The following is a 109388-nucleotide window of genomic DNA, read 5'->3' as shown; positions in this document are numbered from 1 at the left end:
AGCAGTGCCAGCACGCGTTGTGCGACATGCTCGCCGACCCGGTTGTTGACCTGGCGCGCGGTGTGGATCAGGTCCGGGTGATACCCCATGCTCTCGGACTTGTGCAGCAGGTAGTACGGGTCCACGCCGATGCAGTGGCCGCCGACCAGGCCGGGGCGGAACGGGAGAAAGTTCCACTTGCTGCCGGCCGCATCCAGCACGTCCTGGGTATCGATGCCGAGCCGATCGAAGATCAACGCCAGCTCGTTGACCAGCGCGATGTTGACGTCGCGCTGGATGTTCTCGATCACCTTGGCCGCTTCGGCCACGCGGATCGAGGGCGCCGGCCAGGTGCCGGCCGTGATGATGCCCTTGTACAAGGCATCGACCACGGCGGCGACTTCCGGCGTCGAGCCGGAGGTGATCTTGCGGATGTCCGGCAACCGTCGTTCGTGGTCGCCCGGATTGATCCGTTCCGGGCTGTAGCCGCAATAGAAATCGACGTTGAAGCGCAGCCCGGATCCCGCCTCCAGCAGCGGCACGCAGACTTCTTCTGTCGTGCCCGGGTAGACGGTGGATTCGTAGATCACGATGTCGCCCGGCGTGAGCAGACCGGCGATCAGGGTGCTGGCACTGCGCAGCGGCCCCAGATCGGGCTGCTCGTGCGCATCGATCGGGGTGGGCACGGTCACGATGTAGACATTGCACCCGGCCAGCTGCGAAGGATCGGCGGTGTAGCGGGCATGCACCGCGGCAGCGAGCTCGTCGGCTTCCAGCTCCAGGGTGTGATCCACGCCACGCTGCAGTTCGGCCACCCGCGCGCTATCGATGTCGTAGCCCACCGTGGCCTGCTGCCGGCCGAAGGTCACCGTCAACGGCAGCCCAACGTAGCCGAGGCCGATGACCCCGATGCGCGCGGACACCGCGGCGGAAATGGCGTGCGTCATCGAGCGGCTCCGCACCGCGGAACCGGGCCAGCCATCAGGCGGGGCATCATCAGGGAATACGTCATGCGATACGGAGCCGGGAGACAGGTGGTGCAAGACTAACGCGCCCGACCCTGCCCCACAAAGAACAAAGCCGCCGCCCGCGGAGAGTACGGACGACGGCCAAAGGAATAATGGTCCAGCTGCGGTTACTACCCTTTCAGACAGCCTCCAAGGGTAAACCCCGCAAGACTGGTCACAGCTGGTAGAAAGAGGATAGGCGTGCAACCGTGATCATTGTGTTACGGCCAGCGTTGTTTTGCGTTACGAACCCAATGTCACTGCCGCCGGTTCCAACTCGCCGGAAACACCTGTCCATGCCTCCAGCAGACGACCAAACCCGGCGGGCATGTCGCCTTGCTCGGAACACCGCTGTTGGAACCCCTGCCAGGGCGCCTCGACGATACGCGCAAGCGCATCCGGTTCGAGCGCTGCCGACGCCATCGTCCATTGGGGGAAATGGCGGGTCTCCACTGATCCGCGCGCGAGTTCGCGCAGATTCGTATGGATGCGCGCGTTGAACACGCGCTGGAACACCGAATCGACACCGTCCTCCGGGCCTTCGAAGTACTGCAGGAAACACCGGCCGTCGAACATCAGCACGCCGGTCACGCCTGCCACTTTGTTGAACCCCATCGCTGCTCGCAGGATCTGATCGATATCAGACGTTTCGATTCCATCGATAGCGTCGCTGATATAAGCGACCGCATGCAGCGGCATGAAGGATTTCCGGAATGAACTGAAGCTGACTATGCCATGAAGTTTTCGCACTGGGTAGACATCGAATGTGCGCGCTGTCGCGTTACGAAGCGCCGGCGACTCACACCTCATTCCGGCGCTTGGACCTCATAGCCCCGGGCACGCAGCTGATCGGCGTAGCCTCCGGGCGTCAGCAGCGAGGTGACCGGGACAGTCGCGAAGGTGACCGCATTGCGCGCCAACGCCTCGCCGGCCATGGTCATCCATTTGCGGTGCGCCTGCGCATCGACATCGGTCAAGCCACGCCGCTGCCCAAAATCGCTGTTGGCCACGGCATCCACGCAGGCCAGGTACTGCCCTTTCACCGCCAGCCGCTCCAGCGCCTCGATATCACCGACCGACCAGGCATTGGCGCGCTCGGCCAGCAGCGGCAAGCCGTTTTCGACCACATCCAGGGTGCGGCGGAAGCACTCGACATCCTGCAAGGCAGTGCCGCGCACTTCCTTCAACGCCTGCCGCGGGTCGGCGATCTTGATCGCGACTTGGGTCGAGACCGGCGTGAGACCGTGCGCCTTGCTGGCCTTCTGCACGATCCTGGACACCGGTGAGGAACGGCCGAGGCCGACATCCTTCAGTGCGGCAGCATACAACTGCGTCGCAGCCACCAGCGGCCGGTCTTTCTCGATGCCTTTGTCGCGGCCGATGTGCCGCTGTTTGAGCACTTCCCAGCGCGCGTAGAGATCGGGCGGCAACACCTCGCGCAAGGTGCGTCCGTCGGGATCACGGGCAGCCTTCATCGCCGAGGGCAGCAAGGTCAGGCCGCGGAAGAAGCCCACGTCGGCATCCAATGCCCAGCCCGGCGAGCCGAGCACTTCCTGCGCACTGGCGATCACCGCCTGCACCTCGTCGGCGCGCCACTCCAGCTTGGCCGGCAGCGGCGAAACCGTCCCGAGAATCCACAGTGTGTGGCCCTGGCCGTTGCGGACCTGCCACATGCCTGGCCCGGGCTGCTCACCCGAGACCACCACCGGGGCGAGATCGATCACCTCGCCTGCGGGCTGCGCCGGCACCTGCGCCGGCACCTGCGTCTGGGCCTGCGCATGGGCCACGCCGCCCAACAGCAGCGCAACGCCCCACACCAGTGCTTTCCCTGCACGTACTGCGATTGCCATGTGGCGTGTCCGAGGTGAGTTGCTGCGCAGCGTACGGCGGCACGCGGCCGGCTGCGTAAAGTTTGCGTTGCGCGGGCAACACGTGAAACTGACCGTTGGTGCCCGGGGCCGGAATCGAACCGGCATGGGGTTGCCCCCGGCGGATTTTAAGTCCGATGCGTCTACCAGTTTCGCCACCCGGGCAACGGCGCGCATAGGGTGCCTGATCGCGCCCGGTTTTGGAATGCACGCGCCGCTGCGGGCCCGCTCAGATCGCGCGGGAATACCGCACGGGCTGGTCTGGCTGCATCAGATAGCGGTCGAAACACATCGCCAGCAGCCGCAGCAGTGGGCGCCCGCGCTCGCTCGCGCGCACCACGCCCTGCGCGTAATCGGCCAGGCCGTCCGCCTGCAGTGCCGCCAGCGCGCGCAATCCCTCGGCGAAATACGTCTCGAAGTCCACGCCGTGCCGTGCCGCCACGGCAGCCCCGTCCACTTCTCCCTGGCACATCAACTGGCCGATCACTTCCGCGCGCAGCACATCGTCCTGGTCCAGGGTCAGGCCGCGCCAGACCGGCAACCGCCCTGCATCGACCGCCGCTTCCCAGGCTGGCAGTTCACGCGGGTTCTGGCTGTAGGTCTCGCCGATGTGGCTGATCGCGCTGGCCCCCAGGCCCACCAGATCGGTATCGGCGTGCGTGGTATAGCCCATGAAGTTGCGGTGCAGTTGCCCCGCCCGTTGTGCCCGCGACAGGTCTTCCTCCGGCAACGCGAAATGATCCATGCCGATGTACTGATAGCCCGCCTCCGAGAGGCGCTGCACCGCCAGGCCCAGCAAGGCCAGCTTCTGCTCGGGGCTGGGCAGATCCGCATCGGCGATCTGGCGCTGCGCACGGAACAGGTGCGGCAGGTGCGCGTACCCATACACCGCCAGGCGATCCGGTCGCTCGCGCAGCACGGTTTCCAGCGTCTGCGCGAAACCGGCGAGTGTCTGCTTCGGCAGGCCGTAGATCAGATCCACATTGACCGAGCGCAACCCATGCTCGCGGCAGGCACGAAGGATATCTAGCGTGTCCTCCACGCCCTGCTCGCGGTTGATGGCCTTCTGCACGTCCGGATCGAAATCCTGCACGCCGAGGCTGGCGCGGTTGAAGCCCAGCTCGGCGAGCACCGCGATATCGGCGCGTGTGACAAAGCGCGGGTCGAGCTCGATGGAGAAGTCGCGCGCGGCCGCCGTGCTGAAGTTGAACCGCTGGCGCAGCCCATCGATCAACTCGCGCATCTGTGCCGGCGCCAGGAAGTTGGGCGTGCCACCGCCGAGGTGCAGCTGGATCACTTCGCGCGCCGGATCGAACTGCGGTGCCATCAGGTCCGCCTCGCTCAGCACGCGGGCCACGTAGCTGACGCCTTTGCTGTGATCGCGGGTGATGACCCGGTTGCAGCCGCAGTAGAAGCACGGGCTGCTGCAGTACGGCACATGCACGTACAGCGACAGCGCGCGGCCCCGGCGGTTGCTGTTCACGATGGCCTCGCGCAGGGCCAGCTCACCGTAGCCGTCATGGAAATGCGGGGCGGTGGGATAGGAGGTGTAGCGCGGGCCCGGCCGGTCGTGGCGACGCAGCAGCTCGGGATCGAAGTGCCAGGCGAGCCCGGCGGCGGCAGGCGAGAAGGTATCCATGCCGCCAGCTTGCGCATGCACGGGTGCGCACGCATTGCGTCAGATCAATTCACGCCCGGGCGACCCGCCATCGGCAGGCTCGGCCAGCGCAGCATCTGGAAGCGACGCCAGAAGGTATCGGCGATCCGCTCGGCGACATCATCGGCCAGCCGCTGCATCGGTGGATTGCCACATTCGGCGGTGGTCTGCCGGAACAGGGCCAGCCAGCGGTCGAACAGATCGCGATCCAGCTCATCCATGGCCATGTGCTTGGGCATCGGCGCCCCTTTGAAGCGCCGCGTGCCGCGCAGCATCGCCGACCAGAAATCGACCAGCTGCGCCAGATGCGCATCCCAGTCGTGGATCCGCGCCGTGAACACCGGGCCCAGGCGCGGCTCCTCGCGCACGCGCGCGTAGAAGTCATGCACCAGGCCGGTGACCTCCTCTTCGCTGCACAGGTCCAGCGCGGGATTGGGCAGCGCGTTGTCGGTGGGATCGGACATGAACACCCTCGGGCAGCAACGCCCAGCATCGGCGGCAGGGCCTGCCGCTGCCTTGATCAGGATCAATGAAGCCGGCGGCGAAGCCTTCTAGTCTGGGAGCTCGACAGGAAGCGCGCACTCGCGATCCCGGCCCCCGGTCGGCGCGAAGTATAGCCGTGCCCTGCCCCCTCCTCCTGACCGTGGCCGCAATGAACGACCTGCACGACCCGCCCGACGGCAGCCGCCGACGGCTGATCCAGCAATGGGGCGCCATCCTGTGGCCCAGCTTCGTCGCGGCTGGCCTGGCCAGCGTGGTGTTCTTCGCCTTTGTCGACCCGCTGCGCCTGCGCGACATCAGTTTCCCGCAACACGAGATCAGCCGCGAGTTGGGCTACACGCTGGGGTTCTTCATGTTCTGGGCGGTCACCGCCGCCGCCAGCGCGATCACCTGGTACCTGCTGCGGCCGATGCCCAGCGACGATGACGACCTGCCACTGGGGTGACCATGACAGACCGCCTCACCCTGCATCTGGTTGATCCCTCGCCCTCGCCCCCGCCGCCCGCCCCGGGCCGGCGCGCGCCGCTGCGCTGGCGGCCACTGCTCCCGGCGATGCTGCTGGCCGGCTTCTATCTCCTGCCGTGGCTGCGCTGGGAGGGTCGCCAGGCGCTGTTGTTCGACCTCACCGCGCGCCGCTTCGATCTGTTCGGCTGGACCCTCTGGCCGCACGACGTCGGCATCCTGCTGGGCCTGGCCGCCGTGCTGGCCACCGCACTGGTACTGCTCACCAACCTGGCCGGCCGGGTGTGGTGCGGCTACGGCTGTCCGCAGACCGTGTGGAGCCGGTTGTTCCGGTGGATGGATCAAGGCACCGCGCGCTGGCTGCCGGCCACAGGCGCAGCGCGTGCGGTCAAGCATCTGCTATGGCTGTTGGTAGCCGCGTGGACGGGCATCACCTTCGTGGGCTTTTTCAGCCCGATCCACGGCCTGGTCGGTACGCCGTGGCCACCGGTCTGGAGTGGCTGGGAAACGTTCTGGATCGTCTTCTATGCCGCAGCCACCTGGGGCAATGCCGGCTTCCTGCGCGAACACGTCTGCCGCGAGCTGTGTCCGTATGCGCGCATCCACGGCATGTTCTGCGACAACGACACGCCGCGCATGCAGTACCACGCACGCCGCGGCGAACCGCGCGGCCCGCGCGTGGCAGGGCTGGGCGGTGTCCAGGCGCGGGGCCGCGGACTGCTTGATCCCACCAGCGCCAGCGACTATGCGTTCCGCGCCGCGCACGAGGATATCGCCGGCCCGATGCCGCACTTCAGCGCCGATCGACTCGGCGATTGTCTGGACTGTGGGGACTGCGTCAGCGTCTGCCCGATGGCGCTGGACGTACGCGCCGGGCCGAACGCTGATTGCATCAGTTGTGGCGACTGCCAGGATGCCTGCGATGCGCGCATGCGTGCCTGGCAGTTCCCACCGGGATTGCTTCGTTATGCGCGTCCATCGGCCGTGCAGCACCGCCCGTCACGCTGGGTCCGCCCGCGCACGCTCGCCGCGGCCGGCACGCTGTTGGCGCTGCTGGCCATCGGTCTTCATCACCTGTAGTGGCGCCGCGTTGGCGGTTGTCCCCGTATCGTTTCCCCGGTCCCCCGACCCGGTTTCAGCGCGCGCGTGGGCGTACGCTGCGCGGCGGCACCAACTGGGCGCGCCGCACGATCCCCAACTGCTCAATGATCAACGCCAGCTCATTGGTGACACGGGTTCGCGCGGTGCCCTGCGCGGGTGGGACCAGGCGCTCGAGCACGCGCTGGTAGGTGGACCAGAATTCCGGGCCGCAGCCATGTTTCACGTAGCTGGCTTCCAGCTCGGTTCGCACTCCGTCAGCCAAGTCATGTTCGCCGTATTCCATACGACCTCCGTGGGACTTGCTTGCTTCAGGGACGACAAAACCCCCTCAGGGGGCGGATTCACTTCGGGTTCACCTAAAATTTGCACGGTCATCGCATTAAGTCAATTACCCGAAGGATAAAAGCCACGCCCCCGATGAACCGTTCATACAACGTCCGAACCCGTGCCTGCATCATGCAGGCCGGATACTGACAGCAATATGTCAGGGCGGCGCTCCCGATAATCCGCGCTTGGCCGCCACTCCCCGGGAAGCTGCACAGGGGCGGGCAATCTCACTCAGCCGCCGAGCGGCTCTCCTGCATACCCGCGCGCTCGGGCAGGTGCGGCGCGACGAACTGCATCAGACGCTCCATGGCACTGTCTGCCGGCGGTCCGCCCGCGGCGCGATCGGCAAACGCCTCCCACTCCCCGGCAGACAAAGTCTCGACCAAGGTCGGCTCCACGCCCAGCCAGCGCATGCTCCAGTAAGGAAAGTAGCGCGCAGGCACGCGGGCGTGACCGAGTTTGCGGATGTTCCGATGGCTGCGGGCCTGCAGTACGCGCTCGTGTACTGCCGACACCCCGTCATCCGGGCCTTCGAAGTACTGCAGGAAACGATTGCCATCGCAGAGAAGCACACCGGTGACCCCGGCCAGGCTGTTGAAGCGGATGGCATCCTCGACAAGTGCATCGAGATGCTCCGCAGACAGCGGGCCTGCAACGTCGCTGACATACGCGATCGCGCAAAGGGGCATGGGTAAACTCCGACGATTTCAAAGCACTATGCTGGCACTTTCAGGTATCTAAATAAAGCCGTTGCCTGAAGCATTCAGAACATACCTGAAACGAACGCCTCCCGTCCTGCACGCGGTCGCCGGTCAGGGCACCCGCCTGGCGCCGCTGGATTACCGATGTCCCGCCATCGAGCTTCGTACCGCTTCACTGAACGCATCGAGCAGGAATGGCTTGGCGATCATCGCCATGCCGTTATCGAGGAATGCCGAGCGCTCCTGTGCTTTCTCTGCGTAGCCGGTCATGAACAGCACCGGCAACGAGGGCCGCGATTGCCTCGCGATTTCGGCCAGTTGGCGTCCGTTGAGGCCGGGCAGTCCGACGTCGGTGATCAGCAGGTCGATCTTCTTGGATGAGCCGAGGATCGGAATGGCGCCATCGGCATCACCCACGACTTCAGCGGTATACCCGAGGTCTTCCAGCACCACGGTGACCAGCATGCGCACCTGCTCGTCGTCCTCCACCACCAGGATCGATTGCCCGGCGCCGAGCGACACTGGCTGTGCGCTCGGTGCACCGTCGTCCTCGGCGGCGTCGTTCACCACCGGCATGAACAACGCGACCGTGGTGCCCTGCCCTGGCGTGGAATCGACCGTGATGTGGCCGCCGGACTGCTGCATGAAGCCGTAGATCATCGACATACCCAAGCCCGTGCCCTTGCCGATCGGCTTGGTGGTGAAGAACGGCTCGAAGATCCGCTCGACCACCTCCGGTGGCATGCCGGTACCGGAATCGGAGACCGATACCACGGCGTACTCGCCTGCCGGAATGGTCGGCACTTCGCCCTCGGCGGCGAAAACGTGCGAGGTCCGCAGGATCAGCTCACCCCCTTCAGGCATCGCGTCACGTGCATTGATCGCCAGATTCAGCAGCGCGCTTTCGAACTGGTTGCTGTCCAGGTTGGCGCGCAGCGGCGCGTCACTGGTCGCCATCTGGATGCGGATCTTCTCGCCCAGCGTGCTGCGCAGCAGGTGCTGGACCGATCCAACCAGCGCGTTGAGTTCCACCGTCTTCGAATCCAGCGACTGGCGTCGCGAAAACGCCAGCAGACGCTGGGTCAAGGCCGCCGCGCGCTGGCTGGAGGCGGTGGCCGCATCCAGGAAGCGCTCCATCCCTTCCATGCGCCCCATGTCCAGGCGCATGCGCATGATGTCCAGCGAGGAGAGGATGCCGGTCAGCATGTTGTTGAAGTCGTGCGCGATGCCGCCGGTCAATTGCCCGATGGCATCCATCTTCTGCGACTGGCGCAGGGCCGCTTCGCTGGCCTCACGCGCGGCCATCTGCCGCTCCAGCTCCGCCGTGCGCTCGGCCACCATCGCCTCCAGGTCCGAGGCATGTTGCTGACTCGTTTCCAGGGCCAGCTTGGAGGCCGTGATATCGGTGACGAAGACGTGGAACCCATCCGGCGCGCCGTCTGCATCCCAGCGCGGCGAATAACGGATCTCGCTGTCGCGCCGGCGGCCGTCACTGAACGGCCAGTTGGCCTCGAACACGATGTGCTCGCCCGCCAGCGCACGTTCGATCAACGGGCGGCGGGTGCGCCAGACCTCCTGCCCGACGACCTCCGGCACGCGTTTGCCGATCACGGCCGATACCGGACGCTCGAACCAGGCCTCATACGCTTTGTTCGCGAAGCGGTAACACAGGTCACGGTCGATGAAGGCGATCAGCACCGGCATCGCATCGGCCACCAGGCGCAGTTCTGCTTCGCTGCGCTCCAGTGCGGCACGGCCATCGGCCAGCGCCCGCATTTGATCACGGACCAGGAACTGTTTGTCGCGCGCACGCAGCGCACTGCGCACGGAGCTGAGCAGCGAGCTGCTGCCCAGCGGCCGGTCCAGCTCGATGATGTTGATCGACAACTGCAGGTCGGGGTCGGCCAGCGGCCGCTTTTTCGAGCGGGGCGACCGCAGCAGGATGAACGGTATGTCCGACCAGGACGGCTGCCGGGCCAGTGGCTCCAGCAATGCACCTGCGCCCTTGGCGACCGCCTCCTCGGTCATCACCACCGCGCCCACGTCATCATCGAGCGCATCGGCCAACCGCGACAGGCTGTCCTGGATCGTGGTCCTCAGGCCGGAGGCGTTGAGCACGGTGGCGATGCTCTGCGCATCACGACCAAACGGCGCAAAGATGTGGACCACGCCGGAAACCGAGTCACTGCGCACTGGTGTGGCCCAGCAGGTGCGCCGTGTTGCCGACGAACTCTGGCGTGCCGGTCAGGATTCCCTTGAACTCATTGAGTGGCGCACTGAGCGAAATGCCCTTGCCGTCGATCTTCAGCTCGCGGATCGTGTTCTCGTGCGCACCGCCGCGATTCTTGATGACCGAGATCGCCTTGCGGATGCGCCCCTGCGATTCGAAGAAGCGGAACAGCACGACCGAATCGGCGATGTAGGAAACGTTGAGGTTGCCGGTCGACATGGTGCCGACCAACCCGTGTTGCGGATTGATCAGGATGGTCGCCACGCCCTTCTGGTTGAGATAGGACAGCATCTCGTGCAGCTGGAGCATGAGCTGCTTCTCCTGCGGCATCGCCGTGACGTAGCCGTTGAGGCTGTCGATCACCAGCAGCCGGCACTGACGCTCCTCGACCGCACGCCGCATGTTCCAGGCGAACTCACCTGGCGAAATTTCGGCCGGATCGACCTGCTGGATTTCCAGCAGACCCGACGCCATGTGTTTGCTCAGATCGATGTCCAGCGACTCTGCGCGGGCCAGCAGGGTACCGATGCGCTCATCGAACTCGAAGATGCAGCAGTGCTCACCGCGCTCGCAGGCGGCCCAGACATACTGAAGCGCCACGTTGGTCTTGCCACTGCCGGCGGGGCCGGTGAGCAGGGTGCTGGTGCCCCGCAGGGGCCCACCGCCGAGCAGGCTGTCGATCTCGGCCACCCCGCTGCTGATGGGCGCACCGACGAACTTGGCATGGTGGTCCGAGGCAATCAACCGCGGGAAGACCTCCAGGCCGCCTTCGCGGATGGTCATGTCGTGATAGCCGGCGGTGAAGTTCACCCCACGCAGTTTCTGCACATGCATGCGGCGGCGCGCGGGACCGAAATCCAGCGTCAGGCGTTCCAGTGACACCACGCCGTGGCAGAGGCTGTGCAACTGGCCATCGCGCTCTTCACCGGTGGCGGTCATATCGTCCACCAGTACGACCGTTGCACTCTTCGGGGCGAAGAACTGCTTGAGCGACAGAATCTGGCGACGGTACCGAAGCGGATCCTGCGACAGCAGCCGCAGTTCGGACAGCGAATCGAACACCACCCGATGCGGCTTGATGCGTTCCACCTCGCCCAGGATCAGCTTCACCGTCTCGTCCAGCTCCACCTCCCAGGAGTGCAGCACGGACTGCATCCGTCCGTCGCCCAGCGCTTCCTCGGCCGAGGCCAGCTCAAACAGGTCCAGGCCATCCAAGGACCAGCCGTGAGCATTGGCAACTTCGCGCAGCTCGTCAGCCGTCTCGGAGAGCGTGATGTAGAGACAGCGCTCGCCCTTGCTCAGCCCATGCAGCAGAAACTGCAGGGACAGCGTGGTCTTGCCGGAGCCTGGCGGTCCTTCCAGCAGGTACAGCCGCCCCTGCGGGAAGCCCCCGCCGAGGATGCTGTCGAGGCCTTCGATACCCGTCGCTACGCGTGCTTTTTGTGTCTGCATAAGGCTGCCAAAGTGGACGGCCGCAGCATACGAAGCGTGTTGTGTAGGCCCTGTCGGCTCTGGCCTCCGAAACTGAATGGAGGCCCACAACGCACAAAGCCCGCTTTCGCGGGCTCTGGGCTACTTTCCATTTGGAGGCCTGGGTCGGAATTGAACCGGCGTACGCGGATTTGCAGTCCGCTGCATGACCACTCTGCCACCAGGCCGGTGACCCTACGATCATCGAAGGCGTGTTGCGTGCCCCGATAAAACAAGACCCCGAGAACGGGGCCTGGTCAGGATTTGGAGCGGGAAACGAGACTCGAACTCGCGACCTCAACCTTGGCAAGGTTGCGCTCTACCAACTGAGCTATTCCCGCAAAATCAAGCGTGTATGTTACCGAAACCACTCGAAACACACCAGCTTTTTCACACTTTTTTTCACATCCCGGCCGATGCTTCCGGACTGGATGCCCGCGTGCCACCGCGGAGAAAAACAAGGCCCCAAGGGGGCCCTGTCGAAATCTGGAGCGGGAAACGAGACTCGAACTCGCGACCTCAACCTTGGCAAGGTTGCGCTCTACCAACTGAGCTATTCCCGCAGACTTTCGCTTGCCCCGACCGCACCGCACCCTGAGGCGCTGGAGGCTGTCGGCCCCTCGACCTGCGTCGAAGGAGCGCTATTCTGTCGGAATTCCTTCACGTCGTCAACATCCTTTTCGCCGCAACGTGGTGTGGTTTCCCACCGGGCGGTCACGGCGGCCTCCGACATCTTCCCCCGTTCTGCTCCCGCACAAAGTCCCCATGTCCGGCTTGCCAGACGTTGACGCGCCGAAGCGCCCCCGGACTTGCACGTCCAGTGCAGCGCAACGCCCTCGCGCAGCCGGCGCCCGTCGAATACCCCCTTCACCCTGTCCTGGGCGAAGGACGGGTGCAACTGCAGGCCCCTCCACTGGGGCGCAGCTCACCGGCGAGCCGCCACGGCAGGTTCGGCGTTTGGTTGCACGTTTCCCACAAGTTGTATTGTCAAAGGGAGTGCAACGCCGTCTGATGCATGCAATGCAGCGGACCCCACACCTGAAGACTCCGACACCCATGGCACACACCTCTGGCAGCAGCACCAGGCTGATGCTGTCTGCACTCCATTACATTCAATGTTGCCCTGCGCGCATGGCCGCCACCTGTACGGGACTGTTATTGAGCGCATCGGCGATAGCCGCCCCCGTGACGCTCGTATTCCCGCTGCCCGATGGCCACCACCTGAGCATCTCGGCCAGCGACAAGCACGTACACGCGCAGCGGATGTCGGGGAGACGTCGGGCCATTTCCGTGGATGCCGACCTGCGACGGGTGCTGATGCAGGCCGATACCGTGTTTCCGATCAACCGCAGCGCCTTCATGCTGGAGGGCGGTCCGGGCGTAACGCTGTTCGTACGCACGTCATCCAATTCCGCCCGTCCGATGGCCTACTGCGGTTCGGGGCGGGAAGACCAGGTGCTGCTGATCGAACTCCGCGCGAACCGACTGGCCTTGCTCGACCGACTGCTGCTCGACAGCTGCTTACGTTCCATTGCAGTGATCGCAGACCTGGGCGACTGGCCACAGGAAGCCGTGGAACCAATGGCACATCCGTGGGTGGCTCGATTTCAGGCGCTCGACATGGATGGCCCTTATCCCCGCTGCGTTCGCATCGCACATCAACGACTCTGGGTAGACGACTCCTGCGAGACACCCGAGCGGCCTCAGCCTGAGTAGTCGCCCGGCCCGCCATGGCCGACCGCGCTGCGGTGCTGACGGAGTGAACCCATGATGCAGATGCATGCCCGAGGCACGGCACACAAACGGAAAAAGCGACCCGGAAGGTCGCTTTTTTCGTTGCATCGCATCGGGACGGATCACGATGGGATGCGGTATCTGGAGCGGGAAACGAGACTCGAACTCGCGACCTCAACCTTGGCAAGGTTGCGCTCTACCAACTGAGCTATTCCCGCTTGGGAGGCGAAATTCTACAGCCAAATGCATCCCTGTCAACAGCCCTCACGCACTCTTTTTTGCTTTGGTGTTCTCACGCGCGAGGCGCTCGTCTTCGCGCAGGCTTGGCCACGCCGCGTGCAGGTACTGCAGGCCGGACCACAGCGTCAGGATCGAGGCGATCGCCAGGGTCCAGTCGCCGATGTGGAAGACCTCGGTGCCCATCCAGATGTCCTGCATCGGGGTGTGCGGTGCGACCGAGTACAGCAGGCACAGCAGCGCGACCATCTGCGCGGTGGTTTTCACCTTGCCGATCACGGCCACACGCACCTTGGCCCGCTGGCCGATTTCCGCCATCCATTCGCGCAGTGCCGAGACGGCGATTTCACGGCCGACGATCACTGCCGCCCAGACCGCCATCCACGCGGTGGGGTGGCCCTGCACGATCAGGAACAGCGCCACGGCCACCATCAGCTTGTCCGCGACCGGGTCGAGGAAGGCGCCGAACGCGGACTGCAGGTCGTAGCGGCGGGCGATCCAGCCGTCGAGCCAGTCGGTGAGCGCAGCCAGGCCGAAGATCGCCGCCGAGGCGAAATTGGTCCACTTGTAGGGGAGATAGAACACCAGCACCAGAACGGGGATCATCACGATCCGCAGCAGGGTCAGCCAGGTGGGGAGGGTCAACTTCATTGCGTCTCTCTACTCGCCCGCCGCGTCGGGCGTGGGCAGTCCATGAAGGTTAGCGTAGATACGCGCAGCGAGGGCGTCATTGATGCCGTCCACTTTCGCGATTTCCGCTTCGCCGGCGGCTTTCAGGCCGACCAGGCCGCCAAAATGTTTGAGCAGGCTGGCGCGCCGGCGCGGGCCGATGCCAGGAATATCTTCGAGTTTGCTGGTCATCCGGGCCTTCTGGCGGCGGCCGCGGTGGCCGGTGATGGCGAAGCGGTGGGCTTCGTCACGCACCTGCTGGATGAACTGCAGCGCCGGTGACGCCGCACCCGGGCGCAGTTCGCGGCCGTCCGGCATGACCATGGCTTCATGCCCTGCCCTGCGCTCCACACCCTTGGCCACGCCGACCAGCATCACCCCTTCCACGCCCAGATCGGCCAGCGCGGACTGCGCCTGGGCCAGCTGGCCGGCGCCGCCGTCGATCAGCAGCAGATCCGGCAATACGCCGTCCTCTTCCACCGCGCGGCGGAAGCGCCGCTCGATCGCCTGGTGCATGGCCGCATAGTCATCGCCGGGCTCGATGCCGCTGATATTGAAACGGCGGTACTGGCTGCGCACCGGTCCGGCCGCATCGAACACCACGCACGAGGCCACGGTGGCTTCGCCCATGGTGTGGCTGATATCGAAACACTCCACGCGCTTGACCTGCTCGGTCAGGCCGAGCATCTGCCGCAGGTCTTCGCTGCGCGCGTGCTGCGCGGTGCGGCTGCCCAGCTCGGTGACCAGGGTGATCTGCGCGTTGCGTGCGGCCAGTTCCACGTAGCCGGCGCGCTCACCGCGCACGTTCCAGCGCAGCTGCACCTTGTGTTCGGCCGAGGCACTCAAGGCCGATTCGATCAGGCTGGCATCCGGGATTTCGCGGTCGAGCAGGATCTCGCGCGGAGGGGCGTGCTCGGCGTAATACTGCGAGACGAACGCGCCCAGCACTTCATCGGCACTCTCCTCGCCATTGGTGCGCGGGAAGAACGGCCGCGTGCCCATGTTGCGGCCATCACGGAACGCCAGCAGCAGCACGCAGGCGCTGGCGCCCTGGGTGGCGCAGGCGAGCACGTCCAGATCCGCCGCGCGGCCATCCACGTATTGGCGGGTCTGCATGCTGCGCAGCGAGGCGATCAGATCGCGCAGGCGCGCGGCCTGCTCGAATTCCAGTGCTTCGCTGGCGGTCTGCATCTGGGTGCCGAGCTCGCGCGCGAGCTGGTCGCTCTTGCCTTCCAGGAACATCGAAGCGCGGCGTACCGACTCGGCGTAATCCTCCGGTGCCACCAGCTCCACGCAGGGCGCGCTGCAGCGGCCGATCTGGTACTGAAGGCAGGGCCGCGAGCGGTTGCGGAACACGCTGTCTTCGCAGCTGCGCAGCTTGAACAGCTTGTGCATCAGGTTGAGCGTTTCGCGCACGGCAGTGACGCCGGGGTACGGGCCGAAGTAACGCCCCGGCACCGCGCGCGGGCCACGGTGCAGTGCGATCCGCGGCCATTGCTCACGGGTCAGCAGCACGTGCGGATAGGTCTTGTCGTCGCGCAGGGAGACGTTGTAGCGCGGCGAGAGCGACTTGATCAGCTGGTTTTCCAGCAGCAGCGCCTCGGCCTCCGAGCGGGTCACGGTCACGTCCATGCGCGCGACCTGCGACAGCATCGACATGATCCGCGTGGTCTTGGGCGTGCCGTTGAAATAGCTGCCCACGCGGTTGCGCAGCGCACGCGCCTTGCCGACGTACAGCAGCGTGTCATCGGCAGCGTACATGCGGTACACGCCGGGGGCGGTGCTCAGGTGGGCCGCAAATGCCTTGCCATCGAAGGCGGGGGCGGAAGAAACAGTCATTCGTTGATCGGCACGTCGCTCAGGACACCACTGACGGGGTCGAAGCGCAGCACGGCGTGGGCATCGGTCTCGGCAATCCAGACCGCGCCACCGCCCAGCGCCAGGCCAGCCGGGCCGTGCAGGCGGCGCGGCAACCCCAGCGTACTCAGCTCACCACCGCCCAGGCGCAGCGTGCGCAGGCGGCCGTTGCCGGCATCGGCGATCCACAGCAGCGGCGCATCCGGACTCAGGGCAATTGCCTGCGGGTACTGCAGCAGTGCCGAGGTGCGCGGGCCGTCCTGTTCGCCGAACGTCCACAGCCCCTGCCCGACCAGCGTCTGCACCAGGTCACCACGCAACTGCATGGCGCGGATCGAGGAGCCCAGCGCATCGCAGACGTACAGCACCTGCTGGACCGCCGCGACCGAGCACGGCTGCGCGAACGCGGCCACGTGGCCACTGCCGTCGCGCTCGTCGATCGCCCCACTGCCGGCGCGCCACTGCAGGCTGCGCTGGCCAAGGTGATAGCTCCAGATACGGTTGTCGCCGGCCATGGCGATGTGGATCTGGTTGTCGGCGACGGCCAGGCCCTGCGGGTGGTTGAGTGCGGTGTGGCGCGGATCGGCCACCGGCCCTTCGATCAGTTCGCCGGGGCGGCCGGTGCCGCATAGCGTGTCGACCTGGCCGGAGAGCAGATGGATGCGGCGCAGGGCATGGTTGCCGGTGTCGGCCACGTACAGCCATTCGCGCTCCAGCGCCAGGCCCTGGGGATGGTGGAAGGCCGCCTGGGCCTGGTCCCCATCCATGAAATCGGCGGTGCCCATGCCGAACTGGCGCAGCACGCGGCCACCATGGCTGCACTCGAGCACGCGGTGATGGCCGGTGTCGGCGATGTACAGGCGCTCGGTGGTCACCGCCAACCCGGTCGGGAAGCGCAGCGGCAGGCGCGGCTCGGGGCTCAGCTCACGGGCGCCGTGCAGGTCCTCATCGGACGGCCGCGAGCTGCCTTCGCACAGCGCAGCAAGGGAGCGTTCCAGTTCCCCGCCAAGACCGACCAGACGCTCGCGCTCGCGCCCTTGGGCATCGAGCAGGACCAGGGTCGGCCATGCGGTCACGCCGAAGCGTCGCCAGCCATCCCATTCCGCGTCCAACAGTGCCGGTGCGTTCAGCCCCTGACGGCGCAGCAGCTTGAGGGACTGATCGGGATCGCGCTCGCCATCAAAACGTGGCACCTGCAGCACCAGCAGCTGCAGCTTGCCCGGGTGGCGCGACTGCCACTGGGCCAGCTCGGCCAGCCGCTGCGCGCACCATACCGAGGCGGCGTTGACGAAGGCCAGCACGACCGGCCGACCCTGCAACTCGGCCAGGGTGGTCGGTTTGGCGTTGAGCCAGGTGGCGAATTCGGGAAGATCCTGGACGGGCTGGACGTTCATGCCCCGATTATGCCGGACTCGGCGTCATGCAACCGTCGTGCCACGGTCACGGGTGTGCTGCCCACCTGGCCTCGGCACGCGCCAGATCGTCCGGGGTGTCGATGCCGGGCGGGAACTCGGCCGGGGTCAGCGCCACGCTGATGCGGTGCCCCGCTTCGAGCACACGCAGCTGCTCCAGCGATTCCAGCTGCTCCAAGGTGCCGGCCGGCAACGCGGCGAACTGGCGCAGGAAGCCGGCGCGGTAACCGTAGATGCCGATATGGCGCAGCCAGTGCGGGCCGGGCAGCGTATCGCGCGAGCGCGCGAAGGCATCGCGGTGCCACGGAATCGGCGCGCGGCTGAAGTACAGCGCATCCAGGTTCTGCTTGCGCACGACCTTGACCACGTTCGGGTCGAACAGGGTGTCCGCGTCTTCCACCGGCGTGGCCAGCGTGGACATCTCCGCATCGCTGTAGACCAGGGCTTCGGCCACCGCGCGGATTCCTTCGGCCGGGGCGAACGGCTCATCGCCCTGCAGGTTCACCACCAGGGTGTCATCGGACCAGCCCGCCTGTGCGGCGCACTCGGCCAGCCGATCGGTGCCGGAGGCGTGCTCGGTGGAGGTCATCGCCACGCGCACTTCGGCCAGGCCCTGCAGGGCCTCGGCGATGCGCTGATCGTCGGTGGCGACCCACACCTCGCGCGCGCCGGCGAGCAGCGCGCGTTGCGCCACGCGCAGCACCAGCGGCTCGCCGCCGAGCAGGCGCAGCGGCTTGCCCGGCAGCCGCGAAGCGGCATAACGGGCGGGAATGGCGACGACGAACTCGACGGAAGCGCTCATGGGGGATGACCTGTACGAAAGGAATGCAGTCCGGGCGTCAGTGTGCCGCAACCGGCACCGGGCCCGTCAACGCTTGCCGAGTTTCTCGACGCGGTCCAGCAGGCTGATCCAGAACGCCGCCGGCAACTCGGCCGACAGCGGCACGGCGAAGTGCCATTCGGTCGCGAAGGCCTTGCACTTGACCGCGTCCTTCTCGGTCATCAGCACCGGCAGTTCGCTGCCGAAGCGCAGATCGGACGGCTGGTAGGCATGGTGATCAGCGAAGGCATGCGGCACCACGCCGATGCGATGCGCGCGCAGCATGTCAAAGAAGCGCTGCGGATTGGCGATACCGGCCACCGCATGCACGCGCTGGCCCTGGAAATGCGAGAGGCGCCGCGCGCGGCCGCCCTGCAGCGGCTGTGCGCTGTCGATGCGCAGCTGCATCGGCCATTCGCCGAAGCCGCAGGCGGTCTGCGCTTCGGTGCCCTCGCTGGCCTGGCCCATGTTGACCACGCGGAAATCGCAGTCGCGCGCACGGCTGGCTGGCTCGCGCAGCGGCCCGGCGGGAATCAGCCGGCCGTTGCCGTAGCGACGCTGGGCGTCGACCACTTCAATTTCGATGTCGCGCGCCAGCCGGTAATGCTGCAGGCCGTCATCGCAGACGATGATGTCGCAGCCCGCCTCGACCAGCGCCTTGCCGGCCCCGACACGATCCGCATCCACCCGCACCGGCACACCGGTTTTCCAGGCGATCAGCACCGGCTCGTCGCCGCCGACGGCGGTATCGGTACTGGCCAGCACCCAGCGCGGGGTGCCCGCATCGTCGCGACCATAGCCACGGCTGGCGACCCCCGGCTTCCAGCCCGCTTCGCGCAGGCGGTTGACCAGCGCGATCGTCAGCGGGGTCTTCCCAGTGCCACCGGCGGTGACATTGCCGACCACCACCACCGGCACCGGCAGCGAATGCCGTTTCAGCCAGCGACGGCGATACGCCATCCTGCGCAGCGCGATCGCCGCACCGTACAACGGTGACGCCAGGCGTGCTAGGAACGGAATGGCGCTGCCGTCATACCAGTACGACGGCGTGTGGGTGCCTTTGCCTGCCATCAAGGCTGCCTTTCGCGGAACTGCATCTTGTGCAGGTGCTCGTACAAGCCACCCAGCGCCAGCAGTTCGTTGTGCGTGCCACGCTCGACGATGCGGCCATGGTCCATCACCAATACCTGATCGGCATGTTCGATGGTGGACAGACGGTGCGCGATCACCAGCGTGGTGCGCTCGGGCATCAGCCGCTGCAACGCATCCTGCACCAGACGCTCGGACTCGTTATCGAGCGCGGCGGTGGCTTCATCCAGGATCAGGATCGGCGCATCGCGCAGGATCGCGCGGGCGATCGCCAGGCGCTGACGCTGGCCGCCCGAGAGCAGCGCACCGTTCTCGCCGACCGGCGTCTGCAGCTGCTGCGGCATGCGCGCGATGAACTCCCACGCATTGGCCGCTTCGGCCGCAGCGCGGATCTGCGCTTCGGTCGCATCCATGCCGTAGGCGATGTTGGCGCCCACGGTGTCATCGAACAGCATGACCTTCTGCCCAACCATGGCTACCTGGCGACGCAGGTCCGCCAGCGGGTAATCGTCCAGCGCCACCCCATCCAGCGTGATGCGGCCACCGCTGGGTTCGTAGAAGCGCGGCACCAACCGGATCAGGCTGGTCTTGCCGCTGCCGGAACGGCCGACAATTGCCGTCACCGTGCCCGGCTTGGCCACGAAACTGATGTCGTCCAGCGCGATGCCGGTATCCTCGCGATAGCGCAGCATCACGTGCTCGAAGGCGAGCTCGCCCCGTGCGCGGCCGATCCTCTGGATGCCTTCGTCGCGCTCGACGGGCATATCGAGAATCCCGAACAGGCGCTCGGCCGCGGCCACACCTCGCGAGATCGAGGTCTGCACGCTGGTCAGGCGACGCAGCGACGGAATGATCGCCATCATCGAGGTCATCAGGCCCATGAACTGGCCCGCGTTGAGCTTGCCGGCCAGTGCCTCGCGGGTCGACACCCACACGATCACCGCCAGCGCCAGGGCCGCCAGGAACTGCACCGTGCTGGAGGCCAGCGCGCGCGTGGTTTCGACCTTCATGTTCAGGCCGAGCATGCGGTTGGCCAGACGGGAATAGCGCGAGATCTCGTGCGCCTGGGTGCCATGCACCTTCACTTCCTGCTGCGCGGCCAGGGACTGCTCGGCGGTCTGCGCCATGCCGCCCATGCCGTCCTGGATGCCACGGCTGATCCGGCGGTAGCGCTTGCCCACGATCGAGACGATCACACCGATGAGTGGCACCACCACCAGCATCGCCATCGTGACCTTGACGCTCATCTGCAGCATCACCACCAGCATGGCGATGATGGTGAGCGTATCGGCCACCAGGGTCTTGAGCGCATCGGCGCTGGCCTGGGTGACCTGCTCGGTGTCGAAGTTCAGGCGGCTGACCATCACCGGCGTGGCTTCAGCATCGAAATGCGAAGACGGCAGATGCAGGTACTTTTCCAGCACCTGCTCACGCAGGTCGCGCACCACGCTGCGCCCGGTGCGGGCCAGCGCGTAATCGCTGACCAGGGTGGCCAGGCTGCGCATCATGAACAACCCGAGGATGGTCAGCGGCAGGATCACCGCCATCCGCGGCTCCGGGTTGACGAACCCCCGGTTGACCAGCGGCTCCATCAGCTTGGTGAAGCTGTAACCGGCCAGGGCCTCGACCACCATCGCGACCACGGCGGCGACCATGAACACCCAATAGGCACCGGTATACCCGAGCAGGCGCTTGTAGATCGGCCAGACGGGGGAATGTTTCTTGCTCATGGACGCACCTCCGGCGCGGTAGCGATGGCGATGCGGCGGAAGCCCAGCTGGCCCAGAGCATCCTGGGCCGTGACGACAGCCTGGTAAGGCGTGCGCGCGTCGGCGCGCAACAGCACGGTCTGTTCCCGATCGCTGCCGGCGACGGCGGCAATCGTCTGCTTGACCGACTCGACGTCGGTGCGCAGCACTTCCTGGTCGTTGATGAAGTAACGCCCCTCGGCATTGACCAGCACGCTCAGCGAGCGCGGCGGCTCGGTGGTGTCCTGCTGGCTGGCGGTCGGCAACTGCAGCTGCAACGTCGAGCGCGCATCGAAGGTGGTGGTGACCACGAAGAAGATGATCAGGACAAGGATCACATCGATCAGGGGAACCAGATCGATATGCGGCTCGTCCTGGATCCGGTCATTGCGGATGCGCATCCGTCAGCCCTTGACCGTGACCGGTGCGGCGCCGGCCGAACCAGCGGCGGTACGCGGCCCGTTGTTCATCACGCCCGGGCGACCATCAAGCGCATCCAGCAGCGCCGACGCCTCCTGCTCCATCTCGATCACGTAGCCGGCGATGCGGCCTTTGAAATAGCGATGGAACATCAGCGCCGGAATCGCCACGATCATGCCCGTGGCGGTGCAGACCAGCGCCTTGCCGATACCGCCGGCCAGCTGGTTCACATCGCCCACGCCGTGGTCGAGGATGCCCATGAACATCTGGATCATGCCGACCACCGTGCCGAGCAGGCCCAGCAGCGGACCGGCCGAGGCGATCGTGCCAAGGGCATTCAGGAACCGCTCCATGCGGTGAACCAGATGCCGGCCGGCATCTTCGATGCGTTCGCGGATCTGGTCGCGCGGGCGGTTGCGCGCTTCCAGCGCGGTCGCCAGCAGCGCGCCCAGCGGCGAGTTGCCGCGCAGCGACTGGATATGACTCGGGTCGAGCTTGCCGCGCGCGGCCCAGTTGCGCACTTCCTGGCCCAGCCCGGGGGGCAGGACTTCATTGCGCCGCAGGGTCCAGAAACGCTCCAGGACGATTGCCAAAGCCAGTACGCCCAACAGCAGCAGCGGCAGCATCGGCCAGCCACCGGCCTTGACCAGTTCCCACACGTTTCAATCCTCCGGCCCAGCGGCCGCCTGTTTGATCGCCGATAGGATAGCAGCCGACCGGCTCCGCTCCGCGGCATCCCACCAACGCCGCTCGAAAACCCGTTGTTCACGCACCTGCAGGCCGTCACGCCCGAGCCAGACCCGCACCGCGCCGCTCTCGGAGGTGTTGAGCACCTCGGCGCCCACGGCCTGCCAGCGCTCCACCACCTCGGCACGCGGATGGCCAAACCGGTTGCGGTGACCGGTCGAGACGATCGCCAGCCGCGGCGCGACGGCCGCCACCCAGGCCGGCGTGGACGAACTGGCACTGCCATGGTGCGGAACCACTACTGCCTGGGCCGCCAGCAGCGTGCCTGCGTGCTGGACCAGCAGGGCCTCGCTGCGCTTCTCGATGTCCCCGGCCAGCAGGATGGCCCCTTGGTTGGTTTCCAGCCGCAGCACGCAGCTGCTGTCGTTGGTCGGCTGCGGTTCGTCACGCGGGGGATGCAGCACCCGGAACGTCACGCCATCCCTCTGCCAGGATTGCCCGGCATGGCAGGCCGATGCGCGGCCGCGCAGGGCGCCGGGCGGCGCCTGCAGCGTCGCGCCGGGAAAGCTGCGACGCACCCCGCGCAGGCCACCGGTGTGGTCGCGATGGTCGTGGCTGATCATGATCCGATCCAGCCGCCCCTGCCCCAGCGCACGCAGGGTCGGCACCACGATCCGCTCACCGGCATCGAAGCCGTCCTCGGCCCCCGGCCCGGTGTCGTACAGCAGCGTGTGCCGACGCGTGCGCACTGCTACGGCCAGGCCCTGCCCCACGTCCATCACCAGCAGTTCCACCTCGCCCTCGGCCGGCCCGTGCCGCGCCGGCCACAGCAACGGCAGGCACAGCAGCAGTGCGGGGACCCGGCCACCACTGCCACGCGGCAGCAGCAGCCAGAACACGCCGAACACGGCCGAGATCAGCGCCCAGCGGTTGGATTGCGGCAGCCACCACAGCGACAGCTCGCTGCGCGCGGCATACCCGAACAGCCACCAGCTCGCCTCGAAGCACCACGCCGCCAGCTGCCACGGCCAGCGCCCCGCCCCGTCGATCAGCGCCTCCAGCGCGGTGCCCAGCAGGGCCAGCGACACCACCACCATCGTCCACCAGGGAATCGCCACCAGATTCACCAGCGGCCCCGCACGCGAGGCCTGCCCGAACAGCGCCACGGTCAACGGCAGCAGCGCCACGGTCGCCACGCCCTGCGCGCCCAGGAACCCCCGAAGCCAGCTCTCCTCGCGCCCGGGCAGGCACCAGATCAGCCACAGAACACCGGCAAAGCTCAGCCAGAAGCCGGGCGCAAGGACGGCGAGCGGATCGACCAGCAGCATCGCCAGCGCCGCCAGGGAGAGCGACTGCGCCACGGTTGCCCGCCGCCGGCTGCAGCGCGCCGCTGCCACCACCGCGATCATCAGCACGGTACGCACCGTGGGCAGCGCGAAACCGGCCGCTGCGGCGTACAGCGCCGCGCCTGCGACGGCCGCCGCCGCAGCGCCCATCGGGCGTGGTACGTACAGGCCGAGCATCGGCAGGCACCGCCAGAGCCCGCCTGCCAACAGTGCAGCGACACCAGCCACCACGCCGACATGGAAGCCGGAGATCGCCACCAGGTGGGTCACCCCCAGCGCGCGCAGGTCATCCCAGTCGGCCTGGCTCAGGCCGCGGGTATCGCCCAGTGCCAGCGCCTGGACGAAACGACGGCCATCGCCCTGGACCGCCCTGGCGATCGCACTGGCCATCCGCTCGCGCCACGCGGGCAATCCGGTTGGCTCACCCAGCGGATGCGCCTGGGCAGGTTCCCGCACGTACCCGCTGCCAGCCACCCGTTGCCGCAACGCAAAACCCTCGGCGTCGAACCCGCCCGGGTTTACCCGCCCGCGTGGCGGCCGGACACGGACCGTGACCGACCAGCGTTCGCCGGCTCGGAGCGTGCGCCGGCGATCATCGGCTGCACCACGGAATCCGTCATACCAGCCCAGGGCGAGGTCCCGGCCGCGGAGTTCGCTTGGCATCGCCGGATCATCATCGACCCGGAACCGGAAGCGGGTGCCCCCGGGACCGTGGTCGGGGAGACTGATCACGCGGCCGTGCAGCGCATGGTCCACCGGCGGCCCACCGGGGGGCAGCTGCTGCGCCAGCCCGGCGTGAGCGTGCATGGCGGCCCAGCCGAGACCGGAAAGAGCAGCACCGAGCAGGCGGAGGCGGGAGGGCAGGATCCAGAGCAGGATGCCGGCAACTGCGGCGGCGACGCCCCACCCCAGCGGCAGCAGCCGGGGCGAGAAGACGATCGCGCAGATGCCTGCCAGCAAAGCGACCACACACGCCTTGCCGAAAATGGGAAGAGACGCGTGTGCCCCCATGCCGCCGGTGTGTAGCACTCGCCGCATGTGCAGCACCCAGGAAACCCTGAGTGTCGACCGTGGGCGCAGTGCGGGGTATCAGTGCAGCATGCAGGGCGTTGTCAGGAAATGCACATAGCAAAAAAGCCAACCCGAGGGCTGGCTTTTCTGTTGTGCCACGACAGTCTCCGGGACTGAAGTGGTGGGCGGTACAGGGTTCGAACCTGTGACCCCTACCATGTCAAGGTCGGGGAAGATCAACAAAAACAATGACTAAGCCGATCACCCGCGATCACTTGCGATCTATGACAATCAATGACTTAGCAAGCGACTGGGGTCAGTTTGGGGTCAGTGGCGTACCAACATGCAGGCCGGTAAATACGCGAGCGATGAATACAATGCAGCATAAAATGAATGATTCAGTATGCGGTTGGCAGAAGCAACCACCCCGCTCCATAGCGGGCCTTTGATGACGTACAGAGGGCGCTGATGCTGAATCAGCTACCTTACGATTTTGTCCACACTTGGATATGATCCCGCTATGGACAGGAAGCCGTTACGCATTTCAGTCGAGGATGTGATAGAGGGAGAAAAAATCTCGCTCGATCACGTTCCGTTGTCCCTGCTCAAGGATTTTGCGCGGGAGGTCGAGCAGTTCCTTCGAGGGTCGGAGGACACTGCCACGCACGAGAACCTGATCGTTAAAGTCGAGACGGGGTCTCTTGTTCTTGAGCCGCTCCATCAGCAATCGGACGCGCTCTATCGCGACATGGCCGTTCTGGAGGCGACCAGGGACGTGTCGAGCTTGGATCCCAAGCGCGCGGAGATAGTTATCAAATGGCAGAAAAAGGCTAGCGCAGCACCTGAACGCCAGTACTTCATCTGCGATAGCGAAAGACTACTTCGAGTAACAAAAGACACCTTCTATTTTGCGAGCGACCACGATCTGTGGGTTCCCGTGAAACGGAAGATTGTTGGTGAAGTGCAGGACATGGGAGGGGTGAGAAAGCCCAACATTCACCTGATAACTAGCCGGGGCCGTCTAACGCTCGCGGCGGACCATAAAACACTGGCAAACGAAAAAACCAATCGCCTCTATAAGCGGGCCCTGGTGTCTTTTGTGGCGGAAGAGAACATAGTTACAGGTGAGCTACGCGGCCTGAAGCTGATTCGTTTTGAGAACTACTCTCCTGCCATTGACTCGGATTCGATGAGAAAGATGTCGGCTGCGGGTGCAGAGAGCTGGGAAGGAATAGATGCAGTGGACTGGGTCAGGAGGCATAGAGAAGGATGACGAATCGCAACGGATTGCTGGTGGATACCTCTGCCCTCATTGCTTTTGTACAACCTCTGGATCCACACAATTTGATGGCGGTGAGCTATGTCGAACAGGCCATACGCGACGGCGTTCCGCTATATATATCGAGCCTGACGATAGCCGAATTTTGCTGCAAACAGGACTTTGGCACCATCGATCAGAACACCTTCATTATTGAGGGCTTCGAGACCCCAGAGGCGGCGCTTGCGGGGCAGATGGACAGTCAACTCAAACGGGAGTCAGGCGACGACCGAGTAGCAATGAAGGTGGATGTGATGCTAATAGCACATGCAGAAAAGCTAGGAGTAAACGGCCTGCTAACGTGCGACGCGAACTCTCTTGCGAAATTCTGTAGGCGCTTGCATGCCTCTGGCCACACCGGCGTTCTCCCGATTGTGACCTCCGAGCCATTTCTACCAGGCAAGGTCCAGAACGCATCTCTTAGTAGTCTCCTGGCAACAAACTCCACTCATTGATTCAACTTGAGTCCTGTTGCAGTTCTATTGTTGAGCGCCTCGACTGCGCTGGGTCTTCCGGCTTAGCCGTCAGTTGCTGAACCGTTTGTCGCAGCGGCACTCCTTCCAGTATCCGCGCCGCGCGCCACATAGCGGTTTGCCGCTGGATAAGCACTACAGCTTTCCCAAGTCCTGTAGGTGGACATGATCTTGCTGTAGCAATACCACGAGAAGCTGACCGCCAGCGACTTGGCGACCCGAGGCTTGATTGAGGTATTCCGCTTGGAGGCGCCCCGCTTCCAAAATAGCCGCCATCTCAAAGCTGGCCGGCCTACCGCGCAGCGGATCGCCGGGCGAGGCCAGTCCTCCCTCCAGCGGCTGGACCACCACCGGCTCCCCATTGGCGCTCTTGGCATAGGCAGTGGCCAACATCCGGCCGTTCTTTGGCGACCATCCACCCAGAACGATCTCGGTGTGAAGCTGATCCCTGGGGATGCCGGCCGGGTCAGCGGCCGCCACGTAGTTAGGCCACAGCTGCTCGATCACCAGCCCCAGCTCGGCCATGAGCTGTTCCATGGTGAAGTCAGCCCGGAAGCTGGCCTGCAGGCTGAGCTCGTACAGCCGAAGGAAGAACTGGGCCGACCCACGGGTGGCCATCACTAGGTTGTGCTGGGGGATCAGCAACACCTTGGCCGCCGAGGACGGCTTACCCGTCATGACGGCCTCGGCCAACGTATCCACGGCCACCAGGAGCTTTTCAGGGGTCAGAAGGACGTTGAGGATGCTCATAGGGTGGTCGGCCTGGCGAAGCTGAACTATCGCGGGGCGCCCCTGCCCTGTCCAGCGGTCACGACTGGCCGAATGCGGCACGCGGACTCGGCCTGCAGAGCTTCTGCTGGTAGCCTGCTGCAAAACACCCCAAGGAGCTTGCCATGGACCACGAGACAGGAACGTCCGCCGACGAACGGCTAGAACAGGTGGAGAGCCAGATCCATGCGCTCATGGGTCACGTTAAGGCGCTGGAATATGGATTGCGGTTGCTGATCGCCACCCATCCATCACCTAACGTCATCCTTCACACCCTGGACCGCATCACCGACCAGGCGGTCTCCCCCACCCCGCTTGCCGGGGACGTGCCAGAGCCGATGTATCAAGCGGCCCTCCATCAGGGCCTAGGGATCATCAGGGAGCAGATCACCGAGGCGGTGCGCCATAGGCCTTGAGCTCTGGCGCGGCCGGCCATGAGCCCAGCTTCAGCGCTTCACGCAGCCGTCGTTCCTGCTGCAACTGGGCGGCCGAGCACTTCGGCTGCGCGCGTTCTTCCGGCTTGGCCGTCAGCTGCTGCACGGCCTGTCGCAGCGGCACCCCCGCCAAAATCCGGGCCGCACACCACCGCTCGGCGTAGCGCTTCCCTTGGCTCACACTCGCCGCGCTGACCCGCTTGTCCTGCCACAGCTTCCGGCAGGAGAGGATCACCGTGATGCCATCGGCACCTGGCTGGACGCTGGCGATCTGCCGGCCGTTCCACCACAGGCACCAAGACTCGCCGAACTGCACCCAGCCTTGTGGCCGGGGGGCGGTCATGAATCCGGTTTGGTCGCAGGGCGGGCGCATGCCGAGCAGGATACGCCCGGGCGTCTCAGCGGTTGCGACCGAGGCCAGGGAGCCGCTGAACCGTTCGGCTGAGCAATTGTTAAGCGCTGCTTTGGCGGTTTGACGAAATTGCCAATTTGCCCGATTCGTCTACCTCACGCCCCGGCTACGAGTGGGCGGACTACGCTTCTGCCATGTGCGGCCGATTCGTCCAGACCCCGATACGAGACGCCGCCAGCCTGGGCTTTCCCCAGCTGGTGGGCGACCTGCTGTCCATGCCAGCCAGCTACAACCTGGCGCCGACTCAGCGCGCGGCCGTGGTGCTGGATAGGGGCGATGGCCTGCAGCTGGAGTGGCTGGCCTGGGGCCTGCTGCCCTTCTGGGCGAAGGCGAAGAAGCTGCAGGGGTCGACCATCAACGCCCGCATCGAGACCGTGGCCACGAAGCCGGCGTTCCGCTCGGCCTTCAAGAAGCACCGGTGCCTGATCCCCATGGCCGGGTACTACGAATGGTCGGTCAACCCGGACGACAAAGGGAAAGACCCGTGGTTCATTCACGCCGCCTCGCCGCTCTGGGCGGCCGGCCTCTGGGAAGACACCAGCCCCCTACTCGACCCGGACAACCTGGGCACCTTCACCGTGATCACCGGCGACAGCAGCGGCGTGTCGGCCGATATCCACGACCGCATGCCGGTGTGGCTGGACCCCGCGCAGGCCGGGGAATGGATTGCCGCTTCGCCCGATGAAGCTATGGCGATGCTGCTCGCCAGCGAGCCGCCGGCGATGGAGGCGTATCGGGTCAGCCGCGCCGTAAATACACCCCGAAACAACACCGAACAGCTGCTGGAGCCCGTGAGCTAGCCCAACACGACGATACGGCTATCGCCCACTCTTCCCGCTACAACGTGACGGCGACGGACTCGCCCCCACCACTGGTTCGCTCCTCAACTGGCGCCGTCTCCGCATCCCACACTCGCTCGGTCGCCGCCTTGATCATCGCCATCAGCTTCCAGCCTGGTTCCACGAGCTTTTCACCAGTGAACGGATCGGTGATGGCGTATTCGCCACCGATCAGCCCCGCTATGTCGTGCCGGATCGTCCGCTCATACCCGCGCGTGTTGACCAGTCCGGTCTCCCGATCCCAGTCCACTCGCTCGAACTGGAAGAGCACCGGGCCGGTGTTGGTCCGGAAATCCCACTGCACATCGATGCGGGTGGCGAACATCTCCACGGCGTTATTGCCGCTCTCGGAAAGGACGAGGCTCATACTCACTGCTCCACGGAAATGATCGAGAGGTTCTGGGTAATCGTCTGCGAGTCGAAGGACCCGGACTGGTGGGTGACGCTCTGCTCGCCAAATGCGACGATGAGTGCCCGATAGCTGACTGTCTCAAGAGCCGTGCTGCTGTCGTTTACAGTCAGCGCCGCGCCCCAGCCCGATACAGCAGTGTCAGGACCGTCGAACTCATTGATGAGGTCGACGCTGCCCGTGACGTTGAGCACCTGCCAAAGGACCCAGCCGCCCGTCCCGATCTGGCGGAACAGTTGCACCTGGGCAGTATTGGCCCCGCTGCCGGCGATGAACCCGGAACTGCCGCTGGCTGATTTCTGCCGACGGTGTGTGCGGGAGAAACTCAGCGTTACCGTCCGGTTGCCGCCGTTGGTGCGGAACGGGCCGTTTACCAGTTCGGTGCCTACGGTCTGCGTTGTTCCGGTCTGCACGGCGTTGCGCAAAATGCCGGCCGATAGGCTGCCGCCGAAGTATGCGTTGCCCTTGTTGTCGATCCAGAAGATGCCGTGTGCCTTGCTGGCGGCGTTCGGATCCGAGCCCACGCCGATGTACATCATCAGGTCACCGGTGGTGCCAAACGGCTTGCCGTGGACCTGCATGTAACCCCCAGACCGGGTGACCCAGCGGCCGGCCTCGAAGGTAGTGCTGCCAGTGCCGTTGGGATCGGTGACATTGAGGCGATCAGCGACGATATCGAAGATGCCCTGCGCGCCGTCATTGTTCGCACGCCAACCGATCACCCGGTTGTTGACGTCCAGCAGCACGCCGGCCTTGGCCTCCAGGCGTGTCTGGCCGTTCTCCAACTGCGTTGCCCGGGTTTCAAGGATCTGCGTGGCGCTGGCGGCCAGCTGCACGGCAGTATCATCGGTCCAGAGTGTCGGTGTGAGCCCCAGCTCCAGCTTCATGCGCCGGACACTGTTGATGGTGTTGGTGCCCTCGAAGATGATTCGGCAATTTAGATAGATCGTGCCAGCCGGAGCGTTGATCGCCACGAAGATCTGCTGCCACTGGCCCACCTTGCTCCGATCCGAAACCGCGGTAGTGCTGCCAATGAAGCCCTGCGCGCTGAATGCTCCGATCTCCACCCGCACATTGCCGGCTTCGGAGTTTCGGTAAACCTCGGCACTGAGCACATAGATGCCCGCAGTGGTGTCAACCCGCTGCTCGCTCGCGGTGCCTCCTTGGACCGCGTTGACCGCAAGGTAGTTTCCGTACTTCGGCTCGTAGTAGATGGCGCTCCCGAACGGGGCGGTCCAGTAGGTGAACCCCCTCGCATAGGATGAATCCTTGAGCATGTTCGGACTGCCGCCCAGCTTGGCCGTCACTTGGGTTATTGCACTGCCCTGCGCATCCAGCCGGCCATCAATCTGGTCAACGCGCGATCTAACTTGCGCCACCGTGTCCACTGACGCCTTCCCCGCTACCGCGGCATTGGTCTGGTCGATGCGCTGGCCCAGGACGTTATCACGGCTGGCGCTGGCGGTATCTACGGCCGAGACCTGAGCCGTGCTCGCCTTGTCGCCGAGTGCCGCGTTGGTGGTGTCGATACGCTGCCCCAACGCGGCAACGTCATCCGCTCGCGCTTGGATCTCGCTGGCTACCTGTGCCGACGTGGCCAGAGGTCCGCTTCCCGCCGGCAGGCGCGCCACGACTGCGTCCACGCGGTCAACCTCTGCAGCAAGGTCGCTGGCGTTCTGACGGGCAATGCTAATCGTCGCAGCCAGCGCATCACCCACCGAGGCGTACTCGCCGATCTCCCGCCATGAGGCCGGATCGGTGCCCGGGACCACGCCCGTGCTCATCACCACCGCTTGGTAAAGCACCCCTCCCAGACGCGAGAAGGCCCCTGCGGGATACTCGCGGTCGGCCACCCACTCGCCAGCGCCGATGACGTCCTCGAGCATCCCATTCAGTGCCGACACCTGCTCATCGGTGTACTGCCGCGCGGCGCCCACGGCCAGGTTCACAGCGTCCAGATCCCCCGCCAGGCGGTCGATGATCTCCTGCGTGATGGCCTGGTTCAGCGCCTCCATCTCCGCGTAGTTCGGCACTTTGCCTGGCTGCGCCCCCACGACGCTGCCCTCGCCGGCTTTGCCCCGGACGCTCGCGGTGATTTTGAACCACCACAGCTGCCCGCTGCCATCGCTGTAGAGGTATCGGGTCTCGGTGGTCCTGTGAATCTCCGTCCACGGCCCGTCTTGCGCTGGTCCGCGCTCGATGATGTAGATCACGCCCTCCTGGTCCACGGCGGCCCACTCGATGAGCACGCCGTCGGCGACCGGATTGGGAACGACACCCTCCACCGGTGGCGTGTCGGGAGACACGTACACCTTCGGGAACCACGACGACCGCTGCACCTCCACCGGCGTTACAGACGGCAACGGCGCCCCGCCAATGTCGATCAAGGTGTTTTTCCTTGCCTGCATGTGAATTACCTTGCGTTGAGCGCTGTGCGCATTGCCGAACTGCTGCTGGTGCGTACGCCCGTGGTGGTGACCGACAGCAGGTCCCGAATCAGCTTGTTCTGTTCTGCCAGCAGGGCGTTGCTCTGCTGCAGCGCTGCGTTGGTTTCGGCCTGACCCTTCCCCTCGACCACCAGGTCGAACACTGCCCGGCTGAAGTTGTCCGGCAGCGCCTCGATGGCGTCGGCCAGTTGGCCCATGCTGGTGCCGTCCTCCGTGTCGAGGTTGCCTACCTTCATGCTGTCGATCAGGCCGGTCACCTGGCCATACAGGCCGTTGTAGTCCTGCCCGCTGGCGTAGAGGTTCCGACCAAAGCCCAGAGCCGCCTGTGCGGCCGCCTGCGCGGCGCTGGTGTCGCCACCGGCCACCGCACGCTCCAGCTCCTGCATCGTCTTCTGGAGCTTCTCCTGGTCGGTCAGCGGCGACAGGTCGCTGGTGTCTAACCCGTACCGCATCGCCTTCTTGTCGGCGTCGATCTCGGCCTGGAGCTTGCCCATGTTCGTCGCCCGCAACGCCTCGATCTTGGCTAGGTCCTCGGCGCGGGCACCGGACAGGCCCAGCGCCTTCGCGTAATCGTTGGCCGCCTTCACCTGCTGGCGGTACGTGCGTTCAATCGTGAGCGCCTGCGACTGGTACTGGGTCAGGTCGCCGGTGAGCAGCTGGGTGCTTATGTCAGCCATCAGGCTGGCGTAGTTGCCCAGCAGGCCGCCCACCTTCTCGATCTGGGTGGCCAGGTCCGTGCCGGCCACGCTGGCCAGGTCCTGGAAGTAGTCCACCGCCTTGTTGACCTTCTCGATCTCCATCGAGTTCAGCGCGCGGCCGAGCTGGTCGGCGTTGCCCACCGCCAGCTCGATGGACGCGCTGAGCGCGGAGAACACGTCGGATGCCTCGAAGTACCCATCCAGCTGGCCACCGAACCCGGCCGCCTTCACTGCCTCGGTGAACAGCCTGTCGGTCATGTCGCCCAGATAGGCCTCCAGCTGCGATTTCGCCTCGGCCGAATCGGCCGACAGCTGCAGCTTGCCCAGCGACACCTTCACCCCGGCCAGCTGCCCCGACAGGTCGACGCCCAGCTGCTTGGCCAAGTCCGTCGTGGCGCCGCGCACCTGGCGCGCGGCCATGTCGAAGGTGCGGTCGATGCCCGGGTCAAGTGAACCGTACTGCGTCCACTTCTTGTCGCTGCGGAACATGCCTCCCTTGGCCTTGATATCCGCATAGGACTGGCCGTCGAATCCACCGAAGCCGTAGCTGCCGGTGAGGCCCTGCCCGGTCACCTTGGGTGCGCTGCGGCCGAACAGCTTGGCGTGGATGCTGGACCCGGACAGGATCGATGCGGTCTTGTCGTTGAAGCCCAAGCCACGGAACCCCTTGTCCGCGAGGCCCACCGCACCCGCGGTGGCGATCTTGCCGCCCCAGCTCTCCCCGTTGGCAATGTCCCAGCCTTGGTCGAACAGCTCGGCGTTCTTCATCATGCCGGCAACGATCCAGCCAATGATCGGCACAGCCGCCGCAGCCGTCGAACCGGCCGCTCCCGCGCCAGCTCCGGCACTGGCACCACCGCCTGCGAAGCCGGCCACGTTGCTGCCGAATCCAGCCATCGAGCCGGCCGACGAGCCGATCCCAAAATATGCATTGGTGGCACCGGCGGCGGCCGTTCCCCCGCTGAACAGCCCCTGCCCCTTGGACAGAATCCCGGCGAGATTGCCAACGTTCTGCCCACCACCGGCCGAGCCGTTCCCGCCGAACAACCCCATCAGGCTATCCATGCTGAAGCCGCCGCCTTGGCTGCCCCAGTTGCTGATGCCGTCCATGATCCTGGTCTGGATCGGGATCACCAGTTTCTGCTGCAGCAGCTCCCGGGCAAGGTCGCGCAACCCCTGCTTTGCCGTGTCCTTCAGGTCATCCCACAGACCGTTGAAGTCACGCAAGCCACTGGCCGCGAAGTCGGCCATGGCGTCAGCGGCGCCATCCACGCCATGCAACACGACGTTCGCCCAGGCTTCGACGTTGGCGGCCCCTTCTTCCACCTGAAGGGACAGCGCTGCCGCCGCATCGGCGGCGTCCAGCATCGACCGTTCGTACTGCTCGTAGCTGCCCGCCCCCTTGGCCAGCGCCAGTGCTTCCTTGCTGCCGGCGGCCTCGACTGCCTTCTGCAGTTCCTGGCGCATGTCGCGCTCGTTCATCAGCTGCCGGCGGTACAGCTCGCGTGCGCGCCCGACCTTGCCGAGCATCACCAGCTCACCGTCCATGGCGGCAATCAGCGCCTCGGGAGCGCCCATCGCCTTCTCGACCTGAGTGGCAAGCTTGGCGTACTCCATGGCACTCTGGGCCATCAGTACATTGGCGTCGGCCTGGGTGACAGCCCCCTTCTCCAATAGCTCGTTGTACTGAGCCATGTTGTTGAGATGCTTCGCCATGGCCTCAGCGAGCGGACCATTCATCGCGCCAGCAGCTTCCTCTGCCTGTTGCTGATAGCGCTTGATCGACTCAGCATCGGCCTTGCGATCCTTCGCGCCGGCACGCTCAGCTGCGGAGGCAGCCTTACGTGATTCAGTGAAATTCTTCTGCGCGGCAGCCAGCTCGGTCTGCAGCCGGATGTACTGGGCGCCCTGCTCGATGTATTGCTTGACCTTCGGGTCGTCGCGCTTGGAGAAGTCGAGGCCACCGGCCTGCGCCTCCTTGAACCAATCGGCCACATCCAGCTTGGCGACGTCCGCCGCACCCTTGCCGACGCGCGCGAGCTGCCCCGGCAGCGATTGCATCGCCGAAGCGATGCGCTTGCCTGCTGCGCCGGCCGAATCGCCCAGCGCATTGAACGAACCCGACAGTGCGTCGGTTGCGCTCTTCGCCTGGGTGCTACTCCCGGTAAATGCCTCGAGGATCGACCTCTTTCGGTCGACCTCCCGGCCAGCGGTAGCAGCCGCAGCCGTTTCTTCCGTCAGGCTCTTCGCGACGGCGGCAGCGGCCGGGGAACCTTCAATCATGGTCCGCCAGGCAGCCTCAAGGCCGGTGGCGAACTCGTCCGCCGTGACTTTCCCTGCCTTGAATGCGGCATCGAGTCGTTCAGTTTCCTTGATGAAGGCCGACGCCTGACCGACGTTGGAGAAGTTGGTGGCGGCTGCCACCATCTCGCCAATCGAGCCGGTGATCGTCTTGTAGTTAGCGTCGATTTCCTTCTGCAGGCGCAGGATCTCGCCGGCCTGCTGCTGACGGTTCAGCTCGCGGAACTTCGAGATGGCTGCGTCCGCTGCGCCACCGAAGTCGATCAGCGCGCTTGCGGCTGTATTGGTGTTGTCGCGGAACAGCAGCCAACCGGCCGCCGCGGTGGCCAACATGGTGATGATGCCGGCCGGGCCGCCCAGCATCGCCAGGGTTGATGCCCCTGCTCGGGCCATCCAGCTCGCGTTCGCCGCTGTTGCCTGGGCCTGCGCCTGGGCGAGGAGCAACGTTGCTTGGCGATGTTCCAACGTGGCAGCCGCTGCTTTCGCGCTGACCGAGACACTGCCGCCGATGGTCGCGGATCGACGCACCTCGGCCTGCGTATCGAGCACCGCCGCGCGTGTGCGCAGCTCCAACTGCTGTGCTGCAGCGAGGTTCTGCGCAGCAGCAGCCTTGTCTGCGGTGATTCCGGCATTGGCTGCGGCGACCCTCGCAAGCAAAGCCTTGGTCAACGGCCCTGCGGCGACGGCGGCGCCGGCGACGGCAACGGTCTGCAAGTTGCTTCCGAGCACCGCAATTCCCGCTGCGAGCGCCTGCGATGCGCCGGTGGACTCATCAGCGCGGCCAATCATGACTTGCAGGTTGTTGTTGAACAGGGTCGTGGCCTGGCCGACCGTTGCGCTCATCTTCCCGAAGGAATCGTCGACGGCGGCGGCCTGGCTTTGAAGCGCACCGATAACGTCCTTGGCAGTCAGCTTTCCTGCAGCCCCCAGTTCCCTGAGCTTGCCAATCGGTACGTTCAGGCCCTTCGCGATGGCCTGTGCAAGCGCTGGAGCCTGCTCCATCACGGAGTTCAGCTCTTCGCCTCGGAGGGTGCCAGAGGCAAAGGCTTGGCCGAGCTGCACCAAAGCAGCGTCGGCACCTGCCGCCGTGGTGCCGCTGATCACCATCGTTTTGCTGATGGTCTCGACGACTCGGGCGAGATCAGCGCCGGACAGCTTCAGCACCTCCTGGTTCATCGCGATTCGCTGGTACAGTTCGGCCGTCGCTCCGAGCGGCTGCCGGGCCGCAGCGGCGATCCGGACAACCTCTGCCTGTGCGGCCGCGAACTCCGCTTGCCCCGCAGTCACGAGCCGAAGGCGGTTGTTCAGATTCGTCCACTCATCAGCCTTTCCGATTACAGCTTTCGCAGCCGTCAGCGCGGACGTGAGTCCGATAGCTTCGACAGCTACTCGGCGGAAGCCCTGAGCCACTTCATCAGCGCCGCGCCGCGCTGCATCCGACATAGACGCCTGGATGCTGGCCATATCACGTTGGACGACGCGCGCCGCCTTGCCGGAATCGCGCTCGAAGGCGCCCGTTTTCATCAGAAGATCGACGGTCAGGGTGTAAAGGCTCATGGCTTCTTCCAATAAAAAAGCCCGCACAGGGCGGGCTTTTGGGGCGTCTAAAAGTGGGGCTATCGGATTGGGACGTCCGCTCCGTTGATGGAAACGGACGTGACGATTCCCGCTGCATCGGTGACGCAAGACGCGGAGTCAGCCTCGCGGGGACGCTTGCTTCCGGCCACCACGAGACCCGAGCCTGCTGGCCACGAGAAATAGTGCTCGCCTGCCGTTCCCCAGTCCTTCGCATAAGGAACTTTGGTAGCAACAGGATCGCCCGACCCGGTCTGAATAGCTGACATGCAGTTCAGGAGTGCTTTCTCCGAACCGTCTTCTTTCGGCGCCGAGCAACCTGCCGCCACCAGCACCAGCGTTGATAGGAACAGCTTTCCGTACGTCATAGAGACTCCCGAGATTTTCGGGGATCATGCCAGTTATGCCGGGATCTCCTCAAACTCCAAGGTGCTTCGGAAATACTGCCTGCTGATGTTCTCTACCGTAGGCAACTGGGTGGCATAGCCATACAGCGCAGTGCGCGCAGCCAGCACTGGGTCAAACGCCTTGGTCAACATGTCCCGATACTGCGGCACCACACACCCGCGCCGGCGGCCCGCCAGCGCAGCGCCCAGCGTCTCCCAATCGGTTCCGGCCAAACCACCTTTCCGAGCCACCTCCGTGGGGCGTCCACTCAGCGTTGCGGTCAGTATTCTGTAGCTTGGGCCCGGCACCGTGTTTACCTGGCCACCCTTGGTTCGGTTGTGCAGGCTGCTGTCGATGCGTGCCACCGCCCAGCCGTCGGTGATTCCCACGTCCACCGCGCTGAACACTGCGATCTCGCCCACGTCCACATTGGTCACGACGGTGGCGATGGTGACGGCCACGGCGCTGACCTGGGCCTTGCTCGCGGGAAACAGCCAGGCGCATACGCTGCCGTCAGGCAGGCGAATGGTCGTGGCGCTGGCGCCGGCGGCCGTGACCACTACGCCCGGCGGCACGTTCAGGCCCAGGACCGCGATGATGCCCGGCACAATGGCCTCGGCCAGGGTGATGTTGATGACCAGCGCTCCGGTACGCGCGATGCGTGCCCGACGCGCCGGCCGGCCGTCGAACAGCGCGCGCCCCCCATCGGCGGTGAGCCAGGTGCCGCCGACCAGGGCGACCGACGCCGGTGGAATTCCATAACCAATCAGCACCGCATCACCCCCACACCGTCAGCACCACGTCCCCCGTGGCAGGGTTGCGCTCTACGCGCCGGACCAGCACCGGCTTGCCGTCGTGCAGGTCATATCGGTTGTACGTCAGCCGGCCCACCTGCCCCGGCTGCGGCGCCAGGTCCTGGTCGCCGCGAACGCTAACGCGGTAGAAGAACCGCTGCGTGCGGTAGATCGACACGACACGCTCTATTTCCGCCTGGGCATCCCCGGCATCCCAAAACAGAGAGATCACCGGGTCGGCCGAATCTGCCCTCCGGTAGTGCGGGTGCAGCGGCGCACCGCCGTACACCTGAGCGCGGAACAGCCCGGACAGCTCGTCGCGGCGCGCCTGCGGCACGTCCACCACGTCGGTGACCATGTCCGACGCGGCCAGCGCCTGCGCGTTGGGCCGGTAGGCCATGCGGCGCGTCAGGTTCGGGGCATCGTCGGGAACCGCCAGAAGATCCTCGGCCAGGTCGTCCCCGCTCAGGTTGAACGCGGGCGGGCCGTCGAGCGTCTCGGGCGCGACGACGCGGGCGAACCGCAGGACCCCGTTCGGGTCCTGGTAGCACCCCACGCCATAGCTGGGCAGCATGGCGTTCATGGCGTCGCGCCCGGTCACCGCGTTACCGGCGTAGTAGCCGATGCCGGCATAGCCTGTGGCCGCGTCAATGGCGGAGCAATCGGCCGCCGACCATGCGGCCTTGCCCAAGCGCCCCATCAGGTCCGCCATCGCCTGCCGCAGCTTGGCGGGCTGCTGGCCGGGCCCGACGCTCGACACATCGGCCACCACCGGCGTGACCGGCGGCGACTTCATCAGCAGCTGCTGGCCGTCGGGCGACACCGTGAACGTGCCGGGCTCCATCAGGTCGGCACGGTCCATGACGGCATCGGCGTAGATAGGGCCGTCGGCCACGAACATGGCCGTCGCATCCGAATTGGCACCCATGGCCGGCACGCTCGCCACTGCGCCGATCACCGCCGGCTGCGGCTTCCACGCCAGCGCGGGGATGTTGGGAAGGAACACGCCGCGGTTGATGGTGGCATCCAGGTCGTCGTGGGCGTCCCGGAAATGGAAGGTCTTGCTGCCGTCGTCGTTGATCTCGATCCGGTCCACCGTGAACCGGAACACGTCGGCAGCATCGGCCAGCATCCCGCCGAGCGCGCCGGCGCGGATCTGCACAGGCAGCCCGGCGCCGCCGCTGAGCGCCAGGTCATCCAGCAGCCCATCGGCATCCAGCACGACGCACTCGGCCGCGCTGGTTTGGCTCACAGGGTCACCGCCCCAGGGCCAGAAGTTGATCTCGCTGATAAGGCTCAAGCCATCGGCGAGCAACCCCTCGTAGCGGGCGTTGGCCGGGCTGTCACCGGGCGCGGTGAGCCAGTCCATATCAGCCAAGCGGGTGATGCCCGACGCGGCGCCAGGGAGCCGCCAGCCCGCTTCTGCGGCGGCGCTGCGCGCTGCCCACTGGCCGGCGTTCACCGCCATGCACAGCCCATCTGCCTTGGTCGCGGAGAGCGTCCCGGCGAAGTGCAGTGGACCAGCCAAGTTGATCTCGCGCTGGTGCACCTGCGTGCCGTTGAGGTACAGCTGCAGCACGGTGGGGCTGCCGAAGGTCAGGCGCAGTCCCACCATGTCACCGTGCTTCGCCGACGGCAGCCCGCTGGCGATCGCGCCGTTGCCCTGAAGCACCCGTCCGGTGGCTAGCTCCCAGCCGATGCCCGCAGCGCTGGTCCCGGGGTGTGCCTCCAGCGGCGCGCCCGGCGAGACGACGCCGACCATGGCGGCCAGTACGTCGTCACCCCAGACTGCGAACTCAACGCCGGCGGTGCCGGTGCTGAGCGCGAAGTCCGAGCGTGCCAAGCGGTTCAGGTCGGCAGCCGCGGTGGTGGCCAGCGTCAGCCCGCCATCGCGCGCAGCCAGTAACGGGCCGATGGGTTGCGCCGCAAAGCGCCCGAAAGTGTCAGCCATGGGTCATCCCAAATTGTCGAACCAGTCTTGGGCCTCGTCCTCATCCGACCGGGGCACCAACACGTCCATGAATTGCTGCATGCCGCGCTTGGTGCCGGCTTGGCTGTGCGCGGCGGTGGTGAAGGCAACGAAGGCGGCCGGCTTGATGTGCAGACTTACCGGATCGATGGGGTTCCGTTTGTGGAACTCCCACCATTCCAGATACTCACGGCGCGACATGGTCGCCCGCAGCTCGGACACCGTGCGGTGCAGGTGACCGGCCAGGACGTGCCAGAACCAGACCTCGCCGCGCTGCCTTAGACGTTTCCCGCCTCGGCCTGGGCTTCCTTGGCCTCGCCACCAAACCCGGAGTGCTTCAGCGCCACCTGCTGCAGTTCGGCCGCGAACAACGGCTTGAGTTGGGCGGCCTGCGCTGCGGTCAGCACGGGCTTACCGTTTTCGTCGCAGATGGTGGCGGCGATCAGCTTCGCGCGGTCGTTCTCCTGGTACAGCTTGCGGAACTCCACATCGGGAAGTTCCCGCACGTGGAACTGCGCCTTGTCGCCGTTCGGGAGGGTGACGGTATCAGCGTGCACGTCCTTGGACGCAAACATGCCCAGGCTGGTGAAAGCCTGCAGCACGGTCTGCGCGGGAGCGAGGGTTTCGAGCGGGAGGGTTTCGTTGGTCTTGCTCATTGGCCGTTTCCTAAGATGGTGGCTGGGCGTGCAGGCCGCGCACGGCTAACACGCGGGGTTTCCCGCACGCCTGGCCGAAGGTAGACGGCCCGCCGAAGCGGGCCGGAAAGCGCCGTTGTGCCGATCAGGGCGCCGGGCGGTGGGTCGTGACCGCACCGGAGCCGCGGATGGTCATCGTTCCCTTCCAGACGTCGTTGTCGGCGACCTGGACCGCGAAGTTCTGCACGAACCCGTTGAACTGCTTGCACAGCACGGTGGTGGGCGGGGTGATGACGCCATCAACGGCGATGGGCTTCGGCACGCCGGCCACTTCGGACAACGGTGCAGTCACCAGGAAGTTCACGACTTCGCCAGTTTCGTGGAGGCGCTCCAAGGCCTCGGAGTCGATCGAGTCGTAGATCACCTCGATCGTGGTGCTGCCGGTGGCCTTGCGGCCCGCCACGAACTGGTCCCAGTCGTCGTCGAAGTCGGAGATATCGATCTCCGAGGCCTGGCCATCAGGGAAGCCGACGGAGCGAACGCGGGTCACCTTGATGACCTCGGCGTCGCCGATGGCGATGAAAAGTTGGGTGTGTTTGGACTTGAGCACCTGGCCCATTGCGCTGTACCTCTTGGAGTGAAGCCCGGTCGCCGGGCACAAAAAAGCCGGCTGTTGCCGGCGGTTGGGGTTGCAGTGGTGGTCGGCTACCGGATCGCCAGCAGCCGCACGTCGAAGGAAATGCCGAAGGAGCCAGTGTCGTCGTCATCCGGCGTTGGGTTGTAGGACTCGATGCTGCCCCTACGTTCAAGCTCGTCGCGGATTGCCACGGCGGCGACATTGGCCTGGGAAGCCCCTTTGCCCCACACCGTTATCCGGACCCGCCAGCCGTCTCCAGGTGGCGGCTCAGAAAGGAGCGCGACCGGCGAGCCCCCGACCACGGTCCACGTTGCGTACGGCAGGCCTGAGCCGGCCGGCGCGACGCTCGGCCACAGACGGATGGGATCACCAAGTTGCGCGCGCACCGCGGCGCTGCCCTGCAGGATCGACTGAACCAGTGGAACCATCATCTCCATCCCCTTGCCTTCATCAATTTGTCGATCGCCGCCGTGGTTTCGTCGATGATGACTTGCGCGGCCTGGCCGCCCTTTGCTTCGCCTGCCGGCGTCAGGAACGGCTTTGCCGCCATCTTCTTCGTGCCGAACTCAAGGAAGCGCCAGTAGTGGGCCCAGCCGCTTTGTTCGTAGGCTTTGCCAGCCCGCCCAGCCCGTCTGTTTCGCTTGGTGTTGGCATATTTCACCCGTTTGCCGGTGCGTACCCCCACGGTGAAATACTCGCCACCATGGCCGACACCGGCTTTCCGGCGATCCTTGGCGCTGGCGCGTCGGACCACGATTTGCTTGGCTAGGAAGCCCGTATCTCTCGCGACTCGCGCGCGCGCGTCATCCCGGATGATGTTGCCGCCCTTCCGCATGCCGGCTTGCACGGCCTTCCCTTGCATCTGCTTGGGTAGCTCCCGTAGCGAGGCCAGCAGCCCATCCAGGCCACGAATTTGCAGGGTCTCAGCCATCGTTCAAACCCGATACGGCCAGGACGGCAGTTTCACCTCTGTCATTGCTGGTGCCGGCGCTCTTGATGTCGTAGATGGTGCCCCCTTCCACGATCCGCCACTTTGGATCCACCTTTCGCGCCAACAGGTCGAAGCGAACCTGCTCCCGGTATGTGTCCGCGCCAGCAGCCACCGCTTCGGCCGTAGCGCTCAGCTGGTTGGTCTTCTTGGCCCACACCTCAACGACCAGTTCCCAACGGACAGCAGAATCGCCGCCGAGGGGATCCCGTTCGATCACCGGCCGCTCGAACCGGATTTTGTGGCGTCGCTCGCCTGCATGGGTGGCCATCAGAATCTCTTCCTGTACCAGAGCAGCCGCGACACACCCAAGGCGATTTCGGTGCTCAGCTCGCCGGCGGCGCCGCGGTTCTCGGCCCAATGGCCAACCATTAAGAGGACCGCCTGACGAACGTCGGCAGTAAAGGCCATCTGGTCGTCCGACGTGGGATCGCCCTCGACCAATGTGCGGTCGCAATGCATCTGCACGTGTATCACTGCTGCGTCGACATAGGACTGCAACAGAAGGTCGCTGACCTCATCGACGATGCGGCACTGCTCCCGCACCAGGGCAAGATCGAGGGCGACGTCCATTAATCCACCTTAGCGCCCTGAGCGCTCTTCAGGGCCTCGGCCAGCTTGGCGACACCCCAGCGACGGTCGAAGACGACACCTGCGGCTTCCAGCTCGGCAACCAGCGCGGTCTTCTCTGCGTCAGAACCCAGCTCGGCCGCTGCGGCGGGCGCCGCTGCCTCGCCAGAGACAGCAGCAGCCTCGGCTCCACCTACCTCGGCACCGCCAGTCGACGGCCCAACCACCTTGATATCGGCCGGCGCTGGCTGGAGCGTCACGACGGGGCCGGGCTGGCTCGGGGAAGGTGCAGCAGCGGGTTTCGTGAAGGCGGGTGCCGAACCATCGAACTGCTGCACCAGGCCTTTCCCGATCAGGGTGTATGCGTATTCGTCTTCGACGTTCTCGAATACCTGGCCGGCGCGCGTGGGCGAACGCGAGTCGCCGTTCGTGTCGGGGCCCAGCTTCTCCACGTCGCCGCAGAAGCCCCAAAGGACTTTGATCTTCATCTGTATGGATCTCCGGAAGGTGGTGCAGCCGCATCAGCGGCCGTCACCACGGGATGGCAGTTGGATCAGGCGGCAGGCTTGAAGCGGCCCTTGACGAACGCCTCGCGGCGACGCTTGGCCAGGCCCAGGCGCTCTTCGACCAGCAACACGCGCTGGTTCTTCACGAAGTCGTCGTTGATCATGCCGACCTTGAACAGGAAGTTCATGCGGTCATAGATCGTCGCGCCGCGCTGGAAATTGGCCACCAGGAACTCGCCTCCGGTGGTGGTGCCGTCACCTTCGTCCATGCTGTCCGAGGCAACCACCGGCCGGCCCCACAGGATCGGGGTAACGAAGCCCTGCAGGTTGGCAAACAGATAGCGGTTCTGGCTGTCCTTCTCCAGCTCGATGTTCATCCAGTCCAGCTCGGTCATCACCGTCGCGTCGGCCGACAGCTTGGACTGCTTGCGAACCTGGTAGATGGCGCGCCGCACGGTGTCGATGGAGGTGTCGCTGACCTTGGACAGGTCATCATCGAACACGAAGGCGTCGGTCATCAGGCCCGGGAGGTTGTTGCCCAGGCCGTCACCCTTCAGGATCTGCGCTTCCTCTTCCAGCTTGAGGTCGTAGCGCAGCAGCTGCTGCAGGTAGCCGTACATCTGCGGCACGTCGTCCAGGGTTTCGTCGGTCACCGGAATCCAGACGGCCAGCTTCTTGACCAGGTCGGTCTTCTGCTCGAACGTGACGTTGCTCTGCGGCTTGGCACCGCCCTCGGCCACCGGCCCCGCACCGCGGGTGTGCAGCAGCTCGCGAAAGTAGGTGTAGCTCTGGCCGGTGACAGAGATCGACGGGATCAGGTCGCGGATACGCAGTTCCTGGCGCATGCCCGGCTGAATGGTCGGGTCGAAGTTGGGCACGACGATGCCGGCGCTGGTGACGGCCTTGGTTTCCATGGCGGCCAGCTCTTCCTTCTTGACTTCGATCTCGGCCGAGCCCTTCTCGCGGCTCAGCAGCGACTTGTACTCGCCGTTGTCCTTGATGAAGTCGATGAAACCCTTCTTCTGGCCCGGCTGGTTGCCCAGCGCAACGCCCTTCTCTTCCAGCTTGAGCACCTTGTCCACCACCTTCTGGATCTCGTCGGTGGCGGTCTGAATCTGGCTCTTGAGTTCGGTGGTGACCTTGTTGCCCTTCTCGATCTCGGTGGAGGCGCTGTCGTACTTCTTCTGCAGGCCGGCGAAGCCTTCCTTCAGCTGCTTTTCCAGGCCTTCGCGGATATCGGTGATGTTGTCGCTCATGCGTGCATTCCCTCAAAAATGGATTGGATAGATGTGCCGAGGTGCTTCAGCTCTTTCACGGTCTCCGTGTCCGCCATGCCACCGTCTCGGTGGATTGCAGGAAAGCCGAGCGAGGCGACGGCAGCCGCCTCCTTTTGAGACAGGCCCATGCGCTCGCGCAGGGCACATTCGAAAGCGCGCAGGTCCGACTTCACACTGAGAACCTGCGCCTCCGGGTTCATGCCGAAGGGGACGATCGACGCCTCCCACAGTTCGGCGCGCTTGATGACGCGGACGCGGCGCCCGTCGCGGGTCTCCATCGCGTCCTCGATGGGGTTGTAGCCAACCGACATCTCATCGAGCGTGCCGGCCTTCATCAGCTCGTAGGCGTCCTTGGCGTAGCTGACGTTGAGGTTGACCTTGCCTTTGAGCAGCAGCCCGTTACCGTCCTGTTTGAACGCGGCGTCGCCGATCAGCCGCGTCAGGTTGTGGTACAGCGCCAGTCGCAATCGACCGGTGCGTGTGGTCTTCACTGTGGTGAAGGCCCCGGAGACGATTACGTCGCCGCCCAGGTCGATGTTGTCGAATACCGAGGCGTATCCCTCGAAGTTGCCCGAATCGTCAGCGGACTTGACCTCGAAGGGGCAGGCGAAGGTGTTAAGCATTTGCCGGATCTCCCGTGCTGTTGTCGTCCCCGATCGAGTCGGGCTTGTTGCTCGTCCATCGGGTGACCTGGTTGTATTGGTCACCGTCCAACACGGGCAGGTTTTCCTTCACCCGAACCTCGTTGATGGTCATCCAGCCGGAGCCGCCGGAGCCGCCCAGTGCGGTCTTGAAGTAGTTGCCTCGCGCGGTGCTGTCGGCCCGCAGCAGCCCTTCCACCACTGCCTCGACGAACATGCTGCTTTCGCCAAAGAGCTTGTCGTTGAGCTCGCTCTCGATGGCGTCCAGGTATGGCTTCAGGCCGAAGGTCACAAACCCACTGGTCTGCTGCTCAAGGTTCGACCCAAGCACGGACGTGGAGCGCGCCCGATTGGTGAGGTACAGCGGGACGCCCCAGATTCCGGCCAGCGCCTCTTCTTGGAACTGCTGCGACTCGATGAACTGGCTGTCTTTCTGCGTCATGCCGGCCGGCGTGATCGTCGGCCCGCCCTGCAGGATCGCCATCTTTCCCAGGTCGTCTACGTCGCCCTGGCGAATATCTGGCAGCTTGGCCTTGATCTGAGCCTGTTGCTCCTTGGTCAGGAAGCCCGGATAGATGATGTAGCCACCGGTGAAGCCACCTTTCCGCATGAATCGTGCAGACCAATCCTGCGCCGCGCGCGCGAGGCCGATCGATTCGGCCTGGTACTCGATCGGCGACAGCCCCACGATGCCGTCGGTGCTGAACAGCTTGAAGTGCAGCATGTTGACCGGGGACACCGGCGCTTCTTGTCCGCCGATGTTTGCCCAGTAGAGCAAACCGTCATCGGTATCGATGCGGATGTTGTCGGCCGAGACAGGAATCAACCCGATCCACTCGCCGTCGTCGCTGCGCTGGATGATGGCGAAGGCATTGCCGCGCAGCCCCATGTTCACGACGATGGCTTTGATCAAGTCCAGCCATTTGACGTAGGGGTTGGGCTTGGCCAACAGCCGCAATAGCCGACGCCGTTGCGGGCTACTGCCCTTTACCAGGGAACGGACGCCGCCCACATCCTCGTAAAGCTTCCAAGGCAGGCCGGAGGCAGACTCGCTGAGCACCTTCAAGCACGCCCACACGATGCTCACGGTAAGCGCTGACTTGGAGGTCACGCGGACACCGGCCTTGGTGCCTTTTCCGCCTACCGAAAGGTCGACCTCCACGTAGTCACCCGTCGCAGGGTCGTTGTAGCCGAAGAACCGCCAGCTCATCGGGTTGTACCAGCGAAAATTTGTCATCCGATCAGTCCAAAGAAGCCGTTTTCGAGGTAGTCATCAATGCCGCCGGCTTCGGCCGGCATGGCATGTGCAGCACCGAAGGCCATGCAAAGGGCCACCGCGGCGTCGATCTTGTTCACCGAACGCGCCTTGGATAGCCAGCGGTTCTCCCATTTGTCCGACTCGATGACGGCCGACATGATTGCGGACACCAGCACGGGGTTTCCCTTGAGCCGAAGCCGACCCTCAAGCAGCGCTTCCTCGAAGAGCCGCAGCGAGCCCGGCATCCACATGCCCTCAGGCGGTGGTAGCCCTTGGTCCTCCGCTGCCTTCACGGCCACTTCCAACGGCCTGCCCTTCTTCGTGCCGCCCTGAGGGTGCTCGGCAAATGGCAGCGACAACCCAAGTTCGAGCACCTCGTCTTCGAACTTGCGGAACGCATATCGGTCGTAGGCAATCAGCTCGACCAGGTAATCCCGGTCGTACTCGGCCAAGGTCTGAGCGACATGGCGGAAGCTGATCGTCTGTCCCTGCGGTGCATGCAGATGCCCGCCATTGATCCATGTCCGGTACGGCAGCTTGTCGCGCAGCTCCCGCGCCGCGACGGTGTCGCCCGGGGTCCACGCTTCCACCCACCCGTCGTAGGTGGGCTTGCTGATCATCTGCGTCTGTCCGTCCACCACCACCGACACCTCGACACTGCCGGTTTCCACCACCGCCCCAAGGGCCGTGATATCGCGGCTTTGCGAGAGGTCGAGCCCCAGATAGACCTTTGATCCGTGATGCTGCGCAGGGTCGAAGTCGGCGAGCGCCGGCTCAAGAGTTGATCGGGTCATCCACGCCGTCTCCGCGTCGGTCCAGATGCAGAAATGAAGGCGAAGAATTCCGTTCAAGGAACCCGGAATCGCCTTCGCCTGTTTGACCAGGTCCGAGAGGTACTGCTCTGTGATGGTGACGCCGAGCAGAGGGTTTGCCTTTGCCCAGCACGTCGGGTCTTCCAGCGGATCGTCGCCGTCGTCCAGCGCGCACACGTAGCTGAAGGTCCGGTCGTCAATCGGGTCGCCCACGAAAGTCGGGTCATTCACCGCGGCCGTGTGGCCCGCCGCGACCTTGACCGCGTGTTCGTGCTCTTCCCAGCACACCGAAGTGCGATCGCTACCGGAGTTGGTGATCATGAAAAGCAGCGGCTCGCGGCGGAATTTGAAGCCGCGCTCAAGCATTTCGATGATCTTGCGGTCGGGCAGCTCGTGGACCTCGTCCACCAGGACAAAGAAAGGCCGCGGACCCGAACCGGTCTTGCCGGTGTCGCGCGATACAGGCCGGAAGAAGCTCTGGCTGGCCTGGTGGGCCATGTTGTACTCACGCCCCTCGCCGCCGGCGAACTCCACGCGCTTAGCCAGAGCCGGTGATTGCTTGACCATCTTCACGGCGTCGGCGAAGAGGATCCCTGCCTGGTCCTTCTTGGCAGCGGCAGAGTAAATCTGCGCGCCAGCCTCGCCGGCGGCCGTCATCCCCAACAGCCCGAGGCCGCCAGCGAGCGGGCTTTTCCCGTTGCCCTTCCCTTGCTCGATGTACGCCCGGCGGAAGCGACGGAACCCGTCAGGTCCCTTCCAACCGAACAGCGATCCGACGATGAAAGCCTGAGAGGGATGCAGCTCGAACTTGCGGCCCTCGAATTGGCCCTCGGAAAGCCGCAGGATCCGTTCGAAGAAGCCGAATGCGAACTCTGCCGCCTCCAAATCGAAGCGGAGCCCCCTCTCGGGACCCTGCATCAGGTCCTGAAGGTGGCGCCTGCAGGCGTTACGGACGTGCGGCCCGGCCACAATGCGACCGGCGAGCACGTCCAAGGCGTAGGCCTTAGTGCGATCGACCGGCGCCGGCGCCCCCGAAGAACTCGTCGTCGGGGTCGTCTTCGTCTGTGCCATGCGAAACCTTTGACTCATCCACCGGTGTGGCGCCCAGCTTCGAGAGGATCGAGCTGAGCGCTTGGGTTGCAGACACACCGAAGTCAGCCTCGGGGTCATCCATCTTGGCCGTCCAGAAGCACGCCAGCCTGAGCAGGACGCGGTGCGAGGCATTGAGCCATGGCATCTCCCGCTCGAACTCCGCCCAGGCCCGCTTCTGCGCCGCAGTCATTGTTTTGTACGGCTCACCCAGCACCCGCGTGCCCTTCGGCTTCTTCCTGCCGGCATGGCGCCCCGGATTCTTGACGGCCGCACCGCCGGTCGCGGCTTTTGCGACGGGCAGTCGGGGCCTAGCCATGAAAAAACCTCTGAAAATCTGCGCTTTTTCGGCAGGTCGGGCACCCCTCTCAGGGTCGTCCCGCGAATTGTGGATACGGAAAGAACAGGGGACGCACGGTCTAGGAGGCCCCAAACCCCATAAATTCACCCCCCCTACCTGAATGGGGCGTTTCGTTCAGGTTTCTGTGGATAAGTCGATAGGTAGGCGGTTGCGCCCAAGCATCAGGACCCGATGGGCCATCCGTCGCTGTCACACCCGCGAATGTGGACCGCACCCCGCTCCAAGCGCGCCTGATCCGTGTTGTGGCAGTTGGCGCACTGGCTGTCGAAGGGCCCGGTCCAGAACATTTCTTCCGTCTCTCCGGCGGGGTGTCCATTGGTGTGGTTGCAGACGGTGGCCACGGTGGTGTGCCCTCGCGTAGTGCACTTGCTGCACAGTGGCTCGCGGTCCAGTTGGGCCCTACGCGTGCGCTGCCATCGGGCCGTGCCGTACAGGTGAGCGAAGGCGCTGCCACCCACTTGACGTGTGCGTGGCTTGAACGTCGGGTGGGTTGCGCTCATCAGTACGGGTTCCCGTCCATATCCGTGCGTGGTGCGTCGCCCTCTTGGCCAGCCTCTGGGATCGGCGCGCCGAGCTCCTCGCCCAGCAGCAGTGCGACGGACTCAACCAGCAAGCCGATCTGTTCCGCCTGCCGTGTCACTTGGCGCCCCAGCTCCACGATGGTGGCGTGCTGGGTTTCAGCCAGGGCTAGCAGGCGATCAATGCGGTCGTCCATCAGAACTCCTCCACTGCCCAACCACCACCGTCTCGCTTGGCCCTGACCTTCACCGCAATGAAGCGGAACGGGTACATGGCAGCCGCGACCTTGATCTTGGCCCGTGCATCATCCTGCCAGTGGCCTTTGACCTCATGGCACTCCATGACGCCATCGGCAGCCATGACGGCGAAGTCAGGCGTATAGAACGTGTTGTCTGCCAGCCGCAACTTCAGGCCCTCGAACCGGTGCCACACGATCTGGCCGGCCACCTGCAGCGCGCGCAGCCGTTCGGCATACGCCTGCTCGGTCTTGTTGAGCTGGCCGGGCTTGAGCCGACCCAACGCCAGCAGGGCCTTCCCGTTGCGACCCAATGCCATCAGCGCCGCCGGGCGGGTGCGCGGGCGCCCTTCCGCTTGGCTACGGCCAGAACCGGCTTGGGCGCCGACAGGCGCTGCTCAAGAGCGATCACCCGGGAGTCCAGCGCTTGGGTAACCTTGCCCGCCGCGCGGTCCACTTGGTCGATTCGCTCATTGAGAGCAGGCAAGACGTGCGCCGTGGTGGTCGTGATCGAGTTCACCGCTCCAGAAACGCGCGCCTCCAGGTCGCGCAGGCGAACGGACAGCGGGGGCCACAGGGTCACGCCAAACAGCTTGATGGTTCGGGACATGGGTTTCTCTCGGTAGGCGGCGATTCGGCGGCGCCGAACGTCAGGTTTTTGGTCAGCGTTCCGGCGAGGGAACAGGCTTCCCTCCCAAGTGCTCGATTGCGTCAAGCTGGGCTTCGTACTGCATCAGGCACCGCTTCCGCCCGTTACTCACGTCGAACACCAGCGAAGGCTTTCCGTCGCGCACCCAACTGCAGCGCTTGGTCAGCGCAGCATCGATGGGCACGTAGGTGGCCACCGGTACGTTGATGACTGCCGGCGGCGGCTGGTTCGGCTTGATGGGCGCGGCCCGGCATGCGGCCAGCAACACAGCGGTGACAACCACGATGACGCGCATATCAGTACCCCTTCAGTGCCGGGCAGGCGGAATCGAGCAGCTCCAGGGCCGCCTTGCAGGTGTCGGGGCGTCGCTCGTACTGGGCCTTCCAGGTGGCAGCATCCTGTTCCGCTGCCTCGATCTTGGTAGCCAGGCCGTTGAGCGCCGCGGCGCTCTCGGCCTTCAGCACCTCCAGCTTCTCGGCCTCAGCGCGCAGTGCCGCAGCAACGTCAGCCAAGCGCTGGTCGCGGTCCTCAACGTCCGCCTGCAGTCGGGATGCGTCGGCATCCCAATCGGCCTTGACCTTGACCACCTGCGCGCTCAGGTCACGGATGCGCTGCTCTTTCTCGTACGCGGACAGGCCGGCGACCATGAAGCCAAACGCCAACACCGCGCACACCAGCTTGATCTTGCTGCCAGGCTTGCGCAGCCAGACCACCGCCTCGGTGAGCGCGTCGACGATCAGGCCCCACAGCGCAGCGGCCAATCGAATCAGGCTGCTCATGGCTTTTCACCTCCGATGGTGCCCGTAGCCTTTTCAACCAGGCGCACGTAGCCAGGCAACAGCCGGCGAATCATGACCCCGGATAGACCTGCAAGCGGCAGCTGCGGCGCCCCGGCCAGAGACGTAAAAATGGATGCCGCGACGGCGATGACCCATGCGGCCACGATGGCGTAGGCGACCACTGCCACACCCAGCGCCAGCCAGCGCGCGACCGTCTGCAGGAGGCGGTGCCCCCGGCGACGGCCAGCATCTGCGGCGACCCGCTCGGCGTCTTTCTCCGGTAGCAGCAGCACGCCAATAAGGGCCCCGGCCATCGCGACCAGCAGAACCGATTGGGGCACGCCCAGAATGATGCGATCAGCTTCACGCAGTGCATCAGCTGTAGCAGGTGCCACTACTGCCGCGGTGAAGGTGCCGACTGCGATTTTCATGGTGCACACAGGCTCGGTCATCGAGCGACCACCCCGCCGGCTTTGCGGTACGCAGCCAACAGGCTGTCGAGCTTGTGCTCAAACTGGCCATACCCCGCGCCGGGCAGGCTTGCCCAGATGTTGCGCACCGCCGCAATCGCCTCGCGGATCCGTCCAGCCTGGATCAGCGGCAGCGCGCGCCGCTCGTGGATCAGCTGGATTGCCCACAGGTCCTGCGACAGCGGGCCGAAGTCCGGCAGCTTCAGCAGCGCGCGATAGTGCGCGTAGTCCTTCAGCATGAACTGATAGCGGCCCGACGCATTCGAGGTCAGTCCCTTGCTGTTGATGCGCTTGGATTTCCTGCCGCGCGAGAAGGGATGCGCCGAATAGTCGGTGAACACCTCCGGCATGCGGTCCGCTCCAGTCACGATCACGTCATAGCCGCGATCTTTGGTCGGCTGGCGGCCATTGTCGGTCCCTTCGGACCACGCCAACATGTCGAGGAAGGCCACGACGTTCACGCCGCCAGCCATTAAAGGGGAGATTTCGGCCATCTCTGGCTCCTGCTTTTGTAGTATCAGCGTCGAGCGCCACCCGCCTGCAAGCCATGGCAACGCTCAGCCCATCAAACAAGGACGGAAAGAAATGTCGGAACGCTCTCAGAACGAACTAAATTCCTTTGAGCAAGGCATCCTTCTCACTCTCAGTACCCTCGTAGGAGAACTGAAGGAAAAGGGCCTGGTTGACTCGGAAAAGCTCAACAGAATCCACAGAATCCTGTTGGAATCACCGTCGGCAGAAGCCGCAGCTACACCGCTTACGAAGAGCCGCTGGGAATGGGGAATTAGCCCACTACTGGCAAACGTGGAAGTGAACGGGCAGTAGAGCGACTACCTTGACTTGCTGAACTGCAAGACGGGGTTCCCGCTGGCAGTTCAGCTTTAGACCGGATTCGATTCCTGGCGCTCACCCCACCGGCCTGGTGGGGTGCGATCTGTGCGCTTACTGTCTCTGACTGAGGTGCCCACCACACTGCCGGCTCGGCGCGAGGGTAAATCCGGTCTGGATGGCGGGCAAAGAAAAAGCCCCGGCTGTGGCCGGGGCTTGCGTCTGGATAGTGGCTAGATTGCCCCTGCTTTTGATGACCTAGCAAGTCATCACTACGCAGCGCGCGTCAGCGCCCTTCCGAACTCCGCCGCTGCACTTTCCTCCAAGGCCCGCATGCGGCCGAGCATCCACACATAGACGGGCTGCCAAAAGCGGCTGTAAGCCGAGCAATCGGCCCCGATTGCTGCGGCACGCTTGCGCCCGCTCAAAGGTTCAAACCCACTTCCTGCGCAGGCATCGCACTTCATCACGCCAAGACCATCCTCGGCTGGCTGGGTGCGTTCCCCGTCGCACGTTTTACAGGCGCAGGCCATCGCCATCTCACTTATCACTGCGCCGGCCAGCACGCCCAACTGCTCCATGGTGTTGTTCGGCCAGGTGCCAGCGCGCGCCACCTCCAGCGCCAGTTCGGTCCGCCGCACCTCGTTACGCTGTACCTCCGTAACAGCGCCGCCACCCCACCCCATGCTCGCCTTGGCGATGCCGAACTCGGTCCTGGCCGTGCTGAGCGCGAATTGCTGGCGGTTGAACTCGGGCGCAACCAGACCGATCACGCCTTGGCGCAAGTAATCCCGGCGGCGTACAGCACTCTCCGGCCACCACAGCGCCTCCAGCAGCTCCCGGCCCAATCCGTCCTGGACGTAAGCCAGTGCCGCTGCAATGTCCTGCGTGGTCAGGTCGGGGGTGCCGCCCCGACCCGTGTCGAATTTAATGGTTGTCGGCCCCATCCGGCTGGACAGCAGCTCACGTACGTTCCCCATGCCCCTACCCCTTATGCTTTCGTCGATTGATTTCTCGGCGCAGCGCGCGTGCCCGCCGCAGTGCCTGCTCTGCCTCGCGGCGGCTGGCCGGGGCTGTCCACGCCCTCGTCCATCGCATCGCGGCTATGTCTTGCTGGATGCTGCTCAGCAGCGCCAGCGCCTTGTCGTCGTAGCGGGTCAGGTCCATCCGTCCAGCTTGCAGCCATCGCGTCGCACCGACCGCGACCGTTTCCCCTATGCAGCCTGCTCCCAGCATGCGGGCAGACGCTCCACCTTCCCGCCCCTGGCCTCAAACTGCTCCAGCGTCTCCATGGTGGCCATAGACTTCACCTTGGCGGGCACAGGCGTGTTGGCCGCCTGCATCTCTACCCGGGCAGCGCGCGAGCGCTTCGGCGCCGCTGGTGCGCGCTGGCGGGGTGGGCGCGGCGTCCTGACCCGCCTTGCATCCCTCTCGCGCTGGCGTTGCTTCCGCTCGGCATCGGTCAACACCACGCGCGGCATGCCCTGCCCCGTCAGCTGGTACACGGGGCCGATCTTCGTCTCCGTGCGGGCGAGGAACCCTGCGGCGACGCAATAGCGCACCGCGTCGCGCACTGCCGAGCGTTGGTCGGTCGTCTCGGCACCGCAGCCCTCGCAGATCGCCAGCGACGTCCAGGGCGCGTCGATCGCGTTCTCGGTCAGCCAAGCGCGGACAGTGGCCGGGGTCGGATTGGTTTTGGTGGTCATGCTGCCTGCCTCTGTTCGTTGACGAACGTCTGCTGGTCAATCAGCTCGTCGTCGGTGCCATACGTCTCGTGGAAGGTCCGCGAGCCATCCATCAGGCTCGGGCCGTAGATCTCGCGTGTCTCCGCGAAGGTTTTGCCGGGCATCGGGTGCCGGCGGTGGTGCCACACGCACAGGGCGTACCCGAAGGCATGCCCGCGGCGCTTGTTCCCGCTCTTGGCGTGGTTGTAGTCGCAGCCGTAGACCACCAGGCGCGCGCCCAGCAGGTCCTGGGCGACCAGCGACAGGCATGCCATGCATGGACCCACCTTGGACGCCTCGATGCGGGCGGCCTCGGCAGCGGTCGGTGGCGGCGCTTTCGACCACATCAGGCCTGGCCCTCCCTGGGAAGCCGCGAGGCGCACACCCGCCGGTAGTAGCCGATGTAGTGATGCGGATCCTCGCCATCGCCTGGCATGTGGAAGCTCATGCGCTTTCCCAAGTCGCATGGGTTGTAGTCCCGCGGCGGTTCATCGCTCTGTGTCCAGAACTTGAAGTGCCGGCACTCGTCGCAAGGCTCCACATCACCCACGTCCTTTCGCTCGTTCCGACGCCGCACAACCTCTTCCAACAGCTGGTCGGTGGTGAACTGGGCAAGTAGCTTCTTGGCAGCCATCAGCGCGCGCCTCCCCTGCCCCTCTGGTCCTTGTCGGCCAGCCGCCAGCCGTGCTGCCACGCGTCTGACTTCGGCGTCGTGTGGGCAACCTGAGGGAACTGGCCGCCCGCCGGCTGGTCATGCCAGACCAGGTGCGGGTTGGTGCTCAGCCCGGCGCCGTTCAACCGGGCCGAATAGCCGGCGTTGATCTGGGCAGCGAACTCGCTGCGGGCCTTGAAGGCGGTGAAGTCGGTCACGGTGATGTGGCTCCTGTTGAACGGGTACGGCGCCGACCCGGTGGGCGGGCCAACTGGCGAACCTGGGCCTCCAGGCGCTTTGCTTCGGCCATGTAGTGCTCGTGGCGCTCCTGCCGGATGGCCGCGCTGAATTGGAATTGCTTCAGCGCCTCGTCGGCGGACTCGCGGTGCGCCTTGGCCAGCTTTTTGAGGGTCGGCACTTGCAGGCGCGGGTCGTGCTTGAAAATGTCCAGTTGGTTGTTGTCAGAGCGCATCAGGCCGCCAGCTCCCGTGCCATTTCCTCCAAACGCGCGCGGATCTTCTCGTTGGCGCCTGGCGCGGCCTCTACCTTCCCGGCCAGCAAAGCCACCGGGTTGAACGTCGGCGCAGGCGCGGCCAGCTGCAGGTGCTGGCTCACCGCCTCGTGCTGCAGCAGGCCCTTGGTCACCGCATCCGACAGCACCGCGCTGCGGCTGGCGGCATCGAAGCCCAGCGACGGGGTGTAGGTGGCCACCTGCCGCTCAGCGCGCGCCTCCTTCAGCAGACGGGCGTATGCCTCCAGGAAGGCCGGCCGCGCCGCGATCTTGTCGCCAGCCTCGACCAGCGGCCGCGCCACGTTCCATGCCTGCTGGGTGATCGTGGTCCACACCACCGTCGCGCGCTCGTCAGCCGCTTGGATGGCCACCGCCCATGCCTCGTTGGGCGCAGGGTGGCCGTCGTCGATCCGCTCCAGCACCGCAGCCAGCGACAGCCGGCCCTTCAGTTCCCGGCGACAGCTGGCCAGCGCCTTCTCCAGTACCGGCAGCGCGTAGCAGTCCAGGTCGTGAACCATGAAGGCGGCGGCGGTCGGGCGCAGCTGGTCACCGATCACCTCGGCGGTGACCACCAGCAGTTCAACCAATCGGTCCTGCTCGTGATCAGCCAGCATTGACCGGTCTCCCCTTACGCAGCAGCAACTTGGCTTCCTCGGCGGCGCTGAGGTTGGACTGGGTCTGGTCCGTGTGCTGGGCGCTGGTCGTCGTGACCTGCCGGCCAGTCGCCCACTGCGTGCGGTACGCCTCGGCGCCTGCCAGCAGCACGCCCAGGTCGTGCATCCGCTTCACGGCGTACTGCTCGTTGACGCCCAGGAACCAGCCGGCCACCTGCGGCGCCTCTTCCCTGCCCAGCCGCTTCACCAGGTCCCGCACGTTGGTGTTCACCTTGGCGTTGCGCACGGGGTCCACACCGTGCCGCAGACGGTAGGCCGTGCGGTAGGCCGCCCACGTCTGCCTGCAGGCTTCCTGCATCTGCGTTTCGAGGTCCGCCTTCGACAGCGGCGCGGCCAGCGCCGGAACTGACGGTTCTCCTGACGGTTCAATGGGGGTTATATGACGGTTAGGCGGCACGGGGCGCACCTCCAGACCTGCGCCCCCTGCCTCACCCCCTGCACCGGGCGCATCCCCGGGTGCACCGGGCGCATCCCCTGCATCTGCTGCACCCCCTGCGCCCGGTGCAGCCCCCGATTTCTTGGCCTTGCGCTTCGCCTTCGTGCCAGCCGCCGACACGTCGAACTTGCTCGGCGTCACCGAATACACGTTGCTGCTGTTGAAGCGCCGCTCACGGCTCAGCAGGCCGACCGCTTCGAGATGATCCATGGCGGTGCGCACTGCGCGCTCGGACATGCAGCAGCGCTTGGCGATGGTGCCGATGGCCGGCCAGCACACGCCGTCGTCGTTGGCTTGATCGGCCAGGGAGATGAGCACAGCCTTCTGCGTAACGCTCAGGCTCTGCAGCGGCCAGCACTGGCTCATGATGATCGTAGACATGGTTCAGACCGCCAGTGTGTAGTTGTCGCCCGGGGCCACCGGCCACCAGGTGCACGCGCTGCGGCCGGTGACCTCGCACGGCTTCTTCGGGCCCCGCCACGCGCGCCCGTCTTCCAGCAGCTCAGGGAGACGACGCGCGAGCATGTAGCGGTCGTGGCCGGTGGCCTTGGCCAGCTCCATACTGGTCAGGCCCGGGTGCGCCTTGAGCGCACCGGCGGCGCGGTCCTGCTGGGCGCTCTGCACGCCGCTGGATACCACGTGCGCGGCGGCGTCGTGGCTGGTGCTGATATCGGTCGAGCGCGCGAGACGGCTGCTCATCGGTACTACCTCGTTGATTCATCGGGCCGCTTGAGGGCCTGAAAAGGGACAACATCGCCATTGCTTCGGGAGAGCCGGTAGCGCCGCCCCAATTCGGCGCGGGCCAGATCGGTTGCGGCCTGGTCAACGGTCATCCCGGCGTGGGCCGCGTACTGCTCAAGGCGTTTTCGCTCGTCGCGCGACAGCAGTAATTCCATAGGCCCTCCATCGGGACTCTTCTGGCCCTTCAGGCGGCGTCTGCATCAGAGCTACGCTGTTCCAACGACGCGAGGCCAGCCAGCACCAGGTCGCGCACGAACACCGCCGGCTGGCGGCCGTTGAAGTTCGCCAATGCCTCAATCACAGCTTTTTCGGAGTCGTTGAACCGGACCTTGATCGGGTTATCACGAATGTTCGAAGGGTCTGCGTACATGTCCGTATGAATGCCTCAGGAGGAATGGGTGAAACAGCGCAATGCAGAGCGCGGCACGTCAGGCCGCGTCAACAGAAACGATTCGATCGATATCCGCGTCTTCCGGCGCGGTAGCAGCCTCTTCTTGTGGCTGGACGCCGAGCAGCTGCACCACCTGCGGGAGAGCTGGGACGCCCTGCTCTTCCGGCCAGGCCTGGACCTGGCCAACGGGAAGCTTCAGCACCTTGGCCAGGTGTCCGTCATTGCCCAGCCCCAACTTCTCCCGCAGCGCGCGCTTGGTGATCTGCGCCTGTGCGATCGATGCGCCCGGCGAGATGGTGCCGTCGGTCGCCGGGCCGAACACGGCCGGACACAGTTCGTGCCGGGAAACGCCGGTGATCGCCTCAATCTTGATCACGTGGCCTGGCGGCACACGCCGGCGCTTGCGCCAGTTGCTCACTGTGTTCTGTCCTACGCCCAAGGAAATGGCGAGGGAAGTGACCCCGCCGGCGGCTTTCACAGCTTTGTCGAGTGCGTCCATGCTCAGTAGCATCACATATCGTGATCCTGTGTGCAACACGTTTTGTGTTGGCGCAACATCACAGACCGTGAAGAATTGCGGCATGGCCTTTTCTGACAACCTCCGCGCCGCCCGTCTCCGTAGTGGGATGACCCAAGAAGCCCTGGCACTTGCCTGTGGCTGGTCGGGCCAAAGCCGCATCGCGAATTACGAGTCGTCGGCACCCAGCGCGCGCGAACCCAAGGTGTCCGAGGTTCCGCTCCTGGCCAAGGCGTTGGGCGTATCAGTCGCCTCGCTCTTCGGTGAAGCGCAGGTGTCTCAATCCGCGCGACCCGATCCTGCCATCCTCGCCAGCACGTACCGCTTCTTAGTCGATGCGTTCGCAACGTTGGGCAAGGCCGTCGAATTTGAAACCGAGGCCGACCTGTTCGCAGACGTGTACGAGTGGATTGCGGCGGACGACCGCCCGGCCGATCAACGGAACCTGGTGGATTTTGCGAAGTGGCGCGATAAGCGTGATCAGGAAAGGGGCAAAGGAATAGATGAGCAAAACGGAAGCGCTGCTACACAAGTTGGTAGAGCGAATCAACGCAGCGCCTAAGGCGCGTCCTCCACTTAAGTCTGTATCGGAGCTGGCAACGCCCGGCTTTGATTCAGTGGTCCGTGAGAGCCACATCCGGATGATCCGGTCGCTGGCGCGAACCTATAGGCAGTTCGGCATGCAGCTGCTTGTCGACCAAGCCACGCTGGGTAAAGCCGGCATCGACGACCTGACCGATGACGAATTGATTGCCCTCCACCGCGATCTGGATCGAGCCCGCGAGTGCATCCGGGACGACGTGTCCTTCGAGGAAGCGGGAATCCTCCGCAACTCCTTCGACCAGCGATAAGCAGAATCTGGGCGATTTCCTGAACGGAATTTGCCCAGTTCATAAAACGCGCGTCGTAACATCACATATCGTGTTGACTTAAGGATCACGTTTTGTGATTCTACTGCCGTCGCCCCAGTAACAGCCCATCCGGGCCGGGGCACGGAGACTTCCATGGCTTACATCACCGCCAGCGCGCGCGCACGCCCCGTCGTGGAAGCGCGCCCCCGTAACGAATCCATCGTGATCAAGGTCGGCGACGCCCTGCTCGTCCTCGACCAGGCCGAAGCCATCCAGCTCAGCGCCGACCTGATCGCCGTCGCCGGTCATGCCGACCCCGCTGGCATCAGCGGCGGGGTCGCTGCCTTCGCAGATCATGCCCTCGATGCAGTGGCGATCGCCGTCGGCAGCAGGCGCATCCTCGACCTGTCCGCATCGGCCTGGGCAACGCTTGCCATGCAAGGCTCCAGCGCCGCGCTCGAACTGCGCGCCAACCACATCCGCACCGGCATGCGCATCGGCCCCCTGCAGCTCGGCAACGCCGACCTGGTCGAGGCTCAGGCATGAGCGCGTCCCCCGCGATCCAGCAACTGCGCAGCAACCTCGCATGGTGGATTCGCCTGGAGCGAGGCGCATCCCGCCGGGCGCGCCACTTCGAGCGTCGCGCGAACAACCCAGCAAACCCGAACCGCGCCGCCTCGGCACGCGTGGCAGCTGGCTATCAGATCGATGCCGCAAAGGACCGGCGCCGTATCGAGGAGCTGCGCAACACGCTGGCTCGACTCGAAGGCGGTGCCGCATGACCGACCAGGACTTCATCGCCGCCATGAAGCGCGGCCTGCCGCCCATCGACCCGCCGGTCTGGTGCGGCATCGATCTCGCCACCGGCGCGGACGTCTCCGTAGAGGCAGACATAGACGCCGCCGGGGCCATCACCAACATCCGCGTCATCCAGCCCTCCCAGGAGCCAGCATGAGCGCCGTCATCCTCCAGTTCCCCACCAACACCGCCCAGCGCGCCAACGGCGCCAGCCTGGCCGTGGCGATCGCTGCCAAGCGCATGGGCTACCGCCCGCACCACATCGCCCGGGCCGCCGCCCTCGCCCGTCGCGAGGTGCTGGACGGCCACAAGAGCGCCGCCCGCGCCGTCGCCGACATGACCCGCGACCTGTCCCGTGCCGCCCGCAACCACACGCCGGGGGCCGCATGAGCGGGATCGACTTCGCCTTCGGCCTGATCGTCGGCTTTGCCGCTGGCGCCCTGCTGGCCACCGCTTGGCTTCAGCGCCGCCAGGAAGAGCACTTCGCCAAGCTCATGGAGCAGATCCGATGCGCTGGCTGAGCCAACACTGGCGCGCCGCCCTGCTGGCGCTGCTCGCCGCGCTGCTGGGACTCGTCTCGTTCGGCATGGCATGGGTCCGCATCTACGACACCGGCGTGTACCTGCTGATGGGTGCCCTGCTGTGCGCCAGCTTCGTGCCCGACGCGTGGAGGCGCGGCCGCGATGGCTGATCCGACCGTGGCCTCTACGGTGCGTGCCATCCGCCGGGCAGGCGCCGCCGGCGAACCAGTGCCGGCTGAGGTCGCCGCAGCCTGGGCGAAGGCCCTCATGGAGCAGCTGTATGGCATGCAGAAGCCAGTTCGCTACGAGTGCCGGCGCCGCGGCACCAACGATCCATGGGAAGAGGCCGAGCCGGGCGACGTGACGCACCCGCGCCGCCGCAACTTGGTGATCCGCGCGCTCTACCTGCACCCGCCGGTCGGAAAGCAGGAACACCGGTGGCCGCCCGGAAGCAACGGTGACGGCCGATGCCTGGACTGCGACGAGGCCGAATGGCTCGCAGGGCCGGACTGCCGGCCGCACGCCCCGCTCCGCGACCACCGCTCATCCGTGCCCTTCCGCATCACCTGGCTGATCGAGCCGCTCGAAAAGCTCCAGTACCTGACTAAGTTCCTCGGCCCGACAGACCGCGCCAAGTGGCGCAACGAAACCACCTACCTCATCGACCGCATCAGAGACCACGAGAAGGGAAGCCAGCCATGACAACCGAGAAGCCCGCCGCGCCACTCAGCACCAGCGATGGCGCCCGCTGCTACATCGCTCACTTCTTCGCGCGCGAGATGCGTCGACACGACTTCACTACCTACATCGCGACTGAACTGGCTGCCGACTTCGCATGCGCGCTGGCCCAGTACCTCGCCGCAACTGGCAAGCAGCCGGTTGGCGAGGTGCAGGGGGATGCGCGGGCAAAGTGGCTGGAGGTTCGTGGTCTGGCCGCGGGCATCGTCAAGAATCTCGAAGCATTCGCCGCATCGCCGCACAAGGCGGCATGGTGCGGGGCGCTGGATGATTCGCTGTCGTTCGCTGATCAGATCGAAAAGGATGCGGCCGCCGCCCTCGCTGCCCGCCAGCCGGTTCGCATCTACGGTTGCTGCGCGCAGCCGGAGGGTGAGCTGCACACTGCCGAATGCCCGAACATGCGTCACCTCGCCGCCCGCCAGCCGGGGGCGCAGCCGCCTGTCGGGCAGGTACGCACAAGGGTCGATGGTGGATTCATCGCCGAGCTGTTCCCTGGCGTGGCGGATCGCGTGAGCAACATGGCACCGCTTTATGTCGCTGCGCCCGCGCAGGGCATCGACCTGGGGCCGTTCCGCACCCAGGTTGCCGAGTTGCTGCGCATGGAGTTCGATCTGGAAGTCGCAGATCCGGAAGACCACCGGCACGACGATGGGGCAAGCGAAGCCGAACGGATCGCCAGCAAGATCGCGGCCCTGATCGACCAGCGCGATGCAGCGCCGGGGGTGGGCAATGGCTGAGTTAGTTACTCATCCTCAGGGAGCGATTCCACCACTTTCAGTGCTTGGTTTTTCGCAAGGATCAGCGCCTCGCCAGGATACGGACAAATGTCCGTGCTTCCCCGGGCAACCGAACGGTCGAAATTGCACTGATGAGCATGGTAAATCGCCCAATGCCCAGTCCATTGGCCCGCAGCACAACGCTGCTCGCCAGTCGCACTCCAGTGAACAAGATATGGACCAACGAGCTCGTACATCTGGCAGTTCCTCCCTGATTGACGTCGTCGTCCACGACTGTGCCGCCACGCCTTCGAGTTGCCTATTCACTAGCCAGTGTAGGAAAAGTCCGTCACAGACACTGCAGGCTTGTGATCACCCTACCACCCTGGCCACCGTCAAGCCGCCGCGTGACCGGCGCACCAGGCTGCGGGAGGACCGGTAATGCGCGAGCGACCCATCCTGTTCAACGGCGCCATGGTGCGCGCCATCCTGGCCGGCCAGAAGACACAGACCCGGCGCGCGGTGAAGGGTATCGCGTTGGACTGGCTCGGTAAGGCCCAGTTCACGCCCGAGTACGTGGCCAGCCCGGGTAACGACCTGTGCCCCTTCGGGCAGCCCGGAGACCGGCTGTGGGTGAGGGAGACGTGGCGGCCGGAGACCATCCATAGCTGCGCGATGGACACCTGCGACTGCGATAGCGTCGGCGTCAGCTACGCGGCAGACGGCGAGTGGATCCCGCACACCTGGCAGAACCCGCCGCCGGACGATTGGTACATGCCGGCAGCGGCGGCGCGCGGCAACGTCCCGAGCATCCACATGCCGCGCTGGGCCTGCCGGCTGGTGCTGGAGATCACCGCCGTCCGCGTGGAGAGGCTGCAGGCGATTAGCGAGGCCGATGCGATCGCGGAAGGCCTCTCCCAATCCGATACCGGCAGCTGGCTGCCCGGGCCGTGCGACCACCCCGAGTGGGCCTTCCACCAGCTGTGGGCGCAGGTCTACGGCGATCCCGCGTGGGAAGCAAACCCTTGGGTGTGGGTCATCGAGTTCAACAAGATCAACGAGGTTTCCAATGGCTGATGGCTCCCGCTCCTTCAACTTCCCCCTGCCGCAGCGCTCCCGCCTGCGCGCCGGTGAGATCGTGGTCGATCTGTTCGCCGGCGGCGGCGGCGCCAGCGAGGCGCTGAAGCAGGCGCTGGGCCAAGACCCGGCGCTCGCCTACAACCACGACGCGCTGGCGATCGGCATGCACGCGGCGAACCACCCGCTCACCAGCCACCACCGCGAGGACATCTGGCATGCGGACCCGCGCGTTGACGTGGCCGGCCGCGCGATCGGATGGTTCCATGCCTCGCCGGACTGCACGCACTTCAGCCAGGCTAAGGGCGGCCAGCCGCGCAGCCGGAAGACCCGTGCGCTGTCCTGGGTTGTGATTAAGTGGATCGGCATGCTGCTGCGCGCTGACCTGGTCAACGGCACCAACACCGCGCCGCGCATCTTCTCCATGGAGAACGTGTGGCAGATCCTGACCTGGGGCCCGCTGATCGCCAAGCGCTGCAAGACCACCGGTCGTGTCCTGAAGATGGACGGCACCGTTGCTGAGCGCGGCGAGCGTGTGCCGGTCGAGCATCAGCAGCTTGTGCCGGACAAGAGCCGCACCGGCCGTACCTGGCGCCAGTTCGTCGCCGCGCTGCGTGCGCTGGGCTACGTGGTCGAATGGAAAAAGCTGGTGGCGAGCGACTACGGCGCCGGCACCAGCCGGGTGCGCCTGTTCCTGCTGGGCCGTCGCGACGGCGAGCCGATCGTGTGGCCTGCGGCAAGCCACGGCACCGCGCCGGGCCAGAAGCCGCGCGTATCGGCCGCCGACTGCTTGGACTTCAGCATTCCCTGCCCGTCCATCTTAGGGCGCAAGCGGCCGCTGGCCGACGCCACGATGCGCCGCATCGCCAAGGGCACCATGCGCCACGTCATCCAGTCTGCGGACCCGTTCATCGTGCCGGTGACACACCAGGGCGCCGACCGCGTCCATGGCGTGCACGAGCCGCTGCGCACCATTACCGCCGCCAATCGCGGCGAGCTGATGTTGGCGATGCCGGAACTGGCGCCCTTTATCACCGAGCATGCCAACGCCAGCACCCAGCGGACCATGGATGCGAGCGACCCGCTGCGCACGATGTGCGCCGGGGTGAAGGGCGGCCACTTCTCGGTGGTGACACCGATCCTCGCCGGCGTCGGCGGGCGCGCTGGCCAGTCCGAGCCGCGGTCAGGTGGCGATCCGCTGTACACGACGACCGCCAAGGCCGACACCGCGCTGGTGGCGCCGCACCTGGTGAAGTTCCGAGGCGACAGCATCGGCACGCCCGCCACTGAGCCAGTGCCAACGATCACCTCGGGTGCCGGCGCCGCCCGCCCGGCTGGCGCTGCGCACGCGCTGGGCGTATCCACCGCCTTCATGGTCCAGGCCGCGCACGGCGAAGGTCGACCAGGCGGTGCACAGCGCTGGGGAGCTGGCAGCAAGTCCGCCGATCTGCCAGTTGGCACGGTGACCGCCAGCGGAAACGGCGGCCACGCGGTTGCAGAGGCAGAGCTGGCAGAGCTATCGCCCGAGCACCACGAGGGCGCGCTGCGGGTGGCCGCCTTCCTGGTCAAGTACTACGGCGCCGGCGCCAACGTGCCGAGCCTGACCGATCCCGCCGACACGATCACCACGAAAGACCGGCTGGCGCTGGTCACGGTGGTCATCAAGGGCACGCCCTACGTCATCGTGGATATCGGCCTTCGCATGCTGAAGCCGCACGAGCTCTACCGCGCGCAGGGCTTCCCGGCGGGCTACATCATCGATCGCACTGCCAACGGCACGCCGCTGACCACCAGCGCGGCCGTACGCATGGTCGGCAACAGCGTCAGCCCGCCGCCGCTGCGGGCCCTGGCCGAGGCCAACCTAGACCCGGTGGCGCTGCCGCTGGCGGAGGCGGCCTGATGGCTCCGTCAGCGGACTCGCAAGGTTCCGTCTTCGCTGACGCCGGTCACGCCCTGAAGCTGCTGCTCAATGAAATCAGTAGCTTCGATTGCCTGGGTAAGTTGAAAGCCCTCGAAGTAGTGGGGACGAATGATGTTCCGCCCGGCGTGCTTGACCCAGATAACGGGTCGATAGACCGAGCCACCGTCGTGTTCTACCGCCGTCCACGCTTCCCATTCTCCGAAATTCCTCTGCATGGCAATCCCCCTGTCGTTGTGAGTCCGAGGCTGGACGAGAAAACGACCCCGCGTCAAGCACCTTCCCATAGTTCAGGAGCCCGTCGATGACCCAGCGACACATCAGCCATCCCGAGCCGCTGCCGGCCTGCGCCGCCGGTCACAGCGCGCGCCACATCCACGACCTGCGCAGCATCGCCGCCGGCGGCGGCCACTTCGTTGAGTGCCGGTGCCGGGCGACCCGGAAGCACGCTGAGCCGGACGCGGCCTTGGCCGAATGGCGCCGGGTCAACCGGCCCGCCCGCAGCGCGCGAAAGGTAATGCCCGCGATCGCCGCGCCCGGGGCGGACAACATCGTGCAGCTGGACTTCGGTGCGGCCCTGGCAGAACCGCAACGCCGGAAGGCGGCGGGAGGGGCCCATGGGCGCCGCTGAGCGACTGCCGGAGCTGTTCACCGAGGAACAGGCGGCAGACTATCTCGGGGTCGCTGAGGTGACCCTACGCCGCCGCCGCGCCGCCGGCATGATCGGCTTCACCCGAATTGGCCGCCAGGCCCGCTACACCGAAACGCACCTTCTGAACTACCTGGAGCAGCAAACGTGTCAACCCGCTTCCGTCTCGGCGATTACTGGCTCGAGCAGCGCAAAGGCTCAACCGTCTGGTATCGCGCGTGGCGCGACGCCACGGGATGCAAGCAGCGCGCTTCGCTTGGCACAAGAGATCCTGACGAAGCCAAGGTAGCGCTGGCGCAGTGGTTTGTTGAGAACGCTGCCATGAATGATCAGGCGCCGTCCGACGTGCTGCTGAGCACGGTGCTTACGCGGTACATGCATCAGCATGGGGATGCTCTGGCCAGCAAGGACAGCGCGAGCCGCGGCGCGGATCTCTGGAACGAGTTCTTCGGGGCGGCCGCCACAGTTGCCGACGTGACCATCCCGCGCCAGGAGGATTTCTTGAAATGGCTGGCTGAGCGCGAGTATTCCGACGGGTACGTGCGCCGCATGCTGGGTGTGGGCAAGTCCGCAATGAACCGGGCATGGAAGCGCGGCGAAATCTCGCAGGTTCCATTCGTCGAATTGCCGCCGGTCGGCGAGGCCTACCCGCACTATGCAACGCGCGACCAGATCGTGCGGCTGCTGAACGCTGAAATGCCCGAGCACATCTGGGCTTACTTCCTGGTGCGCCTGTGCACGGCGTGCCGAGGCGATGCAGCGCGCGACCTGCAACGCTTCCAGGTGGACGTGGAAGCGCGCCTGGTGCACCTGAATCCGGCGGGCCGCAGGCAGACGAAGAAGTACCGCCCGACAGTGCCGCTGCTGCCGGCTCTGGAGGCCTACCTCGCCACCGCCAAGCCCGAGGCCTATCTGGTCCACTGGCACGGAAGCCACATCAAGTCGATCAAGACCACGTGGCGGAAGCTGCGCAAGCGCGCCCTGCTGCCGGCGTGGTTCGTGCCAAAGACCCTCCGGCACACCCTGGCGACGTGGCTGCGCCAGCGCGGCGTGCCCGCATGGGACGTGTCCGGCCTGCTGGGCCACCACGCCGGCGGCACGACGGATACCTACGCGAAATTCGACCCGGCATACATGGGCCCGGTACGCGCCGCGCTGAACGAGATCATTGAGGATTTGGGGAAGGATGTTCCAAGACTGCGTGCCCTACTTGGGGTCACTATGGGGTCACCTTGCGTGACCCCTGAATCTGCTCTTTCCACCTCAAGCCTTGGTGTATCTGGCCTGAGAGTGGTGGGCGGTACAGGGTTCGAACCTGTGACCCCTACCATGTCAAGGTAGTGCTCTACCGCTGAGCTAACCGCCCGTTTTGCTTTCCTGCCCCGCTGCGAATGCGTCGGTGCAGGCCGCGTATATTACGGACGCCCCCCGGAAAGCGCAACACTTTTGTGAAGATATTTCACAACGTGGTGTTCAGCCCAGACTGGCCTCCTTCAACTGGCGGATCTGATCGCGTACGCGGGCCGCATCTTCGAACTCCAGATCGCGGGCGTGCTGGTACATCTGCTGCTCCAGGGCCTGCAGGCGCTTGGCGATCTGAGCCGGCTCCATTGTGCGGTAATCGGTGGACTCTTCGGCCACGCGCCCGCCCTTGCCTTTGCCCTTCCCTTTGCCGCGCGACTCTTTCTCGGCCGCTTCCGAACGCGCGCCTTCGAGCACATCGGTGATCGGACGCAGCACCGATTTGGGCACGATGCCGTGCAGTTCGTTGTATTCGACCTGCTTGGCGCGGCGGCGGTCGGTCTCGTCGATCGCGGCCTGCATCGAGCGGGTCATCTTGTCCGCATAGAGGATCGCCTTGCCGCGCAGGTTGCGCGCGGCGCGGCCGATGGTCTGGATCAGCGACCCGGTCGAACGCAGGAACCCTTCCTTGTCGGCATCCAGGATCGCCACCAGCGACACTTCCGGCATGTCCAGGCCTTCGCGCAGCAGGTTGATGCCGACCAGCACATCGAACTTGCCCAAGCGCAGATCGCGGATGATCTCCACACGCTCGACAGTATCGATATCCGAGTGCAGGTAACGCACGCGGATGCCGTGTTCGGTCAGGTACTCGGTCAGGTTCTCGGCCATGCGCTTGGTCAGCGTGGTGACCAGCACGCGGTCGCCCAGCTTGATGCGTTCGTTGACTTCGGACATCAGGTCATCGACCTGGGTGCCAACCGGGCGGATTTCGACCACCGGATCGATCAGGCCGGTCGGGCGCACCACCAGCTCGGTGATCTCGCCTTCGGTCTCGCGCAGCTCGTACGGCCCCGGCGTGGCCGAGACATAGATGCTGCGCGGGCAACGCTCCTCCCACTCTTCGAAACGCAGCGGACGGTTGTCCAGTGCCGACGGCAGGCGGAAACCGAACTCGACCAGGGTTTCCTTGCGCGAGCGGTCGCCTTTGAACATGGCGCCGATCTGAGGAATGGTCACGTGCGATTCGTCGATCACCAGCAGCGCATCCGGCGGCAGGTAATCGAACAGCGTCGGCGGCGGATCGCCGGCGTTCTTGCCGGTGAGATGCCGCGAGTAGTTCTCGATGCCGTTGCAGTAGCCGACCTCGGCCATCATTTCCAGATCGAACTGGGTACGCTGCGCCAGGCGCTGCGCTTCCACCAGCTTGTTCTGTTCGTACAGCTGTTCCAGGCGGACCTTCAACTCTGCCTTGATCGTGTCCACCGCCGACAGCACGCGCTCGCGGGTGGTCGCGTAGTGGGTCTTGGGATAGATCGTGTAACGCATCATCTTGCGCAGGCTTTCGCCGGTCAGCGGATCGAACATGCTGATCTGCTCGACCTCGCCTTCAAACAACTCGATGCGCACCGCTTCGCTGTCCGATTCGGCCGGGAACACATCGATCACCTCGCCGCGCACGCGGAAGGTGCCGCGGTGAAGCTCGAACTCGTTGCGGGTGTACTGCAGCTGGGTCAGGTGCTTGATCAGGTCGCGCTGGTCGATCCGCTCACCGGTGGAGAGGATCAGGCGCATCGACAGATAGTCCTCGGGCGCGCCGAGGCCGTAGATCGCCGACACCGTCGCCACCACGATCGCATCCGGGCGCGACAGCAGGGTCTTGGTCGCCGCCAGCCGCATCTGCTCGATGTGCTCGTTGATCGAACTGTCCTTCTCGATGAAGGTGTCCGACGAGGGCACGTAAGCCTCCGGCTGGTAATAGTCGTAGTAGCTGACGAAATACTCGACCGCGTTGTGCGGGAAGAACGACTTGAACTCGCCGTACAACTGCGCCGCCAGGGTCTTGTTCGGCGCCATCACCAGCGTGGGTTTCTGCACCCGCTGGATCACATTGGCGACCGTGTAGGTCTTGCCGGAACCGGTGACGCCGAGCAGGGTCTGCTTGGCGATGCCCGCCTCGAAGTTGGCGGTCAGTTTCTCGATGGCCGCCGGTTGGTCGCCCGCCGGCGAATACGGGGATACAAGTTGGAAACGATCGCTCATGGTGCCGCCACTGCCGGGAAGCCTTCAGTATAACGGCCGGGTTGGTGACGGCCTGTTGAGGGGAGTGCCGACAGCAAAACGCGGCATGAACCGGCGGCGGCGGGGCCTTCGGGCCGCCAGAGTGAAGGTTGCCTGCCCCCTCCTGGACGGTCACCGTGAAACACTCCCGCCCAGCCACCTGCGCCGGCGTGACGCTGATCCAGTCGCTGATCGCGATGGCGGTCATGGCCGTGCTCACGGGCATGGCCCTGCCGGCCATCAAGCAGACCCGGGAACGCCTGCAGGCCGACAGCCTGCGCATGCAGCTGGCCTCGGCGTTGGCGACCGCGCGCAACACGGCGATCACCGAACGGCGCCCGATCGCGGTCTGCCCCACTGACGATGGCGTGACGTGCGGCCGGAACTGGAGCCGGGGCTGGGTGCTCTATGCCCCCGCAACGCCCTCCTCGGCCGAGGCTCCCTCCGCAGGTCACCTGCTGGTGCAGCAGCACGCCCGCTCGCGGCTGAGCGCCGGGGGGAGTCAGTCCAAGCCCCGCATCCAATTCCGGCCGGATGGGCGGCTGAATGGCAGCAATCAGTCAGTCACCTTCTGCCTGGACGGCGCCTCCCAAGGGAAGGTGGTGGTCAGCCTTGCAGGCCGGATACGCAGCGAGCGGCCGCGTGGTCCCGTGGCCTGCTGAGGCACGCGTTGCCCGCCGCGCGGAAACACAAAAAGCAAAAGCCGCGATTGCTCGCGGCTTTTGCAGATCTGGCGCCCGAAGTTGGACTCGAACCAACGACCCCCTGATTAACAGTCAAGTGCTCTAACCGGCTGAGCTATTCGGGCGGGGTGCGCATTCTAGCCAGCATCGGCAGTGTGATGCAAGCACTCCCACACAACCCGCGATATGCCAGCGTCACCAGCACCCGGAGACGGTCTTTTCAGTGGGCTTCTTGCGCCCCGCCTGATCCAGCGCCAACGTGCCGCACTTGTCCTTCGCCTGGGTTCCGCCGGCCACCGGGACGGCCTGGATACCGAACGTACTCGCCGTCGGGTCCTTGTCGAAAGACAGGGTGTAATGTGCGGTGCCATCGCGCGGTGACTGGGTGAACTGCAGCGTGGCGGTGGCGTACGTGTTCTGGACCGTGTGGTAACGCTCCAGGTTCTGGGCCAGTTCCACCAGATCGGCCTTGGCCTGGGCGCGCCGGGATTTCCGCACGGAGTCCTGGTAGGCCGGCATGGCGATGGTGGCAAGGATGGCCACCACGGCCACCGTAATCATCAGCTCGATCAGGGTGAAACCGGCGACCCGGCGGCGCAAAGCGGTCTGCATGGGGGCTCTCGTCATGAAGGTCATCAGCGCACCTGCCGCCAGGACTGGCGTCCGCAGGGGCGCGGCATGTACAGCGGATCCGCACCCGGTGCACGCAGCACGAAGGTGCACTGGTTGGCCTTGATCAACTCATCCACCGTGCAGGTGGCCTTGGTCGGGTCGCACGGGGTCAACTTGGGCACGAAGATGTTGCTGTCCTTCACCGGTGGGCCGCTATTGGTGGCCCCGCCCTTGGTCAGCGCGATGCCGCCGCAGTTGCCTGTGCACAGCGAATCGCCCCCGATGTCCAGACTGAGGCCTGTCATCGATCCAGCGCCGGTGAGCAGATCCAGCGAGTACATCCAGTTGGTGCCGCCACCGCCGCCGCAGACTGCCTGCCCCGGCTCGTAGGTGGTGAATACCACCTTGCGGTCCTGGATGGTCGGATAGCCAACGAAGCGCTCACCGGCCACCACGTCGCCGACGATCAGGTCGGTATACCAGCCGCGCTGGCTCACATAATTGACGGCGTTGCTGCTGACATCCCGCAGCGAGTACCCCCCGCTTCCGGCACGCGAGGTGATCTGCTGCGAGATCAGGTCACCGCGCCCGCCAATCGTCGAGCTCATGTTGTCCCAGACGCCGTACAGCGATTGCACCGGCGAAGACGAACTCACGGAATTGTCGTCATTGGTGAAGTACTGACCGGTGCCGAACACGATGTTGTAGCCACGCCCGGCCGCCTTGGAGACCTCCAGCCCCCCCATGATCGGCTGGGCGACACTGTTGCGGCTGGCGGTGAACAGCGGCGCGCCACTGTAGGCCACGGCCCACTTGCTGGGATCTGGATCGCGGAGGTCGAACTTCCACAGGTTGCCCTGCATGTCACCGCCATAGACGGTGTCGGCGATCCCGTTGTTGTTGTAGGCGGCCACCGGGGCGACGTTGATCAGGCCGTTGCGCAGCGCATAGCCGCTGCCGCTGGGCGACAGCCGCTTGAGCACCTGCCCGGTCTGGATATCCACCACGAACAGCACCGGCTTGCCACTGGATGCATTCACGCCGTTGCCGAAGATCGCCACGAACCGCGGCGCGCTGTCGGCCGTACTGCCGGAGACCGGGACAATCACCGGCTTGCCCAGCGCGAAGCCCATGTCCGAATCGGTCTTGCCCGAGACTTCCCACAGCACGTCATCCTTGGTGAAAGCCCCCGGATTGCTGATGTTCAAGCCGAACACCGCGCCGTTGCCGACAGCCTCTGCATTGGGCGCGCGGGTGGCGCCACCGGCACCGGTGGAGCCGACCAGCACGGTATGCCAGGCATCGCCGTAATAGACATCCGACGAGGTCAGCGCGCCATCCACGTAGTACCGATGCGAATAGGTCGGATTGGCCAGCTCGGCCATGTGTTGCAGCGATGCGGACGGAATGAACGCGAAGAGTTCATTACCCGCCGTTGTGCCGGTGGAGGCGTCGAAGGCGTGCAGCATGCCGTCGTTCGCGCCGACATACACCATGGTGCTCCGGCTCTTCTTCGCGGTCAGGTAGTCGTTGTACCGGGTGGCCAGCGTCGCTTTCCAGGTGGGCGTGGAGCCCCACGCGCCATAGCCGTAGTTGTCGGCCGTGGACACGATCTCGGTGGTGGAGTTGACGATATCGCCAAGAATCGAGCCACGCGAGCGGAAGCCGCTGATGGCCGAGCCTTTCAGGTAGTTCACAAGATCGGCCACGCTGTGCGAGCCGAACCAGTCGGGAATCGAGCTGCTGAAGCCCATGTTGGCCAACTGGGCCTTGCGGTCCGCACCCGGGACATCGTTTGCTTCGAACGGTGCGGCCGCCACCGGCACCAGCGCCCCGCTCCCATTGACCGTGGTCGGCGAGGTCGCCATGACGATGGTGCGGCCACTGGAACTCATCTTGGTCGAAGCGCGCCACAGCTCGATGTCATCGGTACCCGTATCGGACACCTTGCTGGCAACGACATCCCCCACCCAGTCATTCGTTCCGGAGGCGACCTTGTAACTGGCCGAGACCGTGAACGAGCCCGCATTGATACGCGCACCGGACCCGCCGCCAGCCACCGGCGCGTCCCCCTCGGCTGCACTCTCGAAGATCGCCTCCAGGGCAGCCTTGAGCGCGGCCGGGTTACGTGCCAGGAAGTAGTTGTCCGGCGTGCCCGGCACCTTGGTGTCCCACTTGCCACTCGGGACACCGTACTTGGCGGCGTACCAGAGAGGACTCTGCAACTGGTTGGCCTGGGATCCGCTGAGCTTGTAGCGCACCACCGAAGGCTTGGTCCAGTTATTCGGCGGGTTCTCGGTGGAGCTGAGCACCGAGCCATTGCTGTTGCCAGGACGCAGCAGCAGACGCTGCACGTTGTTGGCCGCATTGGAGCCAACGATGGTATAGCCGGTCAGCATCGCATTGCCTGCATACGCCGACAGATTCTCAAGGCGCACCAGCACCTCGTCTTCGCCGATGGTCGCACTCAACAGTTCGTTGGAGCACACGGTATTGTTCGGCGAACGCCAGCACATGTCCGCGATGCCCGCCTTGTCGCCACAGGCTGCGCCGACGCAGTAACTCATCATGGTCACAACGTCGTTGTCATGGTCGTTGCCCCAGAGCGAATCCTCCCAGACCAGCGAGAAACTGCCGGACTTTCCGTCGGCACGGTACGGGCGCCCGTAGACGCGTTTGGGCCCGACCGCCGCCTCTTTGGTCCCGATGCCCACCGAGCCCAGGAAGCAACTGCGCCAGCCATTGCTGTTGAAACCTGCGCCACCCTCGTTGTTGGCCTGGCAAAGAGGAGACAGCGAAATCGTGCCGCCTGCGACGCTGATGTCGAACTTGGGCAGGTTCTCGGACATGGCCACCGTATACGTGGTCGCCGTGACCTTGTAATCGCCCGGCTTTCCTGCCAGGCCCGGCCGCAGGTCCGTCTCGGCGGCCGCCTTGGCCAGGCCCGCGATCAGATAGCTGCCTTCGGTGGACGGAATGTCCGGGCAGATACCGCGGACCAGGCTGAGCTGGTTCACCTCCAGCGCCTGGCAGATATCCTCGTGCGTATTGATCGATGCGTAACGCGGGGTTGCGGTGACGCGACCGGCCAGGTAGCGCTTGCCATTGATGCCTTCAGCGGCGCCAAGCGCATCCGTGGCGGACTCCGCCGAGGCAAGATGCGGGACCGAGCCGACGTTGTCGCTGTCAAAGGACGGCAGACCCGAAGACATCACCAGGATGTTGCAGGTCGCGCAGTACGAATTTCCGCCCTGCGCAGGGCTCCGATAGGGATCTTTCCACTCCACACCGACGGGCAGTCCGGACAGATCGCCGGTGTCGTCATACACCTTCGTGCCGGCACCGACGTAGCGCAGTGCCTCGGCATACATCTCGGCCAGCGGATTGCCCCACGCACTGCACTTCTTGGCCTTGTCACCCGACGTGCCCGGGTCCAGCAGGTTGCCGCGATCACCAAAACCCTGGCGATTGAGGATGCTGTAGTCGTTGCAGTCGTTCCAGTTGTTGCTCCAGTTCCACTGATCGATGCGGAAGTTGGACATCGTGTTGATGATGCCCTCCGTCCCGCTGTTGCGCGCCAGACAGAACTGCCCGGTGGCCAGGTTGATCTCATCGCCGGCATCACACAGCTTGCTGCCGTTGCCGGCGATCTTGCCGATGTTCCTGCGCAGGACCCCGCCATCGCGCGGGTGGGAATAGGTGCCGCTCACCAGGCCGAAACGCAAGCGCCCGCTTTCACCGTAGGCCTGCAGCAGGCCGCTGGGCTTATAGTGATCCTTGGTGCCATCGTTGTACTTGCGGCAGAAGCTCTCGCGATGCGCATCATTGGCGGGGTCACAAACTTCCACCCGGACGTCGTAGTCGGTCGTCGCCTTGGGCGTATCCGCTCCACCCTCGCCGGTGCGGTTGACGCCACACTGATACGAAGCCGTGGACGCCCACTCGGACCAGTTGCCACCGGCCACCCGCATCAACGGCGCGCCGTTGGCACTGATGCTTGCGTTGCAGAAGGATGTGGTCGAGGTCAATGGCGTGAAGCTGTTGATATCGGCGCCGGCATATACCTTGACCCAGGCATGCAGGTCGCTGGGAATCTGCGCGCGCTCCAGGACCGTCTTGGCCGCATCATCGGTGGAGCGTTGGCCGCCGTAGAGGACGTAGCGCATCACGTCCAGCCGGCTCATGGTCACCCAGTTGAGGAAGTTGCCCGACCAGCCCGTGCCACCACAGCTGTGCCCGTTGGTGCCGGTCGCCGGACCTGATGCCTTGAAGTGATTGCTGGTGTAGCTGTAGCAGAGTTTTGAATCGAAATAGCCTTCGTACGGGAACTTGTCCTGGTACGTGGTATCGATGATTTTGTCACCGTCCAGATCGCTGTAATCGCTGTAGGCCTTGTTGAACAGCTGCTCATCGCGCGACATCACCATCATCATCAGCGGCGGCTGGCTCTGCTTGGTATACAGCGGCTCCTGCGCGATGTCGTAGTCGCCCAGCGCGGCGCGCAGCGGCACGACGCGGCTGAGCAGGAAGCCCACCACGATGACAAGGAAGCCAATGCGCAGCCAGTTGATCGTGCGCTTGCTGAAATGGAAGCGATCAGAGGTCATGGGATATAGATCGTGTCGACGACCGCACTGGCCGAGGGATTGGTCGGTTCGTCACTGGCCAGTGCAGTGATCTGGTAGATGTTGCCGGTCTCTTCGTTCTGACGCTCACCCACGCGCGCACTGGAGGCGGCGAAGCACTTGTCCAGGCGCCGGGTATAGCTCGCCTTGGCATCAGAGGTCCCGTCGGCCCAGGTCAGCGGATCGAAGATCGGGCTGCACTCTTCCTGCTTTGCCGTGTAGGTACCGCCGGCCGCCAGGTCGGTATCGATGGTGTTCTCCAGCGTGCGTGCATCAGCCTCGGCATTCTGGAAGGCCAGGTTGGTGCGCAGGTAGTTGGCCGCCATGCGCTCCTGCATGCCGGTCACCTGCATGCCTGCTACGCCGAGAAGGGCAAGCAGGATCAATATGATGAGGGCCACATACAGCACGGCACCGTTCTGGCGGCGCGGTGCGACAAAGGGTTTTGGACGCGATGCCATGGAAGCCTCAATTGCCATAAAGGCGATTACGTACGGCGATCGTGGTTTGATAGACCGTCCGGAAACGACCGTCCGTCGGCGCGGTGAAGGTGACGCCCATGGCTGTCAACGCCGCATCCGCGTTGGCCTGGGCTGCGGCTGACGGATCCGGGCTTTCCAGCACCAGGCCCAGCTGCACTGACCCGACCCGGCGCCACGCATCGGCGGCCGGCGTGATCGAGGCATCCACGTCGGCAGCGGTTCCCTGCCGATCGATGTAGCCGGTGGGCGGCGAGGCGGCGCTGAGCGAGCGATCCTGCCCATACAGCAGCTGCATGTTGCGGACCCCCTCCACCAGTGCTTCCGGCGTACCCGCGACCAGGGCTTCACCGGGTTTGGCCGAGAACCGCACGCGATAGAGCGAACTCTGCTTGGTAGTGGCGTCGTAGCCGATGTAATAGACCACGCTCTCCGCGCGGTACAGCATGGCCTGGCCCGGCGTATAGAGGCTGGTGAAGCTGCCGGTGTTGTTCGGCGCGGACTCGAACGTCACGGTACCGGCTGACCCACTCACCGCGCTTGCCTGGAACATGGTGGCGGTCAGGCAGTCGGCGACACCGAACAGGCCCGGCGCTTCCACACCACTTTGGAGAACGGCCCAACGGCTGCTGTCGAAATTGAACACGGGCTTGTCGTCCGTGCCCCCCACCACGGTGACCGGGACACCATCGGGCACCAGAAACCGGAGCGCGACGATGTCGCTGCCGTCCACCCGATTGGTCAGCGCCGCGGCGTATTCCGTCGGCAGCGCCGGGGTGTACTCGATGCCGCCGGTCGACGGTGTGGCACTGAGGGTCAACGGGTCGCCGGGCTTGGTATCGGCGGCCTCGAAGCCCTGGATGGATTGCATGAAATCCAGCGCCGGGTGGCCGCCGGCATCGAACGTCGTCTGCATCGAGCCAGGGCTCTGCACGTTGTGACTCTGGTCGTTGACGCAACCGAAGTGGCCGGCCATGCGCAGATCACGCTGCAGGAAGTCCATCGCGAAACGGCCATTCTCCTGCACGCGCGCCAACCCTTCCGAGAGGCGCGAGGCCGTGCGCGAAGCGGCGAACACCTGCATCAGGCCCAACAGCAGGACCAGGCCGATGACCATGGCGATCATCAACTCGATCAGCGAAAGACCGCGTACGCGTTCTCGGGACGACATGGCGCGCATCACAGCTGGGTCCTCGCCGCAAAGGTGGTGTCTGCGGCATCCAGCCAGCGCTCGTCGCCCCAGCTCACGCTGACCGTCACTTCATCGCCGCTGCGGGTCACCTTGGCACTGGCTTCATCGCCCAGGGCCTTGCCCAGCCGGCAGCGCCAGTCCGTCATGTACTGATCCTTGGTGATCTTGGCGCCGATCGGCGATTTGCAATCGGCCGCCTTGGTGGTGGCCGCGTAGGTGCCTACGTAGGTCGTCGCGGCGACGCGGTTGATCCGGATCTGGTCCAGCAGCTCGTAGCTGAGGTTGGTCGCCTGGGTGCGGAAATTCGCGCTTTGCACGAACCGCACGTTCATCGTCTGCAGCAGCGCGAAACCAAGCAGGCCGATGCTCATCACCACGATCGCGATCAGCACCTCGATCATGGTGAAGCCGCCCTGCCCTGCGCGCCGCGCGCCAAGATGTCTTGCCGTCACTTGCAGCTCTCCCGTTCCACACGTACCTGCCCCACCGCCGACAGCCGCAGCGTGCGCTGCAGCGGCAGGTCCCCGCACTCATCGGGCTTGAGGGTGATGTCCAGCGCCGATGCAGCGCGATTTCGACCCCGGCCGTCAAAGGCCAACGTCAGGTTGTTCTCGCTGCCCAGCATCTTGGTCGAGCCAGCCGAGTACCGCAGCACCGGTTCGCCGGAATCGAAACTGCCGCTGCCGTCGGCATCGGACCAGACCATCCAGCCGTCGCCCCAGGTATCACCGTTGCAGCTGGTGCCATCGGATGAGGCGCATACCCCCGCCCCCCGGGTGTTCTTCAGCGCTTCGCTGCGCGCCAGCGCCAATGAAGCGATCAGCTCGTTGGTGGTGGTGGCCGCCCGGTTCGAGCGCAGCACGCCCTGGAAGCTCGGAAACGCAATCACTGCCAGGATGGCAAGCACCGCGATGGTGACCATCAACTCGATCAGTGTGAAGCCGTTGGACCGGCGCAAAGACATGAAACGCTCCCCAGCGTTGATGACACAGAAGATGAACGTCCCGCCGCCGATCAGCAAGAGGCGGCAGGACGAACGGTCGCCCGGAGGCGACAGGCGTCAATCAGTTGACGCAGATCCAGACCGACGGCCGGCCCCTGCCCGCCGCCGGCCCGGTCAGGGCCTCAGGCCATGACCTTGTAGCAGGGCTGGTACTCGCCCGAGATCTTCATGCGGCGCTGTTCGACGAAGGCGCGCAGCAGCTCATCCAGGGCCTGCATCATGTCCGCATCGCCATGGATCTCGAACGGACCGAACTGCTCGATGCGGCGCATGCCGTCTTCCTTCACGTTGCCGGCCACGATGCCGGAGAACGCGCGACGCAGGTCGGCCGCCAGGGCATGCGGCGGACGGCCGTGATGCAGGTCCAGCGCGGCCATCGCCTCGTGGGTCGGCACGAACGGCTGCTGGTATTCCCACGGAATCTCGATCGACCAGTTGAAGAAGAACGAGTCCTTCTGCGCCAGGCGGTGCTCGCGCACGCGCTTGATGCCCTGGGCCATCTTGCGGGCCACGTTGACCGGGTCGCCGATGATGATTTCGTAGCGGCTGGCAGCTTCCTCACCCAGGGTGAGGCGGATGAAGCGGTCGATCTGCTCGAAGTACGGCGCGGCGACGGTCGGGCCGGTCAGGATCAGCGGGAATGGCAGGTCCTTGTTCTCGTCGCGCAGCAGGATGCCCAGCAGATACAGGATCTCCTCCGCGGTGCCGACACCGCCGGCGAACACGATGATGCCGTGGCCGATACGCACGAACGCTTCGAGACGCTTCTCGATGTCCGGCATGATCACCAGGTGGTTCACGATCGGGTTCGGCGACTCGGCGGCGATGATGCCCGGCTCGGTCAGGCCGATGTAACGCGTGGTGGTCTTGCGCTGCTTGGCATGGGCGATGGTGGCGCCCTTCATCGGGCCCTTCATCGCGCCCGGGCCGCAGCCGGTGCAGATGTCCAGCCCGCGCAGGCCCAGCTCGTAGCCGACCTGTTTGGTGTACAGATACTCATCGCGGCCGATCGAATGGCCGCCCCAGCAGACCACCAGGTTCGGGTCGCCCGGGTTGAGGATGCGCGCGTTGCGCAGCAGCCCGAACACCGCGTTGGTGATGCCTTCCGAAGATTCCAGCTCCGCCGCGTACGCCGGGCCCATCTCGATGGCCATGTAGGCCAGATCGCGGACCACCGCGAACAGCAGCTCGGCCACGCCGCGGATGATCTCACCATCCACGAACGCCATCGCCGGTGCATTGACCAGATCGATGCGCACGCCGCGGTCCTGCTGGGCCACCTGGATATCGAAATCGGGATACAGATCGCGCGCCGCGCGCGGATCGTCCGAGGCGCTGCCGCTGGTCAGCACGGCCAGCGCGCAGCGGCGCAGCAGCTCGTGCATGCCGCCACCGGAGGCATCGCGCAGGCGCGCCACTTCCGCGCGCGACAGCACATCCAGCCCACCGCGCGGGTAGATCCGCGCGTCCTGCACCGGCAGCGTCCGCGCCGGCTTTTCGTTGATCGTCATGTCCATCTTTTTCGCTTTCCTCAAGGTTACCGACTGTACCGCTGCCCCCTTAAAAAGCAAAACGGCCGGGAAACCCGACCGTTGGATGTGTCCTGACCGCGACAGGGGCACTGGGCCGTCGCAATTGCGCTGATTTCCGCGCAACCCATTGAAGATACATCCACGGTGCCGTTCTGGCAAGGGTGTCGAGACGACAGGACAACGGCAACGCCGGCCCCAAAAAGAAAGCGGCCGGGTTTCCCCGGCCGCTTCCATTTACTGCATCAGGTCCTGACGGATCAGAACTTGTACTTCAGGGTCAGCTGCATCGACCAGCGCGACACGCCGGTGTTGCCCTTGTCGTTGTTGTTTTCCTGGATCGTCGGGGTATCGGTGGAACCGGTGAAGTTGTAGATGTACTTGCCGGTGGCCGGATCGATACCTGCGTAGCTGGCTACGCGAGCGGTCGAGTTGAAGCCGTAGTCTTCGATGTGGCCCCACTTCTTGTTGATGAGGTTGCCGACGTTCATGATGTCCAGCGCCAGCTCACCCTTGTGCTCCTTCATGAAGCCCGGGAACTCCTGGGAGATGTGCACATCGAAGCTGTTGGTCCACTTGGTGCGGAAGGCGTTGGCCGGGGCGATCTGGCCCTGGTACTTCTCCAGCTGCGGGTTGGCTGCCAGCCAGTCGAAGAACTGCTTCTCCATCGCCGCGCCGCCGGTGAACTTGACGTCACCGTAGCCGTTGGGCACGTAGAACAGGTCGTTGAAGTAGCCGGCACCGGTGGTGGCAGCGGCATCGCCGTTCATGTCGTTGTAGTAGATGTAGCTGAACGGACGACCCGAACGCCCTTCGTAGAACAGGCCCACCGAGGTGTTGTAGTCGCGGAAGAACGCCTTTTTCCAGTTGATCGAGCCGGTCACACGGTCCTTGATCGCGTAACGCGAATCATAGGCCACGTTTTCGTTGGCGGTCCCGATCAGGGTGCTGCCCCAGTTGGAGGTGTTCTGCGAGCTGGTCAGCGGGCTGACTTCCTTCGCGGCGGTGTAGGTATAGGCCAGCGACCAGCCCCAGTTCTCGGTCAGCGGCTTGTTCAGGCCCGCGGTGAACTGGCGGCTGCTGCCCTTGTCCGTGTTCTTCATGAGCAGCACGTCGCCCATGTCATCCGGACGGTTCGCCTTGCCATTCGCTCCCGCCGCACCCTCTCGGACCGAGCAGTTGGTCGGCGAGGCGGCCAGACCAACACACGGCACGTAGCCGGCGTCGTTCCAGTACAGCTCACGACCGTCCTGGCCAATGCGGGTTGCAGCAACGGGGCCATTCTTGCCACGCAGGTCCAGGCGCTCGAAGTAGATCGCGTTGTTGACCTTGGTGTACAGGAACTCGGCCGATGCCACGATGCCATACCACGGCAGCTCGTGATCGAACGCGATGTTGGTCTTCCACACCGACGGCAGCTTCAGATCCGGTGCCGCGATATCCACGTTCTGACGCGCACCCGCGCCGGCAGCCGGGATGTACGGCGGATTGGTATCCGGCGTGAAGATCCCGTTCTGGTTGCGGACCGTGTACTCGGTGTAGTTCAGGCCGGTGTTCTGGTACGCACCTGCCAGCCAGACGTTCGGGGCGGCGCCGCCGAACAGGCCCACGCCACCGCGCATCTGGGTGGGGCGATCGGTATCGAAGGTGTAGTTGAAGCCGAAGCGCGGCTGCACCAGCTTGTCATCGGGGAGCTTGGTGTTGTCGTAGCCGTACAGCTCCATGATGCGCGGGTTGTACAGGCGCTGCGAGCTGAAGTCCGGCATATCAACACGGACGCCGGCCTGAACGGTCAGGTTGCTGTTGACCGCCCAGCTGTCCTGGACGAACACACCGGTGTTCTTCAGGGTGTACTTGGCCGGAATGTCGTCATAGCTGCCGCCGGCGCGCGGCGCGCGCACAACGTACTGGTTGACGCGGCCGGCAGCGAAATCAGCCAGGTTGGAGAACACGTACGCACCGTTGACGTTGCGGCCGTAGTAATTCAGCAGGTCGTTGTCGGAGTAATCGAAGCCGAACTTGACGGTGTGGTCGCCCACGTACCAGGTGGCGGCACCGAAGGCGCTTAGTTCCTTGCTCTCGACCGCGTTGACGTGCGAATTCTGCTCGGTACCGAAGTAGAGAGAATCATTGCCACCGTTGCCAAAGCCACGGATCTGGATCTGCGGCAAGCTCGACGGCGTGGTGCGGACCGAGGTGTACTCCTTGTGCGAGAGCTTGAACTCGGTCGAGAAGTTCTCCGACCAGTCGCTGAACAGTTCACCCATCCAGGATTCATAGGTCTTCGGCTGCTGGTACCAGAAGCTGCTCAGCGACACGGCGCTGTTGCTGATCTGGGGGAAGCGGACCACGTTCTGCTCGAGCTTGTTGTAACGCACGGCAGCACGGTGGTTATCGCTGATGTTCCAGTCAACCTTCAGTGCGTACTCTTCCACTTCGGTCTTGTTGGCCGGCGCGTTGAGCGAACCGGCATCAAAGCCGTAACCAGTGGCGATCTGCTGCGCACGGGTGATGTCGGCGTCGGTGATGGTGCCCTTGCCGTACGGCGAATCGGTCAGGCTGACGCCCGGGGCCGAACGCTCCATCTTTTCGTAGTTCGCGAAGAAGAAGACCTTGTCCTTGATGATCGGGCCACCCAGGGTCATGCCGTAGGTCTTTTCGTCATCGAAGCCGTTGAAGCGGACGCCTTCCAGATCCTTGCGGACCATGTCCTTGTCGCGGTACGCGTAGTAAACGGTGCCGCCGAAGTTGTTGGTACCCGACTTGGTCACCGCATTGATCACCGCACCGGTACCACCGGCGATGGTGGTGTCGTAGTTGGCGATGTCGATGTTGATTTCCTGGATCGCATCCATCGACACCGGCTGACGCTCGGTCGGCAGGTTGTTGGATTCCAGACCGAACGGATCGCCGGCACCGATGCCGTCGATGCGGATCGCGTTGTAACGGGTGTTCTGGCCACCGACCGAGATCGCACCGTCGGCCTTGCTGACCTGCGAGATGCGCGGGTCGAGGCGGATGTAATCCTGGATGTTGCGGTTGACCGACGGCAGCGACTCGATCGTCTGGCGATCGACGTTGGTGCCGGTGCCCATCTTGTAGGAACTGAAAACGTCCGAACCACCCGCCACAGCCACAACCTGCACGGCCTCGAGGTTGGTGGCACCGGCAGCGATATCGCCGGCCAGGTTGGCGTTGACGGTGTTTACCTGATTGAGGTTCAGGTAAACGCCTTCTTCAGTCTTCGTGCCTTCACCGGACTTGTTGATGGTGATGGTGTACGGACCACCCACGCGCAGGCCGCGCGCGTTGTAACGACCCGACGCATCGGTGGTCGCACGGCTGACCGTGCCCGACTCGGTGTGCGTGATGGTGACTTCGGCACCGACGACAGGCGCGCCTGCGGCCGACGTAACCTGACCGCCGACACCGGCAGAGGTGCTCTGGGCGAAGGCGGGAGCGGCGGCAAGTGCAGCCACGAGACCAAGCGTCAGCTTGGACATCCGGAGACAACGGGAGTGGGTCATTGGGGAGTAGCCTCGATGCGAGATTGGCGATGGCGGAGAAAAAAACGCGCCCAAGCAGCCTTGCTGGCGGCTGACTGGACTTTTATCTGGGTTCCCTAGCCGCGAGCTGGTTTCAGCCGCAACGGTTAACACTAGATTAACACGGTAACCCCGGATTGTGACGTTTTCGCTACAAAACACACGCCATCACAACGGGATCGTGACGCTATTTTCACATCTGATTGTGACCGGCTGAATGCGGGCCATTTGGCGCCGCCAGCGGTTTTCGGGAGGGTCCCCGCGGGGTTTTCAAGGTTCACTGGGGAGCCGGCCAGCGGCCGGCACTACCTGACAGCCGTGGGACGGCCCTGGGCACGGTCGCCCTGGGCACGGTCACCCGACGGTGACGCCCTTCCCGCCCTCAGGCCTCGAGAATCTGGCCGCGATGGGCAGCGCCGGCGGCGGACAGCAGCAGGACCGCCGCGGCGGCGCACTCGGCCGGGTCACGGGCGGTGCGGTCTTCATCCAGGGAGAAGGCACGGGCGCGCAGCGCCGTACGCATCGGGCCGGGCTGCAGGCCGCTGACCCGCACCGGGCTGCGGCCGAGTTCGTCATGCAGGGAGGCGATCAGGCCGCGCAGCCCGTGCTGCGCCGCGCCGTAGCCGCCCCAATACGCCTGCCCTACCCGCGCCGGATCATCCACAGTGAACACCAGCGCGGCATCGTCACTCTGGCGCAGCAGCGGCAGGCAGGCCTGGGCCAGCCAGGCCGGCGCGGTCAGGTTCACATGCACGGCGCGGGCGAAGGCGGCCGGGTCGGCCAGCTCGAACGGGGTCAGCCCGGCGAAATCGGCCGCGCAGTAGAGCACCCCATCCAGATGACCGAGCTCGGAGTGCAGGCGCTCGGCCAGGGTGGCGTAGTCGTCGGGGGTCGCCCCTTCCAGATCCAGCGGATACAGCAGCGGCTCGGGGCCGGCAGCCTCGACGGCAGCGTAGACCCGGTCCAGGCGGCGGGGTTTGCGCCCCAGCAGGACCACGGTTGCCCCGGCCTGCGCGCAGGCGACAGCGGCGGCGCTACCAAAGCCTCCCCCGGCCCCGGCGATAAGAATGACGCGATCGGCGAGCGATCCGGTCCCGACCACCACGGACGGGACCGCACTCACGGCTGGGAAGCCTCTTCGACGATGCGCTTGAGCTCGCCGGATTCGAACAGCTCCAGCACGATGTCGCAGCCGCCGATCAGCTCGCCGTGAATGAACAGCTGCGGGAAGGTCGGCAGGTTGGAGAAGCGCGGCAGGTTGGCGCGGATCTCGGGTTCTTCCAGCACGTTGACGGTGCGCAGCGCGATCGCGCCGGCGGCCATCAACGCCTGGATGGCACGGCTGGAAAAGCCGCACATGGGATATTGCGGCGTGCCCTTCATGAACAACACGAGGGGGTAACGTTCGACTTCGGACTGGATCTGCTGCATCACCGCCACAACGACTCTCCCTCCAATGGGACAACCCGGCCTCACCGGTCGGATAGACTTCCCTGGCCGCCATTGTATGCCCTACCTTCGGGTGGTGGGCACCCTGCCATCGGCCACACTGATGACGATCCGCCATGGATCGGCGCTCTCCCTTCCCAATCTGTCGTGCCCATGCCCCTCGAATTGCCCCGCCTTCCCTACGACCGCGCCGCCCTTCAGCCTCACCTGTCGGCGGAGACACTGGACCTGCACCACGGGCGCCACTTCCGTGGCTACCTGGATACGGTGAACGCACGTATTGAAGGCACGGAGCTGGCCGAGCTGCCGCTGGAGGAGATCGTCCGCCAGAGCCAGGGCAGCCTGTTCGATGCCGCGGCACAGGCCTGGAACCACCAGTTCTATTTCCAGTGCCTGCACCCGCGCGCCGGTGGCGATCCGCAGGGCCGGCTGGGTGAACTGGTGACCCGTCATTTCGGGGATGCCAAGCGCCTGCGCGAGGCCTTCGACCGCGCCGCACTGCGCCTGTTCGGCTCGGGCTGGGTGTGGCTGGTGCAGCACCCCAATGGCGCACTGGCGATCCAGGCCACGCGCAATGCGGGCACGCCGCTGACGGGCGAAAGCACTCCGCTGCTGGCCTGCGATGTGTGGGAACACGCGTATTACACCGACTACCAGAATGAGCGCTCACGCTATCTGGAGGCGTTCTGGAAACTGGTGAACTGGGACTTCGTCACCGCGCAATTGCGCGATTGAGGCGGTGCCGGCCAACGGCCGGCACTACCCGATGCTCAACCGCGCAGGATCTCGATCACCGGCGCGACCTGCTCACCGCGATCGAGCTGCGCACCGACGCTTTCCAATGCACCGGCCAGCGCCGCCGCATCATCATCGCGCAGCGTGGCATGGCCGACCTTGCGGCCGTCCCGCGCCTGCTTACCGTAATCGTGCCAATGGCCGCTGGCCTGGCCGAGCACGGCCGCGGCACCGGGCATCTGGCCGATCCAGTTGAGCATGCAGGCATGGCCCAGCATGCGCGTGTCGCCCAGCGGGAGGCCAAGCACGGCACGCAGATGGTTCTCGAACTGCGAAGTCTCGCTGCCTTCGATGGTCCAGTGGCCGGAGTTGTGCACGCGCGGCGCCATCTCGTTGGCCAGCAGTTCATCGCCGCGGCAGAACAGTTCGAGCGCGAACACGCCAACATAGTCCAGGCGCTCGGCCAGCGTACGTGCGTAGCCGATGGCCGCCTCGTACTGGGCCGCCGGCAGCTGCGCCGGGGCCAGACTGGCCGAGAGCACGCCATTGACGTGCCAGTTGCCGGTGATCGGCCAGGCGCGGAACTCGCCATCCTGCCCGCGGACCGCCACCACGCTGACCTCGCGATCAAAGGCGACGAAGCCTTCCAGAATCAGGCCGGTCTTTTCGACGTAGCTGCCGAGGGTTTCCCATGCCGCGTCGATGTCGGCCGCGCTGCGAATCCGGAACTGGCCCTTGCCGTCATAGCCCAGCCGGCGGGTCTTGACGATGCAGGGCATGCCGAACTCGGCGACCTTGGCCGCCAGTTCATCGCGGCTGCGGATATCGGCGAAGGCCGGCAGCGGGATGCCCAGCGACTGGAACAGGGTCTTCTCGCTGAGCCGATCCTGGGCCACGGCCAGCGCATCCGGATTGGGATACACCGGCACGCGCTCGGCCAGGAACGTGGCGCTGCGCGCCGGCACGTTCTCGAAATCGAAGGTCACCACGTCCACGCGGGCGGCGAACGCAGCCAGGGCCGCCTCATCCTCGAACGCGGCCACCTGCAGCGGGGCCACCTGGGCACCACAGGCATCGGCGGCCGGGTCGAACAGCTCGAAGCGCAGCCCCATCGGCGCACCAGCCAGCACCATCATGCGGGCGAGCTGACCGCCGCCCAGAATGCCAACGGTCCTGGACGTCATTGACGCGGATCGTCGTGGGCCATGACGTCTTCGGTCTGGCGGGCGCGGAAGGCCTCGAGCGCTTCACCGATCGCCGGCTGGTCCGAGGCCAGCATGGCGGCTGCGAACAACGCCGCGTTGGAGGCGCCGGCGTTGCCGATGGCGAAGGTGGCGACCGGGATACCGGCCGGCATCTGCACGATCGAGAGCAGCGAATCCATGCCGTTCAGCGCCTTGGACTGCACCGGCACGCCCAGCACCGGCACGGCGGTCTTGGCGGCGATCATGCCCGGCAGGTGCGCGGCCCCGCCGGCACCGGCGATGATCGCGCGCAGGCCACGCTGGCCCGCCTGCTCGGCGTAGGTGAACAGCACGTCCGGCGTGCGATGCGCCGAGACCACTTTCACTTCATAGGGAACGCCCAGCGAATCCAGCTTCTGGGCGGCGTGCTGCATGGTTTCCCAATCCGAGCGGGATCCCATGACGATGCCGACGAGCGGCGCGGTTTGGTTGAGGGTCATTGGCCGTCACCTGCCTTAAAGACGTATTCTAGCCGTCTTCCACGCAAGACGAAGAATCCATGGATCGCAAGCTGCTCGACCTCCTGTGCTCGCCCGATACGCGCCAGCCCCTGTCCCTGCTCGACGCCACCGGTCTGGACGCGCTCAACCGCGCGATCGGCAGCGGTGCCGTGCTCAAGGCCGATGGCAGCCCGCAGGCGCAGACGCTGCGCGAGGCCCTGCTGACCCGTGACCGCAAGCAGGTGTTCCGCGTGGACGACGGCATCCCGGTGCTGCTGGCCGAAGAGGCCATCGCCACCGCCCAGATCGCCGATTTTCCGGAAAAATGAGCCACCTCCCCGTGCCGGCCCCCGAGGCCGCCCTGGTGGCCGCCGATGTGGCCCGTGCACTGGCCGAGGACATCGGCAGCGGTGATGTCACCGCCGCCCTGCTCCCCGACCGCCCCGACAGCGCCTACCTGCTGTGCAAGCAGGACGCGGTGATCGCCGGCCGCCCGTGGTTCGATGCGACCCACCGGGCGCTCGATCCAGAGGTCCGGATCGAGTGGCGCGTGGCCGAGGGCGACCGCGTCGCCGCCGGCACCGTACTGGCACTGCTGCAGGGCCGCAACCGCAGCCTGGTGAGTGCCGAGCGGACCTCGTTGAACTTCCTGCAGACGCTGTCCGGCACGGCGACCACCACCGCGCACTACGTCGCGGCGGTGGCCGGTACCGGCGCGCGGATCCTGGACACCCGCAAGACCCTGCCCGGGCTGCGCGTTGCGCAGAAATACGCGGTCCGCTGCGGTGGCGGCGACAACCATCGCCTGGGCCTGTTCGACACGGTGATGCTCAAGGAAAACCACATCCGTGCGGCCGGCTCACTGACCGCAGCGGTGCTGGCGGCGCGTGCGCAATGGCCGGCGTTGCCGCTGGTGGTCGAGGTGGAAGACCTGGACCAGCTGCGCGAGGCGCTGGCGGTGGGCTGCACCCGCATCCTCATCGACGATTTCGACGCCGCCACGCGGCGCGAGGCCGTGCGCATCGCGGCCGGGCGGATTCCGCTGGAGGTGTCCGGCAGTGTCGGCCTGGACGGCCTGCGCGCGATCGCCGAGGACGGCGTGGACTGCATCTCCATCGGCGGACTGACCAAGCATGTGCAGGCAATCGACCTGTCATTGAAACTGGGCCCGCCCCCACAGGGCTGATGCCGCTTTCACGGTATGGGCAGATGCGGTCTGCGAGGCTGCGTCTGCCCCCACCTGGAATGCACGCATGCGCTGCCTGCCGCTTCTCGCCTGCCTGTCTCCCCTGTTCGCGCTGCTGCCGCTGCAGGCGTCCGCCGCCGAGGTCTGCGATGTACCCCCGCGGTTCGGGCTGAGCCCGCTGGCCGTGGCCATCGTGCAGACCGCCTGCAACGAACATCGCCTCTGGTACCGGCCCTTCATCGACCGCGATGGCCGCGCGGCCAGCCTCAGCGTGACCGAAGCCGAGGACGTCCACCTGGCCGACAACGGCCTTGTCGCGTGGCAGCGGGTGGTCGGCTACTGGCGGCAGAGCGGCACGTTGTCGCCGATGGGCAGCCAGCCCGGCGCATCGAGCTGCATGGCCCCACCGGGCACGCGCTACACCGATAGCGACTGCCGTGCGTTCCTGGTGGACAACCCGTGGTCGGCCGCCTTCATTTCCTGGGTGATGACCCGCGCCTCGGTGCCCGGCTTCACCCGCTCGCCCCGCCACATCGACTACATCCGCGCGGCCTACCAGAACAGCGGGCCATACCGGATGACCGACCCGGCGCAGGAGAAACCCGCGCCCGGCGACCTGCTGTGCTACCTGCGCGACCGCCGCGAGACCCTGAGCTACAGCGGGCTGGTGCAGTCGCTGGGCAGCGGCGCGGTCTCGCACTGGAAATCGCACTGCGAAGTGGTGATCGCGGCCAACATGGGCGGCGACCGCACGCTGTATCTGATCGGCGGCAACGTCATGAACACCGTGGCGTTGCGCAAACTGTCGCTGGACCGCAGCGGCCGGATCGAGCTGCCGCCCGCGAAGACCAGTGCAGGCGATGGGGTGGATCTGGGCTGTACGCCGGGCCGCGAAGAGGAATGCAGCTTCAATCGCCAGGACTGGGCCGCACTGCTGAAACTGGTGGCCACCGCGCCGGCGGCGGTGCCGATGGGAACTCCGGACCCGGCGCCCCTGCCCGCTCCCGGCGTGACGGCACCGCCGATGGCGGCCCCGGCTTCCCAGGCACCGATGCGCGCGCCCACCGTGGTGCCGCCCCGTCCGCCGGTCCCGAGCGCGAACCCGGTTCCGGCCCCGCCGGCGAGCCCGACTCGGACGCCGACACCCACACCGACACCGATACCCGTCCCGCCACCGCCACCGCGCACGCCCTGATCGCGATCGCGCGGATGGCTTGATCCGCGCCGCATTCGTCGCCATCTTGGAGGGACCGACCTCCCTGACCGCGCCGAGTCACCGATGCCCAGTTTGATCCTGTTGATGATTGCCGGCGCGTTTGCCTACGCCTTCTGGAATTCTTCGCGTGCCGCCGCCGAACGTGCTGGCGTGCTTGGGCGCAATGCCTGCCGCGCTGCCGATGTGCAGTGGCTGGACCAGAGCGTGCACGCCACCGGCCTGCGCGTATGCCGAAAGGACAACGGCTGGCTGGGCTGGGAGCGCACCTTCAAGTTCGAGTACTCGCACGATGGCGTGGACCGCCACAGCGGGCGCATGGTGCTGCGCGGTGATCAGCTGATCACGTTCGTGGGGCCATCGGCGGCACGGATCAGCGAGATCCGGCGCGATATCGATACGCGCGATGCCGAGGACGTCTGATGAAATGGCCGCCTTGCGGCGGCCATGGTGGATCTTATTTGACCACCCGCAGATGCGGGCGACCGCTGGGCTTGGGCGGTGCGTCGTCCGGCGGGGTCGGTGAATCGTCCGGCGGCAGCTCATCGTCCGGACCCGGCTCATGGCCCGGGATGTCATCCGGCAGCGCCATGCCCTGCCCCGTCTCGCGGGCATAGACGGCCAGCACGGCCGAGATCGGCACCTGCACCGGGTAGCTGGTGCCGGAGAAGCGGGCCGAGAAGCTGACGCTGTCATTGTCGATATGCAGGCGCACCACGGCGCGCTCGGCGATGTTCAGCACGACGCGGCCATCCTTGACCGCGCTCTGCGGCACCTGCACGCCAGGCAGGCCGGCGTCGACCAGGATATGCGGCGTCAGGTCGTTGTCATTGATCCATTCCACCAAGGCCCGCAACAGGTACGGGCGGTGGCTGGTCATGCGAAAAGTGTCTTCAGTCATGTGGTAGAGCCGAGCCGTGCTCGGCTGCTCTTGATCCGGATTGCCTGATGCAAGTGTACGCGCCCGCCTACCCGCAGGTCAGCCATGGCGCGTACCGGCACCGCGATTTCGTTCAGTACACGGGTGTGCCGCATGCGGCACACGTACCCCGATCAGACCGGCAGATCGCGCAGTTTCTTTTCCTGGTCGGTCAGGCTGCGGATGAAGCCGGGGTGCCGGAAAATGCGGTTGCCATAGTCTTCGATCGACTTGCCATCCTTCGGCAGCGGCACGTCCAGTGCCTGCAGCCGCCAGATGATCGGTGCCATCGCGCAGTCGGCCAGGCTCATTTCCGGGTTGAGGAAGAACTTGCTGGCCTTGAACAACGGCACCGCGCTGGTCAGCAGTTCCTTCAAGCGTTTGCGCCCGGCCTCGGCCTGGGTCTTGTTGCCCAGCTGGATGGCCTGCACCTGTGGCACCCAGTCGTGTTCGATGCGCAACATCGCCAGGCGGATGCGGGCCCGCGAGAGCGGATCGACCGGCATCAGCGGCGGGTGCGGATAGCGCTCGTCCAGGTATTCGCTGACCACTGACGCCGCGTACAGCACCAGCTCGCGTTCCACCAGGGTGGGCACGGAGTGGTACGGATTGAGATCGATGAGATCTTCGGGCGGGTTCTGCGGGTCGACCGGCACGGAGTCATAAGTGACGCCCTTGGCCGCCAGTACCAGCCGCACGCGATGGCACAGCACATCGTCGTTCGAGGAAAACAGCGTCAGGGTATTCCGCATGCGTACGCTCGCCGCCATCAAAGGCTCTCCAACGTCCGGTAACCGCCGGTCGTATCGGCGCCGCCAGCCCATTGCCAACGGTCGTCACAGTACCCGAGTGTGCAACCGCACATCACAAAAGCCAATAGGTCGATCGTCCCACGGCAGGAACGATCGACACGGGAAGGCGCCCGGCCGCTCAGTGGACGTCCTTCCAGTATTCCTTCTTGAGCAGATAGGCCAGGAAGGTCAGCAGCGCCAGGAACAGGATCACCCACACGCCCAGCTTCTGGCGTTTGAGGGCCGCCGGCTCGCCGGCATACTCCAGGAAGTTGGTGATATCGCGCACCACCTGATCGTACTGCCCGGCATCGATGTTGCCCGGCTGTTCGATCTTCAGCCCAACCACCGGTGCATCCAGCCCGGGGCCCTCGGCCTTGCCGTGCACCGCATGCTGCAGCCCCTGCATTTCCCACAGGGGGTTGGGCATGGAGGCGTTGGGGAACACGGTGTTGTTCCAGCCCAGCGGCCGCGTGGGATCCAGGTAGAACGATTTGAGGTAGGTGTAGACCCAGTCGCTGCCCCGCACGCGCGAGATCAGGCTCAGGTCCGGCGGCATCTTGCCGAACCACTTCTCGGCCTGCGCCTTGGGCATCGTCACCGGAATCGGCTCACCCACCGGGGTGCCGGTGAAGTTGAGGTTGTTCATGACCTCTTCTTCGCTCAGCCCGAGATCGGCGGCCATGCGCGAGTAGCGCAGGTATTTCAGCGCGTGGCAGCCGGAGCAGTAGTTCATGTAAAGCTGTGCGCCGCGTTGCAGCGAGGCACGATCGCTCAGGTCATTGCCTGCCTGCAGGGTCTTGGCGCCCTCGGCGGCATCGGCCACCGCGACACCGAGCATCAGCGCCGCCGCGCAGGCCAGCCGGACAATCCAGTGGTCAGTCATGCGTGGTCACCCGGTCCGGTACCGGCTTGGTCCTGTCCAGCTTGGTCCATAGCGGCATGGTGATGAAGAAGGCGAAATACAGGAAGGTCAGCACGCGCCCGATGTAGGTCTCGTGCGCATCCGTACCCGGGCCGGAGCCGATCACGCCCAGCCACACGAAGCACACCGCGAACATGCCCAGCAGGCCGCGCGAGAGCAGGCCGCGGTAGCGGTAGGACTTCACCCGCGCGCGGTCCAGCCACGGCACCAGGAACAGGATGGCGATCGCCGAGAACATCACGATCACACCACCGAGCTTGTTGGGCACCACGCGCAACATCGCGTAATACGGGGTGTAGTACCAGACCGGCTTGATGTGCTCGGGCGTCACCAGGCGGTTGGCCTCGGTGAAGTTGTCGTGCTCCAGGAACAACCCGCCGAAGGCCGGGGCGAAGAAGATGATGAAGGCGGCGATGATCAGCAGGAAGCCGGCGCCGACCGCATCCTTGAGCGTGTAGTAAGGATGGAAGGGAATGCCATCGGTAGGCGCGATGGCCGACCAGCGGTTGCCCTTCGGGCCCTTCTTGATCTCCACGCCGTCCGGGTTGTTGGAGCCCACTTCATGCAGCGCGCCCAGATGCAGCACCACCAGCAGCAACAGCACCAGCGGCAGTGCGATCACGTGCAGGGCGAAGAAGCGGTTGAGGGTGGCGTCGCTGGGCAGGTAGTCGCCCATGATCCATTCGGTCAGGCCGGTGCCGATCACCGGGATCGCGCCGAACAGCGAGATGATCACCTTCGCGCCCCAGAACGACATCTGGCCCCACGGCAGCACGTAGCCCATGAAGGCCTCGGCCATCAGCACCAGGTAGATCAGCATGCCGAGGATCCAGACCAGTTCGCGCGGCTTCTGGTAACTGCCATAGAGCAGGCCGCGGAACATGTGCAGGTAGACCACGATGAAGAACAGCGAGGCACCGGTGGAGTGCATGTAGCGGATCAGCCAGCCCCACTCCACGTCCCGCATGATGTATTCGATGGAAGCGAACGCTTCGGCCGCGTTCGTCTTGTAGTGCATCGTCAGGAAGATGCCGGTGACGATCTGGTTGACCAGGATCAGCAGCGCCAGCGAACCGAAGTAGTACCAGATGTTGAAGTTCTTCGGCGCGTAATACTCGCTGACATGCTTGCGGTAGACCGGCATCAGGCCCGGCGCGCGGGCGTTGACCCAGTCGGCCAGTCCGGTGGCGGTGCGGGAAAGGATATTGGCCATGATCAAGCCGCCCCCTGCGGATCAACGCCGATGATGATGGTGTTGTCGTCCTGGTAATGGTGCGGCGGCACCAGCAGGTTGATCGGTGCCGGAACATCCTTGAACACGCGACCGGACATATCGAAACGCGACTTGTGGCAGGGGCAGAAGTAGCCGCCCTTCCACTGCGGGTCGTAGGGCTCGGGGCGGATCTCGGCGACCATTTCCGGCGAACAGCCCAGATGGGTGCACAGCCCGACCAGCACCGAGACCTCGGCCTTGATCGAGCGGAACTCGGGATTCTGCTTGAGCACGTACTCGGGCTGCTGCTCTTTCTCGCCCGACTCGGGATCCTTCAGGCGGCCGTCCAGCCCGTGCAGCGCGTCGAGGATGGCCTTGGAGCGCTTGACGATCCAGATCGGCTGTCCACGCCACTCCATGACCAGACGCTGGCCTTCCTGGAGCGCACTGATGTCGGCAATCACCGGGGCACCGGCCAGTTTGGCGCGGGCGCTGGGATTCCAGGACTTGATGAACGGTACCGCTGCAAATCCGACGCCGACCGCTCCGACCACCGCAGTGGTTGCTGAGAGAAACCGCCGACGTCCAGTGTTGACTGGATCGTTTACCCCATCGTTGGCCATCCGGCACTCCGATATTGATTTAGGTAGCTTGAGGCTGCCAGCAGACCGGTGGGGGCCAGTCCACATTGAATCAGCCGCGAGTGTAGCTGAACCGAAGTCGGCCACACAACGCGGTACTACGGAACGACATTACCCCGACAGTACGGCATCAGGTACCACCGGCGCCATGGGTTATTGCTGGGTGGCGACCGCACTTCGATAGCGGTCGGCCAATACGGCCACCCGCTTCACGTAATACTGGGTCTCGCTGTAAGGGGGCACGCCGCCATGACGGGCTACCGCGCCCTCGCCCGCGTTGTAGCCCGCGGCGGCGAGGGTCAGGTCGCCATTGAAGCGTTTGAGCAGCCAGGACAGGTACTGCACGCCGCCGCGGATGTTCTGCGAAGCATCATAGGAATCACTGACCCCGAAGCGACGCGCGGTGGGCGGCATCAGCTGCATCAGGCCCTGCGCGCCGGCCCGGCTCAGCGCCAGTGGGTTGTAGGCGGACTCGGCATGGATGATCGCGCGCACGATCGCTTCTTCCACCCCGAACTCCCGGGCGGCCGCGGCGATCTCGCTCTGATAGGCCGTGGTGTTGAGGCGGACCGAGCCGAAGTTGACCGAGGGGTTCGCGCCACAGGCATAGCAGCGTTCGATGAAGGTGTAATGGATGGTGCGGACCTGCCCGAGGCTGGCCATCTGGGCCGGACGTGCGCTGGTGTAATGGCGCACGCCGTCCTTCATATACGAATAGAGCTGACCGCTGCGGACCTGCCCAGCCTTGCCGGCTGCGGGGGCCCGGGTGGGCGGCGCGGTCAGCACGGTGGCCGGAGCCGGAGCCGGAACCGGAGCGGGCGTGATCGCGGTGGCGACCGTGGCGGTATCGGCCCGGACCGGCGCGGCGGTGCCCCCCGCTGCAGGTGTGGCGCTGGCGATCTGGGCGACCGGGGTCGGCGCGGGCGGCGCAGTCGGGGCCCGGCGGGGCGCGCTGCGGTCGGGCCGGTAGCTGCTGATCACGCTGCAGCTGGCCCCGCCCACGCGCTTGCTCACATAGCTGGGAATGCCGTCGGCACCAACACACTTGTACAGGTTGCCCGCACTGGCCGGCATAGCGGTCAGCGCAGCCAAGGCCAGCGCAGCGATCCCCAACATCCCCTTCATGAGCGGGAGTGTCCCCAATTCGCCGGGGATTGCCAAGGGGGGCGCCCGACCCGGCTACAATGGCCTGCTCACCGCAGCCATCCGGCTGCCTGCCCGCCCACCCGACTGGAATAAGCGCCATGACCGGGACGCCAGCTTCGACCGCACCGACTTCGGCCGGTTCTGCCTTGCCTGCCTCTGCTCCGCCCAGCTCCGCCCCCCGCCCCGATCTGCTCCCCCTGCCCGGCGCCACGCCGCAGGTGACCGGTCCGGTGCGCGGCAAGCTGTACATCAAGACCCACGGTTGCCAGATGAACGAGTACGACTCGACCAAGATGGCCGCCGTGCTCGCCGCCTCGGAAGGGCTGGAACTCACCGACGACCCGGCCGAGGCCGACGTGTTGTTGATGAACACCTGCTCGATCCGCGAGAAGGCCCAGGAGAAGGTGTTCAGCCAGCTGGGTTACTGGAAGGCACTGAAGAACAACGGCCGTGGCGTGATCATCGGGGTCGGCGGCTGCGTGGCTTCGCAGGAAGGCGAGGCGATCATCAAGCGCGCGCCACACGTGGACCTGGTGTTCGGCCCGCAGACCCTGCACCGCCTGCCGGAGCTGATCCGCCAGCGCCGTGAATCGGGCAAATCGCAGGTGGACATCAGTTTCCCGGAGATCGAGAAGTTCGATGCCCTGCCCGAGCCGCGTGCCGAGGGTGCCTCCGCGTTCGTCTCGATCATGGAAGGTTGCTCGAAGTACTGCTCGTTCTGCGTGGTGCCCTATACCCGCGGCACCGAGGTCAGCCGCCCGTTCGAGGACGTGGTGGTGGAAGTGGCGCAGCTGGCCGCGCAGGGTGTGCTGGAGATCAACCTGCTCGGCCAGAACGTCAACGCCTACCGCGGCCCGTATGGCGACGGCGAGTTCGCCGACCTGGGCCTGCTGATCCGCACCATCGCCGAGATCGACGGCGTCGGCCGGATCCGCTTCACCACCTCGCACCCGCTGGAGTTCAGCGATTCGCTGATCGATGCCTACCGTGATGTGCCGCAGCTGGCCAACTTCCTGCACCTGCCCGTGCAGGCCGGCAGCGACCGCGTGCTCTCGGCGATGAAGCGTGGCTACACCGCGCTGGAGTTCAAGTCCAAAATCCGCAAGCTGCGCGCGGTGCGTCCGGACATCTCGATCAGCTCGGATTTCATCGTCGGTTTCCCCGGCGAGACCGATGCGGAGTTCGAAAAGACCATGAAGCTGATCGAGGACGTGGGCTTCGACCAGAGCTTCTCCTTCATCTACTCGCGCCGCCCGGGCACGCCCGCCGCCGATCTGGAAGACACCACCCCCGATGCGGAAAAGCACGCGCGCCTGTCGCGCCTGCAGGCCCGGATCAACGAGCAGGCTGCAGCCATCTCGGAAAAGATGGTCGGCACCGTGCAGACCGTGCTGGTGGAGGGTCCGTCCAAGCGCAACCCGAACGAGTTGACCGGCAAGAGCGAGAACATGCGCTCGGTGAATTTCCCGGGGCACCCACGCCTGATTGGCCAGTTCGTGGATGTGGTGATCACCGAGGCGTACAGCAACTCGCTGCGCGCGCGGATGGTGACGGCAGACTGAGCTCAATGGCCGGACCGCGGTCCGGCCATCGTTGACGCTTTTTTGACCACGCAATCGAACCCGTTGCCGCAGTAGGGCTGGCGCCACCTATCCACAGGTTGCTGCACCGGCATTGCACAGCCCCTGTGGAAAACCACTTTCCGCCGGTGCTGTAGCGGCAGCCCCACACCCGCGCTACCCTGTTCTCCCTTTCCCTGCTTGCGGCCCGGTCGGCTGGACCGGCGGCCGCCGGACGCAATGACCGCACTCGCACAACGCGACTTCACCCTCACCCCGGAAGACAACGAGCGCCTGGCCAACATGGCCGGTCCGTTCGATGAACATCTCCGCCAGGTGGAACTCAAACTCGGCGTGGAAATCGCCAACCGTGGCCACGTGTTCCGCGTGACCGGCCCAAAGGCCGTGGTGGCCGATGCGCAGGCCCTGATCGAAGCGCTGTACGCCGAAGCCGGCGACGTGGTGTTCGACAGCCATGCCATCCACCTGCGGCTGAACCAGGCCAACGTGGAGCATGTGGTCGAGCGCGCCTACGAGGCCCAGGACGTGGCGATCAAGGTCAAGCGCGGCACCGTGCGCGGCCGCGGCGCCAACCAGGCCCGCTACCTGCACCAGATCACCACGCATGACATCAACTTCGGCATCGGCCCGGCCGGCACCGGCAAGACCTTCCTGGCCGTGGCCAGCGCGGTGGAAGCGCTCAATGAAGCGCGCGTGCAGCGCCTGATCCTGGTCCGCCCGGCGGTGGAAGCCGGCGAGAAGCTGGGCTTCCTGCCCGGCGACCTGAGCCAGAAAGTGGACCCGTATCTGCGGCCGCTCTACGACGCGCTGTACGAAATGCTCGGCGTGGAGAAAGTGCTCAAGCTGCTGGAGAAGAACGTCATCGAGATCGCGCCGCTGGCCTACATGCGCGGCCGCACGCTCAACGATGCGTACGTGATCCTGGACGAAGCGCAGAACACCACGGTCGAGCAGATGAAGATGTTCCTGACCCGCCTGGGCTTCGGCTCCACGGCCGTGGTGACCGGCGACCTCACCCAGACCGATCTGCCCAAGCACGTGAAGTCCGGCCTGCGCGATGCGATCGATGTGCTGCGTGATGTCGAGGGCGTGAGCTTCACCTTCTTCGAAGCGCGCGACGTGGTCCGTCACCCGCTGGTGGCCCGCATCGTCAGCGCCTACGACCGCCGCGATCTGCAGCAGGTCCAACCCGGAGCGACCCCATGACCCGTGGTCCCGTGCGACTGGACGTCGCCATCAGCTACGCCCTGCCCCGGGCTGGCCTGCCCTCGGCGGTGAGCTTCCGCAAGTGGGTGGCCGCCGCACTGAAGGGCCGCATCCGCGAGGCCGACCTGGCGATCCGTCTGGTCGATGCCAAGGAAGGGCAGTCCTTGAACCGGCACTACCGCGGCAAGGATTACGCGACCAACGTGCTCAGCTTCCCGGCCGAACTGCCGGAGGGCCTGCCCAAGGGCGTGAAATTCCCACTGCTCGGCGATCTGGTGATCTGCGCCCCGGTGGTCGCGCGCGAGGCCGACGAGCAGGGCAAGGCGCTCAACGCCCACTACGCGCACCTGACCGTGCACGGCGTGCTGCATCTGCTCGGCTGGGACCATGAGGACGAGAAAGAAGCCGACGCCATGGAACAGCTCGAGCGGGACATCCTGGCCGAGCTGGGCATTGCCGATCCGTATGCCGGCGAACGCTGAGCGTCCCCTGCGTTGCGTGCACTGATTGCTCAACCATACAAGGATGTATGCCGCCATGCTGGTTCCTGATCGTCGCTCTGTACTGGGCCCCGTGCTGCTCGCACTGTCGTGGGTGGGATTGCTGTACGCCGCGATCGGTGCCCCCGGGCTCGCCGCGCTGACGCCGGCCGGCCGTGACCCGGGCGCGCTGCAGCTGGGCATGCTTGCGCTGTCGGCGGTGATCGCCGTGCTGTCGTTGGCGCCCGCGCGAAGCTGGTGGGCGGCGCGGCAGCGACGCGCCCCCTTGTCCGCCGCATGGGCCGGACGTCTGGCCGGCCTGGCTGCCGGCGTGTTCGTGCTGGGCACGCTGACCTGCGTGGTGGCGGGCCTGATCCTGCCGCATCTGCTGGCCGGTGCTGACGAAGCGACCCTCAGCGCCGCCGGCCTGAGCGTGGTGATCTGGTCGGGGCTGGCGGCCGCGCTGGTGGCGCCGCTGGGCTGGCGCACGCTGTATCGCTGGTCACGTCGCGACGGCGCCTCCCCGGCGCAGTCATCGACCTTCCACGCGCGGCCGGTGCAGGTCGCGCTCCTGTTCGTCCTTGCCGCTGCATTCGCCCTGGTGTTCGGGCGCGCGCTACTGTCGGCCACCGCCGACGGGCCGGGCGCGCTGCATCTGGCTGCCGCGGCCCTGGTGCTGTGGGCGGCGGGAATCGCGGTGGTCACCTTCTCCGCCACCCTGCGCTGGCTGTTCCGCCGTCGTTGACGCCTGCCACCGCCGGCCGGTGCCGGCTATGATCGTCGCCGCGTCCGTGCGCTGCACGCCTTAGTTGATGGACCTGTTCCGATGATCCCGTTCCGATGTGCCTGCCTGGGCCTGCTCGCCCTGCTGCCCACCCCGGCCTTCGCCGAGGCGGCGCCGCTGGACCTGCCCTCCTTGATTGAATGCCGCAAGAGCGTGAGCGATTACGATGCCGTCGCCCCGGTCGTGGCCGACCCGCTCAAGGCGGTCGCCAACGGCCTGCAGCCGCTGCCGCAGACCAACCAGTTCATGACCGAATTCCGCCTGGCCGCCCCGATCACGGTGTTCGGCGAGCGTGCCGAGTACATCACGGTGGCCGGCGCCAGCATCATGGCGATCCTGGACCTGGCTGACCCACGCCCGCTGGCCAAGCGCCTGGCCCTGGAGGACGGTGTGGATACCCCGGCGAAGTTCATGGCCGGGCGCGAGCTGGTCAGCCGCGACGTCACCGACCCGCGTACCGGCGAGGCCCTGATCGAATCGGTGATCCTGAGCCTGTCCACGGTCAAATCCCACCCCGGCAAGACCTTGGCCGGCTGTACCTACAGCCTGGACCTGCCACCGGAGGAAGACACCCCACCGGCGGGCGCCGCCCCGGCCCCCTTGCCGGGCGTGAATCCGCCCTCGGCCGGGCGCTGACAGGCGCCCGCATCCTGATAGACTAAATCCAACGCCCGGCACGCCGGGTGCCTTTTTTTCCAGAGATGTCTGAAGACGACAGTAGTAGCTCCACCCAGGAGCACAATGAAAAGAAGCGCAGCTGGCTCGAACGCCTGACCGCTGCCTTCTCCGGCGAACCCCACACCCGCGACGAGCTGGTGGCGGTACTGCACACCGCGCACGAAGACGGCCTGATCGCCGCCGACACGCTGCGGATGATGGAAGGCGCCATTTCGGTGGCCGAGCTCACCGTCGGCGACGTGATGATCTCGCGCTCGCAGATGGTCTCCCTGCCGGTCGAAGCCCCCTTCCTTGACCTGATGAAGCAGGTGGTCGAATCCGGCCATTCGCGCTTCCCGGTGCACGGCGACAACAAGGACGACATCCTCGGCATCCTGCTGGCCAAGGACCTGCTGCGCGGCGTGGTGGCCGACAACGGGCCGGCCAACATCCGTGAGCTGCTGCGCCCGGCGGTGCTGATCCCCGAGGCCAAGAAGCTCAACGTGCTGCTCAAGGAGTTCCGGCTCTCGCGCAACCACATGGCCATCGTGGTCGATGAGTACGGCGGTGTCGCCGGGCTGGTCACCATCGAGGACGTGCTGGAACAGATCGTCGGCGAGATCGACGATGAGCACGACGAGGCCGAGGACCACACCTCGCAGATCGCGATCCAGGCCGACGGCCAGTACGTGGTCGATGCATTGACCGCGATCGAGGATTTCAACGAGCGCTTCGGTGCCACGTTCCCCGACGATGATTACGACACCATCGGTGGCCTGGTCACCGAGGCGATCGGGCACCTGCCTGAAACCGGCGACGAACTCACCCTGGACCGCTTCGTGTTCCGGGTGGCGCGTGCCGATGCCCGCCGTGTGCAGGCGTTCCATGTGACCGTGCTGCCGCCCGACACCCACAACGAGGATTGACCCACGCCATGCGGCCCCCTTTGAATCGGTGGTCGCCGTGCCGCCTGTTGTTCGTGTTGTCGCTGCTTGCGATGGCCAGCCTGCCCTTCGGGGCGATGGCCGCGCAGGATGCCGCCCCGGCCACTTCCGCCGAGGCGCCTGCCGCCGAGGCGCCACGCATCGGCGTGGTCACCATGCAGCCGGGCGAAATCTTCTTTGAACGCTTTGGACATGACGCACTGGTCGTAGTCGATCCGGTCACCGGCGACGCCACCTCGTACAACTTCGGTTACTTCGACCCGAGCGAGTCCGATTTCATCGGCAACTTCGTGCGCGGCGACATGATGTACTACCTGGTCGCGCTGCCGCTTGGGCAGGACCTGTCGTACTACCAGGAGAGCGGCCGCGGTGCGAGCGTGCAGTGGCTGGATCTGACGCCTGCGCAGGCGCGTACCCTGGCCGCGTCGCTGGCCGAGCGGGCCAAGCCCGAGAACGCGCGTTACCACTACGATTACTACACCGCCAACTGCGCCACCATGGTCCGCGATGCGATCGACGGCGCGTTGGGCGGCGGGCTGCATTCGCAGCTGTCCGGGCGCTCGCGCGGCAACACCTACCGCAGTGAATCGGTGCGCCTGGCTTCGCCGTCGCCGTGGATGTGGCTGGGCTTCGATATCGGCCTGGGCCCGTTCGCCGACCAGCCGCTGTCGCGCTGGCAGGAAGCCTTCGTGCCGATGCGCTTGGCCGATGCGCTGCGCCAGGTGCGCAACAGCGAAGGTCGCCCGCTGGTGCAGGCCGAGCAGGAACTGCTGCCGCACCGGATCGCCCCGGAGCCGACCGAGTCCCCGCGCAGCTGGTGGCCGTGGCTGCTGTGCGGCCTGATCGCCGCTGCGGGTGTGGTTGCACTGCGCCGCCGGCGCCGCCTGCTTGGCGGCCTGGCGCTGCCGTTCTGGCTGTTCTGCGGGATCGGCGGCGCGCTGCTGACCTACCTGTGGGGCTTCAGTGCGCACCAGGCCGCCTGGGCCAACCGCAACCTGCTGCAGCTCTCGCCGCTGTGCCTGCTGCTCGTTCCCGCTGCGATCACCCTGCTGCGCGGCCGCGCGCCGCGCGCGTGGTTCCGGCTCGTGCTGTGGGCGGTCGCCGGCGTGTCGCTGCTCGGCCTGGTGCTGCATTGGCTGACCTTGCAGGCGCAGTACAACCTGCAGTGGATCGTGCTGTTGCTGCCCATCCACGTGGCGCTGGCGTGGGTGCTGGGCCGCCGTGACCTGCCCGTCACGGGCCGCTGACGCACGATGCCCGCCATGGATACCGTCACACCTGAAAACCCCGCCTGCGTCATCAACTGCGTTCACTACGATGACCAGGGCAAGCGCCACGACATCGGCCTGGATGCGATCAGCGATGTGATCGCCAGCGACAACGGCTTCGTGTGGGTGGGGCTGTACGAACCCGACGACAGCGTGCTGCTGAAACTGCAGGAAGAATTCGGCCTGCACTCGCTGGCCATCGAAGACGCCCGCAATGCGCATCAGCGGCCCAAGGTGGAGGCCTACGGCAATTCGCTGTTCGTGGTGGTGACCACCGCGCAGATGGTGGACGAGCGGATCCGCTATGGCGAGACCCACGCCTTCCTCGGGCCACGCTTCCTGGTCACGGTGCGCCATGGCGCGTCGCTGTCCTATGCCGCCCCGCGCGCCCGCGTGGAGCGCGAGCCGGAGCTGCTGCGCACGATGGGCCCGTCGTACTGCCTGTATGCGGTGCTGGATTTCGTGGTCGACAACTACCTGCCGATCACCCAGCGCTACCGCGACACGCTGGAGCTGCTGGAGAAGGACATCTTCTCCGACAACTACAAGCGCCAGACCGTGGTGCGGCTGTACGAGCTCAAGCGCGAGCTCAACAAGATGCGCATGGCCGTCGCACCGCTGCAGGACATGCTCTCGCAGATCAAGCGCTACCAGGGCGAGCTGGTGCCGGACGAAGTGAAGCTGTACCTGCGCGATGTGCATGACCACGCCGTGCGGATCAGTGATGTGATCGACACCCTGCGCGAAATGCTGGGTACCGCGCTGAGCGTCAACCTGTCGCTGGTGACGCTGGCGCAGGGCGAGACGGTCAAGCGCCTGGGCGCCTGGGCGGCGCTGCTGGCCGCCCCGACCTTGATCACCAGCTGGTATGGCATGAACTTCACGAACATGCCCGAGCTGGACAAGCCGTGGGCTTACCCGGCGATGATCATCGGCGTCGGTGCGGTGTGCGTGGGGCTGTACCGCTTGTTCAAGCGCGCGCGCTGGTTGTAGGTGTAGGTAGGCGACCGTTGGTCGCTACGGTGGTGACCGTTGCTGGCTACGGCGGGCGACGGCTGGCCACGACGGCGGGTAGGCCGGCCGCTGGCCGGCTCCTCCGGTGGCATGACCCTCATCTGATGTTCGCGGCCGTCCGGGGCATGGGCGTGAGCCGGCCAGCGGCCGGCACTACCCGGTTCATGGCATCAGGCCACGTAAACGGTCTTGATGTTCATGAACTCATGGATGCCATGTTCGGCGAGTTCACGGCCGAAGCCGGAGCGTTTGCTGCCGCCGAAGGGGAGGCGTACGTCGCTCTTGACGATGGCGTTGACGAAGGCGGCACCGCATTCCAGCTGCTGGGCGATGGCTTCGCCGCGCGCCGCATCGGTGGTCCACACGCTGCCGCCCAGGCCGAAGGTGGTGTCGTTGGCCACGCGCAGTGCTTCGGCGTCATCGCTGACGCGCAGGATCGCGGCGGCCGGGCCGAACAGTTCTTCGTCATAGGCCGGCATGCCGGGCGTCACGTTGTCCAGGATGGTGGCCGGGTAGCCCGCATGCGAGCCGGCTACCGGCTCACCGCCGAGCAGCAGCGTGGCGCCCTTGGCGATGCTGTCCTGCACCTGCTTGTGCAGCTCGTCGCGCAGGTCCGCGCGCGCCATCGGCGCGAGCGTGGTCTTCTCGTCCTGCGGATCGCCGTAGACACGCTTGCCGGCGGCGGCGACGAACTTCTCCACGAACGCATCGGCGATCGCATCGACCACGATGAAGCGCTTGGCCGCGATGCAGGTCTGGCCACTGTTGTCGAAGCGCGACTTCACCGCTGCGGCCACCGTCTTGTCCAGATCGGCATCGTCCAGCACCACGAAGGCATCGCTGCCGCCCAGCTCCATCACGCACTTTTTGAGCTGGTCACCGGCATTGGCCGCAATCGACCGCCCGGCGCGCTCGCTGCCGGTCAGCGTGACCGCCTTGACCCGCTTGTCGCGCAGCACCTCGGCGGCCTGGTCGTTGTCGATATGCAGCACATCGAACACGCCCTCGGGGAGCCCACCATCGCGGCACACCGCCAGGATCAGGTCGGCGCATTGCGGCACGTTGCTGGCGTGCTTGAGCAGCGCCACATTGCCGGCCATGAACGCCGGCGCAAGGAAACGGAATACCTGCCAGATCGGGAAGTTCCACGGCATCACCGCGAACACACAGCCGATCGGCTCGTAGCGCACGTAGCTGCGCTGGGCCTCGGTATCGATCAGCTGCGGCTTGAGGTAGTCGGCCGCGTGATCGGCGTAGAACTCGCAGGCCTCGGCGCATTTGTCGATCTCACCCAGCGCTTCCCCCTTGAGCTTGCCCATCTCGGTGGTCATCGCCTGCTGGATGTCCCCCTTGCGCTGGCGCAGCTGGGCCGCGATGGCGCGCAGGATCGCCCCGCGCTCCTGCAGCGAACGCGCTGACCAGGCCGGGAACGCCTCGGCGGCCGCGGCCAGGCGCTGCTCGACCTCCGTGGCGGTGAGCAGTTCATGGCGATACGTGACCTGGCCGGTCGCGGGATTGATGATGTCAGCGGTCATCGCGGGTCTCCAAAAGTCAGACCCGTAGTGTGCGCCCGGCCCCGTGATCCGGATGTTGCCGGATCGGGATGACGTTCAGCTGGGGTCCTGCAGCGCCATCTGCATGTCGCGCTGGCGGCGTTTCTCGGCGCGGGAGGTGATGTACCAGCCCACCACCGCCGCGATCGACACCGCCAGCACCATCAAGGTGGCCAGCGCGTTGATCTCCGGCTTGATGCCCATCCGCACGGAGGAGAACACCTTCATCGGCAGGGTGGTCGAGTTCGGGCCGGCCACGAAGCTGGCGATCACCACGTCATCCAGCGACAGCGTGAACGCCAGCAGCCAGCCGGCCACCAGCGCCGGGGCGATGATCGGCAGGGTGATCTGGAAGAACACCTTCAACCGGCTCGCGCCGAGATCCATCGCGGCTTCCTCCAGCGAGCGGTCCAGCTCCTGCAGGCGTGAGGACACCACCACCGTCACGAAGGACAGGGTGAAGGTGACATGCGCGATCCAGATGCTGGTCACGCCGCGGCTGGGGAAACCGGGAATGCCGCCCATCGCCACCAGCAGGGTCATCAGCGAGAAGCCCAGGATCACTTCGGGCATCACCAGCGGCGCGGTGATCAACGCACCGAACACGGTCTTGCCCGGGAAGCGGCGCATGCGGGTCATCACCATCGCCGCCATCGTGCCCAGCACGGTGGCCGCGCAGGCCGTCCAGAACGCGACCTTGAGGCTGATCCACAGCGCGTCCAGGATCTGCCGGTTGTTGAACAGCTCGCCGTACCAGCGCGTGGAGAAGCCCGACCATACCGTGGCCAGCTTGGAGGCGTTGAACGAGTACACCATCAACAACAGGATCGGCAGGTACAGGAAGGCGAAGCCCAGCCCGAGCAGGCTCCAGCCCAACCAGCGGTTGCTGCGCACCATGCTCATGCCAGCTTTCCTTCCAGCTCGCGCTGCTGCATGCGGTTGAACAGCAGGATCGGTACCAGCAGCAGGGCCAGCATCACGATCGCCACCGCCGAGGCCGTGGGCCAGTCACGGTTGTTGAAGAACTCGCCCCACAGCACGCGGCCGATCATCAACGTATCCGGCCCGCCGAGCATTTCCGGAATCACGAACTCACCCACGGCCGGGATCATCACCAGCATGCAGCCGGCGATGATGCCGGTGCGCGAGAGCGGCAGTGTGATCCGCACGAAGGCCTGCCACGGCTTGGCGCCGAGGTCGTAGGCGGCTTCGAGCAGGCGGTTGTCCAGCTTGACCAGATTGGCGTACAGCGGCAGCACCATGAACGGCAGGTAGCAGTACACGATGCCGATGTAGGCGGCGGTCGGGGTGTACAGGATCTGCAGCGGCGCATCGATCAGGCCGAGCTTGAGCAGCAGCTGGTTGAGCAGGCCATTGCGGTCCAGGATGCCGATCCAGGCATACACGCGGATCAGGAACGAGGTCCACGAAGGCAGCACCACCAGCATCATCGCCACATTGCGCGCGGCCGGGCTCATCCGCGAGATCACGTAGGCCATCGGGTAGCCGATCAGCAGCGTGAGCAGGGTCGAGATGACCGCGATCTTGATCGAACTCAGGTACGCCAGCGCGTACTGGTTGTCCTTGACCAGGGCCGCGTAGCTGCCGAGGTTGAGCTTGAGCGAGAACGCGCCGTCCACGTACTCCAGCAGCCAGGTGTACGGCGGCGAGCCGACCTGGCTGCGGGCGAAGGAGATCATCAGGATGATCACGAACGGCACCGCGAAGAACAGCAGCAGCCACAGGTACGGCGCGGCGATCACGCCGGCGCGCGTGCCCGGGAGCCAGCGCTTCCAGCCGGTCGCGCTCATGAGGTCAGCACCACGCCGTCGTTGTCGCGCCAGTGCACCCAGACGGCGTCACCCCAGGTCAGGCCATCGCTGGCCCAGCGCTGCGAATTGGCGAAGTTGGACAGCACCTTGGCCCCGCTCGGCAGGCGCACATGGAATACCGAGTGGCTGCCGAAGTAGGCGATCTCCTCGATCACGCCCTGGGCCTTGTTGGTATCCCCGGCCGGCTCGTCCTTGCCGATCATCACCTTCTCCGGGCGCAGCGCGAACGCCACCGGCTGGCCTTCGTAACCGGTGATGCCGTGGGCGACGTAGATCGGTGCGGGGAACAGCGGCGTGCGCACGGTGACGTACTCGGGCAGGTCCTCATCGAGCACGCCATCGAACAGGTTCACCGAGCCGATGAACTCGGCCACGAAGCGGTTGGCCGGCTGCTCGTAGATTTCATCCGGCTTGCCGACCTGCTGGATCCAGCCGGCATCCATCACCGCGATCCGGGTGGCCATGGTCATGGCCTCTTCCTGATCGTGGGTGACCATCACGCAGGTCACCCCGGTGGTCTCGATGATGTTGACCAGCTCCAGCTGCATCTGCGAGCGCAGCTTCTTGTCCAGCGCGCCCATCGGCTCATCCAGCAACAGCAGCTTCGGGCCTTTGGCCAGCGACCGCGCCAGCGCCACGCGCTGCTGCTGACCGCCGGAGAGTTGGTGCGGCTTGCGCTTGGCCAGCTTGCCCAGCTGCACCAGCTCCAGCATTTCGCCGACACGGCGGTTGATCGCATCACGCGCCATGCCGTCCTGCTTCAGGCCGAAAGCGATGTTCTGCTCCACCGTCATGTGCGGGAACAGCGCGTAGGACTGGAACATCATGTTGATCGGGCGCTGGTACGGCGGCAGCGCGTTGATGCGCTGGCCGTCCAGGTCGATGGTGCCCTGGGTGGGGGTCTCGAAGCCGCCCAGGCAGCGCAGCAGCGTCGATTTGCCACTGCCCGAGCCACCCAGCAGCGCGAATATCTCGCCTTTGCGCACGTCCAGGGTGACGTCGTCGAGCGCGACGAAGCCGTCGAACTCCTTGCGCAGCGCGCGGATGGACAGGTAGCCCGGTTCCAGGACCGGCAGGACCGCGCCTTCCGGCTTGGCTTCAAATGGCATGGTCAGCGGCTCCGGGAGCGGCGGCGGGACGGGGGGAGAATGCCATTTTACCGGTGGTGGCCGCGTCATGTCCTACCCCCTGAAACGACGACGCCGGCGCGGGGCCGGCGTCGCGGGGGCGGTCAGCGCCCGGTTTTCACCTCGGTCCACAACCGGGTGTAGAGCTTGTCCACTTCCGGCGTGTTGATCGAATAGGTGAACATCTTCGCCGCCACATCGGCCGGCGGGTAGATGGTCGGGTCGGTGCGGATCGATTCGTCCACCAGCGGCGTGGCCGCGGTCACCGGGTTGGCGTAATGGATGAAGTTGGTGTTGGCCGCGGCGACCTTCGGCTCCAGCAGGTAGTTGATGAAGGCGTAGGCGGCCTCCGGGTGCTTGGCATCCTTGGGGATGGCCAGCATGTCGAACCACTGCGGGCCACCTTCGCGCGGGATCGAGTAGGCCACGGTCACGCCATTGGAGGCTTCAGCTGCACGGTCACGCGCCTGGATGATGTCACCGGACCAGCCCACCACCAGGCAGGTGCCGCCGTTGGCCAGCGAGCCCACGTACTGCGAGGAGTGGAAGTTCTGCACGTACGGGCGGATCGTCTTGAGCAGCGCGGCGGCCTTCTCCAGCGTGACCGGGTCCTGGCTGTGCGGATCTTCGCCCAGGTAGTGCAGTGCGATCGGGATCATGTCCGACGGCGTATCCAGGATGGTGATCCCGCAGTCCTTCATCTTGGCGATGTTTTCCGGCTTGAAGATCAGATCCCAGCTGTTGGCGATGTCGGTGCTGCCACCGAAGCGCTGCTTGAGCAGCTCCACGTTGTAGCCGATGCCGGTGGTGCCGATCATGTACGGCACGCCGTACTCGTTGCCCGGGTCCTGCTGGGCGATGCGCTTCATCACCTCCGGGTCGAGATTGGCCAGGTTCGGGATCTTGCTCTTGTCCAGCGGCAGGAACACGCCGGCCTTGATCTGGCGGCCGAAGAAGTTCAGCGTTGGCACCACCACGTCATAGCCGCTGTTGCCGGCCAACAGCTTGGTTTCGACCATCTCATCACTGTCGAACACGTCATAGGTCACCTTGGTGCCGGTGGCCTTTTCGAAGTTCGGGATGGTGTCTTCGGCGATGTAATCGCTGTAGTTGTAGACGTTCAGCACCTTGGCGTCGTCCTGCTTGTCACCGCCGCCACAGGCGGTCAGCACGGATACGGCAATGCCGAGGGTGAGGATTCGCAGCTTCATCGGACTCTCCACAGGTCAGGTGCGAGTTGGGGGGAACCGGCCGGACCGGCGCAACGGGTGCCAGCCTACCGGGCATGCCCCCATTTTCCCAGCACATGGCCCTCACGGCCATGCCGGATCAGGTGCCTCGGGTCAGACGTTGAGCAGCAGGAACTCGCGCTCCCAGGAGCTGATCACCCGGAAGAAGGTCTCGTACTCCTTGCGCTTGACCGACACGTAGGCGCGGCAGAAGCGCTCGCCGAGCATCTCGCGCAGTTCCGGGCAGCCTTCCAGCCCGTCCAGCGCCTCGCCCAGCGAGCGCGGCAGGTCATAGCCCAGCTCCTTGGCGCTGCCACTGATCGGCGCGGTCGGGGAGCCTTGCTCGCGGATGCCCAGCAGCCCAGCCGCCAGGGTCGCGGCGATGGCCAGGTAGGGGTTGGCATCCGAACCGGCGAACCGGCTTTCCACCCGCATGTTCTCCGGCGTATCCAGCGGCACGCGCAGCCCGCAGGTGCGGTTGTCGAAGCCCCAGTGCACGTTGCTTGGGGAAACCTCGCCGAACATCAGCCGGCGGTAGGAGTTCACGTTCGGAGCGAAAAACGCCATCGCCGCCGGGACGTACTTCTGCAGGCCAGCCAGGTAATGGCCGAACAACGGGCTGAAATCCTCACCGCCATGCTCGCCGGTGAATACGTTGCTGCCATCGCTGATCCGCAGCAAGCTCTGGTGGATATGCATCGCACTGCCCGGCTCGTTCTCCATTGGCTTGGCCAGGAAGGTGGCATAGATGCCGTGGCGCATCGCCGACTCACGCATGGTGCGCTTGAACAGGAATACCTGATCGGCCAGATCCATCGCATTGGCGTGGGTGAAGTTGACCTCCAGCTGTGCGGCGCCGGATTCATGGATCAGCGTATCCACGTCCAGCTTCATCGCATCGCAGTAGTCATACATCAGATCGAGGATCGGATCGAACTCGTTCACCGCATCGATCGAGTACGACTGGCGCGCGGTTTCAGGACGCCCGGAGCGGCCGGCCGGCGGCAGCAGCGGGAAATCCGGGTCGGTGTTCTTCTGGACCAGGAAGAACTCCAGCTCCGGTGCCACCACCGGGCGCAGGCCCAGTTCGGCATAGGCATTGAGGACGCGCCGCAGCACATTGCGCGGGGCCAGCTCATGCGGCTCACCGGTCTTGGTGAAACAGTCGTGGATGACCTGCGCGGTCGGATCGGTCGCCCAGGGCACCATCCGTACCGTATCGGCATCCGGGCGCAGGATCATGTCCGAGTCCGAGGGCGAGGTCAGCTCGTAGTAGTCGTCCGGGAATTCGCCGGTGACCGTGGTGGCGAAGATGCCCTCCGGCAGGCGGGTGCCGTAATCGTGGGAGAACTTGTCGGCCGGAATGATCTTGCCGCGCGCGTTGCCGGTGATATCCGGCACCAGGCACTCCACCTCGGTGATACGCCGGTCCTTGAGCCAGCGCAGCAGCGTGCTCTCCTGCGGAACAGGCTTGGGGGCGGCGGCTTTGCGCGAACGCGTTCGGGTGGTCATGACCGGTCTGCTGTAAGAGAGTTGCGGCGACAAGCATCGCCGAAAGCGTGAAAAATGCTGTGATAGAACGAATTGTCGGCCACCCGCCACTCCGGATGCCACTGCACCCCGAGCACGAAACGATGCGCGGTGCTGCGGGCGGCTTCTATCAGGCCATCCTCAGCGACGGCCTCGATCTGCAGGCCCTCGGCCAAACGATCGATGCCCTGCCCGTGCACGGAATTGACCCGTGCCGTGGGCGCGCCGGCCCAGCCGGCCAGCCAACCACCCTCACACAGCTGGACCGCATGCGCCGGCCCATAGTGCACCTCGACCGGCGCCTCCGGGTCTTCACGATGATCGTTCATGCCCGGCACCGCGTGCACGCGCGGGTGCAGACTGCCACCGAGCGCGACGTTCAATTCCTGGAAACCCCGGCAGATCGCCAGCACGGGCAGGTCGCGGGCCAGCGCCTCATGCAACAGGGAGAGCGCGTTCGCATCGCGCGCCGGATCATGGCGGTTGCCGGGCCAGCTCGGGGGCCCGGCATACAGATGCGGTTCGATATTGCTCACCGCGCCGGTCAGCAGCAGGCCGTGCAGGCGGTCCAGCCAATGCGCGGCCGGCAACGGCGGCTGCAGGCTGGGCAGCAGCACCGGGGTAACACCGGCCGCTTCGGCCAGCGCGCGGATGTACTTCTCACCCGCCGCCGCGAAGCGGTGATGGCCCAGCATCGTGCTGTCGGTGGGCAGGCCGACCCAAGGGGGCGAGACCATGCGTCATGCTCGGATGACCTGCAGCCACGTT

General features: G+C 65.6%; 123 protein-coding genes and 7 tRNA genes (1 of these 130 only partly in view). 36 read left to right on the top strand and 94 right to left on the bottom strand.

Annotation, left to right across the window (positions count from 1 at the left end; genetic code table 11):
* The 6 genes from AC06E9_RS11955 to AC06E9_RS11930 all read right to left on the bottom strand — a co-directional run.
* Nucleotides 1–926, bottom strand: partial view of a nucleotide sugar dehydrogenase gene (locus AC06E9_RS11955; protein WP_478056128.1) — the 5' portion only. It extends 361 nt beyond the left edge of the window; the window shows 926 of its 1287 coding nt (coding positions 1–926); the start codon lies at nt 924–926; its stop codon lies off the left edge, out of view.
* Nucleotides 927–1229: 303 nt separating this feature from the next.
* Nucleotides 1230–1685: a BLUF domain-containing protein gene (locus AC06E9_RS11950; RefSeq protein ID WP_478056127.1), complete on the bottom strand. Its 456-nt coding sequence runs from the start codon at nt 1683–1685 to the stop codon at nt 1230–1232.
* A 107-nt stretch (nt 1686–1792) separates the two neighbouring features.
* On the bottom strand, nt 1793–2836 hold the full coding sequence (locus tag AC06E9_RS11945) for a TraB/GumN family protein (protein ID WP_478056126.1): 1044 nt from the start codon (nt 2834–2836) through the stop codon (nt 1793–1795).
* Nucleotides 2837–2932: 96 nt separating this feature from the next.
* Nucleotides 2933–3019 (bottom strand) — tRNA-Leu (locus tag AC06E9_RS11940).
* Between the two features lie 64 nt (nt 3020–3083).
* A complete protein-coding gene (gene hemN, locus AC06E9_RS11935; RefSeq protein ID WP_478056125.1) occupies nt 3084–4493 on the bottom strand; it encodes an oxygen-independent coproporphyrinogen III oxidase in 1410 nt (469 codons plus the stop codon).
* A gap of 44 nt (nt 4494–4537) precedes the next feature.
* A complete protein-coding gene (locus AC06E9_RS11930) occupies nt 4538–4975 on the bottom strand; it encodes a group III truncated hemoglobin (protein ID WP_121041712.1) in 438 nt (145 codons plus the stop codon).
* Nucleotides 4976–5163: 188 nt separating this feature from the next.
* On the opposite strand from AC06E9_RS11930, the gene AC06E9_RS11925 reads away from it, so the two are divergent.
* Complete coding sequence (locus tag AC06E9_RS11925) at nt 5164–5457, top strand: hypothetical protein (RefSeq protein WP_121041710.1); 294 nt, start codon at nt 5164–5166, stop codon at nt 5455–5457.
* 107 nt (nt 5458–5564) lie between these two features.
* Nucleotides 5565–6554 (top strand): 4Fe-4S dicluster domain-containing protein, encoded by a 990-nt coding sequence (locus AC06E9_RS11920; protein ID WP_478049909.1) that lies wholly within the window; start codon nt 5565–5567, stop codon nt 6552–6554.
* A gap of 55 nt (nt 6555–6609) precedes the next feature.
* Here AC06E9_RS11920 and AC06E9_RS11915 read toward each other — a convergent pair whose 3' ends face one another.
* The 7 genes from AC06E9_RS11915 to AC06E9_RS11885 form a co-directional block, all read right to left on the bottom strand.
* Nucleotides 6610–6858, bottom strand: coding sequence for a hypothetical protein (locus tag AC06E9_RS11915; protein WP_088433206.1), 249 nt, complete (start codon nt 6856–6858; stop codon nt 6610–6612).
* Nucleotides 6859–7129: 271 nt separating this feature from the next.
* Nucleotides 7130–7591, bottom strand: coding sequence for a BLUF domain-containing protein (locus tag AC06E9_RS11910; RefSeq protein WP_282261190.1), 462 nt, complete (start codon nt 7589–7591; stop codon nt 7130–7132).
* A gap of 150 nt (nt 7592–7741) precedes the next feature.
* Nucleotides 7742–9772, bottom strand: coding sequence for a hybrid sensor histidine kinase/response regulator (locus AC06E9_RS11905; protein ID WP_478056124.1), 2031 nt, complete (start codon nt 9770–9772; stop codon nt 7742–7744).
* 13 nt (nt 9773–9785) lie between these two features.
* Nucleotides 9786–11375 (bottom strand): DUF7125 family protein, encoded by a 1590-nt coding sequence (locus AC06E9_RS11900; RefSeq protein ID WP_478056123.1) that lies wholly within the window; start codon nt 11373–11375, stop codon nt 9786–9788.
* A 42-nt stretch (nt 11376–11417) separates the two neighbouring features.
* Nucleotides 11418–11491, bottom strand: a tRNA-Cys gene (locus AC06E9_RS11895).
* 77 nt (nt 11492–11568) lie between these two features.
* Nucleotides 11569–11644, bottom strand: a tRNA-Gly gene (locus AC06E9_RS11890).
* A gap of 146 nt (nt 11645–11790) precedes the next feature.
* Nucleotides 11791–11866: transfer RNA gene (locus AC06E9_RS11885), tRNA-Gly, on the bottom strand.
* A 493-nt stretch (nt 11867–12359) separates the two neighbouring features.
* On the opposite strand from AC06E9_RS11885, the gene AC06E9_RS11880 reads away from it, so the two are divergent.
* The gene (locus tag AC06E9_RS11880) at nt 12360–13019 is read left to right on the top strand and encodes a hypothetical protein (RefSeq protein ID WP_121041700.1); all 660 of its coding nucleotides are present in this window, start codon (nt 12360–12362) and stop codon (nt 13017–13019) included.
* Nucleotides 13020–13179: 160 nt separating this feature from the next.
* On the opposite strand, the gene AC06E9_RS11875 is transcribed toward AC06E9_RS11880, so the two are convergent.
* The 10 genes from AC06E9_RS11875 to AC06E9_RS11830 form a co-directional block, all read right to left on the bottom strand.
* Nucleotides 13180–13255, bottom strand: a tRNA-Gly gene (locus AC06E9_RS11875).
* A 46-nt stretch (nt 13256–13301) separates the two neighbouring features.
* Nucleotides 13302–13925 carry a CDP-diacylglycerol--glycerol-3-phosphate 3-phosphatidyltransferase gene (gene pgsA, locus AC06E9_RS11870; protein WP_121041698.1) on the bottom strand — a complete coding sequence of 208 codons (624 nt, stop codon included), beginning with the start codon at nt 13923–13925 and terminating at the stop codon, nt 13302–13304.
* Between the two features lie 9 nt (nt 13926–13934).
* Nucleotides 13935–15782 carry an excinuclease ABC subunit UvrC gene (gene uvrC / locus AC06E9_RS11865; protein WP_478056122.1) on the bottom strand — a complete coding sequence of 616 codons (1848 nt, stop codon included), beginning with the start codon at nt 15780–15782 and terminating at the stop codon, nt 13935–13937.
* The gene (locus AC06E9_RS11860) at nt 15779–17194 is read right to left on the bottom strand and encodes a redoxin domain-containing protein (RefSeq protein WP_152151478.1); all 1416 of its coding nucleotides are present in this window, start codon (nt 17192–17194) and stop codon (nt 15779–15781) included. The genes uvrC and AC06E9_RS11860 overlap by 4 nt, the downstream gene beginning before the upstream one ends.
* 46 nt (nt 17195–17240) lie before the next feature.
* Nucleotides 17241–18014 (bottom strand): 3-deoxy-manno-octulosonate cytidylyltransferase, encoded by a 774-nt coding sequence (gene kdsB / locus AC06E9_RS11855; protein WP_152151476.1) that lies wholly within the window; start codon nt 18012–18014, stop codon nt 17241–17243.
* 66 nt (nt 18015–18080) lie between these two features.
* Nucleotides 18081–19103, bottom strand: coding sequence for a tetraacyldisaccharide 4'-kinase (gene lpxK / locus AC06E9_RS11850; protein ID WP_478056121.1), 1023 nt, complete (start codon nt 19101–19103; stop codon nt 18081–18083).
* Nucleotides 19103–20851, bottom strand: a complete 1749-nt coding sequence (gene msbA, locus AC06E9_RS11845; RefSeq protein WP_152151472.1) for a lipid A export permease/ATP-binding protein MsbA — start codon at nt 20849–20851, stop codon at nt 19103–19105. Before msbA ends, lpxK begins: the two co-directional genes overlap by 1 nt.
* Complete coding sequence (locus tag AC06E9_RS11840; protein ID WP_019183376.1) at nt 20848–21270, bottom strand: ExbD/TolR family protein; 423 nt, start codon at nt 21268–21270, stop codon at nt 20848–20850. Before AC06E9_RS11840 ends, msbA begins: the two co-directional genes overlap by 4 nt.
* A 3-nt stretch (nt 21271–21273) precedes the next feature.
* Complete coding sequence (locus tag AC06E9_RS11835; RefSeq protein WP_478056120.1) at nt 21274–21948, bottom strand: MotA/TolQ/ExbB proton channel family protein; 675 nt, start codon at nt 21946–21948, stop codon at nt 21274–21276.
* Nucleotides 21949–21951: 3 nt separating this feature from the next.
* Nucleotides 21952–24291, bottom strand: a complete 2340-nt coding sequence (locus AC06E9_RS11830; RefSeq protein ID WP_478056119.1) for a DNA internalization-related competence protein ComEC/Rec2 — start codon at nt 24289–24291, stop codon at nt 21952–21954.
* 562 nt (nt 24292–24853) lie between these two features.
* Between AC06E9_RS11830 and AC06E9_RS11825 the strand changes: the two genes are divergently transcribed.
* Nucleotides 24854–25606 carry a hypothetical protein gene (locus tag AC06E9_RS11825; protein ID WP_478056118.1) on the top strand — a complete coding sequence of 251 codons (753 nt, stop codon included), beginning with the start codon at nt 24854–24856 and terminating at the stop codon, nt 25604–25606.
* Nucleotides 25603–26106, top strand: coding sequence for a type II toxin-antitoxin system VapC family toxin (locus tag AC06E9_RS11820; RefSeq protein WP_478056117.1), 504 nt, complete (start codon nt 25603–25605; stop codon nt 26104–26106). Before AC06E9_RS11825 ends, AC06E9_RS11820 begins: the two co-directional genes overlap by 4 nt.
* 153 nt (nt 26107–26259) lie before the next feature.
* Here the strand turns inward: AC06E9_RS11820 and AC06E9_RS11815 are convergent, their stop codons facing one another.
* Nucleotides 26260–26874: a hypothetical protein gene (locus AC06E9_RS11815; RefSeq protein WP_478056116.1), complete on the bottom strand. Its 615-nt coding sequence runs from the start codon at nt 26872–26874 to the stop codon at nt 26260–26262.
* A 143-nt stretch (nt 26875–27017) separates the two neighbouring features.
* Here AC06E9_RS11815 and AC06E9_RS11810 point away from each other — a divergent pair, with 143 nt between their 5' ends.
* Nucleotides 27018–27308: a hypothetical protein gene (locus tag AC06E9_RS11810; protein ID WP_478056115.1), complete on the top strand. Its 291-nt coding sequence runs from the start codon at nt 27018–27020 to the stop codon at nt 27306–27308.
* On the opposite strand, the gene AC06E9_RS11805 is transcribed toward AC06E9_RS11810, so the two are convergent.
* Nucleotides 27280–27669 (bottom strand): hypothetical protein, encoded by a 390-nt coding sequence (locus tag AC06E9_RS11805; RefSeq protein WP_478056114.1) that lies wholly within the window; start codon nt 27667–27669, stop codon nt 27280–27282. The two genes, AC06E9_RS11810 and AC06E9_RS11805, sit on opposite strands and share 29 nt — an antisense overlap.
* 203 nt (nt 27670–27872) lie before the next feature.
* On the opposite strand from AC06E9_RS11805, the gene AC06E9_RS11800 reads away from it, so the two are divergent.
* Nucleotides 27873–28538 carry an SOS response-associated peptidase gene (locus tag AC06E9_RS11800; protein WP_478056113.1) on the top strand — a complete coding sequence of 222 codons (666 nt, stop codon included), beginning with the start codon at nt 27873–27875 and terminating at the stop codon, nt 28536–28538.
* A gap of 37 nt (nt 28539–28575) precedes the next feature.
* Here AC06E9_RS11800 and AC06E9_RS11795 read toward each other — a convergent pair whose 3' ends face one another.
* From AC06E9_RS11795 to AC06E9_RS11610, 38 genes are all read right to left on the bottom strand, one after another.
* Nucleotides 28576–28944, bottom strand: coding sequence for a hypothetical protein (locus AC06E9_RS11795; RefSeq protein WP_478056112.1), 369 nt, complete (start codon nt 28942–28944; stop codon nt 28576–28578).
* A 2-nt stretch (nt 28945–28946) separates the two neighbouring features.
* Nucleotides 28947–31373, bottom strand: coding sequence for a hypothetical protein (locus tag AC06E9_RS11790; RefSeq protein WP_478056111.1), 2427 nt, complete (start codon nt 31371–31373; stop codon nt 28947–28949).
* Nucleotides 31374–31399: 26 nt separating this feature from the next.
* On the bottom strand, nt 31400–35989 hold the full coding sequence (locus AC06E9_RS11785) for a tape measure protein (RefSeq protein ID WP_478056110.1): 4590 nt from the start codon (nt 35987–35989) through the stop codon (nt 31400–31402).
* A 59-nt stretch (nt 35990–36048) separates the two neighbouring features.
* Nucleotides 36049–36375 (bottom strand): hypothetical protein, encoded by a 327-nt coding sequence (locus AC06E9_RS11780; RefSeq protein WP_478056109.1) that lies wholly within the window; start codon nt 36373–36375, stop codon nt 36049–36051.
* A gap of 33 nt (nt 36376–36408) precedes the next feature.
* Nucleotides 36409–37167, bottom strand: coding sequence for a hypothetical protein (locus AC06E9_RS11775; RefSeq protein WP_478056108.1), 759 nt, complete (start codon nt 37165–37167; stop codon nt 36409–36411).
* A 4-nt stretch (nt 37168–37171) separates the two neighbouring features.
* Complete coding sequence (locus tag AC06E9_RS11770; RefSeq protein ID WP_478056107.1) at nt 37172–39139, bottom strand: hypothetical protein; 1968 nt, start codon at nt 39137–39139, stop codon at nt 37172–37174.
* A gap of 3 nt (nt 39140–39142) precedes the next feature.
* Nucleotides 39143–39379, bottom strand: a complete 237-nt coding sequence (locus tag AC06E9_RS11765; RefSeq protein WP_313424703.1) for a hypothetical protein — start codon at nt 39377–39379, stop codon at nt 39143–39145.
* 56 nt (nt 39380–39435) lie between these two features.
* Nucleotides 39436–39813, bottom strand: coding sequence for a hypothetical protein (locus tag AC06E9_RS11760; RefSeq protein WP_478056106.1), 378 nt, complete (start codon nt 39811–39813; stop codon nt 39436–39438).
* 124 nt (nt 39814–39937) lie between these two features.
* Complete coding sequence (locus AC06E9_RS11755; protein ID WP_313424709.1) at nt 39938–40411, bottom strand: phage tail tube protein; 474 nt, start codon at nt 40409–40411, stop codon at nt 39938–39940.
* Nucleotides 40412–40497: 86 nt separating this feature from the next.
* On the bottom strand, nt 40498–40860 hold the full coding sequence (gene gp17, locus AC06E9_RS11750) for a tail completion protein gp17 (protein ID WP_478056105.1): 363 nt from the start codon (nt 40858–40860) through the stop codon (nt 40498–40500).
* Nucleotides 40857–41360: an HK97-gp10 family putative phage morphogenesis protein gene (locus AC06E9_RS11745; protein ID WP_313424132.1), complete on the bottom strand. Its 504-nt coding sequence runs from the start codon at nt 41358–41360 to the stop codon at nt 40857–40859. The genes gp17 and AC06E9_RS11745 overlap by 4 nt, the downstream gene beginning before the upstream one ends.
* Nucleotides 41353–41688 (bottom strand): phage head completion protein, encoded by a 336-nt coding sequence (locus AC06E9_RS11740; protein WP_478056104.1) that lies wholly within the window; start codon nt 41686–41688, stop codon nt 41353–41355. Before AC06E9_RS11740 ends, AC06E9_RS11745 begins: the two co-directional genes overlap by 8 nt.
* Complete coding sequence (locus AC06E9_RS11735; RefSeq protein ID WP_478056103.1) at nt 41688–41990, bottom strand: head-tail connector protein; 303 nt, start codon at nt 41988–41990, stop codon at nt 41688–41690. The genes AC06E9_RS11740 and AC06E9_RS11735 overlap by 1 nt, the downstream gene beginning before the upstream one ends.
* On the bottom strand, nt 41990–42475 hold the full coding sequence (locus AC06E9_RS11730) for a hypothetical protein (RefSeq protein WP_478056102.1): 486 nt from the start codon (nt 42473–42475) through the stop codon (nt 41990–41992). Before AC06E9_RS11730 ends, AC06E9_RS11735 begins: the two co-directional genes overlap by 1 nt.
* A gap of 65 nt (nt 42476–42540) precedes the next feature.
* Nucleotides 42541–43749: a phage major capsid protein gene (locus AC06E9_RS11725; protein WP_478056101.1), complete on the bottom strand. Its 1209-nt coding sequence runs from the start codon at nt 43747–43749 to the stop codon at nt 42541–42543.
* Entirely contained in the window at nt 43746–44393 is a 648-nt protein-coding gene (locus AC06E9_RS11720; protein ID WP_313424145.1) for an HK97 family phage prohead protease, read from the bottom strand. Before AC06E9_RS11720 ends, AC06E9_RS11725 begins: the two co-directional genes overlap by 4 nt.
* On the bottom strand, nt 44386–45648 hold the full coding sequence (locus AC06E9_RS11715) for a phage portal protein (RefSeq protein ID WP_478056100.1): 1263 nt from the start codon (nt 45646–45648) through the stop codon (nt 44386–44388). The genes AC06E9_RS11720 and AC06E9_RS11715 overlap by 8 nt, the downstream gene beginning before the upstream one ends.
* Nucleotides 45645–47468, bottom strand: coding sequence for a terminase large subunit (locus AC06E9_RS11710; protein WP_313424715.1), 1824 nt, complete (start codon nt 47466–47468; stop codon nt 45645–45647). The genes AC06E9_RS11715 and AC06E9_RS11710 overlap by 4 nt, the downstream gene beginning before the upstream one ends.
* 16 nt (nt 47469–47484) lie before the next feature.
* Nucleotides 47485–47889 carry a hypothetical protein gene (locus AC06E9_RS11705; protein ID WP_313424150.1) on the bottom strand — a complete coding sequence of 135 codons (405 nt, stop codon included), beginning with the start codon at nt 47887–47889 and terminating at the stop codon, nt 47485–47487.
* A gap of 541 nt (nt 47890–48430) precedes the next feature.
* Nucleotides 48431–48646: a hypothetical protein gene (locus AC06E9_RS11700; RefSeq protein WP_478056099.1), complete on the bottom strand. Its 216-nt coding sequence runs from the start codon at nt 48644–48646 to the stop codon at nt 48431–48433.
* On the bottom strand, nt 48646–49005 hold the full coding sequence (locus AC06E9_RS11695) for a DUF1064 domain-containing protein (protein ID WP_478056098.1): 360 nt from the start codon (nt 49003–49005) through the stop codon (nt 48646–48648). The genes AC06E9_RS11700 and AC06E9_RS11695 overlap by 1 nt, the downstream gene beginning before the upstream one ends.
* A complete protein-coding gene (locus AC06E9_RS11690; protein WP_478056097.1) occupies nt 49005–49295 on the bottom strand; it encodes a hypothetical protein in 291 nt (96 codons plus the stop codon). The genes AC06E9_RS11695 and AC06E9_RS11690 overlap by 1 nt, the downstream gene beginning before the upstream one ends.
* A gap of 52 nt (nt 49296–49347) precedes the next feature.
* On the bottom strand, nt 49348–49629 hold the full coding sequence (locus tag AC06E9_RS11685; protein ID WP_478056096.1) for a hypothetical protein: 282 nt from the start codon (nt 49627–49629) through the stop codon (nt 49348–49350).
* Nucleotide 49630: 1 nt separating this feature from the next.
* A complete protein-coding gene (locus AC06E9_RS11680; RefSeq protein WP_478056095.1) occupies nt 49631–50113 on the bottom strand; it encodes a hypothetical protein in 483 nt (160 codons plus the stop codon).
* Complete coding sequence (locus AC06E9_RS11675; RefSeq protein WP_478056094.1) at nt 50110–50544, bottom strand: hypothetical protein; 435 nt, start codon at nt 50542–50544, stop codon at nt 50110–50112. Before AC06E9_RS11675 ends, AC06E9_RS11680 begins: the two co-directional genes overlap by 4 nt.
* A 17-nt stretch (nt 50545–50561) precedes the next feature.
* Nucleotides 50562–51077: a glycoside hydrolase family 24 protein gene (locus AC06E9_RS11670; protein WP_478056093.1), complete on the bottom strand. Its 516-nt coding sequence runs from the start codon at nt 51075–51077 to the stop codon at nt 50562–50564.
* A 606-nt stretch (nt 51078–51683) separates the two neighbouring features.
* Nucleotides 51684–52391 carry a hypothetical protein gene (locus AC06E9_RS11665; RefSeq protein ID WP_478056092.1) on the bottom strand — a complete coding sequence of 236 codons (708 nt, stop codon included), beginning with the start codon at nt 52389–52391 and terminating at the stop codon, nt 51684–51686.
* 234 nt (nt 52392–52625) lie between these two features.
* Entirely contained in the window at nt 52626–53117 is a 492-nt protein-coding gene (locus AC06E9_RS11660) for a hypothetical protein (protein WP_478056091.1), read from the bottom strand.
* Nucleotides 53114–53482: a Ref family recombination enhancement nuclease gene (locus tag AC06E9_RS11655; RefSeq protein ID WP_478056090.1), complete on the bottom strand. Its 369-nt coding sequence runs from the start codon at nt 53480–53482 to the stop codon at nt 53114–53116. The genes AC06E9_RS11660 and AC06E9_RS11655 overlap by 4 nt, the downstream gene beginning before the upstream one ends.
* Nucleotides 53482–53769, bottom strand: a complete 288-nt coding sequence (locus tag AC06E9_RS11650) for a hypothetical protein (protein ID WP_478056089.1) — start codon at nt 53767–53769, stop codon at nt 53482–53484. Before AC06E9_RS11650 ends, AC06E9_RS11655 begins: the two co-directional genes overlap by 1 nt.
* Nucleotides 53769–54005 (bottom strand): hypothetical protein, encoded by a 237-nt coding sequence (locus AC06E9_RS11645; protein ID WP_478056088.1) that lies wholly within the window; start codon nt 54003–54005, stop codon nt 53769–53771. The genes AC06E9_RS11650 and AC06E9_RS11645 overlap by 1 nt, the downstream gene beginning before the upstream one ends.
* On the bottom strand, nt 54002–54259 hold the full coding sequence (locus AC06E9_RS11640) for a hypothetical protein (protein WP_478056087.1): 258 nt from the start codon (nt 54257–54259) through the stop codon (nt 54002–54004). Before AC06E9_RS11640 ends, AC06E9_RS11645 begins: the two co-directional genes overlap by 4 nt.
* Nucleotides 54259–54912, bottom strand: coding sequence for a hypothetical protein (locus AC06E9_RS11635; RefSeq protein ID WP_478056086.1), 654 nt, complete (start codon nt 54910–54912; stop codon nt 54259–54261). Before AC06E9_RS11635 ends, AC06E9_RS11640 begins: the two co-directional genes overlap by 1 nt.
* Nucleotides 54902–55789 (bottom strand): helix-turn-helix domain-containing protein, encoded by an 888-nt coding sequence (locus AC06E9_RS11630; RefSeq protein WP_478056085.1) that lies wholly within the window; start codon nt 55787–55789, stop codon nt 54902–54904. Before AC06E9_RS11630 ends, AC06E9_RS11635 begins: the two co-directional genes overlap by 11 nt.
* Nucleotides 55790–55792: 3 nt before the next feature.
* The gene (locus AC06E9_RS11625; RefSeq protein WP_478056084.1) at nt 55793–56107 is read right to left on the bottom strand and encodes a winged helix-turn-helix domain-containing protein; all 315 of its coding nucleotides are present in this window, start codon (nt 56105–56107) and stop codon (nt 55793–55795) included.
* Between the two features lie 5 nt (nt 56108–56112).
* Complete coding sequence (locus AC06E9_RS11620) at nt 56113–56304, bottom strand: hypothetical protein (protein WP_478056083.1); 192 nt, start codon at nt 56302–56304, stop codon at nt 56113–56115.
* Nucleotides 56305–56333: 29 nt separating this feature from the next.
* Nucleotides 56334–56519, bottom strand: a complete 186-nt coding sequence (locus AC06E9_RS11615) for a hypothetical protein (RefSeq protein ID WP_313424187.1) — start codon at nt 56517–56519, stop codon at nt 56334–56336.
* A 58-nt stretch (nt 56520–56577) separates the two neighbouring features.
* Nucleotides 56578–57039: a YdaS family helix-turn-helix protein gene (locus tag AC06E9_RS11610; RefSeq protein WP_478056082.1), complete on the bottom strand. Its 462-nt coding sequence runs from the start codon at nt 57037–57039 to the stop codon at nt 56578–56580.
* Between AC06E9_RS11610 and AC06E9_RS11605 the strand changes: the two genes are divergently transcribed.
* The 10 genes from AC06E9_RS11605 to AC06E9_RS11560 all read left to right on the top strand — a co-directional run bounded on the left by AC06E9_RS11605 (nt 57038) and on the right by AC06E9_RS11560 (nt 60702).
* Nucleotides 57038–57619, top strand: coding sequence for a helix-turn-helix domain-containing protein (locus AC06E9_RS11605; RefSeq protein ID WP_478056081.1), 582 nt, complete (start codon nt 57038–57040; stop codon nt 57617–57619). The two genes, AC06E9_RS11610 and AC06E9_RS11605, sit on opposite strands and share 2 nt — an antisense overlap.
* A gap of 118 nt (nt 57620–57737) precedes the next feature.
* Complete coding sequence (locus AC06E9_RS11600) at nt 57738–57908, top strand: hypothetical protein (RefSeq protein WP_478056080.1); 171 nt, start codon at nt 57738–57740, stop codon at nt 57906–57908.
* 153 nt (nt 57909–58061) lie between these two features.
* On the top strand, nt 58062–58454 hold the full coding sequence (locus tag AC06E9_RS11595) for a hypothetical protein (protein WP_478056079.1): 393 nt from the start codon (nt 58062–58064) through the stop codon (nt 58452–58454).
* Complete coding sequence (locus AC06E9_RS11590) at nt 58451–58690, top strand: hypothetical protein (protein WP_261997074.1); 240 nt, start codon at nt 58451–58453, stop codon at nt 58688–58690. The genes AC06E9_RS11595 and AC06E9_RS11590 overlap by 4 nt, the downstream gene beginning before the upstream one ends.
* Nucleotides 58687–58863: a hypothetical protein gene (locus AC06E9_RS11585; RefSeq protein WP_478056078.1), complete on the top strand. Its 177-nt coding sequence runs from the start codon at nt 58687–58689 to the stop codon at nt 58861–58863. Before AC06E9_RS11590 ends, AC06E9_RS11585 begins: the two co-directional genes overlap by 4 nt.
* Complete coding sequence (locus AC06E9_RS11580) at nt 58860–59096, top strand: hypothetical protein (RefSeq protein WP_478056077.1); 237 nt, start codon at nt 58860–58862, stop codon at nt 59094–59096. Before AC06E9_RS11585 ends, AC06E9_RS11580 begins: the two co-directional genes overlap by 4 nt.
* On the top strand, nt 59093–59227 hold the full coding sequence (locus AC06E9_RS11575) for a hypothetical protein (protein WP_478056076.1): 135 nt from the start codon (nt 59093–59095) through the stop codon (nt 59225–59227). Before AC06E9_RS11580 ends, AC06E9_RS11575 begins: the two co-directional genes overlap by 4 nt.
* A complete protein-coding gene (locus AC06E9_RS11570; RefSeq protein WP_478056075.1) occupies nt 59215–59397 on the top strand; it encodes a hypothetical protein in 183 nt (60 codons plus the stop codon). The genes AC06E9_RS11575 and AC06E9_RS11570 overlap by 13 nt, the downstream gene beginning before the upstream one ends.
* Nucleotides 59390–59929: a hypothetical protein gene (locus tag AC06E9_RS11565; protein WP_478056074.1), complete on the top strand. Its 540-nt coding sequence runs from the start codon at nt 59390–59392 to the stop codon at nt 59927–59929. Before AC06E9_RS11570 ends, AC06E9_RS11565 begins: the two co-directional genes overlap by 8 nt.
* Complete coding sequence (locus AC06E9_RS11560; protein ID WP_121040239.1) at nt 59926–60702, top strand: hypothetical protein; 777 nt, start codon at nt 59926–59928, stop codon at nt 60700–60702. The genes AC06E9_RS11565 and AC06E9_RS11560 overlap by 4 nt, the downstream gene beginning before the upstream one ends.
* A gap of 5 nt (nt 60703–60707) precedes the next feature.
* Here the strand turns inward: AC06E9_RS11560 and AC06E9_RS11555 are convergent, their stop codons facing one another.
* The gene (locus AC06E9_RS11555) at nt 60708–60938 is read right to left on the bottom strand and encodes a hypothetical protein (RefSeq protein WP_147433881.1); all 231 of its coding nucleotides are present in this window, start codon (nt 60936–60938) and stop codon (nt 60708–60710) included.
* A 184-nt stretch (nt 60939–61122) separates the two neighbouring features.
* Here AC06E9_RS11555 and AC06E9_RS11550 point away from each other — a divergent pair, with 184 nt between their 5' ends.
* Complete coding sequence (locus AC06E9_RS11550; RefSeq protein WP_478056073.1) at nt 61123–61758, top strand: ASCH domain-containing protein; 636 nt, start codon at nt 61123–61125, stop codon at nt 61756–61758.
* The gene (locus AC06E9_RS11545) at nt 61751–63658 is read left to right on the top strand and encodes a DNA cytosine methyltransferase (RefSeq protein WP_478056072.1); all 1908 of its coding nucleotides are present in this window, start codon (nt 61751–61753) and stop codon (nt 63656–63658) included. The genes AC06E9_RS11550 and AC06E9_RS11545 overlap by 8 nt, the downstream gene beginning before the upstream one ends.
* Before the next feature lie 8 nt (nt 63659–63666).
* On the opposite strand, the gene AC06E9_RS11540 is transcribed toward AC06E9_RS11545, so the two are convergent.
* The gene (locus AC06E9_RS11540) at nt 63667–63894 is read right to left on the bottom strand and encodes a hypothetical protein (RefSeq protein WP_478056071.1); all 228 of its coding nucleotides are present in this window, start codon (nt 63892–63894) and stop codon (nt 63667–63669) included.
* A gap of 86 nt (nt 63895–63980) precedes the next feature.
* Between AC06E9_RS11540 and AC06E9_RS11535 the strand changes: the two genes are divergently transcribed.
* Nucleotides 63981–64307 (top strand): hypothetical protein, encoded by a 327-nt coding sequence (locus AC06E9_RS11535; protein WP_478056070.1) that lies wholly within the window; start codon nt 63981–63983, stop codon nt 64305–64307.
* Nucleotides 64294–64614 carry a helix-turn-helix domain-containing protein gene (locus tag AC06E9_RS11530; RefSeq protein ID WP_478056069.1) on the top strand — a complete coding sequence of 107 codons (321 nt, stop codon included), beginning with the start codon at nt 64294–64296 and terminating at the stop codon, nt 64612–64614. The genes AC06E9_RS11535 and AC06E9_RS11530 overlap by 14 nt, the downstream gene beginning before the upstream one ends.
* Here AC06E9_RS11530 and AC06E9_RS11525 read toward each other — a convergent pair.
* Nucleotides 64524–65135 carry a hypothetical protein gene (locus AC06E9_RS11525; protein ID WP_478056201.1) on the bottom strand — a complete coding sequence of 204 codons (612 nt, stop codon included), beginning with the start codon at nt 65133–65135 and terminating at the stop codon, nt 64524–64526. The two genes, AC06E9_RS11530 and AC06E9_RS11525, sit on opposite strands and share 91 nt — an antisense overlap.
* Between AC06E9_RS11525 and AC06E9_RS11520 the strand changes: the two genes are divergently transcribed.
* Nucleotides 65022–65666 (top strand): tyrosine-type recombinase/integrase, encoded by a 645-nt coding sequence (locus AC06E9_RS11520; RefSeq protein WP_478056197.1) that lies wholly within the window; start codon nt 65022–65024, stop codon nt 65664–65666. The genes AC06E9_RS11525 and AC06E9_RS11520 overlap by 114 nt on opposite strands.
* Here AC06E9_RS11520 and AC06E9_RS11515 read toward each other — a convergent pair.
* Nucleotides 65617–65691, bottom strand: a tRNA-Val gene (locus tag AC06E9_RS11515). The two genes, AC06E9_RS11520 and AC06E9_RS11515, sit on opposite strands and share 50 nt — an antisense overlap.
* A 107-nt stretch (nt 65692–65798) precedes the next feature.
* Nucleotides 65799–67829 (bottom strand): excinuclease ABC subunit UvrB, encoded by a 2031-nt coding sequence (gene uvrB / locus AC06E9_RS11510; RefSeq protein WP_121041682.1) that lies wholly within the window; start codon nt 67827–67829, stop codon nt 65799–65801.
* Nucleotides 67830–67984: 155 nt separating this feature from the next.
* Between uvrB and AC06E9_RS11505 the strand changes: the two genes are divergently transcribed.
* Nucleotides 67985–68509, top strand: a complete 525-nt coding sequence (locus AC06E9_RS11505) for a GspH/FimT family pseudopilin (protein WP_152151469.1) — start codon at nt 67985–67987, stop codon at nt 68507–68509.
* A 69-nt stretch (nt 68510–68578) separates the two neighbouring features.
* Here the strand turns inward: AC06E9_RS11505 and AC06E9_RS11500 are convergent.
* The 11 genes from AC06E9_RS11500 to grxD all read right to left on the bottom strand — a co-directional run bounded on the left by AC06E9_RS11500 (nt 68579) and on the right by grxD (nt 82955).
* Nucleotides 68579–68655, bottom strand: a tRNA-Asn gene (locus AC06E9_RS11500).
* A gap of 70 nt (nt 68656–68725) precedes the next feature.
* Entirely contained in the window at nt 68726–69142 is a 417-nt protein-coding gene (locus AC06E9_RS11495; protein ID WP_183073773.1) for a type IV pilin protein, read from the bottom strand.
* A 23-nt stretch (nt 69143–69165) separates the two neighbouring features.
* Nucleotides 69166–73749 (bottom strand): pilus assembly protein, encoded by a 4584-nt coding sequence (locus AC06E9_RS11490; RefSeq protein WP_478056068.1) that lies wholly within the window; start codon nt 73747–73749, stop codon nt 69166–69168.
* Nucleotides 73746–74228, bottom strand: a complete 483-nt coding sequence (locus AC06E9_RS11485; RefSeq protein WP_121041674.1) for a pilus assembly PilX family protein — start codon at nt 74226–74228, stop codon at nt 73746–73748. Before AC06E9_RS11485 ends, AC06E9_RS11490 begins: the two co-directional genes overlap by 4 nt.
* A gap of 7 nt (nt 74229–74235) precedes the next feature.
* Nucleotides 74236–75417, bottom strand: a complete 1182-nt coding sequence (locus AC06E9_RS11480) for a PilW family protein (RefSeq protein ID WP_461770905.1) — start codon at nt 75415–75417, stop codon at nt 74236–74238.
* Nucleotides 75418–75425: 8 nt separating this feature from the next.
* Nucleotides 75426–75890: a type IV pilus modification protein PilV gene (pilV, locus tag AC06E9_RS11475; protein ID WP_152151464.1), complete on the bottom strand. Its 465-nt coding sequence runs from the start codon at nt 75888–75890 to the stop codon at nt 75426–75428.
* Nucleotides 75887–76402 (bottom strand): GspH/FimT family pseudopilin, encoded by a 516-nt coding sequence (locus tag AC06E9_RS11470; RefSeq protein ID WP_121042207.1) that lies wholly within the window; start codon nt 76400–76402, stop codon nt 75887–75889. Before AC06E9_RS11470 ends, pilV begins: the two co-directional genes overlap by 4 nt.
* 161 nt (nt 76403–76563) lie before the next feature.
* The gene (ppnN, locus tag AC06E9_RS11465; protein ID WP_121042205.1) at nt 76564–77952 is read right to left on the bottom strand and encodes a nucleotide 5'-monophosphate nucleosidase PpnN; all 1389 of its coding nucleotides are present in this window, start codon (nt 77950–77952) and stop codon (nt 76564–76566) included.
* Between the two features lie 278 nt (nt 77953–78230).
* Nucleotides 78231–81497, bottom strand: a complete 3267-nt coding sequence (locus AC06E9_RS11460) for a TonB-dependent receptor (RefSeq protein ID WP_152151462.1) — start codon at nt 81495–81497, stop codon at nt 78231–78233.
* Nucleotides 81498–81897: 400 nt separating this feature from the next.
* Nucleotides 81898–82638: an SDR family NAD(P)-dependent oxidoreductase gene (locus AC06E9_RS11455; RefSeq protein WP_282264225.1), complete on the bottom strand. Its 741-nt coding sequence runs from the start codon at nt 82636–82638 to the stop codon at nt 81898–81900.
* Entirely contained in the window at nt 82635–82955 is a 321-nt protein-coding gene (grxD, locus tag AC06E9_RS11450) for a Grx4 family monothiol glutaredoxin (RefSeq protein WP_019186185.1), read from the bottom strand. The genes AC06E9_RS11455 and grxD overlap by 4 nt, the downstream gene beginning before the upstream one ends.
* A 162-nt stretch (nt 82956–83117) precedes the next feature.
* On the opposite strand from grxD, the gene AC06E9_RS11445 reads away from it, so the two are divergent.
* Nucleotides 83118–83699 carry a superoxide dismutase gene (locus AC06E9_RS11445; RefSeq protein WP_478049878.1) on the top strand — a complete coding sequence of 194 codons (582 nt, stop codon included), beginning with the start codon at nt 83118–83120 and terminating at the stop codon, nt 83697–83699.
* 35 nt (nt 83700–83734) lie between these two features.
* Here the strand turns inward: AC06E9_RS11445 and AC06E9_RS11440 are convergent, their stop codons facing one another.
* Together AC06E9_RS11440 and purE are read right to left on the bottom strand one after the other, a co-directional pair.
* Entirely contained in the window at nt 83735–84883 is a 1149-nt protein-coding gene (locus tag AC06E9_RS11440; protein WP_478049879.1) for a 5-(carboxyamino)imidazole ribonucleotide synthase, read from the bottom strand.
* Nucleotides 84880–85383: a 5-(carboxyamino)imidazole ribonucleotide mutase gene (gene purE / locus AC06E9_RS11435; RefSeq protein ID WP_019186188.1), complete on the bottom strand. Its 504-nt coding sequence runs from the start codon at nt 85381–85383 to the stop codon at nt 84880–84882. Before purE ends, AC06E9_RS11440 begins: the two co-directional genes overlap by 4 nt.
* 59 nt (nt 85384–85442) lie before the next feature.
* Here purE and AC06E9_RS11430 point away from each other — a divergent pair, with 59 nt between their 5' ends.
* From AC06E9_RS11430 to AC06E9_RS11415, 4 genes are all read left to right on the top strand, one after another.
* Nucleotides 85443–85712 (top strand): Trm112 family protein, encoded by a 270-nt coding sequence (locus AC06E9_RS11430; protein ID WP_019186189.1) that lies wholly within the window; start codon nt 85443–85445, stop codon nt 85710–85712.
* A complete protein-coding gene (gene nadC / locus AC06E9_RS11425) occupies nt 85709–86569 on the top strand; it encodes a carboxylating nicotinate-nucleotide diphosphorylase (protein WP_478056067.1) in 861 nt (286 codons plus the stop codon). The genes AC06E9_RS11430 and nadC overlap by 4 nt, the downstream gene beginning before the upstream one ends.
* Before the next feature lie 67 nt (nt 86570–86636).
* Nucleotides 86637–87764, top strand: coding sequence for a DUF2272 domain-containing protein (locus AC06E9_RS11420; protein ID WP_478056066.1), 1128 nt, complete (start codon nt 86637–86639; stop codon nt 87762–87764).
* A gap of 84 nt (nt 87765–87848) precedes the next feature.
* The gene (locus AC06E9_RS11415; RefSeq protein WP_019186192.1) at nt 87849–88205 is read left to right on the top strand and encodes a DUF3301 domain-containing protein; all 357 of its coding nucleotides are present in this window, start codon (nt 87849–87851) and stop codon (nt 88203–88205) included.
* Nucleotides 88206–88239: 34 nt separating this feature from the next.
* Here the strand turns inward: AC06E9_RS11415 and AC06E9_RS11410 are convergent, their stop codons facing one another.
* From AC06E9_RS11410 to AC06E9_RS11385, 6 genes are all read right to left on the bottom strand, one after another.
* Nucleotides 88240–88683 (bottom strand): ClpXP protease specificity-enhancing factor, encoded by a 444-nt coding sequence (locus AC06E9_RS11410; protein ID WP_121041657.1) that lies wholly within the window; start codon nt 88681–88683, stop codon nt 88240–88242.
* Between the two features lie 152 nt (nt 88684–88835).
* Nucleotides 88836–89471, bottom strand: a complete 636-nt coding sequence (locus AC06E9_RS11405; RefSeq protein ID WP_019186262.1) for a glutathione S-transferase N-terminal domain-containing protein — start codon at nt 89469–89471, stop codon at nt 88836–88838.
* A gap of 160 nt (nt 89472–89631) precedes the next feature.
* Nucleotides 89632–90333 carry a cytochrome c1 gene (locus AC06E9_RS11400; protein WP_428999463.1) on the bottom strand — a complete coding sequence of 234 codons (702 nt, stop codon included), beginning with the start codon at nt 90331–90333 and terminating at the stop codon, nt 89632–89634.
* Between the two features lie 37 nt (nt 90334–90370).
* On the bottom strand, nt 90371–91630 hold the full coding sequence (locus tag AC06E9_RS11395; RefSeq protein WP_121041653.1) for a cytochrome b: 1260 nt from the start codon (nt 91628–91630) through the stop codon (nt 90371–90373).
* A gap of 2 nt (nt 91631–91632) precedes the next feature.
* Complete coding sequence (gene petA, locus AC06E9_RS11390) at nt 91633–92253, bottom strand: ubiquinol-cytochrome c reductase iron-sulfur subunit (RefSeq protein WP_019186259.1); 621 nt, start codon at nt 92251–92253, stop codon at nt 91633–91635.
* A 171-nt stretch (nt 92254–92424) separates the two neighbouring features.
* The gene (locus AC06E9_RS11385; RefSeq protein WP_461770901.1) at nt 92425–93396 is read right to left on the bottom strand and encodes a lytic transglycosylase domain-containing protein; all 972 of its coding nucleotides are present in this window, start codon (nt 93394–93396) and stop codon (nt 92425–92427) included.
* 119 nt (nt 93397–93515) lie between these two features.
* On the opposite strand from AC06E9_RS11385, the gene miaB reads away from it, so the two are divergent.
* From miaB to AC06E9_RS11345, 8 genes are all read left to right on the top strand, one after another.
* Nucleotides 93516–94979 (top strand): tRNA (N6-isopentenyl adenosine(37)-C2)-methylthiotransferase MiaB, encoded by a 1464-nt coding sequence (gene miaB / locus AC06E9_RS11380; RefSeq protein WP_282263519.1) that lies wholly within the window; start codon nt 93516–93518, stop codon nt 94977–94979.
* A 237-nt stretch (nt 94980–95216) separates the two neighbouring features.
* Entirely contained in the window at nt 95217–96203 is a 987-nt protein-coding gene (locus AC06E9_RS11375) for a PhoH family protein (protein ID WP_176989570.1), read from the top strand.
* Nucleotides 96200–96685 (top strand): rRNA maturation RNase YbeY, encoded by a 486-nt coding sequence (gene ybeY / locus AC06E9_RS11370; RefSeq protein ID WP_121041647.1) that lies wholly within the window; start codon nt 96200–96202, stop codon nt 96683–96685. Before AC06E9_RS11375 ends, ybeY begins: the two co-directional genes overlap by 4 nt.
* Nucleotides 96686–96740: 55 nt before the next feature.
* Nucleotides 96741–97427 carry a hypothetical protein gene (locus tag AC06E9_RS11365; RefSeq protein WP_147433897.1) on the top strand — a complete coding sequence of 229 codons (687 nt, stop codon included), beginning with the start codon at nt 96741–96743 and terminating at the stop codon, nt 97425–97427.
* 81 nt (nt 97428–97508) lie between these two features.
* Entirely contained in the window at nt 97509–98102 is a 594-nt protein-coding gene (locus tag AC06E9_RS11360) for a hypothetical protein (RefSeq protein ID WP_478049883.1), read from the top strand.
* Nucleotides 98103–98167: 65 nt separating this feature from the next.
* Entirely contained in the window at nt 98168–99049 is an 882-nt protein-coding gene (locus tag AC06E9_RS11355) for an HlyC/CorC family transporter (protein WP_121041641.1), read from the top strand.
* Nucleotides 99050–99057: 8 nt separating this feature from the next.
* Entirely contained in the window at nt 99058–100314 is a 1257-nt protein-coding gene (locus AC06E9_RS11350) for a lipoprotein N-acyltransferase Lnb domain-containing protein (RefSeq protein WP_461770899.1), read from the top strand.
* Between the two features lie 15 nt (nt 100315–100329).
* Complete coding sequence (locus AC06E9_RS11345) at nt 100330–101328, top strand: magnesium and cobalt transport protein CorA (RefSeq protein ID WP_121041637.1); 999 nt, start codon at nt 100330–100332, stop codon at nt 101326–101328.
* Nucleotides 101329–101519: 191 nt separating this feature from the next.
* On the opposite strand, the gene AC06E9_RS11340 is transcribed toward AC06E9_RS11345, so the two are convergent.
* From AC06E9_RS11340 to AC06E9_RS11310, 7 genes are all read right to left on the bottom strand, one after another.
* Nucleotides 101520–102884, bottom strand: a complete 1365-nt coding sequence (locus tag AC06E9_RS11340) for an NAD-dependent succinate-semialdehyde dehydrogenase (RefSeq protein ID WP_461770898.1) — start codon at nt 102882–102884, stop codon at nt 101520–101522.
* Nucleotides 102885–102959: 75 nt separating this feature from the next.
* Nucleotides 102960–103805 carry an ABC transporter permease subunit gene (locus tag AC06E9_RS11335; RefSeq protein WP_121041633.1) on the bottom strand — a complete coding sequence of 282 codons (846 nt, stop codon included), beginning with the start codon at nt 103803–103805 and terminating at the stop codon, nt 102960–102962.
* Nucleotides 103802–104713: an ABC transporter permease subunit gene (locus tag AC06E9_RS11330; protein ID WP_478049886.1), complete on the bottom strand. Its 912-nt coding sequence runs from the start codon at nt 104711–104713 to the stop codon at nt 103802–103804. The genes AC06E9_RS11335 and AC06E9_RS11330 overlap by 4 nt, the downstream gene beginning before the upstream one ends.
* A complete protein-coding gene (locus AC06E9_RS11325; protein ID WP_121041629.1) occupies nt 104710–105843 on the bottom strand; it encodes an ABC transporter ATP-binding protein in 1134 nt (377 codons plus the stop codon). Before AC06E9_RS11325 ends, AC06E9_RS11330 begins: the two co-directional genes overlap by 4 nt.
* 122 nt (nt 105844–105965) lie before the next feature.
* Nucleotides 105966–107072 (bottom strand): polyamine ABC transporter substrate-binding protein, encoded by a 1107-nt coding sequence (locus AC06E9_RS11320; protein WP_121041627.1) that lies wholly within the window; start codon nt 107070–107072, stop codon nt 105966–105968.
* A gap of 132 nt (nt 107073–107204) precedes the next feature.
* Nucleotides 107205–108602 carry a glutamine synthetase family protein gene (locus AC06E9_RS11315; RefSeq protein ID WP_123728825.1) on the bottom strand — a complete coding sequence of 466 codons (1398 nt, stop codon included), beginning with the start codon at nt 108600–108602 and terminating at the stop codon, nt 107205–107207.
* Nucleotides 108599–109357 carry a gamma-glutamyl-gamma-aminobutyrate hydrolase family protein gene (locus AC06E9_RS11310; RefSeq protein WP_478049887.1) on the bottom strand — a complete coding sequence of 253 codons (759 nt, stop codon included), beginning with the start codon at nt 109355–109357 and terminating at the stop codon, nt 108599–108601. Before AC06E9_RS11310 ends, AC06E9_RS11315 begins: the two co-directional genes overlap by 4 nt.
* Nucleotides 109358–109388: the final 31 nt, after the last annotated feature.

It is taken from the genome of Stenotrophomonas sp. Steno-Z10-BAI, from assembly GCF_056393115.1.
This window is presented reverse-complemented; position numbering and strand designations above follow the sequence as displayed.

Bases quoted from the DNA above. Each gene is read 5' to 3' on its own strand.
- AC06E9_RS11950 (WP_478056127.1), bottom strand. From the start codon at position 1,685: ATGCCGCTGCATGCGGTCGCTTATATCAGCGACGCTATCGATGGAATC.
- AC06E9_RS11945 (WP_478056126.1), bottom strand. From the start codon at position 2,836: ATGGCAATCGCAGTACGTGCAGGGAAAGCACTGGTGTGGGGCGTTGCG.
- hemN (WP_478056125.1), bottom strand. From the start codon at position 4,493: ATGGATACCTTCTCGCCTGCCGCCGCCGGGCTCGCCTGGCACTTCGAT.
- AC06E9_RS11930 (WP_121041712.1), bottom strand. From the start codon at position 4,975: ATGTCCGATCCCACCGACAACGCGCTGCCCAATCCCGCGCTGGACCTG.
- AC06E9_RS11925 (WP_121041710.1), top strand. From the start codon at position 5,164: ATGAACGACCTGCACGACCCGCCCGACGGCAGCCGCCGACGGCTGATC.
- AC06E9_RS11920 (WP_478049909.1), top strand. From the start codon at position 5,565: ATGCTGCTGGCCGGCTTCTATCTCCTGCCGTGGCTGCGCTGGGAGGGT.
- AC06E9_RS11915 (WP_088433206.1), bottom strand. From the start codon at position 6,858: ATGGAATACGGCGAACATGACTTGGCTGACGGAGTGCGAACCGAGCTG.
- AC06E9_RS11910 (WP_282261190.1), bottom strand. From the start codon at position 7,591: ATGCCCCTTTGCGCGATCGCGTATGTCAGCGACGTTGCAGGCCCGCTG.
- AC06E9_RS11880 (WP_121041700.1), top strand. From the start codon at position 12,360: ATGGCACACACCTCTGGCAGCAGCACCAGGCTGATGCTGTCTGCACTC.
- pgsA (WP_121041698.1), bottom strand. From the start codon at position 13,925: ATGAAGTTGACCCTCCCCACCTGGCTGACCCTGCTGCGGATCGTGATG.
- uvrC (WP_478056122.1), bottom strand. From the start codon at position 15,782: ATGACTGTTTCTTCCGCCCCCGCCTTCGATGGCAAGGCATTTGCGGCC.
- AC06E9_RS11860 (WP_152151478.1), bottom strand. From the start codon at position 17,194: ATGAACGTCCAGCCCGTCCAGGATCTTCCCGAATTCGCCACCTGGCTC.
- kdsB (WP_152151476.1), bottom strand. From the start codon at position 18,014: ATGAGCGCTTCCGTCGAGTTCGTCGTCGCCATTCCCGCCCGTTATGCC.
- lpxK (WP_478056121.1), bottom strand. From the start codon at position 19,103: ATGGCAGGCAAAGGCACCCACACGCCGTCGTACTGGTATGACGGCAGC.
- msbA (WP_152151472.1), bottom strand. From the start codon at position 20,851: ATGAGCAAGAAACATTCCCCCGTCTGGCCGATCTACAAGCGCCTGCTC.
- AC06E9_RS11840 (WP_019183376.1), bottom strand. From the start codon at position 21,270: ATGCGCATCCGCAATGACCGGATCCAGGACGAGCCGCATATCGATCTG.
- AC06E9_RS11825 (WP_478056118.1), top strand. From the start codon at position 24,854: ATGGACAGGAAGCCGTTACGCATTTCAGTCGAGGATGTGATAGAGGGA.
- AC06E9_RS11820 (WP_478056117.1), top strand. From the start codon at position 25,603: ATGACGAATCGCAACGGATTGCTGGTGGATACCTCTGCCCTCATTGCT.
- AC06E9_RS11815 (WP_478056116.1), bottom strand. From the start codon at position 26,874: ATGAGCATCCTCAACGTCCTTCTGACCCCTGAAAAGCTCCTGGTGGCC.
- AC06E9_RS11810 (WP_478056115.1), top strand. From the start codon at position 27,018: ATGGACCACGAGACAGGAACGTCCGCCGACGAACGGCTAGAACAGGTG.
- AC06E9_RS11805 (WP_478056114.1), bottom strand. From the start codon at position 27,669: ATGACCGCCCCCCGGCCACAAGGCTGGGTGCAGTTCGGCGAGTCTTGG.
- AC06E9_RS11800 (WP_478056113.1), top strand. From the start codon at position 27,873: ATGTGCGGCCGATTCGTCCAGACCCCGATACGAGACGCCGCCAGCCTG.
- AC06E9_RS11795 (WP_478056112.1), bottom strand. From the start codon at position 28,944: ATGAGCCTCGTCCTTTCCGAGAGCGGCAATAACGCCGTGGAGATGTTC.
- AC06E9_RS11785 (WP_478056110.1), bottom strand. From the start codon at position 35,989: ATGAGCCTTTACACCCTGACCGTCGATCTTCTGATGAAAACGGGCGCC.
- AC06E9_RS11780 (WP_478056109.1), bottom strand. From the start codon at position 36,375: ATGACGTACGGAAAGCTGTTCCTATCAACGCTGGTGCTGGTGGCGGCA.
- AC06E9_RS11770 (WP_478056107.1), bottom strand. From the start codon at position 39,139: ATGGCTGACACTTTCGGGCGCTTTGCGGCGCAACCCATCGGCCCGTTA.
- AC06E9_RS11760 (WP_478056106.1), bottom strand. From the start codon at position 39,813: ATGAGCAAGACCAACGAAACCCTCCCGCTCGAAACCCTCGCTCCCGCG.
- AC06E9_RS11755 (WP_313424709.1), bottom strand. From the start codon at position 40,411: ATGGGCCAGGTGCTCAAGTCCAAACACACCCAACTTTTCATCGCCATC.
- gp17 (WP_478056105.1), bottom strand. From the start codon at position 40,860: ATGATGGTTCCACTGGTTCAGTCGATCCTGCAGGGCAGCGCCGCGGTG.
- AC06E9_RS11745 (WP_313424132.1), bottom strand. From the start codon at position 41,360: ATGGCTGAGACCCTGCAAATTCGTGGCCTGGATGGGCTGCTGGCCTCG.
- AC06E9_RS11740 (WP_478056104.1), bottom strand. From the start codon at position 41,688: ATGGCCACCCATGCAGGCGAGCGACGCCACAAAATCCGGTTCGAGCGG.
- AC06E9_RS11735 (WP_478056103.1), bottom strand. From the start codon at position 41,990: ATGGACGTCGCCCTCGATCTTGCCCTGGTGCGGGAGCAGTGCCGCATC.
- AC06E9_RS11730 (WP_478056102.1), bottom strand. From the start codon at position 42,475: ATGAAGATCAAAGTCCTTTGGGGCTTCTGCGGCGACGTGGAGAAGCTG.
- AC06E9_RS11725 (WP_478056101.1), bottom strand. From the start codon at position 43,749: ATGAGCGACAACATCACCGATATCCGCGAAGGCCTGGAAAAGCAGCTG.
- AC06E9_RS11720 (WP_313424145.1), bottom strand. From the start codon at position 44,393: ATGCTTAACACCTTCGCCTGCCCCTTCGAGGTCAAGTCCGCTGACGAT.
- AC06E9_RS11715 (WP_478056100.1), bottom strand. From the start codon at position 45,648: ATGACAAATTTTCGCTGGTACAACCCGATGAGCTGGCGGTTCTTCGGC.
- AC06E9_RS11705 (WP_313424150.1), bottom strand. From the start codon at position 47,889: ATGGCTAGGCCCCGACTGCCCGTCGCAAAAGCCGCGACCGGCGGTGCG.
- AC06E9_RS11700 (WP_478056099.1), bottom strand. From the start codon at position 48,646: ATGGACGACCGCATTGATCGCCTGCTAGCCCTGGCTGAAACCCAGCAC.
- AC06E9_RS11695 (WP_478056098.1), bottom strand. From the start codon at position 49,005: ATGGCATTGGGTCGCAACGGGAAGGCCCTGCTGGCGTTGGGTCGGCTC.
- AC06E9_RS11690 (WP_478056097.1), bottom strand. From the start codon at position 49,295: ATGTCCCGAACCATCAAGCTGTTTGGCGTGACCCTGTGGCCCCCGCTG.
- AC06E9_RS11685 (WP_478056096.1), bottom strand. From the start codon at position 49,629: ATGCGCGTCATCGTGGTTGTCACCGCTGTGTTGCTGGCCGCATGCCGG.
- AC06E9_RS11680 (WP_478056095.1), bottom strand. From the start codon at position 50,113: ATGAGCAGCCTGATTCGATTGGCCGCTGCGCTGTGGGGCCTGATCGTC.
- AC06E9_RS11675 (WP_478056094.1), bottom strand. From the start codon at position 50,544: ATGAAAATCGCAGTCGGCACCTTCACCGCGGCAGTAGTGGCACCTGCT.
- AC06E9_RS11670 (WP_478056093.1), bottom strand. From the start codon at position 51,077: ATGGCCGAAATCTCCCCTTTAATGGCTGGCGGCGTGAACGTCGTGGCC.
- AC06E9_RS11665 (WP_478056092.1), bottom strand. From the start codon at position 52,391: ATGGGGAACGTACGTGAGCTGCTGTCCAGCCGGATGGGGCCGACAACC.
- AC06E9_RS11660 (WP_478056091.1), bottom strand. From the start codon at position 53,117: ATGACCACCAAAACCAATCCGACCCCGGCCACTGTCCGCGCTTGGCTG.
- AC06E9_RS11655 (WP_478056090.1), bottom strand. From the start codon at position 53,482: ATGTGGTCGAAAGCGCCGCCACCGACCGCTGCCGAGGCCGCCCGCATC.
- AC06E9_RS11650 (WP_478056089.1), bottom strand. From the start codon at position 53,769: ATGGCTGCCAAGAAGCTACTTGCCCAGTTCACCACCGACCAGCTGTTG.
- AC06E9_RS11640 (WP_478056087.1), bottom strand. From the start codon at position 54,259: ATGCGCTCTGACAACAACCAACTGGACATTTTCAAGCACGACCCGCGC.
- AC06E9_RS11635 (WP_478056086.1), bottom strand. From the start codon at position 54,912: ATGCTGGCTGATCACGAGCAGGACCGATTGGTTGAACTGCTGGTGGTC.
- AC06E9_RS11630 (WP_478056085.1), bottom strand. From the start codon at position 55,789: ATGTCTACGATCATCATGAGCCAGTGCTGGCCGCTGCAGAGCCTGAGC.
- AC06E9_RS11625 (WP_478056084.1), bottom strand. From the start codon at position 56,107: ATGAGCAGCCGTCTCGCGCGCTCGACCGATATCAGCACCAGCCACGAC.
- AC06E9_RS11620 (WP_478056083.1), bottom strand. From the start codon at position 56,304: ATGGAATTACTGCTGTCGCGCGACGAGCGAAAACGCCTTGAGCAGTAC.
- AC06E9_RS11615 (WP_313424187.1), bottom strand. From the start codon at position 56,519: ATGTACGCAGACCCTTCGAACATTCGTGATAACCCGATCAAGGTCCGG.
- AC06E9_RS11605 (WP_478056081.1), top strand. From the start codon at position 57,038: ATGCTCAGTAGCATCACATATCGTGATCCTGTGTGCAACACGTTTTGT.
- AC06E9_RS11610 (WP_478056082.1), bottom strand. From the start codon at position 57,039: ATGGACGCACTCGACAAAGCTGTGAAAGCCGCCGGCGGGGTCACTTCC.
- AC06E9_RS11600 (WP_478056080.1), top strand. From the start codon at position 57,738: ATGCAGCTGCTTGTCGACCAAGCCACGCTGGGTAAAGCCGGCATCGAC.
- AC06E9_RS11595 (WP_478056079.1), top strand. From the start codon at position 58,062: ATGGCTTACATCACCGCCAGCGCGCGCGCACGCCCCGTCGTGGAAGCG.
- AC06E9_RS11590 (WP_261997074.1), top strand. From the start codon at position 58,451: ATGAGCGCGTCCCCCGCGATCCAGCAACTGCGCAGCAACCTCGCATGG.
- AC06E9_RS11585 (WP_478056078.1), top strand. From the start codon at position 58,687: ATGACCGACCAGGACTTCATCGCCGCCATGAAGCGCGGCCTGCCGCCC.
- AC06E9_RS11580 (WP_478056077.1), top strand. From the start codon at position 58,860: ATGAGCGCCGTCATCCTCCAGTTCCCCACCAACACCGCCCAGCGCGCC.
- AC06E9_RS11575 (WP_478056076.1), top strand. From the start codon at position 59,093: ATGAGCGGGATCGACTTCGCCTTCGGCCTGATCGTCGGCTTTGCCGCT.
- AC06E9_RS11570 (WP_478056075.1), top strand. From the start codon at position 59,215: ATGCGCTGGCTGAGCCAACACTGGCGCGCCGCCCTGCTGGCGCTGCTC.
- AC06E9_RS11565 (WP_478056074.1), top strand. From the start codon at position 59,390: ATGGCTGATCCGACCGTGGCCTCTACGGTGCGTGCCATCCGCCGGGCA.
- AC06E9_RS11560 (WP_121040239.1), top strand. From the start codon at position 59,926: ATGACAACCGAGAAGCCCGCCGCGCCACTCAGCACCAGCGATGGCGCC.
- AC06E9_RS11555 (WP_147433881.1), bottom strand. From the start codon at position 60,938: ATGTACGAGCTCGTTGGTCCATATCTTGTTCACTGGAGTGCGACTGGC.
- AC06E9_RS11550 (WP_478056073.1), top strand. From the start codon at position 61,123: ATGCGCGAGCGACCCATCCTGTTCAACGGCGCCATGGTGCGCGCCATC.
- AC06E9_RS11545 (WP_478056072.1), top strand. From the start codon at position 61,751: ATGGCTGATGGCTCCCGCTCCTTCAACTTCCCCCTGCCGCAGCGCTCC.
- AC06E9_RS11540 (WP_478056071.1), bottom strand. From the start codon at position 63,894: ATGCAGAGGAATTTCGGAGAATGGGAAGCGTGGACGGCGGTAGAACAC.
- AC06E9_RS11535 (WP_478056070.1), top strand. From the start codon at position 63,981: ATGACCCAGCGACACATCAGCCATCCCGAGCCGCTGCCGGCCTGCGCC.
- AC06E9_RS11530 (WP_478056069.1), top strand. From the start codon at position 64,294: ATGGGCGCCGCTGAGCGACTGCCGGAGCTGTTCACCGAGGAACAGGCG.
- AC06E9_RS11520 (WP_478056197.1), top strand. From the start codon at position 65,022: ATGCCCGAGCACATCTGGGCTTACTTCCTGGTGCGCCTGTGCACGGCG.
- uvrB (WP_121041682.1), bottom strand. From the start codon at position 67,829: ATGAGCGATCGTTTCCAACTTGTATCCCCGTATTCGCCGGCGGGCGAC.
- AC06E9_RS11495 (WP_183073773.1), bottom strand. From the start codon at position 69,142: ATGCAGACCGCTTTGCGCCGCCGGGTCGCCGGTTTCACCCTGATCGAG.
- AC06E9_RS11490 (WP_478056068.1), bottom strand. From the start codon at position 73,749: ATGACCTCTGATCGCTTCCATTTCAGCAAGCGCACGATCAACTGGCTG.
- AC06E9_RS11485 (WP_121041674.1), bottom strand. From the start codon at position 74,228: ATGGCATCGCGTCCAAAACCCTTTGTCGCACCGCGCCGCCAGAACGGT.
- AC06E9_RS11480 (WP_461770905.1), bottom strand. From the start codon at position 75,417: ATGTCGTCCCGAGAACGCGTACGCGGTCTTTCGCTGATCGAGTTGATG.
- AC06E9_RS11470 (WP_121042207.1), bottom strand. From the start codon at position 76,402: ATGTCTTTGCGCCGGTCCAACGGCTTCACACTGATCGAGTTGATGGTC.
- ppnN (WP_121042205.1), bottom strand. From the start codon at position 77,952: ATGACGATCAACGAAAAGCCGGCGCGGACGCTGCCGGTGCAGGACGCG.
- AC06E9_RS11460 (WP_152151462.1), bottom strand. From the start codon at position 81,497: ATGACCCACTCCCGTTGTCTCCGGATGTCCAAGCTGACGCTTGGTCTC.
- AC06E9_RS11445 (WP_478049878.1), top strand. From the start codon at position 83,118: ATGCCCCTCGAATTGCCCCGCCTTCCCTACGACCGCGCCGCCCTTCAG.
- AC06E9_RS11440 (WP_478049879.1), bottom strand. From the start codon at position 84,883: ATGACGTCCAGGACCGTTGGCATTCTGGGCGGCGGTCAGCTCGCCCGC.
- purE (WP_019186188.1), bottom strand. From the start codon at position 85,383: ATGACCCTCAACCAAACCGCGCCGCTCGTCGGCATCGTCATGGGATCC.
- AC06E9_RS11430 (WP_019186189.1), top strand. From the start codon at position 85,443: ATGGATCGCAAGCTGCTCGACCTCCTGTGCTCGCCCGATACGCGCCAG.
- nadC (WP_478056067.1), top strand. From the start codon at position 85,709: ATGAGCCACCTCCCCGTGCCGGCCCCCGAGGCCGCCCTGGTGGCCGCC.
- AC06E9_RS11420 (WP_478056066.1), top strand. From the start codon at position 86,637: ATGCGCTGCCTGCCGCTTCTCGCCTGCCTGTCTCCCCTGTTCGCGCTG.
- AC06E9_RS11415 (WP_019186192.1), top strand. From the start codon at position 87,849: ATGCCCAGTTTGATCCTGTTGATGATTGCCGGCGCGTTTGCCTACGCC.
- AC06E9_RS11410 (WP_121041657.1), bottom strand. From the start codon at position 88,683: ATGACTGAAGACACTTTTCGCATGACCAGCCACCGCCCGTACCTGTTG.
- AC06E9_RS11405 (WP_019186262.1), bottom strand. From the start codon at position 89,471: ATGGCGGCGAGCGTACGCATGCGGAATACCCTGACGCTGTTTTCCTCG.
- AC06E9_RS11400 (WP_428999463.1), bottom strand. From the start codon at position 90,333: ATGCTCGGTGTCGCGGTGGCCGATGCCGCCGAGGGCGCCAAGACCCTG.
- AC06E9_RS11395 (WP_121041653.1), bottom strand. From the start codon at position 91,630: ATGGCCAATATCCTTTCCCGCACCGCCACCGGACTGGCCGACTGGGTC.
- petA (WP_019186259.1), bottom strand. From the start codon at position 92,253: ATGGCCAACGATGGGGTAAACGATCCAGTCAACACTGGACGTCGGCGG.
- AC06E9_RS11385 (WP_461770901.1), bottom strand. From the start codon at position 93,396: ATGAAGGGGATGTTGGGGATCGCTGCGCTGGCCTTGGCTGCGCTGACC.
- miaB (WP_282263519.1), top strand. From the start codon at position 93,516: ATGACCGGGACGCCAGCTTCGACCGCACCGACTTCGGCCGGTTCTGCC.
- AC06E9_RS11375 (WP_176989570.1), top strand. From the start codon at position 95,217: ATGACCGCACTCGCACAACGCGACTTCACCCTCACCCCGGAAGACAAC.
- ybeY (WP_121041647.1), top strand. From the start codon at position 96,200: ATGACCCGTGGTCCCGTGCGACTGGACGTCGCCATCAGCTACGCCCTG.
- AC06E9_RS11365 (WP_147433897.1), top strand. From the start codon at position 96,741: ATGCTGGTTCCTGATCGTCGCTCTGTACTGGGCCCCGTGCTGCTCGCA.
- AC06E9_RS11360 (WP_478049883.1), top strand. From the start codon at position 97,509: ATGATCCCGTTCCGATGTGCCTGCCTGGGCCTGCTCGCCCTGCTGCCC.
- AC06E9_RS11355 (WP_121041641.1), top strand. From the start codon at position 98,168: ATGTCTGAAGACGACAGTAGTAGCTCCACCCAGGAGCACAATGAAAAG.
- AC06E9_RS11350 (WP_461770899.1), top strand. From the start codon at position 99,058: ATGCGGCCCCCTTTGAATCGGTGGTCGCCGTGCCGCCTGTTGTTCGTG.
- AC06E9_RS11345 (WP_121041637.1), top strand. From the start codon at position 100,330: ATGGATACCGTCACACCTGAAAACCCCGCCTGCGTCATCAACTGCGTT.
- AC06E9_RS11340 (WP_461770898.1), bottom strand. From the start codon at position 102,884: ATGACCGCTGACATCATCAATCCCGCGACCGGCCAGGTCACGTATCGC.
- AC06E9_RS11335 (WP_121041633.1), bottom strand. From the start codon at position 103,805: ATGAGCATGGTGCGCAGCAACCGCTGGTTGGGCTGGAGCCTGCTCGGG.
- AC06E9_RS11330 (WP_478049886.1), bottom strand. From the start codon at position 104,713: ATGAGCGCGACCGGCTGGAAGCGCTGGCTCCCGGGCACGCGCGCCGGC.
- AC06E9_RS11325 (WP_121041629.1), bottom strand. From the start codon at position 105,843: ATGCCATTTGAAGCCAAGCCGGAAGGCGCGGTCCTGCCGGTCCTGGAA.
- AC06E9_RS11320 (WP_121041627.1), bottom strand. From the start codon at position 107,072: ATGAAGCTGCGAATCCTCACCCTCGGCATTGCCGTATCCGTGCTGACC.
- AC06E9_RS11315 (WP_123728825.1), bottom strand. From the start codon at position 108,602: ATGACCACCCGAACGCGTTCGCGCAAAGCCGCCGCCCCCAAGCCTGTT.
- AC06E9_RS11310 (WP_478049887.1), bottom strand. From the start codon at position 109,357: ATGGTCTCGCCCCCTTGGGTCGGCCTGCCCACCGACAGCACGATGCTG.